This window comes from Niabella sp. CPT15-335-S11, from assembly GCF_058792415.1.
Genome location: NZ_JBYTEI010000002.1, coordinates 870050 through 985392 on the forward strand (window position 1 = coordinate 870050; position 115343 = coordinate 985392).

A 115343-nucleotide genomic window follows, 5' to 3' on the forward strand; every position below is an offset into this window, starting at 1 on the left:
AAACCCAGACCATTATTTCCATCCGGCAGGGTACCGGTATAAGCCGGCATATTTTCCATTGGCTCCACCGGAATCTCCGAATCTGCTGCTTTTTCGCAGAGCTGATCAATCGCAGCGTTTAGAAAAAAAGCCAGGATTACCGGAGCCGGGCCATTGATGGTCATGGACACCGAGGTATCGGGACTGCAAAGATCAAAACCGCTATAGAGTTTCTTCGCATCATCCACCGTGGCAATACTCACGCCGCTATTGCCGATCTTTCCATAAATATCCGGGCGTTCTGCCGGGTCTTCCCCGTAGAGCGTCACGCTGTCGAACGCCGTACTCAGTCTTTTAGCGGGCTGACCCATACTCACATAATGAAAACGTTTATTTGTTCTTTCCGGAGTGCCCTCACCGGCAAACATCCGCGTGGGATCTTCATCCTGGCGCTTGAGCTCATAAACACCGGCAGTAAATGGAAATTTCCCCGGCACATTTTCCTGGAGCTGCCACGCTATCTGGTCGCCCCAATCCCGGTAGGTCGGCAACACCACTTTTCTGATCCGTATCCCACTCAGAGAAGTGGTGGTAAGCGGCTGGCTGATTGTTTTTCCCCGTACCGGGTAACTATACTCCTCCTTATTGTAGGATTCTGTCAGCGTGTTCCAGCCATCCAACAGCGACTTTACTCCCGGATCCAATTTTGATTCCAATTCCCCGTACCGTTGATGCAAACCTTGAAGCTGCGTATCGCCGGCATGATTTCCTTCTTGCATCATTCTGATTGTTCCTCTCAACTGGTAAAGGTTTGAAGCCACAAGACTCTGTTCTTCCACCCACTGATCATAACTTCGGATCGTTTCCACAATTTCCGACAAATACCTGACCCGTGCAGGCGGAATGACCTGAGAATGGTTGTAGGTATCTTGTATATGGGAATGATGTTCCACCGGTCTTCCAAAATAAACACCCGTGTTCTCTGCAATTCGTTCCAGTACGCGTTCAAACAGTTCATTAACACCCGGATCGTCAAACTGCGCCGCTATTGTCCCGATTACCGGGAGATCTTCGTTGGCGGCATGCCATAAGAGGTGGTTTCGTTTGTATTGTTTCCTAACATCGGCGAGCGCATCCAGGGAACCGGCCTTATCAAATTTGTTGATACACACCAGGTCGGCATAATCGAGCATATTTATCTTTTCGAGCTGAGATGCTGCGCCAAATTCGGGGGTCATCACATAAAGACTTACATCGCTGTGTTTGACGATGGACGTATCACTTTGTCCAACCCCGGCGCTTTCCAGGATAATCAGATCAAAGCCTGCCCGTCTGCAAATATCAATAGCCGCTTGTACGCTCCCACTCAGCGCAGTATCGTCCTCGCGGGTAGCCATGGAACGCATGTAAGCCCGCGGGTGGGAAATGGCATTCATCCGTATCCGGTCGCCCAGCAAGGCGCCCCCCGTCTTTTTACGGGAAGGATCAACCGAAATAACGGCGAGCGTTTTATCCTGGAATTGATTCAGAAACCGGCGGGCCAGTTCATCGGTAACAGAAGATTTTCCTGCACCGCCGGGCCCAGTGACGCCCAATAGCACAGGCCCCGATAACGGAGAGGACCAACGGTGGGCATCCAATACCGGCTGATATGGCAAACCAGATTCTGCGAGTGTTATAGCCCGGGAAATTCTCCGGATATCCTTAACCTCGCCCAGAGGAGTTTCGCTTCCCCAATGCAGGGGCGCATTACCAAAATCTGTATTCCATTCACTGCCATCGTTCGTTGCCGGGGTAGCTTTGCGGATCAGGTCGTCGATCATTCCCTCAAGCCCCATCTTTCTGCCATCATCCGGACTGTAAATGCCCGAAATGCCATAGCTGATCAGTTCACTGATCTCACTGGGCAGGATGGTACCACCCCCACCTCCGAAAATCTTAATATGACCGCAACCCGCTTCGCTCAGCAGATCTTTCATATACTTGAAAAACTCCAGGTGACCGCCCTGGTAACTGGTAACAGCGATGGCGTGTACATCCTCTTCAATGGCGCATTCCACAATCTCCCGGGCGCTACGGTTGTGCCCGAGATGGATGATTTCCACTCCCTTACTCTGCAAAATCCGTCTCATTATATTGATGGCAGCATCGTGTCCGTCAAAGAGGGAAGCGGCGGTGACCATTCTGATTTTCATGCCCTGTTGAATTAGATACAAACGAATGTTAGCAAATTTAGGATTATTAGGTTAAATTTTTAGAGATGCATTCTCCGAAAGACGCATTATTCATTTAAAATGCCTCAATTCCGCACTCTGTTTACAATGATTACCACGCCAGCCTGATTCTTCATATACTGATTTTTCGCCGTCTATGTTCCCGTTAATAACAGAATATCCACGCCAGCATGGTGCTTCATATATTAATTTTCCTCCATCTATGTTCCCTTTAATAATTGAGTGTCCACACAAGTATGGCTCTACATATACGTGATGAATCAGCCGAAATACTAAATACTTATCCCTACTTTTACCGCATGAACCAGCGTGAACTTTTCTTCCGGCACCTGGCCCAGACCTCACCGGCGCCCATGGCGCTCGAAATCACCCGGGCCGAAAACTGTATACTGTACGATAAAGAAGGGAAGGAATACCTGGATCTGATCGGAGGCATCAACGTAGCCAACATCGGGCACCGGCACCCGGCGGTAGTCTCGGCCATTCAAAGCCAGCTCGAAGCCTATCTCCATATAATGGTTTACGGAGAATTTGTGGAATCGCCACAGGTACGATACGCGCAACTGTTGACCGAGCACTTCCCCGCTTCACTGGATTCCGTATATTTTACCAATTCCGGTGCAGAAGCGGTGGAGGGTGCCATGAAATTGGCCAAACGGGTGACGAATCGCGCGGAGATCATCGCATGCAAACAGGCTTACCATGGATCCACACAGGGGGCCCTGAGTCTTTTCGGTGAAGAGCACTGGCGAAACGCATTCAGACCACTGTTGCCAGGTGTGTCACACGTCGATTTTAATTCCCGGGAATGGCTGTCGGAGATCACTGAACAAACCGCCTGCGTCGTTCTCGAAACGGTTCAGGGAGAAGCCGGTGTCAGGGTTCCCGATAAATCCTGGCTCAAAGCGGTACGCAACCGATGTACTGAGACCGGCGCTTTGCTGGTGCTGGATGAGATCCAGGCAGGATTCGGGCGGACAGGCAAATTATGGGCCTTCGAACATTTTGATGTGGTTCCTGATATTTTATTATTGGGGAAGGCGCTGGGAGGTGGTATGCCGCTGGGGGCATTTATTGCTTCCAGGGAAATGATGTATACACTTGCTGAAAACCCTGTTTTGGGCCATATTACAACTTTCGGGGGGCACCCGGTCAGTTGCGCTGCCGGAATGGCCGCGTTGCAAACGCTCCTGGACGAAAACCTGATTCAAACTGTAACCCATAAAGAAACAGTATTTCTGGAACTTCTCAGGCATCCAAAGATCCTGGATATCCGATCCTTCGGGCTGTGGATCGCCGTTGAGTTTGACTCTTTCCAAACAAATAAGAAAATCATAGATACCCTGGTCGCGCTTCCGGGCAAAGGCATCCTGACGGATTGGTTCCTGTTCGCCGACAGCAGTTTGCGGATATGCCCGCCGCTGACGATCACGGAAGACCAGGTCAGAGAAGCATGCGACCTGATTTTAAAAACACTAAACAAGCCCGATTTATGACACGGAATATGGCAGCAGAAAAAAAAATGGCAGCGCTGGAGGCTGTAAAACAGATCAAGGACGGAATGGTTGTGGGACTGGGAACGGGCTCCACCGCCCTGTTTGCCACGGAAGCCGTTGGGCGTATGGTGGGGGAAGGTCTGAAAATACAAGCGGTGCCGACGTCTGAAAGCACCCGGCAACTGGCAGCCTCGCTCGGAATTCCTCTGGTGGATATCAACAATATCGACGCTATTGACATCACGATTGACGGCGCTGATGAATTTACCGACAAGTTGGAACTGATCAAAGGAGGTGGTGGTGCGCTATTGCGCGAGAAAATTGTTGCTTCACTCACTCGCTTACATATTACGATTGCGGATTATTCGAAACATGTGGACAAGCTTGGTAAGTTCGGCGTGCCGATCGAGGTCATACCCTTTGCCTGCAATTATGTACTCGGCATGCTGGGAAGTTTTGGCGGAACCGGAACTATAAGAAAAGTAAATGACTCAAATTTTATCACTGATCAGGGAAATTTTATCATTGATACTGATTTTGGCCTGATTGAAAATCCGGCAGATCTGGCAGCAAAACTGGATCAGATCGTAGGCATTGTGGAACACGGGCTTTTTGTAAATCTGACCCACCTGGTTATCATGGCAAGCGGCGATAACATTATCCGTTTCTCCCGGCATTAAGACGAAAAGCATCTGAATTCTTCCTATTTTAGCGGGATAAACAGTCCGCTATGAACGATTGCCTCCTTCAGAAAATAGCCCTGACACTTATTCCAAATATTGGATGTGTACAGGCAAAGATCTTATTGCAGCACATGGATATTTCCGAGGTATTCACTGCACGTAAATCCACCCTGGAGCGAATTGAAGGATTAGGCGCCCTGAGAGCCAAAAGCATCAGAGACTTTCAGGATTTCGCTCTGGCTGAAAAAGAAATAGCTTTTATCGGGAAAAACAGCATCACACCCTTGTTTATCACGGACGAAAATTATCCGCAACGTCTTTTGAATTGTTATGACCCACCCACCCTGCTTTATTACAAGGGCTCCGCAAATTTGAATCAGTCAAAAATCCTGGCAGTAGTGGGGACCAGGAGCAATACCGATTACGGTAGAAAAGTGGTAGAAAGCCTCATGCAGGACCTCAGCGGGACCGGCATCCTGATTGTGAGTGGCCTGGCCTACGGCATCGATTCACTGGCCCATAAATTTGCATTGAAAAACCGGATGGAAACGGTGGGCGTACTGGCACATGGCCTGGATAAGATCTATCCGCAGGTAAACTCCGGCCTGGCCCGAGATATGGTTTCCCAGGGAGGACTGCTTACGGAATTCAGAAGGGACACTATCCCCGATCGTTATAATTTTCCGAGTCGTAACCGCGTTGTCGCCGGTATGAGCGACGCTACACTGGTTATTGAAACCGAAATCAAGGGAGGCAGCATGATCACCGCCGAGCTCGCAAACGGATATAACCGTGATGTATTTGCCTATCCCGGAAAGACCACTGATAAGAAAAGCAGTGGCTGCAACTTCCTGATTCAGCATAACAAAGCTATGCTGATGACAGACACCCAATCGATGTTGGAAATCCTGGGCTGGAGGGATCCGTCTGAAAAACCGCCCCCGAAGAAATCACGCGAGCTGTTTACAGAACTTTCACCATCGGAAAAAATCGTATTCGATATAATCGGACAGAAGGAACAAACGAATATTGACGAAATTCAACTGAACGCCGGATTACCGAGCAGCCAGGTAGCTATGGCGATCCTGAATCTTGAGATGCAGCAAATTGTGGAATCACTCCCAGGAAAAATGTATCGACTTTTATAACCTTCCGGGTCCCGGGAAAATCCTACTGATTCAAAACTTTGCTATAATTCGGGGATCTCCATTATCTTTGCACATGGCAATAAGAAATTCTTCTCCCGAGACTGGCCCAGAGGCCAGAATAATTACCGAAAGTTTAACGTTTGACGATGTACTGCTGGTGCCTGCATACAGCCAGGTGCTGCCGCGGGATGTCGACATCAGGACCCGGCTCACCAGGGACATTTCTCTGAACACCCCGATCCTTTCTGCAGCGATGGATACCGTAACGGAAGCTGCACTGGCCACCGCTATTGCACGGGAAGGCGGACTAGGCATCCTCCATAAAAATATGAGTATTGAAAACCAGGCCAGCCAGGTTCGAAAAGTAAAAAGAAGTGAAAGCGGGCTGATCCTGGACCCTATAACCCTGCGTGAAGACGCAGTCGTTGGTGATGCGCTTCGCCTGATGCGCGAAAATAAGATCGGCGGAATACCTATTGTGGATAAGAACCATAAGTTAGTAGGTATCCTGACTAACCGCGATTTACGATTTGAAGAAGATCTTAAACGAAGTGTAAGCGAAGTGATGACCAGCACCAACCTGGTGACGGCACCTGAAGGTACCGATTTGAAGAAAGCCAGGACGATACTACGCCAATACAAATTCGAAAAACTTCCGGTAGTTGACAACCAGGGTAAGCTGATCGGTTTGATCACTTACCGCGACCTCCTCCAGGTAACCAGTTACCCGAACGCTATTAAAGACAGCTTTGGCAGACTGCTCGTAGGTGCAGGAATTGGTATCACGACCGATATGCTGGACCGGATTGATGCGCTGCAACAGGTGGGTGTAGATCTGGTGGTACTCGATAGCGCGCATGGGCACAGCAGAGGGGTTATTGACGCGCTGAAAAAAGTGAAGAAGAATTTCCCTGAATTGAATGTTGTTGCCGGAAACGTGGGTACAGCGGCCGGAGCAAAGGTGTTGGCCGAGGCAGGCGCAGATGCTGTGAAAGTTGGTATCGGGCCAGGATCTATATGCACAACCCGTATTGTTGCCGGAGCCGGAATGCCTCAGTTGACGGCTATCCTGGACGCTGCATCAGGTTTGAAGGACACCGGAATCCCGGTTATTGCCGATGGTGGAATCCGATATACCGGCGATATGGTGAAGGCGTTGGCGGCAGGAGCCGATTGTGTTATGATGGGAAGTGTTTTTGCCGGCACGGAAGAGAGTCCCGGCGAAACAATCATCTACGATGGCAGAAAGTACAAAGCTTACCGCGGCATGGGATCACTTGGCGCCATGTCATCCGGAAGCAGCGACCGGTATTTTCAGGATCCTGAAGATGACGTTAAAAAATTCGTTCCGGAAGGGATCGAAGGTCGCGTGGCTTACAAAGGAACACTCAAAGAAGTGATCTTTCAATATATCGGGGGTTTAAAAGCCGGGATGGGTTACTGCGGCGCAGCAAATATCCAGGACCTGCAAAAAGCTCAGTTTATCAAGATCACAACCGCCGGCGTCACGGAAAGCCATCCACACGATATTGATGTTACCAAGGAAGCCCCGAATTATAGTAGATAGCTGCTAATATTAGACGTTAGACATTAGACGCTAGATACCAGACATTTTATACCAGATAATACATATTTATTATAAGTATTATGCGACTTTTACAGATCGGTATCTGACAGAGGGACTGTGATCAGTCGGCTTTTTTCACGGAACTCGCACCGCTTGCATCGCTGGTAAGTTTTGGATCTCCTTTATATTTTATGTGAGAAGCCCCACTGGCATCTGCCTTTAGATTCATGCTTGCGAAAACCTGCGCAGTGCTGGCGCCGGATGCATCTGCATCGGCATTTTCTGATTTCAGGTCAAATGCCCGCAAAGTAGAAGCGCCCGAAACATCTGCACTGATATCTTTTGTCTCGCCGGAAATATCCAGGGTGGAAGCACCCGAAACGGAAATTTTGACTCTAGGTGCCCTTACTTCCATTTCCCCCGAAGAAGCCCCACTCAAATCAAGCGACATTTCTTCGTCTTGCATAAATTTTGATTCAGTTTTAACAGCAGACGCCCCGCCAATTTGCAGTTGTCTGATCACAGGCAGACTCACGAATAACTTAATTTCATTGGTCGGACTGAGATTTACACCCCTCCGATGGCTGACCTTCAATTCATTGCCGTTTTTCTCAACCTGCAGATATTCGAACAAGTTATCATCCGTCTCTATCTTTACTGACCAGGACGAGTCCTGTCTCACATAAAGATGAACAACGCCACCGGTACTAATGGATTTGAAATTTTTCAGATTATAATCTCGGTTGGTGATCGATCCGTTACCCCGGATACGTCTGAAGTCCAGAATATTGCACGATATAAAAAGCAGACAGATTGCTGTCAGAAAAGTGAAATATTTCATTTTCGTCTTATTTTTTAAATCAGATCAGAAACCAGCGCATCTCGTCTTCCAGCAAGTCCACCCTCTCCCGTGACGAGAGTGTGAGCCACATTGGCCTCAACTACCTTTCAACCCAAAGTTTCAAACCCTCACTTTCAAACTTTCTTTACCTTCGCGGGACTATGACCGAGAAAATTCTTATCCTGGACTTTGGCTCTCAATACACGCAATTAATTGCCCGTTCTGTAAGGGAAGCTAATGTCTATTGCGAGATCATTCCATTTTCCCAGTCCTTTGAATTAGAAAGCAATTTAAAAGGAATTATTTTATCAGGATCCCCTTATTCGGTAAACGACACCAATGCACCGGTAATTGACATGAAGGGACTTGTTAAAAACCTGCCCGTTCTTGGAATTTGTTACGGCGCACAACTGACCGCAAAAACATTTGGAGGACACATTGAAAAAAGCAGCCAGCGTGAATACGGCAGGGCCATCATTTCTGTCCGTCGGAATAACGATCCCCTGTTAAAGGGCATTTCTACCAAGACCGAAGTGTGGATGAGTCACGGCGACAGTATTCTTGACCTGCCAGCCGGTTTTGATATTCTGGCAACGACCGAAAGCATTCCGGTTGCTGCTTTCAAATACGGGGACGATCAACCCGTTTACGGTCTGCAGTTTCACCCCGAAGTTTACCATACAAAGGAAGGCAAACAAATTATCAGCAATTTCCTCGTCAATGTCTGCGGATGCAGCCAGGATTGGACTCCGGCACATTTTGTAAGTGATACCGTTACTGCATTGAAAAAGAAAATCGGAGACCGGAAAGTAATTATGGCGCTAAGCGGTGGCGTTGACAGTACCGTAGCGGCCACCCTGATCAGCAAAGCCATCGGGGATAAGCTCTACGGCATTTTTGTGGATAACGGCGTTTTGAGGAAAAATGAATTTGAAGCTGTCCTCGATAACTATAAGAAACTGGGAATCAATGTCAGGGGTGTGGATGCGAGGGCCTTGTTTTACGAAAAACTCAAAGGTCACGAAGATCCCGAAACCAAGCGGAAAATAATTGGCGGGCTTTTCATCGATATTTTCCAGCAGGAAGCTGCAAAAGTAGAGGGTATTGAATTACTGGGGCAGGGAACCATCTATCCGGATGTGATTGAAAGTGTCTCCGTACACGGACCTTCAGTTACGATTAAGTCACACCATAACGTTGGCGGACTACCAGATCAGATGCGCCTCGAACTGGTGGAGCCGCTGCGTTACCTGTTTAAGGATGAAGTGAGAAAAGTAGGCAGGGAGTTGGGAATTCCACCGGCGCTGATCGACAGGCATCCGTTTCCAGGACCTGGTCTGGCGATCCGGATATTAGGAGAAGTTACGGAAGAAAAAGTGAAGCTCCTGCAGGAAGCCGATCATATTTATATCCAGGGATTGAAAAATACGGGGTTATATGCAACGGTTTGGCAGGCCGGAACTATCTTGTTACCGGTGAAAAGCGTCGGTGTCATGGGAGATGAGCGCACCTATGAGTTTACCGTGGCATTGCGGGCGGTTACCAGTGTAGACGGAATGACCGCGGATTGGGCGCATCTCCCCTATAATTTTCTGGCCGATGTCTCCAACGAGATCATCAACAAGGTCAGGGGAATAAATCGCGTAGTCTATGATATCAGCAGTAAGCCACCGGCAACCATTGAATGGGAATAAGATTGGAGCCCGGTCTGAAGTAGCAGTGTGATGTGTCCCGGCAATCCGGGCAGGCATTAAAACCAGATATTTATGAAAAAACAGCTTTTTTTCCAGATATTTATTTTTGGGATCGCCTTTTTTGCAACCTTGACAACCACCGGCTTTGCGCAGGCTATTCAAAATCCAAAACATAAAATGGCCATTTTTACGCCGCTGTACCTGGATGAGGCGTTTAATGCTGCCGGAAATTACCAATTTGGATCAACTTCATTCCCCAAAAACACCTTGCCGGGCTTGGAATTTTATCATGGGGCCGCAATGGCTATCGATTCTCTGAACGCCCTCAATATTCCGCTGGATATTTATTTTTATGATTCAAAATCAGGCAGAGAGAGCCTGGATCAACAATTCAGCAAATGCGCCGCAGATGGGGTGGAACTTATTCTCGCCAATGGTTCTATTTCCGACATAACAAAAATGGCCAAATTGGCAGCCGCTAAAAAAATCACCCTGATCAATGCAACCGTCCCCAATGACGGAAACGCTACCAATAACCCCTATTTTGTTGTTGTTAATTCCACGCTGAGCACCCAGGCAGAAGGGATTTACAGCTATTTGAAAAAACACTACCCCGGAAAGCAGCTCATCTTTTTTACCCGGAAAGGCGGGAGTTCGGAAAATTATATCAGGACCGTCTTCGAGACCCTGAATAAACAGAATACAGGTTCTGTAATCCCTATCAGGTATGTGGAAGTGACCGATTCAGCAGTCGTTACGCGTACACTGGCCGGTATGGACAAAAGCCAGCCAGCACTTTTTTTAGCGGGTTCACTGGATATTAACTTCGGAGCCAATATCTTAAAGAGCGTTGCAGCCTCGGCCAAAGATTTCCCTAAGGTTACCGTCATCGGTATGCCGACCTGGGAAAGCATCAATCTGAACCAATCTGATTACAAGGGTGTCGAAGTTATTTACAGCACGCCGTTCCATATCCCGGCAGGAGAAGAGGCCAGCCGGAATATCCAGAGCGTGTACAATAAGAAAATGTTCGCAAGGCCTTCGGATCTTGTGTACAGAGGTTTTGGCCTTATCTACCGGTTTGCCCGGTTGCTGAACCTTTACGGAAAAGACCTGAACAAGAACCTGGAGAGTAAGGAATTCAAAGTTTTCAGCGATTTTGATTTTCAGCCCGTTTTTGGCGGTGGCAAGCTCAATTATTACGAAAACAAAAAGCTTTATTTTCTGACATATCTTAACGGATCTTTATCTGCCGTAAATTAGCGTTGTAATTGGATTCATTCTAAAACTATAACTCTTGCAAATTGTCGGAAGATTATTTCAGACGTTTCAGGGAAAACGTCATTGGAATTAATGCTGATTTTGTCTCACCTTACGGCAGGCAAAAAATGATCTATGCTGACTGGACTGCCAGCGGACGTGCGTATCGCCCTATCGAAGAAAGGATAACGCAGGAAATTATGCCCCTGCTCGGCAATACCCATACCGAGACCACGGCCACCGGTACAGCTATGACAAAAGCCTACCAGGAAGCAAAACAAATCATTAAAAACCACGTAAACGCGGGTCGTGATGACCTGCTGATCTTTGCCGGAAGCGGAATGACCGGGGCTATCAATAAATTGCAAAGACTCCTGGGCCTGCGGATTCCCGAGCGAATCATGGATTACGTGAAACCCGGGAGATTGCCGGAAGACCAACATCTGGCAGACAATGAACTGAAAATCCACAACCTTTTTTCCGGCTATCTCGACCTGGATCCCCTGCTTAAGCCAGTGATTTTTGTATCCCAGATGGAGCATCATTCCAACCAGACCTCCTGGCTTGAGACGATTGCAGATGTGGTCATCATTCCAAACGATACCGGTGGCAATATCAGCCTGGATGCCTTCAATACCTTACTGGGTCAATATGATCACAGGAGCAACAAAATCGCGGCTATTACCGGGTGCTCCAACGTAACCGGAATCCGGACCCCTTACCACGAAGTTGCCCGGATCATACACCAGCATAACGGCCTGTGCTTCGTAGATTTCGCCTGCTCGGCGCCTTATGTGGAAATCAACATGCATCCCCCTGTCACGGATGAAAATCTGGATGCGATATTTTTTTCGCCCCATAAATTCCTGGGCGGCCAGGGTACCCCCGGCGTGCTCATATTTGATAAAAAATTGTATAAGAATCTGATCCCCGATCAACCTGGAGGCGGGACGGTCATTTATACCAATCCCTGGAAACACCACGAGTATATCAGCGATATCGAACAAAGAGAAGATGGGGGCACACCACCTTTCCTGCAGGGTATTAAGGCAGCACTGGCGGTGAAGCTAAAGGAAGAAATGGGCAGCGAAAATCTCCTCAAACGAGAAGAAGAATTACTGGAGATCATTTTCGACAGACTACCGAAAATTCCGGGAATCGAAGTGTTGGAGGTGAATAATAAAAACCGACTTGGCGTAATTTCCTTCATCTTAAGAGGCGCTCATTTTAACCTCGTGGTAAAGCTGTTAAATGACCGGTTTGGTATTCAGACCAGAGGGGGTTGCACCTGCGCGGGGACTTACGGCCATATGCTGCTGCACGTGGATGAACTGCATTCTTACGAAATTCTGGACGAGTTACACCAGGGTCATCTGGCATGTAAACCCGGATGGGTCAGGCTGTCGGTACACCCTGTCATGACAAATAACGAAGTCACCCAGATCCTCGCTGCCATAGAACAGGTGGCTTTGAACTATAATCATTGGAAAGACGACTATGAATATGATGCCAGTTCGAATGAATACCGGCATAAACACTTTCAGGATTCCGTCCCCGAAGTGGTCAGCCAATGGTTCAGTAAAAAACTTGAATGATACGCTTAAGTGCAACCTGCAGGCATGCACAAATTAGTGACGGTTACTGTTGTTTTGTTTTCAGATCATCTACGATAGATTTTTGTGAAAGCAGTACCTTCTTTTGTTTTTCCTGTTCATCCTCATTATCCTTCAATTTTTTTTCCAGGTTTGTATGGGCTTCCTCAAGGTTCTTGAGTTTCTTTTCCTCCCTGGCAAGTACTTCTTCCTGCTTTTTTATCTGCGAAACAACGTGACTGCGTTCTACATCCGGGACCAGGCCTTCCAGAAATTTTTTGGCATTAGCGCCAATGACCGCAGGATCCCCCGCTAAAACGCTGGTCCCTTCCATCACCAGATATACCGTTGACTGCTGGGCATCTTTTTTCCCACTACTTTCAATTTTGAAAGAATAATCCAAAGGCACAGAACTGATCTCATTGATATCAGCCTGTTGAAAAACTAAAAATCCGCGACTCTTCTTTCCCGAGATTCGTTTATCCGCCATCCTGGCGTTCAGTGCATTTTCCACGATGGTCGCGGAGTAGGGAAACGTCATAACGATAGCCGGCTGCATTTCCTTTCTGAACTTGATTTTGCCCTCGCTGGCCTGCCCCCACGCGAACTGATTCAGTGCTAACATAAAAAGCGCGGATAAAAAAACTCTCCCCGAACTATCGATCAGGTCTCTCATAAATATTTAAGTATTTTATAACTAAACAGCCCGGAAATCATACAATATTTCCGGAATCCTCAACATACAGACTGCACCCAAAGATAAATAGTTGTCTGCAACAATCCGTCATTGAAAAGTTCTTGCGTCAACCGGGTGAAAGTAAATATTTCACTGAACTCCTTAATTTTGCCGGATAAACTTCTACATTGAGCGGCATTAAACAACTGGCGGGTCAAACGATATGGTATGGGGTTCCAACGATTGCCAGCAGGTTTCTGGGCTACCTCATGAATCTTTCTCTTCCTTTGATCTTTGCCCAACCCTCAAAAACTGCCGATCTGACGCAGGTTTACGCGATCATCCCCTTTCTCAATGTATTATTTACCTACGGTCTTGAAACCGCCTATTTCAGGTTCTCGCAATCAATTAACCAGCAGCGGCTCTATAATACACTTTCCATATCGCTCCTGATTTCTACCATAGTCCTAACGTTCTTCCTGTATCTGGGAAGCCCGCATATTGTACGCTGGGCCAGTCTGGAAGACCACCCGGAATTCGTTAATTATATGGTCGGGATAATATTTTTTGATTCCCTGTGTACGCTCGCATTTGCAAAACTCAGGCAGGAGAACAGGCCGCGTAAATATGCTTTCGCAAAAATGGCATCGGTCGTCGTCAATATCCTGGTGGTGCTGTTTTTCCTGGCTTTGCTCCCGCGGTATCTGCAAGCACACCCCGGCAGTCGGGCTGGCTTTTTATACAACGAAGAGATTGGCGTTGGTTACTACCTCATCGGAAATCTTGCAGGGGCCATCCTGACGTTTTTGTTACTAACCGGTGAATTTTCACAGATCCGGTTCAGGTTTGATCGGGTTTTATGGCGGAAAGTCATGCAATATTCCTACCCCCTGATCATTGTAGGTATGGGTGGAATGGTCAATGACATGCTCAGCCGACTGATTTATCAGCACGTGGTAGACCTGCCTCCGCAGGAAGCCAAGCACGAGTTAGGAATCTTTGGTAATATCTACCGGTTAGCTGTCATGATCACCATCATGATTCAGGCTTTCCGGATGGCCGCCGAACCGTTCTTCTTTAATCAGTCAAAGGGAGAAAATGCGCCCCGGACCTACGCGAGGGTTATGAAGTTTTTTGTCATCGCCTGCTGCTTTATGTTCCTGCTGATCAGCTTGTATATAGATGTATTCGCGTGGTTTTTCAAGGCCATTCACAAACCCCTGTGGGTGGAAGGTCTTCATGTGGTACCTATACTTGCCCTCGGAAATGTTTTCCTGGGCATTTATTATAACCTTAGTATCTGGTATAAACTTACAAACAAGAACATGACGGGTGCAGGGATTACCCTGTTTGGTGCGGCGATCACGATCGTGCTTAACGTATTATTAATTCCAAAATATCATTATTTGGGAGCAGCTATTGCAACCTTCAGTTGTTACCTGAGCATGATGATCATCAGCTACCTGCTGGGACAAAAACATTATCCTGTCCCCTATCCCCGGAAAAAGCTGACCGCTTACCTCGTTATTATTGTGGCCGTCTATGCAGTTCACCGCGGTTTGATATTGTTGTGGGATAACCGTTGGTTTAATCTGGGTTCTGCAACTTTGCTGCTGCTCCTGTTTGCCCTCTTTATATTCAGGGTAGAGCGGACTGAACTCTCCCGGATTCCTTTAGTGCGCAGGTTTGCACGATGATTGAGAAAGCGTCTGTCTGCAACCGACAGCGTTCAAAGAAATCTGTTGGAACAAAAAATAGCCTCAGCCATTCCCAATCCTTCCCGAGATCGGAAAACGATGGATCGATAAAACTAGTCGATAGCCTTTCATAGTGCTGCGAAAAGGGGGGGCCATCCAAATCCAAAAAATATTTCGGAAAATAAATTTTTATATGCCATAAATCATTATTATATTCAACCGTCTAAATCACAAAACCCAAAAATTGTTCGCCCATGAATAACCTATTTGCTATTGCCGCCCCATTTTTATTTCTTTCTCTGGGGGCCACTGCTCAGGAAACTATTGTAACAGGCACTATAAAAAACATTGAGACCGGGGAAGCCGTAGATGCGGCATCCATTGTTCTTTACGGGACGACTACCGGAACCTCTTCAGGATCCAACGGGAGTTTTGAACTCAAGGTCCCTGGACTTCCTGCCCGCCTTGTTGTTTCTTCCATCGGTTATGCGACCCAGGAAATAACGGTTGAAAATCCCAGACCATTGACGATTTCTCTCGTACCGCATAGTAACCTGGGGCAGGAGGTCGTAGTTTCTGCAAGCCGGTTCGCTGAACGGATCCTGGAATCGCCGGTCACGGTGGACCGGATTAACAGCCACACCATAAAAAATATGGCCGCTCCCAATTTTTACGAGGCTCTCTCCAATGTCAAGGGTGTGGACCTGACAACATCAAGCATCACGTTCCGGACACTGAGTACAAGGGGGTTCAATGGCAGCGGTAACCTACGTTTTAACCAGTTGGTAGATGGTATGGATAACCAGGCCCCTGCTTTGAATTTTCCGGTCGGCAATGTGGTTGGCATCACGGAAATGGATGTGGACAATGTTGAGTTGTTATCGGGAGCGTCTTCGGCACTTTATGGCTCCGGAGGCATGAATGGCACGCTGCTGATGACCAGCAAGAACCCCTTTAGATACCAGGGGTTGAGCGTTCAGATAAAGCAGGGGATCATGCATCTGTCTGACCCAGAGAGCAAGGCAAAACCCTTCTATGACTGGTCTTTCAGGTGGGGACAACAGGTTGGCCAGCGGTTTGCCTATAAGCTGGCCGCGTCTTATATGAAAGCGAATGACTGGATCGCCAATGATACCCGGGATCTGAACCGCAATAATGTTATCAGTTCGCTGAAGCCTGGTGGAACCCGGCAAAATGATCCTAATTATGATGGTGTCAATATATTTGGTGATGAGGCGAGTGCCAGCATGACCGGTATAGCCCAGGCAGCGATTTTCGGACCGGCAAATCCCACGCTCTCCGCAGTCCGGACCGCACTGGCGGCCCAATTGGGCAGGGCTCCCACACAGGCGGAAATTGTAGGTTATTACGCCGGAAACCCGGCGACGGGTCCTTTGTTTGCTTTTGGGAATGGTCTGACCAGGGGATACTACGGTGGTCAATTAGTGAGCCGCACCGGATACGCCGAAAAAGATCTGGTAAATTATGATGCCTATAGCCTGAAGACTACGGGAGGACTCTACTACAAGATCACGGATAACATTGAAGCCTCACTGGTCGGGTACTGGGGCAAGGGGACCAGTATATATACCGGCGCCGACCGTTATTCACTGCTGAATTTCAGAATTGGTCAGTATAAGGCGGAAATGAAAGGCAAAAACTGGTTCCTGAGGGCCTATACCACCCAGGAAAACTCCGGTGATTCCTACACGGCTACCACGGCGGCGTTGTACATTAACAGGCAGTGGCGTTCGGATGCCGACTGGTTCGGCATTTATTCCGGAACCTATGCCGGCGCTAGACTGCAGGGTGCACCGGATTCTGTGGCTCATGCTGCTGCCCGGCGGGCTGCGGATGCAGGGCGATATCTTCCCGGGACGGCGGCTTTTGACAGCGCCCTGACCCGCGCGAAAAACACGACCATCAAAGATGGCGGCGCAAAATTCGCGGACAAATCAAATCTGTACCATTATGAGGGCCAGCTTGACCTTTCAGAACAAATAAAATTTGTTGAGACACTCATCGGTGCTTCTTACAGGGTGTACGCCCTGAACTCGGGCGGAACCATTTTCGCCGATACCACCGGAAGAATAAAAATCAATGAATACGGAAGCTATCTGCAATTACAGAAGAGGTTATTTGACGAGGTGTTGAAACTGACTGGATCCGTTCGTTTTGATAAGCGGGACGGATACAAAGAGCGGTTCACACCCAGGGCCAGTGCGGTGGTCAGGGTTTCGCCCGATAACAATATCCGGTTCTCCTTTCAAACAGCTTACCGATTTCCATCCACCCAGGATCAATGGATCAACTTAAACACACCAGGCACCCGGTTGATTGGCGGCGATCCTAGTTTCATCCGTTTTTTTGGTTTCGACACCAATCCCGCATACACGTCTGAAAGTGTTGCCGCGTACCGGGCGTCCATTGCGTCCGGAACGCCAAATCCTACCGTACTGAAGCAGGCGACGTTCACCTCAGTAAAGCCGGAGCGCATGAGCTCCTTTGAATTGGGTTACCGTGGTCTGGTGACGAGACAGTTGCTGATTGACATATACGGTTACAGAAGTCAGTTTAAAGACTTTATCGCGAGGGTTGCAGTGGCAAGGGGCAGGAGTGGAAACCCGGCGCTGGCTGCGGTTGAGCTGGCCAGTCCGTTTACTTCGTCCAACTATTCTTTTGTGACCAATACGGATGTAGCAGTGACTTCCTACGGCTGGGGTATCGGAGCGGAATACCAATTTAGCAGAGGCTTTTTATTCTCAGGAAATCTTTCGAGCGATCATTTGAAAGACGTACCTGCGGGGTTTATATCGTTTTTCAATACGCCCAAATACCGGTTTAACGTAGGTCTCGGGAACGATCATATTGCACAAAATCTGGGGTTTAACCTGCTGTACCGCTGGCAGGATAAGATCGACTGGGAGGGCACTTTTGGTGCGGGGCCGGTACCTGCTTACGGCACCCTGGATGGCCAGGTTTCTTACCGGTTTTCGCATCTGAACACCAGTATCAAACTGGGAGCATCCAACCTGCTGAACAAGTACTATTCCAGCGCTTTCGGCAATCCCATGGTAGGGGGCTTGTACTATATCAGTCTGCGGTATGGGCTTTAGAAAGGTGGAAGTGTTTTAATTTCATTGTCTGTCAAACTCTACAAAGAATCCTTTGCAATAACTCAGGTCAGGATCGCTTTGAACGATATAGAGGTAAAATGACATAAACGAAAAAGCCACCCAAAAATGAGTGGCCTTGCGGACCGGACGGGACTCGAACCCGCGACCTCTGCCGTGACAGGGCAGCATTCTAACCAACTGAACTACCGATCCTTATTCTATTCTCAAAAAACTGGGCACCCTCAATGCGCACCGTCCGACCAATCGCATCCCCAGTTTGGGAGTGCAAAGATAATAGCAGAGGTCCTTAGAGCCAAATGTTTTTTTGTGCGGATTTCCAACCTCCTCCCCCTATAAACCTGAAGATGAAAATCATTTTTCTTAAGTATTCGTTTAGCAAGTTTCTGAGAAAAAGTTCTCCGGGTTTCTGTGATTCCTAGGGAACCGATCCACCAAAACGAGAGTCCTGCCCAAGAAACTTGCAGAATCTGGATCTAAACACCCCAATTGATGGTCTTGGTTAGCAAGAAAAGCGAATTCCAGAGGTCGACGTCCGGTTGAAAGCCAAGCCCCACCATCCGCAGAACGCGGTCCGTACATGTCCTCACCTTCGGCTCTTGCGCCCGTCTCGGTTCAGGTTTTAGGCCTCAATAGTAAGCTCCCCATTGTTCGGCTAAAGAAATTAGAGTTTTTTGGGAGATTTCGTCGCGCCTATTTCGAAATCGTTATTATTAAAGCTCAATTTAACTCTAAAATCCGTTTTATTTCTTCGAATTTATCGAGTGGGATTTCATAATCGGGGTTTGTTCGAAACATTTTAACGGTATCCTCTAAACGGTTTATCTTCCCCAGCAAGGATACGTCTTCACCTTTCGTCGCAAAAATTAATTTTTTCGGGTTTACTTTGTTTGAAACTATGCAATGATTTATTTGCTTTTTGCAGCGGCAATTATTTTTAGGTTGGGCAATGCCGCAATTTGCCTGCATAAATGCAAATAATTGTTCTCTCGCCCGGGATAATCGTTTCCGGAAAGCGGCCGGGCTGATACCCTGAATAGCTGCACCTTCTACGCTGCTTAAGTTGAGTATATCGCCTAAAATATAAGCGGCTCTGCTGTCTTTATCGAGACATTGTAACATTCCGTTTGTACAACCAATTTTTATCTCCTGTATCAGCAAATTTTGTTCGCCGGCGTTACCATTAAACCCCTTTGCTGCCAAAAGCCCATTTGCAAGGCTTTCAGACAAATCATCAAAACTCATTTGTCGAACTTTGTTTTGCTTCGCCAAATGAGTCAGCAAATAATTATTTGCTACCCGGTAGGCCCAGGTTGAAAATGCACTTTCCCTTTTAAAGCTGCTCAAACTGGTTATAACTCTAATTAGAATTTCCTGGCTGGCGTCTTTTGCATCTTCAATATTCCAAAGCATTTTAATAGAAAGATTATACGCCAGCTTTTCAACGAACTTTGCAACTTCGTTTAGAGCCAGTTTATCACCATTCGTAGCTCTCTCTACTATTTCGTTCATGTGACTGTCGCTCATCTTGTTTTTATTATCCATTTCACTAATTCGTTTGCGATTAAATTTGGGTGGTCTTCCTGCAGAAAATGCTTTCCGCGCCCGACGTTTATCAAAGTCAGGTTTTTAAAGTTACGACGGGCATATTCAACTGCCGGCGTTCTTGTTATCATCCCCGGCGAAGCATAAAAAAGTAAAAATGGCATCGTCTCGTTCAATACTTTTAGACCAACGGCTACTTTATTCAGTTCATCAGCAAAATCACCCTGTGCTTTACTAATTCCTTTCTTAGGAAATGTTGCAGGCCCGGGGCCGTAAAGCATAATCCTTCTTCTTTCGATGTCGTTTTCAAAAGGAGACAAATACCATTCTAATTCAACGGAAGATATTTTTCTAACTACCGCTTTTTTCATCATCATTGAAGGTATTTTATTTTTAGTTACCAGCATCCTTTCGGCCATTTTAGGATTACGCATCATGCTGAACATCATCTTTTGCATAAACGTCAATTGCTTATACCATTTTTCTGATGGCATAAAGGCCGCTTCAATAAAAACAATTCTTTTTATATTCTGCGGATTCTCCACGGCATATTTCAAACCCAGTAAAGAACCAAGATCATTTACAACGAGCGTAATGTTTTTAAGTTGAAGACTTTCAATAAACCCTTTCACATAGTTGTACTGAGATTGTATGCCATACTCTTTATTGACGGGAATACCCGATTTACCATATCCTGCCAGATCAAACGCAATTGCCCTGCCTTGTGTAGCCGCAATTGGAACAATGTTTCTCCATAAATAGGAGCTGGTCGGTATGCCATGCAGGAACAATATAGGTTCACCCTGACCTTGTTCGTAATAGGAAATTGATGCCCCGTGAACCCGTTGCGTTTTCTCAATAAAAGGAAATGCTTCCGGCACGTTTACTTCGGGCTTTTGAGCAAAACTACCGATGCCGGCGAAAATGGATAATGTCATTGCGATTTTGATTTTTAAGTAATTCATGCTTTTTGTAGCTTATAGTGATTAGACTATTTATTTGCATGGGGTGTGACTTAAAAATCAATATAAATTGTGATGCTCATTCTATTTGCGAGGGGTCACCTGGTTTTTAGGAATAAAAGCCAGGTTTAAAAGTCTAGAACATTTAAGGTCACGGGTCCCAACAAACCCGACTCTCTCAGCGGGTCGTTCTTTTTATAAGGGTTAAATGTTGTGAACGTTACCCTTTTCTTACTCGGTCGTGGTTCACCTTTCTGTATCCATTCCGGCCATTTACCGTCTTTCACACCGTCGTCAGGGTAGCGCTGATCCCCGATAAGCCTGTTGATCCACAAATTAGCGACAGAAATTTCCAGTTTATTATTTTTCTCTTTAATTGCGTCAGTGATATCAACCCTCCAGGGCGCTGTCCAAAGCACGCCCAAATCTTTTCCGTTTAACCTGATCCTCGCCAGATTCTTCACCTCTCCTAAATCCAGAAATAACCTGGAATTCTTTCCTTTTCCGATCCCAGGAGCGTCAAATATTTTTGTGTAATTAGCTATTCCAGAATAATATTTGATCCCGTCTTTGTCATGCTTCGTCCAGTCCATCAAATGATCAAAACTGGTAGTCGCCGACCCACCCAGTTTCGGATCAAAACTAACATTCCAGCTACCAGACAAGGTATCTACTACTCGGCCGCCGAATAAAGCAGTTTTCAGTTCATCTGCAGACTTTCCTTGTACCCCACTTCTTGTACCGACTTTGTCTGGACTAAAAATCACAAAATAACTTTGGTAGGAATCAAAAGGCAAGGTGATGGTTATCCGATTCTTTTGTGCCGTGTAATTATTTATTCTCGTGGTGGTGCCTGTAAGTGGATTCCATAATTCTATATTCTTTAATCTGGTCCTGAACGAACATTCAGCATTGATCTGTTGCGAACTGGTATTTGAAACAAAATAAATCTCGCCGAAAGAACCTGAACGATGGGTGTACCGCAAATCCTTATCAGATGAAAAGTCTTCCCTAATACCTTTTGACTTTATCAAGGATGCAATGACGTCATAGTGCGGGTAAAGATTATCCATTTCTAAACGGAGGTCTTCTCCCCAAATCATTCTTCCTTTTCCGAGGGTCCGAGTAGTAATTTTTTTTGAGCCCATCAAATTCCCCCAGGAACTCTTAACCAGAGACGCTATCTGTGCGTCGGAAGCGGGGTAATCCGAAAGACCCTGCGCCCTTTGTGGCGGCGGACCCACCACTGTGGCTCCTGCCCTGACGAGTGAAATGATTTTATTCAGTAATTGCGGCGTCATCGCTAAATAATCAGGCAAGACTAATAACTGGTAAGAAGCTCCACCGGGGAATATAATTTTCCCGTTCTGTACGCTCGCTTTATACATCAGACTGGGCGGAGCCGCATCAAAATTATATCCGCGGCGGTCGCGGATTGCTGCGTCACCTTTGGTTGCTGAAAAAGGCGCTACAAAAACATAAGGGAATTCCTCCGGAGTAAGATACAGGATGTCCGCAACTGTATTTCCCTGTTGTAATAAGTAGGAACAGCGTGAAATATACCTATGGTACCCATCTGCCATCGGCCACCAGGTCTGGTTTCGGTTCCATTGCACGCCATATGGCCCCATTGTCATCCCCGGCAATAAAGAATCATTCAGAACCTGGCTTTGGTAGGTATGATAAAAAAACTTATTGATACCTGCGGCAAAGGCCCAGTCTCCCTGGTTCTTCATGGAACCAGGGTATTGTTTCCAAGCCTCATCATTCTGAGCGGTAAAAGATTCTGCTGCAACAACAGGTTTTCCCATCAGGTGCCCCAAGGAAGAAGCTTCCATTACACTGAACTGGGTATTGAAACCCATTCCCTTACTCCAGAACTCACACATCGGTATATCCGCAACGGCGCCCAGTTCGAGGTCTGCGGTGGGATTCATATCATAGGGCTCGATAGACACTTTCATATTTCTTTTAGATGCATATCTTTTTACGTGTTCAGCGTGATTTTCAATAATTAATTCTTGTGAGGTTTTACGTAGATCCCAAAGGAACCGGTCGCTTATTTCCAGGCTATTCACTACGCTGCCCGTCAACACGGGGTAGTATGATTTAGGGTCGTACCCTCGCCGCCTCTTAAACTCTTCGCGGAATTTGCCCGTCCAGTTTTGTGCGCCCATCTCCCAGCTATCCAGATGAAGATTTTTTAATCCTCCCCTGCTTTTGCCGGAGGGCAGGCCAATTTTATTCAGAATCTTGCCTACATAATGTTCGAGGTGATTATTTAATGCAGTGGTATCAAACTTATCACTCTCAAACCCTAAGCCCGGCACAGGAGCCGGGCGGGTACCAGCGCCGTTATTACGGGCTACAAATCGCATTACCGTCCAGGTTCCGGAAGGCGGTCTCCAATTAAGCAGACCGTCCTTTCCCAACTTGTCGGTAATATCTATGACAGATGATCGCTTGATGATCGCCGCTTCATCGATTTTTTCAGATTTGTTCACTGGCGCATAGAATGGTTTTACATTAGCTGCGGAACTATAAGGCGATCTATAGTAGAGCGCTTTGTTATCGATATCATCAATTTTATAATCGCTGTGGGGCGACGGGAAAGCCAGTACCGCCACGTCCCTGTACCATTCATTTCTTTTCTTAATGAGTTCGGGCGTCAGCGCAGAGTTGCCGAAAAAAGGTTTCATAGCCGCGGGCACCGGCAATTTCGTTCTTTCAGGACCATTGGCCGACACCTGAATTGTATTTCCCACGAGTGTCTGCATTGATTCGGCAGCGGGAACCCAGGGGCCACCGCTACCTGTCCAGCCGGGACCTATCCCCAATGTAATGTCAATCCCTTCCTTTTCTGCGTTCCGAGCAATCACTTTGAAAAGATTCATCCACTCGTCACTTAAAAAATCCACTTTCCCCCGGGGTACTCCCACATTCACTTCCAAAAAGATCACGTGCCCGATCCCGGCCTTCCGCATGGCCTTTAAATCCTCTATTACGCCGTTCTCGGTAAGATTTCCATCCATAAAATACCAATACACACCCGGCCGTACGGAATCCGGCGGATTTATGAAGCCGGATCGTATCGTTTGAAAAGAGGGGGCTTTTTGCGAATCAGCATTTACACAAAACAACAGTAAAATCACAAGAACAGCCGTGTTACAAATCGCTTTTCGTATCATACAATCATTTTTTATTAAGGACCCGTTACCTGAGTATTCTTACTTCTTTTGGGGCACTTATCTTGCTAATAATCTTTCCGTTTTTATTTTCATGTCTCACTGATATAATGCCGTACGGAGTGGGAAAGGTGCCTTCGGCCCATTTAAGATGACCCAAGTGTGGCTTTATCCGAACTACTTTAGCGCCGGGTTCAACTACAGTAATTCCTAAAACGTGTTGTGTGAGCCAGGTGGTGGGTCCGCTGGCCCAACCATGGCAGAAGCTATGCCTGAGTCCCTTATAACAATAATCACCGCAATCGCCATGAATATCTCTCACGCCCGCTTTTACAGGCTCATCAATCCGGGAAGCTGGCAACCAGTCCAGGTTGAAATCTTCCCAAAATGTGGTGGCGCCCAAGTCCAGCATAGCGCCCCAATATGCTTTGATTATATCCAGAGCCTCGTCGTACTTCCCGGCCTTTGCAAGTGCCTGTAGCATGTAGTATCCATAAAAGGTCGAAAAATTCTTCGCTCCACCCTCAGCAATAATTTGCGCCGCTTTATTTTGGTCTAGTATCCCGGAGAGTGACATTATGGCCGCAGCTTGTTTGTTCCCTTTTGCGTCCGGTATATATTTTTTTAACCGGGAAATGGCTGTGCGGCATTTTTCAGCGCTTGCCGGCTCATTCAGAATAGTACATAATTCAGCTCCGGCAGTAAGAGCCAACACTGTCATGCCTTGAAGTCCTGCGTGAATCACATCCGGCTTCTCACTCGTTGGCCAATCAATAAACCTGTTGCCATCCATCATTTCTTTCCCTTCTTTATCGATCTTGGAAATGATAAAATCTATCAAATCCAAAAGATAGCCTTTCTGCTGTTGCAAGTATTTTTTGTCGCCCTGGTAATAATACCAATCGCGGTGTGTAATGATCCACCACATACTATACGTAGAGATCCCGTTCATCCACCCCGGCAAAGGAGTCTGATCTTTAGCTATATCCAGGCTTCGGGGCACGACCTCATTATAACCGAAAACGGTGTTGATAGTCATGACCTCCGGGTTCATATCTCCCACCCACACCAGCCGATCCCTTTTGATCCCGTCCCATAAATATTGCTGCATATTCAGATGCACCGTGTACGCCCCGGTAAGCCATATGTCATCGAGCCTTTTATCGCTGCATTTAAAGGAACCTTTATAAGGCAGATCCCGATAAATGAATATTGCATTTGTTTCCTTTAACAAAACTTCGCTATTGAAATCTTCGAGTTCGATTCGTGCGAAACGATAACCGCTGTTTCCTGATTCTTGTACGCCGAGCCACGGAACTGAAAGAACAAAATCCCTCATGGCATGGTCATTTGTAGCGCCTTTACCTTTTTGTCCACTATTCATCACTTCACTTACACTTTCACCCAAAATAATATGTAGCCTCACCGGAGCCTGCAATTTCATCATACCTGTTACCAGCTGAATACCTCCATGAATCTCCTTCCCAAAATCGAGAACAAAAGACGGTTTTACTTTCGCATCACTGGTTAACCTGCACAAATTTCTTTGTGGCAATTCAGCTTGCCCAGTTCCGGTTCGCAATAGATTTTCGACACCATCAATATACTTCTTTTCACTGTGACTTTGCCAAACGATCCTAACTGGTGCCAGATACTTAGTAACACGATCGTTGTTATCAAAATATTTAGTATGCTGATCAAATACCGGTGGCAGATGCTGAGCAGATAGGACACTTACAAACAAAACAGCAAGAACGAATAAACATTTTTTCATATCGAAGTACAATTTTATGGCTTGATAGCTCGTCTATAAAGTTACAATTTATCAACTCCTTCCGAAATAACCGTCATGCACTTACCTGCTTCTATTTATAAAACAATTTTATGGGAAACTAACCAGCAAGACTTATAGTTAAGAAAACAAAAAAGTGAATAGTTTACACCTTTCTTTTGCTATCCTTTTTTACAAAGAATATTAGCGAAACGATATATCGAAACCTCCAGAAGGAAATGAATGTACAAGACCATTATCTGAGCTGCCCACGATTTTAAAATCTCGGGTATTCAGTAATTTATTATTAACGAAGATCCTTTTATGTTCTGGTAACACAACCAACCCCGTGCTGTTATGAGGTATTTTTATTTTCCAGGATAAACCTTTTGAAGTTCTGTTCCAGCTACTGCTTATTGTACCATAATTGGATTCAATACTGGCGCTACATCGTGACAAATAGCGTGCGAACTGAGGTTCAAAACGGATCACTTTAAATCCATAGCCTTGGCTATCAGGCCGGATACCCGCGATATCTTCGTAAAAACAAATATCGTAACCTGCCTGCATAGCATGATTCAGCGATCCATGAGCGGCGATTTCTTTTGAAGTTCTGTTTACCGGCAAAGTCTCCCAAAGCGAAGTGGCGTCCGCATATTTCCACATGTATTCAAAACTGTGCTCTCCTTTTTTGGTAAAAAGTTCCCACGCGGCATCTGAATGGCCGTAGCGGGCAAGCATGCTACCAATACAGCCAATTCCGAAAATCCCCGTATTTAAAAAACCATGGCTTTTTGTTTTCATATTCCTGACAACCGCATTTGCGACTGCTTCCCGGTCTCTCTGAGGAACAATTTCAAAGTCAAGCGCCATTACATCGGCAGTTTGGCTGCCGAAACTTCTTATTTTCGGATCGTAAAAAACAGAAATTATTTCGTTTGCTATCGCCTGCTTCAAGGCGCGGTATCTTTCGGCATCATTGCTCCTGCCAAGCAGGATGGCAGCCTGTTCCATGATGCTGACATCCAAAAAATGGAATGCAGTAGAAGTGAATTCAACCGGCGTGGAATTTACATTTTCATACTTTGGCGGGCACCAATCTCCCAGGCCCTGGTAAATGATATAGCGTGTATTCTTACCATACTTGTTGGTCCGGGATGTGTCGGTAGCAAGTGTGGAAACATAATCAGTCCATTGTTTCATTTCTCCGTAGTGGTCTGAAAGTAAGGAAAGGTCGCCGGAATACACGTATTGCCACCAGGGCAACTGAACCACTGTGGTCCCCCAATCGGGTGAAGCCACGCCGCATAAGCGTTTCCCTGGAGCGATCATATAAGGGATTCCCGCTGCTTTATCTGTGAAATAGAAAGTGTTGTTAAACCGCTCGTGGAACAAAGTGTTTTTCTCCTCCAAACGGGCGCCTGATCGGATATCATCCAAGTATTTGGCCCAGAAATTATCCATCTGGAAATTCATATTCGCCATTTTGGTATAGGCATGTACATCCCCAAGCCATCCACATTTCTCTCTGTCCGGACAATCCGTTGGGATCCCATGCATATTACTCAACACCGAATTTACGGCCAGTTCATGGAGCCTGTTGATCTGGGGGTCACTGCAACTGAATGTCCCGGTTCGTTCAAGATCAGTATACACCGTTACCAGCTTTAAAGCAGATAAATCCGGAGTGCCTACAAAACCGGAAAGTTCAGCAAAACGAAAACCATGGTAGGTGAATTTAGGCTTCCAGCTCTCCGTTTTACCTTCGCCTTTACAGATATAGGAATCTTTAAAAACTGCACCATGGTGGATCCAACCCAGACTATTGAAATCCAATTCCCCATCTGTCTTTTTTTCCTCGGAAATCCTTATATCAAGTTTGGTTCCCGAGGGTTGTCTCAGCTCAAGCATCGGTATTCCCGCGGTGTTAATGCCAAAATCAAAGATCCATTTATTATCTGCTGTTCTCCAGTGTTTCACAGCGTGAATCATCTTGTGGGTTCTTACCGGGGGTATCAATTGTGGTAACAGGCGCGGCGGTATACCCTGAGAAGCTAATATGGCAGGCTTCCAATCCACAGATTTTAATCCGGGATTGCACCAGTCTTTAATTTCCCTTCGCGCATCGTATTCTTCACCCAAGTATAAATTGGATTTCAATACCGGCCCATATTTCCAGGTCCAGGTTTCATCGCTACCTTCTACTCTTTGTGTACCATCAGCATAATCAACGATCAGTTGCAACCTGAACATAGGATCCCCATAACGAAAAGCTGCCTTCAGCCACGCCCCGGTCTGGCTATACCAGCCATTTCCCAACATGACGCCAAAACAATTACTGACCGGTTGCAAATATGACGTTACATTAAAACTTGTGTACAGGGCATAGTCGTTATAATTGGTCTGAGCAGGATCCAGGAACCGGGTCGAATCTACTCTTTTCCCATTGATATAAAGCTCACTGGCTCCCAGCCCACATAAATAAATCATTGCCCGTCTGATACGGGTATTTTTTTTGTTCAGGTTCAGTATCTTTCTAAAATAGGGTAACGGATTCTTCTGAACATCGGGATAAGTGATCCATTTTGCATTCCAGGATCGGGGGTTTAAAAGGCCGATTGAAAAAACTGCAGGTTTACTCCACCTCGAAACTTTACCTGTCTGGTCCGAGATCCTGACCCGCCAGTAATATTCCTTTCCATCCTTCCATACGGAAATTTTTGGGTCAATATTAAACTGTTCTGCAGATACCTGCTTACCAGATTTCCAGACATCGGCTTTACCTGTCACCAGCTTCTCCATTTCCGATGCTATCTCAATTTCCCAAGCCGTCTGGATAACCCCTTCTCCGGGACCGGTAAGTTTCCAGCTTAATCGGGGTGCGTGCACTCCGTCGGGATCAGTGATATTGTTGCAGCGCAGATCAGTCACACGCAGCCCCGTATTTGAGGCTAAAGCGGTACTCCAGGATAAAAAAGTTATCCAGATCATCGTGAACAGTCTTAAATTTTTCATACCCTCTTTATAACGTAATCCTTATTCAGGGACTTGCCTGATCATTCATATGAACAATTTGCAAATACTTTATCTACTCCAAATAAACCTGTAATTAAATCTCCGGTTCGGAGCGCTGTCGCCATCGGTGCACAGTGAAATAGGATCAACCAGATCCTTCGGGTTGTCTGCCCAGTGAAAATCAAAGCTGATTTTATCTCCATTCATCCCAAGAATGGTCCTGGGGACGGAGAGCTCCAGCGCATTACCGTTATAAGAAAGATCAGTAGTAGCAATCTTTTCCCACTGCCGGGATACGGCGTTATACTTCTGTATTGTTGTAGTATTCCCGTCTGTTATTTCTTTATTAATGATGAAATCATAACCGAACCAACCCGTACTGCTATTCTGATCGGCGTCAATAAGCAACAGCATCCAGTTATTCCCGGTATGCGGCGTCAGATTTGACGCGGTCTCTGCAAAGAAATAAATGTTCTGTTGATCCACACCGACTTTACTAGTGATAATATCGTTTCTGCCGGAATTATTCACGTACTTCAGTCCTCCGTATCCCTTTGCATTGCGATGAACAACGTCTCCTTTTGTATCCAGGTACTCAACAGTGATTTGCTTCCAATCCGCGAAGGAACCATCAATCTTCATCCCACGGTTTAGCCCTTTTGATTCTGGTATCGGCCTTATGCCTTTGTATTTTCTGATATTCTGAGCCATCTGCATATAATAATTATCGGTATAGCCTCCCTTCATAGGATGGATACCTCTGTTAAACTCAGAATTATATTGATCCACAAAATAAAACGGATTATCCCTGCCCAGCCATTTGGACTTGTAACCGGCAAACCCGAATTCATACTTTCCTGCTGTCCACTCATTCCAGTCGTTGATATAGAGAAACTGGGGATTTGCCTGCAAAGCCTCGTCCCATCGCTCCTGGAAATAAATTCCATATCCTTCAGGATTATTGACCGTCTTTTTTAGCCATGGCACATACGTGGGTGCCGGCAAGTCATACTGATCCAGTTTCGGCTGGCCGCCCTTGCGCGACCATGATTTTCCCACACCCATGGGATCACTGGTCATGGTAACAGGGTGTTGTGCAGTTGTGACAGCTGCTTCCTCTCTGATCCCTTTATGGGTGGACAATAATTGTTCCAGGTTTAAAGCTTTCACTTTCGGATCTGCCATACTATAACCAAAGCTCCAATTATCCTCTGTTCCCACAAACCGCTTTCCGGCCCATTCATAATATCCCCACCACATGGTACGAAGGGTGAAGAAATCCTTGACTTCCCGGGTATAATTCTTATAAAACTTATCAGTAATATCAGGGTTGTGATGCTGAGGATGAGTAGGATCCGCGGCAGCAACAGAATCATAATGAGGATTGGGATTCTGCACTCCCCTTCCGTTCGCATCCACCGTGGGATTGCCATTATATAACAAAAGTGGCTTCCCGTCCCAATAGAACCACAGGTCTTTATATTTATTTTGCTTATACACCCGGTCATATAAGTCCTGTACCACTGTGATTACCGGACCATTAAAGGCCCAAAAAATAAACTGAGGCACTTTGTTTCCTTCGGCTTTCATTTTCTGCATCGTGGTAAATAATACTTCCCACTCATCCCAGTACCTTACGGCGTTGGTCACATCCATCACCAGTACATCCACTCCAGCATCCGCCAACATGGAAATATCCTTCCTGATCACCCATTCATCCTGGCTGAGGAAATACCCCATCTCCGGCTCACCCCAATGATATTCTCCTTCTGTCCAGAGCGGGTTTTTGGAGTCTAATCTGGCGGAAGGATCTTTCTGCAGAATTTTGGTCACATCGGCTTCATAAGGGCTTTTCTTGTTGAACTTATCCTGGGTATGCCACGTAATATAAAAAATACCCACCACCCTTCTCTGATCATTTTTAACGGGGCCGGCCAATTCAAAAGTTGGCATCGTGCGGCCGAGCCCATCGGTAGCAACCCAGGTATCGCTGTACAAATCCCTGATCCCCGTTTCCGTTTTAGGGGCGGACGCTTTTTTCTGGTTGTAGCAGGAAAAGAATGCCAATGAAATAATCGTCAGAAAGAAAAGTTGATTTTTCATATCAATTCGTTTTATCATATTTAGAATAAGCTTATACCTGTCAGTACCTGACAAATTCTAGTCTGACAGGTCCCATCAGTCCCGAAGGATCATACGGTGTATCGGGCTTGATGGTATTGACATTGCTCCAGGTTTGCCTTTGCGCTTCGGGTAGCTTACTGTCCCCAATCAGCCGGTTGACCCAGGTATTTACCACCTCAATTTCCAGATCATTAACTCCCTGCTTCAGCGCATAGGTAGCATCCAGCTTAAAGGGGGCGGTCCAGGCAGTACCAATTGTTTTACCATTGAGTTTCACCGTGGCCATTACCTTCACCGTCCCCAGATGGATATAGACGGTTTGGCCGGGTTCCAGCTTATCCAGGGTAAACTTTGTTTTATACAGCGCTGTTCCCGAATAGTTGCGGATGGCTTCATTCTCATGCTTACTCCAGTCAATCAGTTTAGGGAATACGATCTTACTGGAGGGCCCCCGCATGGCTTCATCAAAACTTAGATCCCATGGTCCATCGATGGGAACCGAAGCCATCGGTTCCGGAAAATTATTTTGAGGCGATGGCCGCCCATTTTCTTTTTTATTAAATATAACAAAACAGCTCTGGTATGCATCGAGGGATAGGGGGATCCTGATCCCGTGCGTTTCGACTGAGAAATTTTTAAGAATTCTTTTATTACCCGACACCGGATCGTACAAATAGGGCTGACCCTTGCCTGCCCGGAATAAGGGCTCAAGCGCAACCGTGCCCTCTTTTTGATTGGAGACAAAATAGATCTCTTTATCCGCATCGGAACGGTGAACAAATAAAATATTGTCGTCCGTATTTTTTTCAAAATCGGGCTTCAGATTGATTTCCTTAAAGGCTTCTTCCATGCTAAGACCATTCATCATTTTTCCTTTTCCAAAACTTGCAATCCGGTTGCTCTTGCCGTCAAGGCCTTTCCAGAGCTGGTCCGAAAGGTTCTTTACTTTTATATCGGCTGCGGGATAGTTCTGCATACTAGGCGAGCTGAAAGGCCGGGGTCCCAGGATAATCGCCCCTTCCTTTACTAATTGCACAATCTTTTGAAGCAATTCCGGGCGCATGGTTTCAAGCTTTGGTAAGACCAGCATCCCGTACGACATGCCATCGGGCAAAACAAGCCTGCCATCCTTTACACGTAGCCGGGTTTCAATAACCTCTGCGTTGATGTAATCGAACTGATAGCCTGGTGGTAACGCGGGATCGGTGACGCCTGTCATCTTTGGCGCATCTTCCCCAATAAAATATGCCACATCATTAACAGGTTTTCCCTGCTGCAGCATATAGTTGCAACGACGAATATAATCGATAAACGCCTTTCCTTGTTTAAACCAGGTATTGTGCCGGTTAAATTCTGTGCCGAACCATGCATTTACGCCCGGCTTCGTTTCAGAGGGTTGCTGAATATACACATGGAATATCGTGTTATTGATTCCTTCGGTGAATGACCAGTCGCCCCTTCTTTTCAATGTTGCCGGGTACCGCGCATAAGGATTTCCTGCTGCGGTGAATGACTCTGCTGAAACAGAATTTTTACCATAAATATGAGCCGCGGAAGAAGCAGCCCTGCACTCGATACTGCCTAAATCCCCTTCGGCCCAAAATTCCCCGCCTACTTCATTGCTCTGACCTCCGTACATCAGGAATTCCGAGGGAAATCCCCAATGGCCGTAATTTTCCAGCCAGAGGCCCAATCCGTTTTTATTACTTATTTCTCTCAATCCACCCACATAATCATAGGCAACTTTGTTGGCCACCAGTCTCCTCAAATCCCATAAAAAGCGATTGCTTTTGTCTTTGGATTCCACTACTCGCCCTGTTAGAACCGGCAACCACTTTACCGGATCATATCCATAAGTTTTTTTAAATGAACTGACGAGATCATCGGTCCAATTCTGTGAACCGGTCTCATAACTATCGGCTACCACGTACTTAAACGCCTTTCTATCTGCTTCCGGAATTTCATTTTGTATCCGCTTGATGAAGCTCTGAAAATGATCCCGAATCGCTTTTTTATTGATTTTGTCCACATCATAACCGGTCCCTTCAGGAGTGGCCGGGGCATTGGTGACCCCCGTGGGCATCATTCCATAACGCACCACGATCCATTTCCCTTTGGGCACGTTCCATTGCAGGGTTCCGTTTAGCGAAACCATTTTAGTGACATCCAATATCCGGCTCTGTCTGATCACGGCATTCTTATCTTTGATTTCAGTTTCAGCGTCCCAATGGTATTCCTTCCACAGGGGAAGCGGCGTCTGAAACATTTTTGCCAATTGTTTTTCCTCATATCGCTCAATTCTCGCCGCATTGGAAAACAGGATCTCTGCAAAACCACCGGTACCCTTGATATTAGTGAGGATCAGGCGATATTCTTTTGAAACTGCCTCGGGAAAACTGATTACAACAGGCGCCTTGGGCCTGAAACCTACACCTTTGGAAAAATTGCTCCGGTCGTAATGAAAGGATTTCAGGGTTTTGAAGCTATTGCCTGTTTTCGCCTGGATCACGATATCAGCAATGAAGGGTTGCCCCGACGGATAGATCAGCAGCGTTCTCGCGGGAAAGGGCTGATTCTTTTCCAGGGTTATCTGAAAGTTTTTACTCCCTTGGGGCACCGTTGATATCGTGCTTGTATCATTATCAAATGCTTTTTCAACCCGTATGGAATCCGGGTCAGAAACCAGTTTTACAATATTTTTATTTTGAAAATCATTTTCAAATTCGGGTTGGGGAAATGCCAGTACGGTAACCTGCTGGAATAAGGGGTCGCTATCAAATTGCCTGCTGATGGTTCCGGGGCCTTCCACAGTCATTTCCTGGGAAGCCAGGTATCGCATAGCCTGGTTAGGTTTGATCCAGGGGCCACCGCTCTGACTCCAGCCGGGACTGTTGAACAATCCAATATCTACGCCGTTTTTTACACCGGCATTCATGGCTGCATTTGTAACATCCCACCATTCTTTGGAAAACAACTTGGCTGTCCCGTACTTCAGAAACATCTCCTCTTCCGGGAAGCCCACATTGCCAATAAATGCCCGGCCAATCCCTACTTCTGCCATAGCTTCAATATCTTTTCTGACACCTGAAATTGAAATATTATTATTAATCCAGTAATAATAACAACCGGGGCGGTAGCTTAGGGGCGGATTTTTAAAGCTTTGATCCAATACTTTACTCTGGGAAAAAGTACTCAGGGAAATGATAAAACAGATTAAAAATAAAAATATTTTTGGCATAATTTATTATTTAAGGAAGCGTTTCAGTTGCTGTTTATCTGCATTAATTGAATTTAGTATTTTTCTGCGAATTCCAGTGCTGCTTCAAGGTTTATGGAGCTTTCCCAAGGTCGGTACCTTGTTCCTGCGGGTTTTCCATCTTTATAATACTCCACCCATGCTCCTGACCGGTCCAGCACCGAAATCATTTTTTTATAGATATCCGCTTTTTCGCTCCGGTTCAAAACCGAAAGATTATACAAAAGCAGCCCATAATCATAACCGACGGTGAGGCCTCCCTCAGGCCTTGACGGGAGGTTTCCTGTCTTTTGATAGGCTTCCATAATATCCCCCACCATTTTTGAAATCTCTTCTTTACTGAAAATACCCGAACCGATGTACAAAGGAATTAGTGCTGTCGACTGAATCCGGTATTTTTTGCTTTCCGCAGCCTGCAGATGGGCCTTGGGAAAGCATTTGGGACAGGCGTATCGGTTGTAGTCATTGCGTTGGGTCCAGGAAAAAAAATCGCAGCCTTCCAGTAAAGCTTCACAGACCCCATGCCTGAAAGCAGGAGCAGTTAATCCTATTCTCCTATCGGGGTTATTTGCATAAAAAACGGATCCTGTAAAAAAGTTTTCACGAAACCTGTCTTCCACCCTTTTTAGGACGGACCTGTTTTTGCTAATCCGGTCAATGTCCCATTTCTTATTCTTTTCTATCCATTGCAGGAATTGTTTACCTCCTGTGATAAATAGTAAGGTTGCTTCAGCAGAACCATCCAGCAGGGCACTTCTGGGCAGGATCCCCCCTGCCACATAGGTCTCATCCCCGTTAAACGGGAGCATTTCCTTGTGAAGATTTTTAACCTGGGAGTTCCATGCCCATTCCAGCATCGGAAAAATCTCCTTCAGGAACACCTGGTCATTAGTTTTCCGTAAATAATCAAATGCCTGCATGATCAGATAGCCCGTGATTTCCACCTCATCATTCTCATGAATATGAAAGGCATCCACGCCAATTCCCTGTGCGTTATGGATCTTACCCTTTTCCTTCCAGATCTTCCAGTAAAAGTTCAAAATTTCTCTGGCTTCTTTAATATATCCCAGTTTCAACAGACCTCTTGAAACCCCGTACTGGTCCCTGACATATCCCAGGTGATAATTATACCCGGCCAATACCGCGCCTTCAACACTCATCTGAGTTTTAATAAGTATTGCAACATCATCGATAGTTTGAAGAAGCTTATCTCTTTGAGGCAAATTCTTCGGTACCGTCTTATTAAAATTAATTCTCCGATTAGTGAAATATTTCCAGTATTTCCTGGTACGCTCCAGCAAAACGGAATCGGGCTGGTCTAATAAATCCCGCATATTCCGGATGCATTCAGGATAGGAGGGCCCGCCGCTGACCAATATCGTGCTTTCCCCCTTTTTGATTTCGATAATGCCCTCATGCAGTGTAACCTCCCCCTTCAGCAACAACTGGTGGTAGGATTCCACCGGTTGTGGATAGGAATTATAGATATATGAACCCGCAGGAGTTTTCAGTAAAAGGGCCTGGCTGACCTCCCCCTTAAAAATATCTGAGTTAGGGATGCGTTCAATTTTCCCAGGGAACCGGATGCGGAATGAAAAATCATCATAAGCCGTAATCCGCCTGATAAAAAAAGGTCTGTCCTTATCAACAAAATCTGTTATCCGGGCCACCAAATGATCGCGTCTCTTCAATTCATGTCTCCAGATGGCGGTACCTTTCTCGCGCACCGATACCACATTAATACTGCTATCAAGCTTCATTTCAAACGAAGTGGGGGGAGCACTGTAGGGAGGACCAAAGACCTGAATAATGTCTGCACCTGCCCCGTACACTGCGAGTTTGCCATTCCCCATACAAAAAATATCCTGACCCGCTGACTCAGTAACTGAAGCCAGAATAGCTAGAGGTAAATATAAAATAGCAATGATATAAAGTTTACTAATCATATCTAATAATCACGCTGACTGTCATGAAATAAATCCATTCAAATTCGTCCCCCGCTCCGTTGAAAGTTTATTTTCCTGAGTGTTTAAAGACTGATTTCACGGCCTCCAGGTATTTCATTTTGAAAAGAGTATCTGGTTCCAGGTAGCTACCCTCGGACCACTCATTCCACGCATTAATAGTTATCAGTTTTGGCTGGTCTTTATGCGTTTCTGCATACTCCTTTGCTTTTACAAGATACTTTCTGAATTTTTCAGGTGTGGAATTATTGATATAGCCCGCTCGAAATAAAAACCTCGGATTCGCGTCCCAGCTTACGGTTACGTTCGGGAAATACGGCGCTGTAAAATCCTTGTCAAATGTCTGCCACATAGCCACGGAGGAGTCCGCCCATTTTTCATAATCTCCGTCGGGATTTCGGAGATGGGCCCAGCAATAATTGGTCAGGCTGTTGAATCCGAAATACTTCAGCACAGCATCCTGGGTTTCAATCTTATCTCCGGGGACTCCTGCAATACTGCTGGGCAGCGCCGACCAAAGGATGGCCTGTAGATGAAGACCGGGGAAACCCGCTTCAACCGTTTTTTTCCTGAAATACTCAAGGGCGTCTTTAGCCGCTTCTGCGCCCCCAAGGCCATCAATGAAGGTCTGGAGTTCATACAGACAGAAAACCGGTTTACCATCTATCTTGTAGTAAGAAGGATCCTTAAAATATTGACTGATCACCCGGTCCACCACGATATCAAAATTTTTCCTGTCGGCTCCCCCTTTCCAGTACACGGAATCAATTTTCGGATTCTTCACATCCCAGTAGGAGGTGGCGTCATGATTTGCCCACATGATATAAAACTTCATCCTACCGTTATTAGCCTTCAGAAACCCGTTATTGATACAATCTTCCAGCAAAGGTTTTCCTTCATACCAGTACCAGTCGAAAATAAATACATTCACTCCGTGATTTACAGCCGCGTTGACTTTCTTATCCATCACCTTAGGATCGGCTTCATCCACGTATCCCCATAACGGCACTTTGGGCTGGCGATGTCCTGAATCCTTGGGTACCGCATGGTAAATGATCTCCCACTCCCCTTTCTTTTCCGGAAAAATAAATTCAAGCCTGGGTTCATAATGGTAGGCAGGCCAGTAAAAAGCTGCCACATCAATTTTCTGGGAGCTTTGCTTGGTTGTATTACAGGATATCATGAAAACGATTCCAGTAATCGCCGCCAGACCAATAAATTTAAAGTGTTTCATTTGTCATTTATTTTTGCGCTTCCTCAATTAAGATACAATAGTTATTTTATTTTTTGTCTATTCAGCTCCATGATCTCAAAAAAATACAAGCAGGTCATATATGTTTGAAAACAAATACATTCTATTCCTTCGAGCTTATTTAAACTGATAGATATAATTAAACCTGGCACCCGGAGCAGCATCCCCATTCAGGTACCAGTCTAATGGATCTTCTTTCTGCATATTGTCGCTCCACTTAAATTCAAAAGAAAAAGCAGCTTCAGACAACTTCAGTGCAGCGCGCGGGACGGTTATCATCATTTTATCGCCGACAATTATATATTTTGCTTTCCAGTTCTGAAGGGCTACCCATTTATTCTCCCGGAACACTTCGATGTCCGAGCCCCTTACAATCCTGTAATCATAGCCTTCCCAGCCCGTTCTAAAATTTCTGTCGGTATCGATGTAAAGTCTCATCCAGTTATTACCTGCCGGAGGGGTGATATCCGAAACGGTTTGGGCATAAAAGAATAAGTCTTTCTTGCTAGTCGCAACTTTCAGAATATGGAAATCATTTCTGCCGGTGTTGTTTGTATATCTCGTTACCGGCAGGGATTGAGCTCCGGGATGATCCCTTTTCTGCGTATCACCGGTATAATCCAAAAATTTAATCGGAACTTTCTTCCAGTCATCCATTTTTCCGATGATTCTGAAATCCCGATCTATTGTTTGAGCTTTAATACCTTTATATTTCCTGATATTATTCACTGTCTGCATATAGTAATCATCTTTCAGCCCCGCGGTGAGGCTGGGTTCAATATCCCGGCTGTATTCCGGGCTTGCCTGATCGCAAAACCAGGAATGCCGGGAATTCTTGTCCTTACTGTCCCACCTTCCCGCGATCCATTCATTCCAACCCGTAACGAATATGAACCTTGTATTTTCTTTTAACGCATCATCCCATTGCTCTTGAAAATTATAACCATAAAAAATATCTTTCTCCGGATTTCCGTGGCTTCCACCACGATAACTCCTGCCCCAGTTATCCATATTTCCATAAAATGCGGACCCTCCCATACCTGCTGTGGGATTGGGATGCTGCGCAACTGAAACATTCAGAATTTCCCTTTCTCCCCGATCATTGTAGTGCACTTCAGGTTTTCGTTTAAAACTGATCCAGGGCCATCCATTGACCACCGTTGGAACCGTGGGCCATTGGGACTCGCGGAAAGTAAAAAAGTCCTCATAGTTTTTTCCTTTCGCTTCTTTTGTTACACCAATGATCAGTGGTTTCCCGTCCATGTAAAACCAGCAACTGGGATATCTGTAAGGAGCTCCAGTCTTATAATAATAGTCATAGATTTCCTGCATAGTCTCTCCTGATCGGGTATTGGTATAATAAACAATCTTAGGAGGATTCTTTCCCTGGGCCCCTACTGCTTCCATGGCCTTCAGAAGGGCTTCCGATTGAGTTGGATAGGTCAGCCGGTTGGTGGCATCAATCACGAGCAGGTCCACGCCCGCATCAGTGAGCAACTGGATATTCCGGAGGTGTACCCAATAATCATCACCCCGATAATACCCATAAATCGGTTCGCCCCAAAAATAATATGACCCTTTCTTCCCTCCCCAGCGGGAATCATCAGCATCCTCAAATACTCCCGGGGTTTTTGTAAACAATTTATATAAATCCCAATGATACGGTGAAGTAGGAGACCCCTTATCACCCTGCCACAAAAAATAGAACATCGCAATATACCTGTCGGGCCTCGGATCCCCAACTGCGTCGTTTTGCAATAGTACGCGACCCAGATCATCCGTTCCGGCCAGGGGTTGGGCCTTTGAATACAAAGTAAACGAACAAAGAAACAGTAGCATATAAACTTTCATCATAAATCAATTTAAGATCAGGAATTACTGTTAACACTAAAAGCGGTATCGGTAATTGAACCGTCCCGACGGCGCAACATCGCCATTGATCCAAAAATCCATGATGTCATTTTCGTTTTGCATATTATCGCTCCATTTAAAACCAAAATCCGCGGTGGCATCAATTCCCAGCATTTTTTTTGGGACTTTGATCTCCATTTTATTACCAGAAACTGCATAATCCAGATCGCCCACTTTTTCCCAATACCAGGAAGCCTGGGCTTTCTCTAAAACAGCTTTAGCACCAGGATTCGTCCTGTTGATCAGAAAATCATAACCTTCCCAGCCTGTGTTTTTATTCTGATCGATATCAATAAAAAGCCTCATCCATGCGGGATCCGTTTTGGGGGTCAGTGTATTAGCAGTTTCCACATAGAAGTAAATATTTTCGCTATCCCGGGCCACCTTTGCGAGAACGATATCGTTTCTGCCGGTGTTATTTTGATAATGGAGGCTCCCCCAGCCGGGGCTGTCCCTATGTGCAGTACTGCCCTTATGAGCTTTGTACACGGGGGTTACAGTATTCCATTCCGTGAATTTCCCGTCAATACTGATGGTTTTGGGAGCTGATACCGGATCTAGTACCGGCACCCCTTTGAACTTCCTGATATTATTCACCATCTGGTAATAATAATTATCACCGTGGCCGCCTTTCATAGGTTCAATATCCCGGCTATTCTCCTGGTTGAACTCATCGGGAAATGCATTAGGCTGTTGTTGCCACATATCATATCTGCCTGCAATCCATTCGTTCCAACCGGTAATAAAAATAAAGTCCGGGTCGATCTCAAGTGCACGATCCCATTGTTCCTGAAAGTTGAACCCGTAATTAACGGCGCCAGATTCCGTATCATGTCCTTTTGCATCCGTATAACTTCTACCAAATGCACCCGGGGCATTCATCGCCGTTAACCCTCTTTCTTTTGACCAGTTTTGAGAAACACCAACCGTCGCCTGCTCAAAACGTCCGTTGGTCTGTTTCACAAAACCGTGCTGGGGATAGATCTCCAGCCAGCCCCAATGATCGGCTCTTTCGGGGCCTTTGTTATATACCGGCTGACCAGGCCGGAAGGTAAAGAACCGCAGCAACTCCTGTTTTAATTGGGGGTCTTCAGGTCGATTTTTTATCTCATCCGCAAATTCGGACGACCCCATCACAAAAGGCTTTCCTTTCCAAACAAACCACAAATCCCTGTATTTTCCGGGTTTGTACAGATCTCGATAGATCTCTCGCAAAATCTCTTTTCCTCCGTCGGAGGTCCAGAACGGAAGCATGAAGGCTATTTGAGGGGTTTTAACTCCCTCTTTGCGCGCCTGCGTCCAAACCTCACAAAGCTTTGTGTACGATTCTTTCCAGGTAATATTTCCGTTTGTACAATCAAAGATCACTACGTCCACACCGGCGTCAGCCAGCATTTCCGCATGTTTTCTTAGCACCCATGAATCGGTGTCAAGATAGTATCCAAAGAGGGGTTCCCCCCAGAACCAGGGACTATTTCTTTTCGGCCAAATCTCATTTTTATAATCCTCGAGCGCTTTAGGGTTCCGAGTCAGGTATTCCGTAACATTAAACGGCGGATTCTTCATGCCCGGCTGGGTATGCCAGGTCCAGTAAAAAATCCCAACCAGTTTGTCTTTTTTGGGTGTGCCAACCAGTTCGGACCCTGGGAGCTTCCTGCCTAGGGCATCAGTGGCAGTTGCGCTGATACCCGGTGACTGGGCTGTTACCGTTTGGATAAGGCAAAGAATAACAAAGCTGAATAAATACTTCATATCTGAAAAATTTAAATGCATTATTTGAAACTGATCGGATGCCAATAGGTGTTCCAGTTAGCCCAACCTTCGCCGTAGGCGTACGATAGGTACTGGGGCCTGGCCGGATCGATCTGTCCCGTTTCGTCACCACTCCAGCCACAATTATGCAGACCTGCTTTCAAATTAGACCTGATATCTGCTTTTCGCGTAAATCTCAATCCATCAGAAGACTCCCAAAGAATCAAATAACTATTGGGTGTCAGGCGCGAGGCGGTATGGATCGCGTAGAATTTTTTTAAGTCTTTCCGATATTTGACATCGCAATGATCCGCGGCCGTGATACCCGTTTTATCCACGGCCACTGCTTTAGTACGCAGACCCGCCGGCCAGTTCGGATCCCTGGTATTGGAAAGCGCAACCCGGGTTTCGTTCTTCCCTTCATCGATCCAAGAATAATAGAAAAAAAGGCTGTCTTCTTTAACGACCATACAGGGTTCACCTGCTCCATAAAAATCCGGATTCCCATTGTAGGTGATCACCGGTTGTGGATTGCCTCCCCAACCGGTCCCATTCCATTTCTCGTAAGGTCCTGTGGCTGAAACAGACCTTGCCAGGTACACATGATTATCCGTCCCCCGTACGTCTTCCGTAGAAGTATAGCCAATATAGTAATAACCGCCAAACCTGATCACTCCCGGATCGCAGTTGGACAGCTCGTCCCTGGAAAATTCGGTGGGCTTTAGCACCATTTGTTCAGGTCCCCAGGTCTTGCCTCCGTCAGTTGATTTTTTGTAAGAGATCTGGTCCCAATACAATCCTCCGGAGCTCTTAGCAATAAAAATCCTGGATTCAAACGACGGGGCGACCACCTGCCCGTTTAAATAACTTACCGAAGCACTGTAGGAGCCTTCCTTCTTCCACACACCCGCGGTTCCTTTTGCATCGCTCAACACCCAGAAATATTCACCCGCCGGAAACAGGCTTTCACTGGCTAATGAAATACTCTGGTTGTCAGTGTAATTAACATAGGTTTTTGAGGCAATGGCTGCAGATTTTAGCGTAGATGTATAATCCACCTGCCACTTATAGAGACTTATACTTATGGAGCTATTTGTGGTCTGCCAGCTCGGGCATAATACTCCTATGGAATAAAATGGCACCGAGGAACTGAATTTTTGTGCGGCGGTATTCGTCCCGGATAATGGCACCGCTTTATGGATACCGTCGCGATTAAATAGCTCCACGGCTTCACCGAAACTGGCGCCCGGAGCGGAAAACCAGGCTTCCACAACCCCATTACCACTTTCAATAATTGAGGGCCCGTAACGGTATCCTCCCCCGGAATAAATATCCCAGCCAGAACCAACACTGAACACCGGGTTATAGGTATCAGGCGGGGATGACGGAATTTTTGTTTCTTTTTCTTTTCCGCAGCCTGCAACAAAAAAAACACATATAACAAAAAAACGCCTCATGTTTCATTGTTAATCCCACCCGGGATTTTGCCAGTTTTGTCCGGAAAGGCCCATGATTTTGGTTACTTCTTCCTGAGGTACAGGATACATCAGCCATTTATCCTGCCAGCTATTTCTGTCCATTAATTTGATTCGCTGATATGTATAACCTGAAGACGATGGTGTGACACGCATAGCGGTAACAAATTTTCCGTTTTCATTCAGAACCTTCCAGCGTCGCAAGTCAAAGAATCGGTGGTCTTCAAATGCAAACTCGATTTTTCTTTCGTTCCGGTACTTCTTTGCAAATGCTTCTTTTGTCATGCCTATTGGAAACGGAGGCATTCCTGCTCTGGCCCTTACTGCGTTTACAGCCTCTCTTGCAGACATGGAGCGGCCGTTAGCAGAAACCGGCGCATCAGGACCCACAGACTGATTTGCTGCTTCGGCAAAGTTCATATATAATTCGGCCAGCCTAAACATGCGTGCCCATCCATCCGCATTGTTACCCGGTCCTGATCTCCAATTATTATATTTCCTTAGATAATATCCCGTGCGGGTGTGTTTGGTATTGAAATCAGATATCTCATCTGCTCCCCCAACGTAGGACTGAACTTTCCTCCCGCCGATGATCTGAACAGGTGTCTTCGCACCATCTGTATATAGTTTAGTAAACTGACCCGGAGCGTAAGCGATACTGCTCATATAATTGCCCTGTGTGATAACCCCTTTAAAAAAACTGACTGCCGGTGGCTGGGTATCGTTCATTTTCCATACCCCTACCGTTCCGGTTCCATCACTTAATACCCATAAATAATCGCCCGCCTGCTGCTCGGGAAAATTAAGTTCCAGCGCTGCCCCATCCGCGAAATTGACAAAAACTTTCTGAGCCAAGGGGATGCCGGCTATACTTCCCGCATAAGTATTGTTCCATCTATACAGCGTAAAAGTCAGCCTCCCGGTCGAACTGCCCCAAGTGGGGCATACAGCATTGATAGCTGTAAAGGCCGCGGTCGCGGTAAATTTCATGCCGGCACTTCCCGGATCAAGTGAAACGGGCGCCTGGTTATAGTAAATGGAACTATAAAACCTCGGATCCCGTCCCACGTAGGGATTATTAGGATCATATTCTGAATTGCTGTTGATGATCGGTACAAGATGCGCAACATCAGAATACCCTAAAATGGGCGCTTCACCGTTGATCATCTCATAGCTATCGACCATTTCCTGTGAAGGTGAAGGTCCGGTGCGATTAATACCGGGAGTAGTTGGCAGGCCTGCCCACTGCCAAACCGGGCATTGGTTAACACCCCATATTGTCTCTTTATCGACTGCTCTTCGGTCGTTAGGGTTGGTCAGAAAATACAGTGCATAAGCGTTCTGGGCAATATCGGGCGACGGAGTCACATTAAATAACCTATAATCGTTTGCCAGGCATTGCTGCAAAGCCTCGGCGGTGACCTGTGTGGCGTTGGCCCATGTGTAGGTGCCATCACTCCACAAAGGGCTGGCAGCATACAGAACTGCTTCAGATTTAATGGCATAGGGAACCGCCCGGTGCATTTTATTGAACTGGTTATCGTAAATATTCCAGGAGAAACCATTCTGTGTGTTTGGTGCCATTAAGGCCGAATCGCAATCTGCAACAATCAGCTTCACTACTTCACTGAAGCTGGCACGCCGATCCTTCGAAAAATCGCGGTTGATCTCAAGGGGTTCAGTAAAAATTGGCACTCCGCCAAAACGCTTGATGAGTTGAAGATAATACAAGGCTCTCAGCGTGTGAGCCTGGGCCACCCATCCTGCCTTCTCCTCGTCGCTTACCACCACAGTGGCCGTTCTTATGGCCCTGAGAAATGAATTACATTTTCTGATTCCCTCAAAGAGTCTACCCCAGGGCTGTCCGTCCTGCGAAGCCCCGCCATAAGTTGAGGAATTGACCGTTCCGGCATACCAGAGCGCATAAGTTGAGGAAGGGGATACGTCATCGGCATCATGCGCTTCATCCGTATATGAAGCCCGATCCATATAGGGTAAGGGTGTATAGAATCCGGGATTGCCATACAGGGAATTCAGGTATCCCCTGGTACGGTCGTAATCATTAAAAATTTCATTAATACCAATACGGCCATCGGTGGGCAGGTCGAGCGCCTTATTGCAGGAGAAAAGCGATACTGCAGCGATGATTATCAAATAGATCCTGTATTTTTTCATGTGTATATTTTTTCTTTTTAACCTTGGATAGAAAATTTCAAGCAGGGCTCACCACCTTTAGAAGATCACGCTGATTCCCGCGTTATAAGCCTTATACACCGGGAAACCGTAGTAACCACCGCCTTCAGGGCCGAAATCCTTAAATTTCAGTTTATCCCAAGTCAGAAGATTCTGCCCGCTTAAGATAAGCTTCACCTTATTCAAACCTATATTCCGGGTTACAGAGTAAGGTAACATGTAAGATAGTTCGGCATTCTTGAGCCGCAGGTACGAGAGGTCCATGAGCATAAAATCACTCGGCTGATTACTTGTAATGCTTTTCAATGATAAAGCAGGCCATGTTATCTTCGCACCATTTGTCTGCCTTTCAGGAGTCCATGCGTTGGCCGCAAGTGATGTATAAATACCATCATACTCAGCTCCGAACGGCCCGCCATACATTCCGGAAAATTTTGATACTCCCTGGAAGAGGAAGTTCAGTTCGAACCCTTTGTAAGAAACACCACCGTCTGCACTGTAAGCATATTGCGGAAGGGCGCCGTAACCTAATGGGGCCAAATCACGTTGGTCAATTATCTTGTCCCCATTTAAATCTCTGAATTTGAGATCTCCTAATCTCGGCACTCCCATACTATAGGTCAGGCCGCTGTTAGTCAGTTCCTGTGGCGTATTATAATAACCGTTCCCGCCGCTATAGTCGACAAGATATCCGAACAATTGGCCTACGGGATATCCTTCAATTCGATTTTTGTAAGCAAAATCATCCGTTCGTTTTGCCTCTTTAACATCTATATTGGTGTTTTTTGCATGACTGACCATCGCACCCAAAGAAACCTTCCAGTCGGGGTTGATATTTTTCTCATATCTCAAGGTTATTTCATATCCCTGATTCTTAAATTTTCCGCTATTTGTGGGCGGATAAGACCCTAAAGGAATTCCCTGATATAACGGGATATTCCCGGTGGGGTCTACTATGAGGTTATTCATTTTATCGCTGAACGCATCAAATGTCATTGACACGGCATTTAAGAATGTCAAGTCCACCCCCGCATTTACCTTTGTAACCAACTCGGCCGCTATATCAGGATTTCCACGCTGACGTTCAACAATAAGATATTGAAGATAAGGGATAGGTCCACCACCCTGATACCTGATATTGTCCAGGTAAGCATAGCGGTTCAAATTACCCTGATCGTTACCCGTAACCCCAAACGATCCCCTTAATTTGAAAAATGTCAACACGTCATTGCCTTTGAGGAAAGGCTCATTTGAAGCTACCCATCCCGCAGATATTGCAGGAGTAAACACAAAGCGTTTGTCCCTTGCATATTGCTCTGAACCCGAATAACCGAGATCCGCTTTTAAAAGGTAGCGGTCATCAAAACCATAATCTACTTCAACCCCACTGCTTACTCGGTTGTGTGGAAGTATTTCCGCACCAGAGAAGTTACCGGTGATCAGATTTTGATAGAACATATAGGCCATTCCCCCTATTCTGTGGACACCAAATTGCCTGTTATAATTTAAAGCGGTATTATAAGAAAGGGTATAGTAATATCCGGCTCCCTTGCCATATGAAAGAGGGGTATTATTATTAGTTCCCTTTTTGGTGAAAGTTAACTCGTCTGTATTATCTGATCTTAGCCAGCGTTCATAGTTCTGTGTTGTGGTCAGCGATCCCACCGAGTTTGTCTGATAGGCAAACGTACCTACAAAATTCAATCCCTTGGTAAGATAATCCATATCCATTTTCAATCCGAAATGAGAAGAAATATTGGTTACTGTGTGCCTTGAGTAACCTGACCGGTTCAGAATACCGTAAGTGGGACTGCCCACCCTGTCCGTTGTGATCACCTTGCCACCGGGGTCAGTAATCTTTCCTGTATTGGGATCCTTTACCTCAGGGGTTACAGGCCCATACATAAAAGAGGGCATAAGGAACACGGTAGAATAAGCGTCCTGAGCATTCACCAGACCACCGGGCTGCCTCTCTCTTTTTATATTACCGCCCAGACGTACAAACGCACCCAGCCAGTCGTTAATTTTCACGTCTACATTACCGCGATAATTTAGCCAGGTATAGTTGCTGTTGCTTTTATACTTGGTTTGGTCGGTATAAAAAGGTCCGCCCTGATGTAATACATTTAAGTTAGAATAGAAAACCACCCGATCATTACCACCTTGAATCTGGAGTGACCCTCTTTGCATCCCGGTAATGTCCCGGATATAGCGATTATACCAGTTGTTACTTTGATACTTGTCGGGCATGTCGCCACTACGATAATGATTGATCTTTTCCTGTGTAAAAAAATAATTCGGAGCTTCACCGTCATTTATTGCAGCCTGGTTACGCATCTCCGCCCAGGAAGCAGCGTCATAAAAGGCAGGTCGCGTTGTAGCCTGGTGCATTGTCTGATCGAATCTGCCGGATATTTTCAAACCATCCATTTTTACGCCCCTCTTGGTTCGTATTACTAAAACGCCGTTTGCTCCCTGTATACCGTAAAGAGCCTGTGTGGAAGCGTCTTTCAGCAACACAACTGATTCCACTTCTTCCGGAGTAATGTATTCCAGCGATTGTCCGCTGTTAAAAGAATTCATGATGCCGTCAATGACCACCAGCGGCGCAAGCCCCCTGCCCGAAGAAATACCCCTGGAATATAGACTTGTCGTAGTACGGGTCAGTTCTGAGTAACCTTGTTGCGTGAATAGTCCCGAAAGCCTGCCAGGTAATGTCATAGTGAAGTTAGCTACCGGAGAACGCGCAAGCACATCTCCGTCAACTCTGGAGACGGCGCCGGTAACTTGCTTTACTTTTTGAGATGTATATCCAAGATCTACAATATCATCTCCCGCTACGGCATCCCACTCTAATTGTACGTTCAGAACTTCCCCGCCAGTGAATGAAACGGTTTGTGATTTGTAATGTTTATTTGAAAATAAAAGCGACTTGCTTCCGTCATCGACAGTGATTGAATACACCCCATCGATATTGGTAGAAGTTCCGTTTTTACCGTTAGCTGAATTAATAAGTGCACCCAAAAGAGGTCTTCCGAATTCGTCAGTAACTTTCCCAGTAATCGTCTGGCTCAAAGATTGGGCATTAAGAACCATAGCTCCTGACATAAAAAACAGAAAGACTGGCAATCTCAGCATTTTTCCGATAATTTTCTTGTATTCCATAATAATTTTTTAGTATTCGGTTTGTCAGTTATAGGTTTACCATCCAGGGTTCTGCCAGCTAGTTCCCGTTAATGATAACAGGCGATTCGCTTCAGACAAGGGTATTGGCGTTAGCAAAAACTTGTTGGTATAACATTTTCTTTCAGTTTCTCGCACCGGACGACGACTATACGTGAATGTACCGTTCGAATTCCGTGTAATTTCCATCGCTGTCACCCATTTATCTGTTGCACCTAGGTCCCCGTCAGGTTTCGTCCAGCGACGCACATCGAAATACCTGTTTTCTTCCATGGCTAGTTCCACCCTGCGTTCATGCCGAACTCGTTGTATCAGCTTTTCTTTTGACAATAATGGTATCGGCGGCATACCGACTCTTGCTCTTATTTCATTAACAGCATCAGTTGCTTCCTGTAAGTGATTTGTCTCAGCCGCTGCCTCCGCAAAATTCAAAATCACTTCCCCCAGCCTAAAAAGCTTCCAATTTGCACCTCCAACTGCATTGTCACCGCCCGAATTGGGGTGAAGAAACTTCCTTTCAAAATATCCGGTGCGGGTAGCTTTTCTGACTGCTCTGTCAATTCCCGTTTGGGGTTCACCCACATAGGTCATGATAAACCTTGTTCGATTTCCCATACCTGCAGGAAAGTTTTCAGGGGATGAACTAGTTTCGGTAAAATTCCACAAAGCTTTTCTCCTGGACCCGTTATAGTAAATTGAAGCATAAAATCTTGGATCCCTGTTTACGTAAGGGTTATCGGGGTCATAAGTTTTATTTTCCGTGTTATAATTGGGTTGCGTATGTTTTTCGTCAAGGTAGGGTCGGTCCAGGTTAAGAATGGTTTGACCATCAACAGTTTCATATGCATCAACCAATTCCTGCGTAGGACAAGTACCGGATTTATATCCGTCCTGAGCTCCAATACCATCGATATTCCAAATATTTCCCTGCCCATCCCTGCTTTGATACAAAGTTTCCTTGTCAATCGCACCAGGGGAATTTTCCATACTATTTGTGAAATACTCATTATACAATGCAGCCTTCTCATTTTTGCCATCCCCGGGGCCAAAAAAGGCCACGTCGGACATATAGGTTTGAGGAAAATTAACCTTATCATATAACTTAAAGCCCTGAGCTCTTAAATTGGCCAGAGATCTCTTATTGATCTGGTATGCCTCCTCCCAATAATTGTTTCCGCCATTATAAAGCGGGCTGGCAGCAAATAAGATTATTTTGGATTTTATAGCCTCCGCCATTGCCTTGTTCACTCGGCCATACTCACTTCCTACTGTTATTCGCCAGGGAAGTTCCGAGGAACTGAGTGCAGTATCACAGTCGCTAATGATAAACTTCGCAACATTGTAATAGCTCTCTTTTTTTAACTTCGAGAAATTGTCATTAAAACTGTAAGGCGAACGGGAAATCGGCACCGCAGCACCAAACCACTTCAGCAATTCATGATAGTAGTAAGCGCGAAGCAAATGTGCTTCAGCTTTCCATCGATTCTTGTCAGACTCGCTTTTTACTGCAGCAGTCGGGATCCGACTAATGAAAACGTTCAATTTGCGTATGGCAGTCCAATAAAAATTCCAATAATTGCCATTATATGCATCGTCAAAATCGATTATTGGATGGCTCCCCGCCGATGCGTCGCCATTATACATCCTCCCCGATTTGATCCACGGCTCTGCTTCTGCATCGGTATCCCACGCCTCATCGCTCCATTCCACGGGACCGCGACTCCAGAAAAAATATCGTGTTCCTTTTACTGGCAGCCAGGTATAGCACGTATTTAAATAAGCGGCTGTCTTGTCGTTATCAGCAAATATTTCGTCCATTGATATTTTCCCGTCCGGTGCAATGTCTAAAGCTTTCTTACACGAAGAAACAAGAAACATCAAAATCACAAACGATGATATTACTATATATTTATGTTTCATATTATTTAGGTTTCAAAGAGTTAGAAAGTTATATTTAAGCCTACATTTAGCGATTTTGTGACGGGGTAATCAATGGATCCCCGGTTTTCCGGGTCCAGGTGTGTAATAGGCATATGGGTCCAAACAAAATAATTGTCGGCCCTTGCATATACCCGGGTTGATTTTAATCGGAGTCTATTTACCCACCCGGAAGGAAGCCTATAACCCAGTTCGACTGTCTTCAATCTCGTAAACGCGTGATTCATAATCCAAAAATCATTTGCCGTATGATTTGTCGTAGATCGGGTACTCAATGCGGGATAGGTAATTTCTTCGCCAGCAGCGTACCTTTCTGGCGTCCATGCTTTCAAATGGAATGGGAAATACGTTCCTAATTTAATGTTTTCATATTGTCCCTGATCATTCCCGTACCGAAATGAATAGCGCCCAAGTCCTTGAACAAAAGTGGTAAAATCAAAACCCTTAAACTCCAGATTCAGCGTAATACCATATGTCACTCCAGGTATAGTGGTGTATTTTACCGGCGCAATATCCTTATCGTTTATCACTCCATCGTTATTCAGATCGAGATACTTAAAATCACCTACGCGAGGATCTCCAAATCCGTATTTGATCCGGGACAAATACTCGTCGAGTTCCTGTTGCGAATTAAAGTAACCATTGCCATTGCTATAGTCGATCTTATATCCCCATTGCTGACCGAGCGGGAATCCAGTTGACCTGTAACGGTATGCATAGGTGGAATCCCGGATAGGCTCGTCAAGGAACACCACTTTGTTTTTATTCACACCCAGGTTGCCCATAATATTTATCCTTAGGCCGTTCGAAAACGTTTTCACATATTTAGCCTCCAACTCCCAACCACTGTTATCTACTTTACCCATATTTGCTTTTGGAAGATTACCCAGAGGAACTCCCTGTAATACGGGTACCGATCCCCTGGTTATTAATATCTGGCTACGATTCTCAATAAAGTAATCGAAGGCAAGCGTTAATTGTCGGAAAAGTCCTAAATCAATACCAAAATTTTTCTTCTTCGATAGCTCCCACGACAAGGCAGGATTTCCTAGTAACCCTTCGTTTACACCTGCCCCTAAACCGAGGCTTGGCAATGGGCCTCCGCCCATAGTGATATTATCGAGATATAAAAACCTATTACTACCAATTCTGTCGTTACCCACCACACCATAAGAGGCTCTCAATTTAAGCGTCGAGATCACATTGTTTATTCCCTTCATAAAGTTCTCGTTGCTTATCACCCAGCCGACAGAATAAGCGGGGAAAAAACCAAATCGTTTAGTAGGTGCAAATTGCTCAGAACCGTTATAGCCCATATTGAATTCTGCAAGGTAACGCGTATCGTACCCGTAAGTTACCCTTCCGGCTACGCCTACAACGTTATAGGGTATTTCGCCGCCCGTGCTTTCCCAATTATCCCTTTGCGCCAGGATCATTCCGCCCACGTCATGTTTCCCAAACTCTCTTTGATAATTTAAGGCGGCCTGAAGATTAATATTGTACCGCGAATCAGCGCCACCAACTATGCTTAACAGAGATTCGTTTGGCCTCTTTATAGTATAATTAAGTGAGTTTGTATTATAATCAACATTCGCCACATATAACCTCTCCGACTTGTTGGCTGACGTGGCGGTAGTGGATCTCGAGTCATAAGAGACCATCCCTCGTGCAGTTAACCCTTTTGTTACCCTGTTCAGATTCCATTTTAGTTCAAACGATGTATTGAGATTCGATCTCACTTCTCGCCTGTAGCCGAATCTGTTCATGATCTCAAAAGCGGACCGATCTATGTAATTCGGATCTACAATCTGTCCAGCCGGAACACCGTAACCCGGTATGGTCATCGGACCAGGCGTGATGGGGAGAATTGTGGTAGCGTGATAGAGCCAATCGATAACCATCCAATGGGTATCATTGCCATACAGCCATGCAGCAGGCATATTTACTTTTTCCAGATAACTTCCGATGTTTAAAGAGGCAATTAGATTTTTTGTTATTTTATAGTCGAGATTTGATCTGAAATTATAACGATCCAACCAGGACGAAGCATCATAACCCAAAAGGGATTGCGGCTGCACATTAAAATTACCACCCTGATGTAAATAAACTGCATTAAGGAAATAGTTCAAACGATTGGTCCCGCCGCTTGCGTTGATATTTACGCGTGTCTGTGGTGAATATTGCTTGACCATCTCCCTGTAGTAGTAGTGATCGGGATAAATATAATTTCTTAGCGCAGCTTGTTTTTGATAATCCGGATCGTTAGGATTAAGGCCGTCCAGCGGGTTTTCATATTTTGCTATGATATTAGCAGGAAACGGAGGATTTTTAATTCCGTCGTTTCGCGCTGCCTCATTTCGCAACCGCATATAATCGGCTGAATGCAATCTGGCTGGTTCTCTGGTAAATGAGTTATAAGTTTGTTCAGCATTTATTTGTAATTGTGTTTTTCCCGGAGAACCTCTTCGCGTAGTAATAAGGATTACACCGTTGGCACCCCGCACACCGAACACTGCGGTAGCCGAGGCATCTTTCAGAATTGAAACTGACTCTACCTCGTTGGGGTCTAGTGTTCGGATATTGTCCCTGGGAACTCCATCGATCATGATCAATGGCTGTTGGCCATTAGTTGTGGCGGCGCCGCGCAAGTATAAGAGGGCGTCATCACGACCCGGTTGTCCACCGGAAGCCTGTGTAGAGACGAGGCCGGAAAGTTTACCCGCCAGAGATGTAGCTAAGCTGGCGGCCGAGCTCCTCCTCAGTTCTTCTGTTTGTACGGTGGAAATGGCAGCAGTCACCGAAACTTTCTTTTGACGCCCGTACGCGGTGACCACCAGTTCACTAAGATTTTGTCCTGTGGCATCAGGTAATAGTTTTATGGTCACCTCCCGCTGAGTTCCAGCCACAAAAGTGTAGGGTAAGTAGCCGACAAACGAGACCACAACTGAATCATTCTCGGATATCATTTCCAATGAAAATCTTCCTTCAGAATTAGTTGTGGTACCGCGGTTAGTCCCTTTTACCGTAATAGAAACACCGCCTATGGGTGCGTCGTTTTCATTTAATACACGCCCATTTAAAATCCATGCGGCCGGAAAAATCTCTGTATTCGAATTGAATGTATTTCGCGGCCAGTCGGTTGTAGAATTAACGGTAGTCGCATTTACTTGAAAACTCTGTGTTATTGTTAACAAAACAATGGATACCGCGAGCCGAGATAAACGGAGTATTAGTCCGGGATGGGAACTCACATTCATAATTTGGTTTTTATATGTATTAAAAGTGCTCTGATTTTTTTGGGAAGTTTCTCACAATCGTCAACAAGCTATCCTCGACAGAATAAAACTAATTCGAGAAATCGGGTTATCCATCCTGCCCTGTGCTGTACTGTTCTGCACTATACCGTTCGCTGAGGTATCCGTTCCAGATTAGATTTCCATCGCTTGCCGGATTCAATTTTTGATACCCCGAAAATTTCTATTTAGTTGGCAGCCATGTGCAGACTCGCTTCCCGTTCCAATTGTTTACCGAAGAATAATCCACCATGTTAATGAACCCACCAACCACAGGCACCTTGTATTTCATTCGGTATAAAGGTGATTTTTCACTGGTAATATTGACAAAACCACTTTTGGAAATAACCCGGACGGGTTGGTCAAAATCCTTTTCCAAGTTCTCGTCTCTTGCCAAAACGATAGGTCCTCTGGTCAGTGCCTGAAAATTCTCACTGCCGGCTTGGCTGCCTTTTGGGGCATCAATCAAACGGCACCTCATGTCCAGTAGCAATTCAATTTTATCGCCCTGCGACCAGATTCGTGTAATATCCTTATATTTCCCAGGCGTTACGGGATATTCTTTCCCGTTCACCAGCAACACTGTTCTTTTACTCCAACTCGGAATTCTGAGTGCTAAATTGAATTTTTCCTGTTTTTTCGGATACACCTTAATTTCGACTTTTCCGGAACGTGGAAACTCAGAAACGATTTTAATATCAAGGCCTCTTCCTGATGGTGTTTTCGTTTGAATTTCCGCAGCATTGTACAAATTAATAACGGGGCCCTTCCTGGATTCCATTACCGCAACATATGGTATATAAGCTAATCCCATTGGACCATTTAAATTGCAACAGGTTATGCTCACCCCGTTTACCGTCCCGCCCCAGCCTTTAGTATTAGTTTTGACACCATTTAGAAGATTTACATAGCTGAAGCCGTCTCCCTCAGGTTTCATAGCTCCTATCAACCCGTTGTAAATGTACTTTTCAATATAGTCCACCGCTGAGGGATCGCCGCTCAACCTTAAGATATGGCTGCATAGCTTTAGCCATGTCACACCCACGCAGGTTTCCATCATACGCTGCATATTCAAATTGGTTTGTTCCACTGCGGTATTGTCCCATGCTTCCCCGTAAACAGCAGGGTGATAAGGTTGATCGCCACCGCCGTTTCCTATAATAGTAATTTCATTCGCTTTAATATTCCTGAATAAATTGAACAGGGCTTTTTTGCAATACTGGTCGCCGGTAACCCTGTAATAATCTGCGATTCCCTCGAATAGCGACATCATTTCGTAAGCTTTGGGATACGGGCCTCCCATTTCATAGGGCAGCACATTATTGTAGGCCTGCTCAATAATATTATATCCCTTGGCACCTCCTTCGGATATGATATATGTTGCAAAATTGAGGAAGCGCCTTTGCCCTGTTAAACGATATAGTCTCATTACAGGCTCAAGGATAGTACTGGATTCAATGTGGTTTGGGCTCCACCCCTCTGCGTTCACGGGAACTTTTGGTGGGTCCCCAATTTGCTCGATTAATAAATCAACCTGTTCAATCAGCGTAGAGAGCACCTTGGGGTCCTGCTCTACATTCTCATAATATTCTTCAAGGCCTAATAGTACATACTTACGTTCCCAAAGATCGCCTAGCTTTCCCTCTGGTTGTTTTGAATCCTCGGATGCACTGATACTTCCGTTATTTCGTTTTGTGGAAATCAGGTCATAAACAGTACTGCGCAATCTGGTTTTCAACTGGGGGTTTTTATTATACCGGTAAAACATACAGCCGGAACGAACGGCTTTTCCCCACATTTCTCCCTGAGCAAAATAGGAACGGCCTTTACGAAAGATATCGACAAACCCTGAATAAGGAACTACCCCTAAGTTCCAGTGCTGGATAGAGTTTTGAATGTCGTTTTCGAAATAACTCGTCAGCTTTACAGATTGTGGTGGTAATGGGGTAAAAATATCGCTTACCTGCGATGAAACTGAAAGCCATAGGACCCCGGATAAAAGTGAAAAAAATATTTTTTTCATAATTTATAGTATTTTCAGATCACCATTTGTAAATAACTATATCGCCGGGATCAACCTCCCGCTTACTTGTGTAGGCAGCAGCATTCACAATGCTTCCATCTTTCAAAACTCTTTTTACCGAATTGTCTAATTCGATATCAAGTTGCATTGCATTAGTAAAATCTCTGTTCAAAATCACCAGATAATGATCCCCGCTCTTCTTAATCAGTGAAACCAAAGCCCCTTGTCCGATCGTTTCGAGTTTTTTAACATGGTCGGGCAGATCTACAAGTCTTTTGGTGCCTGCAGGTAAAACATCTCCGGTATGATAGACGGACAATATATCTGAGCCCAGAAAAACAAAAGATAAATCTCTTATTTCTCTGTTCACAACGCAGATCCTATCGTAAACCACCGATCTTAGATATTTTCCGGAACTATCTTTTGTGATCGGGCTCTCATGAAAATTCCAGATCGTACCTTCTGGAAGCCAGTAAGTAAAATATTGGATTCCCTGGGCTCCGTAGGCAAGATTGCTAAACACCTGTAGCCTTAGTTCTGCGACTGTTGGTACTTTATACGGGGCGTGAGCGGTTGTTAACGCAAAGGCCCAGAATGGCTTCCCTGCTTTCTTTGCTTTTGAAGCGATGATTTCCAAATTAGCGTAAAAAGTTCCACGCAGCGAATTATTTACAATAGGGTAGTGATCGAAACTTAAAAACTGGGTTGGGACTTCAGCAATATATCGGTCGACGTACTCTTCATAGTTACTCACCCCCGCGCCCACGGGGTCGAAATAATTAGGGAGCAGGTTGATATATGTAAAATGTTTGTCATCAACAGAACGAATCTTCTTTACCAACTTTCCCAAAGAATCAAAAGCAGCGGCACCAGGCTCATCAACAATAGAATAGCCGGCCACCGACGGAAATTTCATTATCCTTTTTACCGTTTTCTCTGGTTCCTTAAAAAGTTCGGGACAGGTAACGACCATTTTCACGCCTGCGATATTTGCAATCTTTAATGCATGTTGAAGCTCTCTTATATTCTTAAAATCATGAGTCAGGCTATGAGTAATACCTGATTCCTTTAGCTCCTTGTACCGCTCCAAACTCGTGTGACCTGAAGGGATACTAAACCAGGCAAGAACCGGAATCTCTTCTTTCACGGCTTTGGGCTGTTGAGCAATAATGCTCAGCGCAAAAGAGATAAAGACCGCAGTAATCAATATTTGTTTCATACATTGGTTTATTTCGCTTGGTATAATAAATTAATGCATCCCCCAGGGAGCTACATCTTCATTAATACTCCGATCCATGCAATCTGACTCGGCCAGCGTAATCCGTCGACCTCTGAAAACGTTTGTGGCAAAACATTTATTGACGTACAAAATAGGAAATAACATACTCCACAAATGGACGAAATCGTTGTTTTAATGGCCTGCCAAACTTTTGCTAAAGCTAAACGATATAAATGTCACGACTGTCCTGTACTCTCATGGTCGTTAAATCCAGAGGCTCCCACTCTGCCTAATGTCATTTTTCATTATTACTTTTTGTTCTTTGTCAGTCTATAAAACAGATATGCACGCCTGGCAGGTATATAGAAGGCAGCTCTGGCGGGGGCATGGTTCGACCTCCTCCCAAAAAACCGTAGGAACTAAAAGTAGCAATTGGGGCAATATTCATAATTTAAAAATAAATATATTATTATTAATATGTATTTAATTCGCGTTGGCTCTTATATTGCGAAGTGCAAAACTACTTTGCATTGACCGCAAATCTCATTTATTAAAATATATACTAAACTTGACGAAAAACTGATGTTAAATGTAAAACTCATCATGCGGCTATTCATTGGCGCATATTTTCGAAACAATATAGAAAGAACACCCGAGAGATTTTTGGGAAGATATAACCACTCGATTTTATTATTTCTGATGTTAATTCACAAAAATATTATGCAAAAACTGAATAAATCAATGTTATTATTGAATACAAAGTAATATTTATTGTTGATTCCTTGGAAACCGCTAAAAAATAACGTATATTGCAATATTATAACGGTTAGCACATAATTTTCTAAACCAATATTGTCAAATTAAATTTGAATTGCCATGCCTCATTTACGACTTCGGAAACTTCGTCTGGCAAAGAATTTGTCTCAAGCCCAAATGGCTGACAAGCTTTTTAAAAGTCAAAGCGCCTACTGCAGATTGGAAAATGGCCAGACGACCTTGCCGGCAGGCCTGATTCCAGTGATCTGCGAAATTCTTAGTGTTTCCCCGGTTGACTTTTGGGACGACGAGATAAATTCCCCCGGGAACCAGCCTGACTCCCCCACGTAGAAAACTATTAGATCTCCCCCTACCAAAATTTCAGATTACTCGTATTCAGGGAGCAACTTAACGGAAGCAGCTAAAATCAACTAAACAAGAGAACAGCAAGATTGTTGCCACTCAAACCGAATCTGATACTGTCCGTGTTGAATCAAAAGTAATAGCACGGGGTTTAAAGTCAATTCATTCATTACCGACTATACACTTTGCACAGATACAGGCTTCCTTCGATGCCCGTCTGTAGTGAAGCAGCTTTCTGGTATTGCCTTCAAACCAATCGTAAGTGCTAGCGAGACCGACTTTCTTTTGAGATATACATAAGGATTATCCTGAATTTAATCTGGAATCCCGACGCAGGTAAGATGATATATATACGTATAAATGCATATGTACTTATGTGTATACGTAAAAGTATCCCGAATTTGCATCCCAATACTTCAGGTAGAAAAAGCAGGAGAGTTACTGTCGGCCAATGCCGGGATATTCCATCCCGGTCGGCCCAGACTTGCAGTCAAGCTCTGGCAACCTAGCTTGAGCCTCTTCGTGCCCGTGGATGAAGCAGCAGGCAGGGTGCACAAACCTGCCTACCCGGTTGCCGAATGCATTCCAATTTGGCTATTGCAATTTCCGGGAGTAATTTTGCACACGGCTCTTTACTTTCCAATCCTGGAAAAATGAAAGTCCCAGGGGCGCGACCACGCCCTGTAACTTGAAATGTAAAATATTAACCGTAGATGTTAGACCTGAATAATTTTGACCAGAACAGCGTCGCGAACCCCAATTATAATATTTTCGGACTTCCCAGTACCGAAGAAAATGCCGATCTTATCATCATCAACGCTCCCTGGGAAGTGACCGTAAGCTACGGAGCCGGTACCTCCCGCGCCCCCGAAGCCATTCTGAAGGCCAGTCTGCAGGTGGATCTGTATGACGCCGATATGCCTGATGCCTGGAAACGCGGCTATTATCTGGTTCCATCCGACCGGAAAATCCTGCTCAAAAGCGACTACCTGCGAAAAGAAGCTGAATTGTATATCGATTATATTTCGAAGGGAGGACGCCTGGCAGACAACCAGTTTATGCAAAAAACAATCCGGGAAATCAACGATGGCAGCCTGTTCTTTAATAACTGGGTGTACCAGCAGGCCATTGAATATTTAAATAACGGAAAACTGGTGGGATTGCTGGGAGGCGACCATAGCACGCCTTTCGGGCTGTACAAAGCACTGGCCCAAAAACATGAATCTTTTGGTATCCTGATGGTCGACGCCCACTGTGACCTCAGAGAGAGTTTTGAAGGTTTCCAATTCTCACACGCCAGCATCATGTATAACGCCCTCAAAGAGATTCCTAATATTACACACCTAATGCAGGTCGGCGTCCGCGATTTCGGACAGGACGAATGGGAATTTATCAAAAACAGCAATTACCGCGTTATTACCTATTTCGATAAAGAAATCAAAGAGCGGCAGTTCAACGGGGATACCTTTAAACATATCGTTGAAGAAATAATCGGGCAACTTCCTCAAAAAGTGCATATCAGTTTTGATATAGACGGACTGGATCCGAAATTATGCCCCGATACCGGAACGCCTGTACCGGGCGGGTTTGAGCTGGACGCAGTGTTCTATTTATTCAAAAAAGTTCTGGAAAGTGGCCGGCAGATCATTGGGTTTGACCTGGTGGAAGTAGGCAGCGGTGATACCGATTGGAACGCCAATGTGGGCGCCAGGGCGTTATATACACTCTGCAATCTGCTGGCAAGCAGCAAATGACCTGCCAGTCCCGCCCCGTTATACACCGGGGTCCCAGGATAGCACTGACCCGGATTCTGTCACCATTTATAAAAACCCCCACTATGTCCCAGGAGAGCGCCGGAAAAATAGCATATACTTTCGCCCTGCCAAACCGAAAAATTCAGATCTACCAGGCATTTGCTTATGGAATCCTGTTGCTGAACCTGCTGATGGTGTCCATGGTTCTGGCTAAAAACGGGGGTTATCTCATGCAGGCCGGAATTCAATTGGGCGTCTGGCTGATTTTGCTCCTGCTCGACATCCGCAATCATAAAAAGGGTAAGCAACTATTCCCGCTTGGTCTACTGATGCTGGCCTACGGCGTATTCTGGATCAGGTATGGGGTTAACTGGGCCTTCGCGGCGAACATACTACTCTGGTTCCTGTACACCGTCTCCAAAAGGAAGCTGATCATCTATTTTCATGAATACCTGGTGGAATATCCCTCTTTCCCGAAAAAATCTATCCCCTGGTCGGACCTCAACAACGTGATGCTGAAAGATGATATACTGACCATCGACTGTAAAAACAATAAAATCTATCAGCATAATATCCAGGATTCAGAACAATTCGCTGATGAAAAAGAATTTAACGAATTTTGCGGGAAGCATTTGACAAAATGAGTTTATCACAATCACCCTATATTCTGTATTCCGACGGAAAAGGCAACATTTTTGAAGACACCACCCTGTATGTAACCGGCCGGTCAGGCTGGGATGCCCTCCCCGTACCGGATTCAGCATGGATCCCGCTGCCGGAAGGTGGGTCGCTCTACGAGTTACCAGGCAGACGAGGTATCGGAATAGATGTAAAGACGGGTGAGATGCGGTTATGCACGAAAGGATGGGCCGTTGCCGCTTTTATTCCACCCGCTCATACCGGCTTTTATTTATCGGCCTACGAAACAGAGGCCTCCGCACCCGTACTGCCCTTGTTTTGCTATACCGCAGCAGGCTGGCTGGAGGGAAAATTCTATGTGCCGGCCGTAAGAATCGAGCAGGACATCCGCCAGGAATGCGATGGTTTTGACGTTCATAAAGTTGAAGATGGCGTTGAATACCTTACAAAGGCCTATCCGGCAAACAGGCTGGTCAAACACCTGGCTGAAAATTGCGCACTGACCTACCACTGCCCCGCTGCCCGGAATTATTTTATGGGTCGATGGGAATGCCCGGTACCCGTATCATCTGCCTGCAATGCAAATTGTGTGGGATGTATTTCATTGCAGCCGGATGAAGAACCGATCGTTTCAAACCAGGAACGACTCGCATTCCGGCCCACGGTAGAAGAAATTGTGGAGTTTTCCGTTCCCCATCTGACCGAAGCGCCCTACCCGATCATCAGTTTTGGACAGGGCTGCGAAGGTGAGCCGCTGCTGATGTGGGCGACCATTGAAAAAGCAATTTTGGAGATCAGGAAACACACGCCGAGAGGCAGCATCAATATAAATACCAACGGGTCTAAACCGGATGCGGTAAAACGCCTGTGCGTGGCGGGATTGAATTCAATCAGGGTCAGCACGAACAGCGCCAGAGAAGAAATTTACACCCCCTATTACCGCCCGAATAATTATACCTTCGGGGATGTGGTGGAAAGCCTGAAAATAGTCAGGGACGCCGGCGGATGGACATCCCTGAATTATTTCGTATTCCCGGGCATGACCGACGCGATAGATGAATATGAAGCCCTGCGGAAGCTGATCTCAGCGACCGGCCTGCGGATGATCCAATGGCGTAATTTCAATATTGACCCCGATTGGTATCTGCGAAAAATTGGTATTACAGAAACCGGGAAGCGCCTGGGCGTAGGGCAACTAATGCAATTGATCCGGGAAGAGTTTCCCGATTTGAAATTTGGGTATTTTAATCCACCTATCGAACGGATCCGCGGGCGTTTTGAAGCCGATTTCGCGCATTAATCTCCTCTAACCCTCAAAAAGTTTTTTCCGCATGAAGCCTAATATCCTCCTGGTACTGAGCCTGACCGCCTTCGTTTCCTGCACGCCTGCCCGGATGCCGGCAGGTCGCACGACGGCTTCAGCCAATCCATCGTCGTTGCTTGACCTTGTCAATGAGGCCCGGACAAAAGGATGCCGATGCGGCTCCACCTACATGCCAGCCGTCCCTAAACTAAAATGGAATAGCAAGCTGGCTGCCGCCGCAAAAAATCAATCGGATTACATGAACCGGGCAAAAAGAATGGGCCACAGCGGGAACAGGGGTTCCAATCCGGGAACCAGGATCACAGCAACAGGCTATCGGTGGAGTTTCTACGCCGAAAATGTAGCAGCCGGACAGTCCAGCGCGGCTGAAGTGATGAGAAGCTGGCTGAGGAGCCCTGGGCACTGCCGGAATATTATGAACCGCAATGCTACTGAAATGGGCGCGGCCCGATCAGGTGCGTATTGGACCGAGGTATTTGCTGCTCCTTATTGAATTTTCTAATAGCTTTCTTTGTGTAAAATTTGGTAACTTGCTAAGGATTACCTGTTTGCCAGTTGACGGTATCATCCATGCAATGTTATGAGACCCGAAAGTAAAATTCATGAGCCATACAACGTCAGATTCTCCGTTTGATAACGGGCACAACGACCCGCTGGCCGCCTGGTTCCTTGGACCGAAAGCGGAACATGCCAGTATTTGGGGGGAAATGATCGACTACATTTTTCAGGATTATGTGCACTGGCGCAGAAATTATTTCCCCGACGACCCGATCATTGTCAACCGCATCACGAGGCGAAGCCACGACCATTGGTTCGACAAACTGACCACTGAAGTGGACGCCGTGTTGAACCAGCTAAAATCCCATTTTCCGTTCTTTTCGCCGAGGTACGCCGCCCATATGCTGAGTGAGCAAACCCTGCCTTCCGTTCTCGGATACTTCGCGGGTATGCTGTATAATCCCAACAATGTTACCTATGAGGCCGCTCCGATAACCGTTCCGCTTGAGCTGGAAGTGGGTAAAATGGTGGCCGAAATGCTGGGATATAACCCGCATACCGCCTGGGCACATATCACATCGGGCGGCACGATCGCCAATACCGAAGCCCTGTGGGTGGCAAGAACCGCACAATTTAACCCGCTGATGGTGTGGGAGTTTTGTATGCGCGAAGATATCGGCTATCAAATAAAAACACCAAATGGTGATAATATCGATATACGGGAAATGGATTTTCCCGGTCTTATTTCCCTCAAGCCATGGGATGCCATTTTTATGGTCAGGAGACTAGCCTCCTACCTGAAAGACAGTACTCCCGAACTAGCAGCTGAAAGGCTGGCCAGACTGAATCAGTTTTTCAGACAGAGCAGATTCAATATCAATAATACCGGCCTGCATAATATTCTAAAAGAAATCGGAATGCAACCGCGGATCTACGTCTCGGAAGCCGCGCACTACTCTATAAAAAAGGCGGCAAACCTGCTGGGTTACGGCGAAAACTCCGTAGTGCTTGTACCGGTGGACTCGCATTTCAGAATGAATACCACGGCACTAAGGGAAATGCTGGAAAATCAGCCGCCGGAATATTATACCGCGTGTGTCATAGCCACAGCCGGAACAACCGAAGAGGGGGCAGTAGATCCGATCCATGAAATCAAATTCATCCGGGATGACTTTCACAGTGACCACAACCGGTCTTTCTGGATCCACGTGGATGCCGCCTGGGGCGGTTACTTCCGGAGCCTCTTTTCCCACCCGGATCTGAAAGACAAATCGGGACATGGCCATCTGGATGAAGTTTGTAACCGGTATATTGAAGTACTCAACGTAGCTGAAGAGTTTCCCGTCAGGATAATGGGCCACGATACCGGTATCAGGTCCACGATCCGTTGGGACGACCCCGGCCTGTACAAAGCTTTCCTGGCAATGCCCGATGCGGACTCAATCACCATCGATCCGCATAAAATGGGCTATATCCCCTATCCCTGTGGTATTGTCGCTTTCAAGAACGGCGTAGTCACCGAGTTGATCGCTCAGAAGGCGCCCTATATTTCCGATGAGCAAAAGGGCGTCCGGCCGATCAACGAGCCTGGCGAAATTGATGCAATCGGACCCTATATCCTGGAAGGTTCGAAACCGGGAGCAGCAGCGGCGGCGGCCTGGCTGGCACATAAAACGATCCCCCTGGAAACCTTTGGCCATGGCAAAATCATCAGAACCTCCCTGCTCAATGCCCGGAAATTTAGTAAGTACCTGAATCTACACAGGTCTTTATTTAAAAAAATAGAGGAATTGATTTACGGGAAAGACGCTTTCTGCGAATTCCCGTTTACTTTCAGGCTGGTTTACGACCCCTCCGACACGAATGTGGTCTGCTTTGTAGTTGTACCCCTGCAATGGCACGATGGCGCGCTCCAGGAAAAAACGGTTTCCCTAGCGGCGCTGAATCAACTCAACGAGACGCTATACGGCAGATTGACCATCAAGAGTCACAGCCCTAAAAAAACGCCCCATGCATTGGAATATTTTGTTTCGAAAACCTGGATCGACAGTTCCCAATACGCACCGGAATCGATCGAAAGGCTGCTTCATCGATTCAATATTTCAAGGGAACAGTACCTGGACAAAGGGATCATGGTCCTTAGGTCCACGCTGATGAACCCCTGGTATTTCACCGCAGAGCGTGCAGGAATGGATTATCTGATGGACTTTCTGCTCACGATGCACCGCTATACGAGGGATATATTAAACGAAGAGTAATCGTTCCAAAGCCCGGGCATCTTTAATTTTTACAAAATACTGCCTGTTTGAAGAAAATTTATTACCTTCGCACACTCTGTTTTAGTGAATAACTGAACAGTATTAGTGAATAGTTAATTGAACAATGGCTGGGAGAAGGGAATACGATATCGCTTTTGTGGGTCTGAAACCGGGTATCCATACTTTCAGCTATGATATTACGGATAAGTTCTTTGAGTCCTTTCAACAACAGGATTTTCACCATTGCAGCGTACAGATCAAAGTGATGCTCGACAAAAAAAGTAGTTTCCTGCAGTTGACCTTTGAGATCGGCGGGCAGTTGGAGGTTGCCTGTGACCGCTGCAATAGCAATATCACCCTTCCACTCTGGGACGATTTTAAGGTTACTGTAAAAATAGCTGATGAACCCGAGAAGCTGAATGACGAAGAAGGAGACCCCGATGTGTATTATATCAGCCGGGGAGAGAGTCATCTTAACCTGGAAAACTGGATTTATGAATTCATCAACCTGAGCATACCCATGCACAAAACCTGTGGATATGAAAATGCTGATGGACCCCAGTGTAACCGCGAAGCAATCGAAAAATTGAAAAATCTGGATGTTTCGCAATCAAACACGCAGACTTCCAACCCGGTATGGAAAGGATTAGAACAATTCAAAAACCTGGAGTAAGGAATTTCCAGATATTGAACGATCAATTAACAATTTTAGTCTAGTTTTTTATTTTTAATATATAAGTTATGCCAAATCCCAAACGCAGACATAGTCAGCAAAGAAGTGCAAAACGCAGAACCCATTATAAGGCAACAGCCGCCACTTTATCTACTGACTCCACTACGGGCGAAACGCACCTGCGCCATCGTGCTCATGTGAGCGAGGGTAAGTTAATGTACAAGGGTAAAGTTGTTGCAGAAAAAGCTCCCAACAAAGCCTGAGCGCCTTTAATTCATTATACATTACCTTTAATTCCAATTACATAACCAACCAAAGTTGGCTGTATTTGGGATTTTTTAATTTTAAGGTGTTCGCGTGCTTATGAACATTGGAATTGATATGATGGGGGGGGACTACGCCCCGCTGGAAGCCGTCAAAGGCGTCAAAGAATACTTTTCTGCCCACGGCCGTAAGGGTCTTCAGCTCACCCTTTTCGGCGATATGACTGTTTGCCGGAAACTGTTGGATCAGTATGATGTACCGCAGGACAGGATCACCCTGGTGCATACGACCCAGGAAATTGACATGCACGAACACCCTACCCGGGCGTTGAAAGAAAAAACAGACTCGTCCATTTCAATAGGTTTTCACTACCTCGCCGAAGGTAAGACCGACGCCTTCCTCAGCGCGGGCAACACCGGAGCGATGCTGGTGGGCGCCATGTTCAGCATACGCGCCGTAGACGGTGTGCTAAGGCCAACTATTTCTTCATTTATACCTAAACAAAATGGCGGTACCGGACTGCTTTTGGACGTAGGCATTAATTCAGATTGCAAACCAGAGCAACTGAACCAGTTTGCCGTTATGGGTTCCGTATACTCCGAGACAATACTTGGCGTGAAAAATCCAAAAGTGGGATTGCTGAACGTGGGTGAAGAAGAAGGTAAGGGAAACCTGTTGATGCAGGCGACCTATCCGTTGTTGAAAGATAATAAAGCCATCAATTTTATTGGTAATATAGAAGGCCGCGATGCCTTCACAGATAAGGCAGACGTCATGGTTTGCGATGGATTTACCGGTAATATTATTTTGAAACTGGCCGAATCCCTGTACGATATTGCTGTAAAAGAAGCTATTGATAACACCTATTTTAACCGCTTCAATTTTGAATTATATGGCGGAACACCCGTATTGGGCGTAGAAAAACCCGTGATCATCGGCCATGGCATTTCCCACAGTATCGCATTTTCCAACATGATCGATGGCGCCGGCAAAATGCTCAACACAAATGTGCTGGGAAAAGTGAAGGAAGCTATTTGCAGTGATTATTGAATCCAGGATCTGAAAATAAATCCTTAATTTTAAAGATAAAACCGGACGATTATGACAACTCATAAGGAAGAAGATATTGTTGTGGCCAAGGTCTTTACCGATATTGCCGCGGCAACCTCAGCAAAAGAAAAGCTGGAAGAAGCCGGCATCCAGGCTGTCGTAGATGACATGAATGTGATTGGACTTTCGCCTCTGGCCGGAGTAGAAGTACGGGTTTTTCAATCAGACTATGCCCGGGCCGTAGAAATCCTTCAGGACTAAACACTTTTTCCAACATGCAAAATCGCTGGAAGCTTCTGCCGAACAGCAGGTTGGCTAAGTTTGGTGAAGTTCAGCCCCACAACCAGGTATGTAATCACACCTTATTCTACCAGTCACCCGATTCTCTTACAGTTCAAGTAATAACTTAACCGGATCCTGCTGTGTAAGTAACAAGGTGGGATTCTCCAGTAGTTCTTTTACCCTGACCAGGAAACTCACGGATTCCCGCCCGTCCACAAGTCGGTGATCATAGCTGAGCGCAACGTACATCATGGGGCGGATGACTACCTGTCCCCCCAAAGCCACAGGCCTTTCTTCAATCTTGTGCATACCCAGGATAGCACTCTGTGGTATATTAATGATCGGTGTGCTCATCAGGGAACCGAATACGCCACCGTTGGTAATTGTAAAAGTACCACCCGTAAGGTCTTCAGTTGTAAGCTTGCTGTCTCTGGCCTTTCCGGCCAGTTCAAGAACCCGCCTTTCGATGTCCGCCATACCCAGGCTTTCTACATTCCGGATCACAGGTACCGTCAGGCCACGGGGTGTGCTGACTGCTATGCTGATATCAGCATATTCGTGATAAAGGACCTGATCTCCTTCAATGCGCGAATTTACATTAGGCCACTCGGCGAGCGCGATAGAGCAGGCTTTTGCGAAGAAACTCATGAACCCAAGCCCTACGCCATGAATTTCCTTGAACTTTTCCTTGTATTTAGTTCTGATGGCCATGATCGCGGACATATCCACCTCATTAAAAGTGGTGAGCATAGCCGTGGAATTCTTTGCTTCCACCAACCTGCGGCTGATCGTCTTTCGCAGGTTCGTCATTTTTTCAAGCCGCTCGTTCCTGGAGAACAGCTCCGATCCTGTAAAAGGTTTTTTACCCGCGTTGCTCAGGGCAGACAGCACATCTTCCTTGATAATTTTTCCCTGGAAGCCTGTAGGCTGGATTTGCTTAGGGTCGACATGCTTATCCGCCAGAATTGCAGATGCCACTGGTGTGGCCTTTATATGTTCAGCGGGCTTCTGGATCGGTTTGTCTGCTTCGGTAATCGTAGCCGCAGTTAAAGTTTTTTCAATGCCGGCACTGGTTGTTTCTACGCTTTTTTCGGCGGTTGTCCCCGCTTCTTGTTCTGCCGGTTTTTCCGGTCTGGGTGCCGTATCATCAATCGTAGCCAGGACGTCACCCACCTTGAGATCATCACCCTCTTTTACCACGGCCGAAAGGAGGCCGGCTTTTTCAGCATTCACTTCAAATGTCGCTTTCTCACTTTCAAGTTCAGCTATGACTTCATCCCGTTCCACGTAATCGCCGCTGTGCCGGATCCATTTCAGGAGGGTCACCTCATTAATCGATTCTCCTACTTCGGGGACTTTGATTTCAATTGCCATAGTGTGTTTATTTGGGTTGCGGCAAATTACATTAAAAATGTGAATATTAGGGGCGCCGGACTATTTATCAGTATTTCTTTTCTTCCGGATAAACGTTTTTATTAACAGACGGTTGTGAATCAAAAAGCTCAGATCACACGAATTAGTGATAATCGGTTAGAGCGGTATATATTATATTTGATATCCATGAGTGAGAAAAATATTAGAGTTGCCGTTTTTGATGATAACACTTACCGCCGAGAGAGTCTGTGTCTGTTGATCAATTCCTCCCCTAAAATGACCTGTACGGGTACTTTTTTTGATTGCAGCAATGTTGTGTCAGATGTCAGGAAGTCCGCTCCTGATGTGGTTTTGATGGATATTGACATGCCGAATGTCAATGGTATTGAAGGTGTGAAACTCATTAAACTCAATTTCCCGAAGGTGCAGGTGCTGATGCAGACGGTATTTGAGGATGATGACAAGATTTTCGCATCGATCTGCGCCGGCGCTTCGGGTTATATCCTTAAAAAATCGGGGCCGGCACAACTTCTACAGGCGGTTGAAGACGTCAATAATGGTGATGCTGCTATGACAGCATCCATCGCCAGAAAGGTACTGACGGCATTTCAGAAAAATATTTTTATTGACGACAACGTGGAAATCAGCCTTACGCCCCGCGAACGCGAAGTGCTGGGATTCCTTGTAAAAGGCTATAGTCACAAAATGGTGGCTTCAGCCTGCAGCCTCAGCATTCACACGGTAAACACGCATATCAAAAAAATCTACGAAAAGCTACAGGTCAATTCTGTGGCAGAAGCGGTGGTCAAGGCTTTGAATCAAAAGTTGATTTGAACAGGATCTCATGTTTAGTTTTGAATATAAACGGGCGGAATGTCTATTCTGCCCATTTTTTTTCTCTGGCCGCCTGATCTTGAACCTGACGAAAAAGATGATTCACGGAGAAGACCAGGAATTCTACATTGATTCAACTGTTTTAAACGCAACAATCCGGCACGATTAAAGATCACCTTCAAGAATTAGATTGAAAAAGCAGCGCTGATAATTTCCTCCTGTTCCTCTTTATGCACTTTTGAGAAACCTGAAGCGGTAGATGCACTTGGCTTTCGACCAATAATTCCATAATTGACGGACCTGAACTGCATTTGCAGGAAAGAGGCTGCTCCCATATTCAGCGGTTCCTCCTGCACCCAAAACCAAACTGCATTTTTATATTTGTCATACAATTTCTCCAATTGTTGGGCCGGTACCGGATAGATCTGTTCCAATCTCACAATCGCAACATCCGTCCTCCCCTCTTTTTGTCTCCGGTCATTGAGTTCGAAATAGATTTTCCCTGAGCAGAACAAAACTTTCTTTATCGTCGCGGGATCCGAAACTGATGCATCATCGATCACTTCCCTGAATTTTTCAGACAGGAATTCATCTTTATGTGAATAAGATCCGGGATGTCGCAGGTTGGCCTTTGGTGAAAAGTTAATCAGCGGCTTCCGGAAAGGCCAGGCAAGCTGACGTCTTAACGCATGAAAATAATTAGAAGCGGTGGTAACATTGGTGACAACAATATTAAGTTCGGCACAAGCAAGCAGGAAACGTTCCATCCGGGCGCTGCTGTGCTCGGGGCCCTGACCTTCATACCCGTGAGGCAGCAACATAACCAGTCCGTTCATACGGTTCCACTTTGTTTCAGCGCCCACAACAAACTGGTCAATGACGGCCTGTGCGCCATTTACAAAGTCGCCAAACTGCGCCTCCCAGATAACCAGGACATTGGGCGTTGCCATTCCAAAGCCATATTCAAAACCCAGGACTGCATTTTCACTGAGCAGTGAATTATAGATCCGTAATTTGGCTGTGGCCCCGGGTATCCGCGATAACCGGTTATAATCCTTGTTAGTTATTTCGTCCCGCAAAATGCAATGTCTCGAACTGAATGTGCCGCGGCCAACATCCTGGCCACTCATTCTGACATCCGATCCATCAAGCAACAGCGTACCAAAAGCCAGCAATTCCGCTGTCGCCCAGTCGATCTTCGTCTCCGTTTCAAAGAGATTCTTCTTATCGCGAATCAGCTTTTCAACCTTTCGAAGCGGCGTAAACCCTTCCGGCAGGGTCATGATCGCATTGAAAACGGTCAACAGGTGTTCCTCTGAAACTGCGGTGTCCGGACTCTGCAAAAAATCAGTGGGCACAGCCTTCCGGAGTTTTTTCCACAACAGTTCCGGTGACTGGTACTTATACGGGAGCGGATGTTGCCTCACCTCATCCAGCCTGTCCTGGAGATCAGCCCAATATTTCTTCTCCATTTCTCTGGCCAGATCGCGTGCATCTTCTTCGCCGTTTTCAAGCAGATAGTTAACATATACTTCCCTGGGATTCGGATGTTTTTCAATCAGTTTGTACATGGATGGCTGGGTGAACTTAGGGTCGTCGCCTTCGTTATGCCCGTGCCTTCGGTAGCAGACCATATCCACAAACACGTCTTCCTGGAACTCATGCCTGTAGCGGGCTGCTATTTCGATACATTTTACGACAGCTTCGGGATCGTCGCCATTCACGTGCAACACCGGGCTTTGTACCATGGCAGCCAGAGATGTACAGTAATCTGAACTCCGCGCATCAGAAAAATCGGTTGTAAATCCAATCTGGTTATTGATCACGAAATGTATGGTGCCGCCAACTTCAAACCCTTTCAGCTTCGACATCTGGAGCAACTCATAAACGACTCCCTGACCCGCTATAGCGGCATCGCCGTGTATCAGCACCGGTAAAACCTTGCTGTATTGTTCGTTATGAAGAATATTGGCACTGCTCCTTGCAAAACCTGCCACCACCGGATCCACGACCTCCAGGTGTGAGGGGTTGGGCATGAGTTTCAGGTGTATTTTGTTACCCTGAGCGGTGAGTACCTCACTCCCAAATCCAAGGTGATACTTCACATCGCCACTGCCCATGGTCTGATTGATCTCTCCGGTACCTTCGAACTCGCTGAAAATCTGTTCGTAGGTCTTTCCGAGAATATTCGCCAGTACGTTCAGACGTCCGCGGTGCGCCATTCCGAAAACTACTTCTTTCACACCCAGTTCTTCGGATTTATTGATGAGCGCGTCAAGCGCTGGAATGGTGGTTTCCCCTCCTTCCAGTGAGAACCTTTTCTGGCCAACATATTTGGTGTTCAGGAACTTTTCAAAAATTACGCCCTCGTTCAGTTTTTCCAGAATTCTTTGCTGCTTGGTCAGCGGCAGTGGCACGTTAAAATCCTGCTCAATTTCCCGCGTCAGCCAATCAACCTTGTCCTGATCACCGATATATTTGAATTCAATCCCAACGTGATTTGCATAACATTTTTTCAGATGCCGGACGATATGCTCAAGCGTAGCCGGACCCAATCCCACGAATCTGCCCGCCTCGAAAACCGTATCAAGGTCTTCCCCCGACAGTTTAAAAAATGAAAGATCCAGGTTGGCTCCGCGGTCCTTGCGCTCTTTGATCGGGTTGGTTTTTGCGATCAGGTGACCTTTGTTCCTGTACCCCAAAATCAGCCGGTACACCGACAGCTCCTTTTCCCAGCCTGCACCCGGTTCTGCGGGAACAGTACCATTCACTTTAGGTGCTGAGCCGTTAGCGACCGCAAAATCGAAGCCTTCAAAAAATTTGCGGAAATCCGGGTCAACACTTCCGGGGTCAGCCACAAAATCGCGGTACATATTTTCAATAAAACCCGGAGAGGAACCCATGATATAAGAAAAATCTTTCATTGCAAACTAGAAGATTATATATTTTTAGAGTTTTAATTTAACTGCCCAATGAAAACCCTAAGGTACAACATTTCCGCCGGTTTTCAACGGTTTGCCAAGTTTTTGGCCCGTACACCAGATTTCACCGGCGGGATAAAGAGCACGAAAATATTATTTTTTGCCGCCGTATTAGATTTTTACCTTACCTTTGCCGTCCAAAATAGAATAAATGGCCAATCATAAAGCTACAAAAAAAGACGCGCGTCAGGCTGCAAAACGCAGGGATAGAAACAAGTATTACGGCAAGACCACCAGGAACGCCATCAGGGATTTCAAGGCTGCCGATACAAAAGATGCTGCGGCAAGTCTCCCTTCAGTGGAAAGCATGATTGATAAGCTGGCACGCAGAGGCGTTATCCACAGAAACAAAGCTGCCAATCTGAAAAGCAAGCTGGCTAAGCGTTTGAGCGCAGCCGCCCCAACAGCCTGATCATAAAAGAACAATCGATATAATCTCAAGGGAGAAGGACAAGACTGTCCTTCTCTTTTTTTCTACCCCCCATTTTGGAAAGTATCTGTAGCTTTTTTAACACTCCCCTCTGCAAGCAGTAACCGGCGGGCGGTTTCGTAGTCCCGGATACCGGTCTTTTCCATCAGCATCTGCGTACCCCGGTCCACCAGTTTTTCATTCGTAAGCTGCATATTGACCATCCTATTGCCTTCTACCCTGCCCAGCTGAATCATCGCAGTGGTGGAGATCATATTCAGCACCAGTTTTTGAGCGGTACCACTTTTCATGCGGGTGCTGCCGGTCACAAATTCAGGTCCCACGATCACTTCAATCGGAAAGTCAGCAACGGTGCTAACCTTGGCATTCGGGTTACTGGTAATACTACCCGTGATGATATGGTGCTCCCTGCATTTTCTCAGGGCGCCGATCACATAAGGTGTACTGCCGCTTGCAGCGACACCTACAACCACGTCATTTTCGCTGATCTGATGTGCCTGCAGGTCTTCCCAACCCTGTAACTCATCATCCTCGGCATTCTCTACTGGCGTAGTAATGGCTTTTTCACCACCTGCTATGATACCTATCACTACACCGGCAGGCATTCCGTAGGTCGGGGGTATTTCACTGGCATCCAGGATACCAAGCCTGCCACTGGTGCCGGCGCCGATGTAAAACAGCCGTCCACCCATCACCATTTTATCAATAATGGCTTCTACCAGTTTCTCGATCTGAGGTATGACCGCTTTTACTGCGAGCGGTACAGCCTGATCCTCAATATTCATTGCAGTGAGTAGTTCTAAAACAGACATACTCTCGAGATGGTCGTACCTGCTTGGCTGTTCCGTTATCTTCTCTCCCGACATATAATCAACTAGAAATTTTTAAAGTAATTATTCAGCGTGATAATTTATTAATCCGTCTATAGGCTTCTGTAATATCTTTCCCAATTCGAATCCATAGCTTTCACAAAGTTCTTTCAGCACATCCCGGAATCCAAAGGCAACACCGCCTACAAAATGAACCGGGTATTTCCATGACTCCTGGTATTTGCAAAGGTGGGTAAAAAAGAAATCATTGAGACCATCCTCAATGATATTCTCAATCATATAATGCCCACGGTTTTCGGCCAAAAACTTCGTGAAAGATGCCATATACCTGTTGGCCAGCGGTTTCCGATACACGTTTTCGAGTATTTCGGCGCCATTAGTCAGGTAGGATGCATCAAACCGGGCCATTAAATCCTCATCGAAGGTGTTATACATAAAATACTGCAGTACTTTCCGCCCCAGGTAAGCACCACTTCCTTCATCTCCCAGTACATATCCCAACCCCGGCTTGTTCTTGTTAATCTTCCGCCCATCATAATAACAGGAACTTGATCCTGTTCCCAGGATACAGGCAATACCCCTGGAGTGTCCGCACAAACCCCGGGCCGCACCTTCCACATCATGACTCACCATCACCTTCGTCTCCGGAAAGACCTTCTTCAAACTTTTTTTGACCATTCTGGCATTGTCCGGATTGAGACAACCCGTTCCATAATAAAATATCTGATCGATTGCTGAATTTTTTGTTAGAGGCACAAGCTCTTCTTTCAAGAGGTTTATCAGTTTTGCTTCATCCAGAAAATAGGGGCTGATGCCCGAAGTAAGAAACGTTTTGACTTTCTTGTTTTTGACCAACGCCCATTCCGTTTTGGTGGCGCCGGCGTCTGCAATTAACTGAATGGGAGGCATCAGGAAGAAATTTCTCAAATATACCACTATTAGGAATAACTCCGCTATTCGTGGAGGTTGTCACGCTTCCTGCATTTTTAATAACAGATGGAGAGTACCCTTGAAAGGGCATTCATCGCTTTATATTTCAAAAATCCCGGATATTACTCCGGATTAACAACAAACTTTGGCTATTTTGCAGTCCCGAAAATAAAAATTAATGAAAAAGAAGTTTGAGGTTTGGCTCCCGTTGATGTTTTCGGTGGTGATGATCATTGGAATGTATCTTGGTTACAGATTTAGCAGTGCACAGCCCGGCGACAGGTTCTTTAAACTGCCCAAAAGCAGCGCCCTGCAGGAAGCGCTGGAAATTATCAAGTTGAAATATGTGGACTCTGTTCGTTCCGATACCCTTGAAGCCGCCGCTCTCACAGAAATGATGAACAGACTGGATCCGCATTCGGTTTACTTACCTCCTGTTCAACTGGAAGAAGCCACTGAGGATCTTTCGGGAAATTTTCAGGGCATTGGCGTGGAATTTAACCTGATCAGAGACACCGTAAATGTAACCTATGTAATAAAAAACGGCCCCAGCGAAAAAGCGGGAATACAGATAGGAGATCAGATCATTAGGGTGAATGACTCCTCCCTGGTGCAGAAAAACGTTACCAGCCTTAGAATCCGGAATCTTATTCGCGGGCCCCAGGGATCGAAGGTGGCATTGCTGATCCTCAGGCATGGCAAACCACTGACAGTTGCGGTAACGCGCGAGTATATTCCTTCGCCCAGCGTTATTGCCGCCTATATGGTGGACAAGCATATCGGCTATATCAAACTTGATAAGTTCACGACAAACAGCTACCGGGAGTTTATGGGAAATGCGGATAGTTTGAAAAAGCTGGGGATGAACGAGATGATTTTTGATTTGAGAGGGAACGGTGGCGGCTATATGGAACAGGCCGTTGACATTGTTGATGAATTTTTGGATGGAGACAAACTGATCGTTTATACCCTGGGTACCAATAGCCCGAAAAAAGAATATCGCTGTAAGCGGCCCGGGATCTTTGAAACAGGCAAAGTGGTGGTACTGGTTGATGAACTGTCTGCCAGCGCCAGCGAAATTGTAAGCGGCGCGCTGCAGGACTGGGATCGCGCTACCATCGTGGGCAGGCGGACATTTGGAAAAGGACTGGTCCAGGAACTGTTCCCGCTGAGCGATGGGTCAGCGATCAAGCTGACCGTCTCCAGGTATTACACACCGCTGGGTCGCAGTATACAAAAACCTTACTCACAGGGTAAGAAAGTGTACATGGATGAGGTGTGGGAACGCTATGCCAATGGTCAGGCTTTTTATGCAGACAGTAATAAAGTAAAGAACGGAAAACAATACCGAACTCCCGGTGGAAGGCTGCTGTATGGGGGTGGCGGTATTATGCCGGATATATTTGTGGGGCTGGATACTGCAAGGGCCTCGGCTCAAATTAACCGGTTATTTTTTAGCGGATCCTTTAACGATTTCCTGTTTCATTATTACCTGCAGAATCCCCAGGTACTAAACGCTTACAAAGACGTCCGCGAATACACCGACAATTTCCAGTTACCACCGAAAATCTGGCATGATTTCGTAACTTGGGCTAGGAAAGATTCGGTGAACCTCTCGGTTATTCCGGCAGAGGAAAAACAAAGGGTGGAGTACCGGATGGCCGCCTACCTGGCAAGGTTCAAATGGAGGGATCCCGGATTTTACCAGGTGTTCAACAAACATGATCCCGCCTTTATTAGGGCGGTCGAAGCTCTCAAAAACAAATAGACCCGGATTTCTTATCCGGATTTGGGTCAGTCAAAAATCTCAAACCTGTCATTACACCATTCACATGGACATAAAAAATAATATCTTAGAAACTATTGGTAACACCCCATTGATCCGGTTAAACCGGATTACCCGGGATTTCCCCTGCACTGTACTTGCCAAAGTGGATTATTTTAATCCCGGTAACAGCGTGAAAGACCGGATGGCCATCAAGATGGTCGAGGTGGCCGAGCAGGAAGGCAAACTTAAACCCGGCGGAACCATTATCGAAGGCACGAGCGGCAATACGGGTATGGGGCTCGCGCTGGCTGCCATCATCAAAGGTTACAAATGCATTTTTGTAACCACCGACAAGCAATCCAGGGAAAAAGCGGATGTGCTGAAAGCAGTGGGTGCTGATGTGATTGTTTGTCCGGCGAATGTGGAACCTGACGATCCGAAAAGTTATTACAGTGTGGCGGCAAGGTTGGCTGAGGAGATCCCAAATTCCTATTACATGAACCAGTATGATAACCTGGCTAACCGGTTGGCGCACTACGAGACAACCGGTCCGGAGATCTGGAAACAGACGGATGGAAAAATAACCCATCTGGTGTGCACGGCTGGGACCGGCGGCACGATCACGGGTACAGCGATGTACCTGAAGGAGATGAACCCCGATATCCTGGTTTGGGCGGTGGATGTTTATGGATCCTTGCTGACTAAATTTTTCCGCACGGGCGAGGTGGATATGAAAGAGGTGCACCCTTATTTCAGCGAAGGCTTTGGTGAAGATTTTGTCCCGAAGAATTACGATATGAGCGTTATCGACGTTTTCACACAGGTTACCGACAAAGACGGCGCTATTATGGCCCGCAGGCTGGCGCGGGAAGAGGGATTGTTTTGCGGATATAGCGCCGGAAGCTGTGTGCAGGGACTGATGCAGCTACGAAGCAGTCTGACCAAGGATGATTTGGTCGTTTGTATTTTTCATGACCATGGTAGCAGGTATGTTGGAAAAATTTATAATGATCAATGGATGATGGAGCGTGGTTTCCTGGAAGTTAAAAGTATCCAGGATATTGTCAACTCCAGGTCAGGGCCTGCGGAACTGGTCAGCCTGAGCCCCGACCAAACGGTGGCCGAAGCTGTGGAGCTGATGAAGGTTTTTGACATTGAGAATATTCCGGTGATGCTGAATGGTGAGCCTGTTGGCGCCATCAGTGAAAACGGGTTGTTCCAGCGGATATTTACGAATCCCGACCTGAAAAATGAAAAGATCGAAAAAGTGCTGGAAGCGCCACTCCCTGTTGTGGATTTTTCAACATCGGTCGAAAAAATCAGACTGCTGATCACCCGCGATATCGGGGCTGTGATGACAAAGGATGAAGTAGGCAATTATCACATTATAACAAAATATGATGTGATTCAGGCGCTGGGGTGATGATTTCGATGCTTTCTGAAATGGTGTCCTGGGTTTTAAATAAAGAGGAGACTAGTTTTCCCTACTAAAAATACATCATCATGAGCATCGGATAGGAATAGTAGGTCTTGCAAATAAAAATTATAACAACGACTATGCTAAATCTCAAAATACCAACTATAATTATATTACTAGTATTTATATTTTGGGGGTGCCAATTAAAAAATGAAAACAGGCCTGCCATAACAAGGTCTTTTTTTAACGCAATCGCTACTTTTTCTGTAAAGGATTCCAGCGAAATAAAAAGACGTTTTTTGGATACAAGTAACCTCTCCAAAGATTCAAAAATATTTCTACAACTATTATCTTCTGTTCAAAAGGATATTTCTAATAAAGAATTCAGCAGATTCAGTGTTGCCAGCTATGACAATCTGAAAAAAAAAGACCAAAATATATTTATGGAAAATTTTACACAGGAAGATATTTATGCTGTAAAGTACGAAGATAAACCTTATATATATGTATTGTTTAATGGAGACAGGGTGCGCTCTTTTACCACGATGAATAAAGGCACATACAGATATTTTGTGAAGCTGTAGTATGGTATCCCCGCGACGAACCCCAACGTTAAGATCTGCCTACCTACGGCCTTAACCTCAGCCTTTACATTAACTTCAGCCTCAACGACCCCAAACCTAAAACCTAAAATCCCTCCGTGCTATATTCCAACGGAGTCCGGCGCTTATCCATTTTGTTTTGTCGTCTTCCTTGCCTTCAATCCGGTAAACACGGTATGCGCCATTTACATCGAAAAAGAGATTTGGGAGGATCTCATAAGAGACCGTCAGTGAGCCAAGCATCGCCCGATTCCTGATCCCGCCGCCGATTGAATACCCATCTTCGGCCACTCGCCCATCGTTGTAATTGCGAAACAGATCACCCCCGAAATTGGGCGAGTCATAAGCAGAATAATAAGAAGCCGTATCCAATCCTTTCAGATAGGAGATCACCATGGCATTCACATAAAGTCTGGGCAGGGGCTGATAATTAGCTATAGCCACAAATTCTCTGAAGTTCGCGCCCAGCGGATGCGCCAGCGGCTGGTTGTAATGCAGGAAATTGTTCTGGGCCCACTTATCGGTGTAGGTAAACGGTCTGACAAAATTACCTTCCACCTGGAGGTCCAGGTTCTTAATAGTAAAAGCATCTGCATATTTTGCACCAACCTGGTAGCCGTGTTTATTTACCCAGGCGCCACCGGAAGAGAATACCTTGCTACCCACAAATTCGTTGATCAGCCATTGCCCGTAAATTTGAAAATATTTTGCAAAATTCGCCTTGGCATCGAGCCCGATGCTGGATTTGGCACTATTACCTGTGTAGGACGAATAGGCGCGGTTAAACATCGCCGGGTTCAGATAACCCACCTGCAAACCCCCGTTCTTGCTGCTGTTGAACATGGTGGATTCAAAGAAACCCACATTCAGCCAGTCCAGCGGCTGCCAGCTCAGGTAATGGAACATCATGTAATTCCTGGGCCTGGTTGAGTCTTTGCTGCCATAGGAATTATCGAACGGCGCAATAGTTTGGGCCGCTACGGATGTAAGCTGTATTTTCCCCGCCTGAACACCCAATTTCAAAAAAGGAAAGGGCGCGCTAAAATCGCTGATAAATAAAGTCCGGTATCCGTTACCGACGAAAAACCGGTCGTGCCCGATCTGGAAATCAATATTGCGGCCTGCATGGAAGGTTACACCTCCCCGCACATCCCAGTAATCATACCCGGTTCCCTTGAAAGATTTATAGTACCCTTTACCCGGTACACTCACATGGCCTGCTGTGTATTGCTGTACATAAACAGGATCCCTTTCCTGATTTTCTGAAAAATACAGGTAATAACCAACCCGCTGATCTATCTGACCGCGAAAACGTATTCCCCGGGTATTCACAAACGTATTCTCGCCGGTGGCCCTGCCAAGTTCAAAATTGATGACGGGGTCGATGATCAGACTGTAGTCTTGCCGCTTATCAACGGCAAATAGATGGGCAGGATTCCTGAAAAATGCGCCCAGGATAGGTTTGCGCTGAAATGAATCCGCGTAGTTCAGCGTCCAGTCGCTGTTATTCATCAGCATACTCCGGATATTATGCAGATCCACCCGCGACAGTACGCCCGGCAGTTCGCCCGACTGATAAAGACCATTGATGCGCTCCACCCTTTCAGTCGCTCTTTTTCTGCCAAACGGCCTGACTGTGGTAAATTGCAACACGGAATCACCACGCAATTTAATATCCAGGCGGTTCAACAGAAGATTCTGCTTGTCGCTTAATTCAATCGGATCTGTTTGCGCCATTGTTTGTAACATTGTAAACAATAAAGCGGCCAACAGGCAACTGGTTTTAGTGCTCTTATACATAGAATTTCAATAAGTAATCAGAATATGGATAATTTTCTTATCAAAAATATACAGATTGTGAACGAAGGCCAAACTTTGGCCGGAGACATTTACTTGCGTGGCGAAAAAATCGCAAAAATTGCGCCAAGCATTCAGGTGCAGGAAAACCACCAGGAGATTGATGGCACCGGAAAGTTCCTGCTGCCCGGTGTTATCGATGATCAGGTTCATTTCCGGGAGCCCGGCCTGACCTATAAAGCAACAATCGCCACCGAAAGCAGGGCCGCTGTTGCGGGAGGTATCACGAGTTTTATGGAAATGCCTAACACCCTGCCCCCGGCCGATACGATGGAACGCCTGGAACAGAAATATGAGATAGCCGCCCGGACTTCTATCGCCAATTATTCGTTTTATATGGGGACCCGTAATGATGACGCAGGCGATGCACTCCAGGCCAATTTGTACAAAGACAGGATCTGCGGGATCAAAATATTCATGGGAAGCAGCACCGGGAACCTTCTGGTGGAAAATCCGGCCGTGCTGGAGTCACTCTTCCGGGATAGTGAATTGCTGATTGCTACACACTGCGAAGATGAGCGCACCATCCGGAATAACCTTGAAAAAGCACTGCAGGAAAACAGAACGCTAACCGCCGCCGACCATCCCCGGATCAGAGATGAGAATGCCTGTTTCATTTCCTCCAGCTATGCCGTTCAGCTCGCCAAAAAATTTCATACCAGGCTGCACATATTGCATATCAGTACAGAGAAAGAGTTACAATTGTTTTCCAATACACTGCCGCTAAAAGAAAAGAGAATTACCGCAGAGGTCTGTGTACACCATCTTCATTTTACCGCCGACGATTACCCCAACCTGGGTAATTTGATTAAATGTAACCCAGCCATTAAGGCCCCTGCAAACAGAGAAGCGCTTTGGAAAGCATTATTGGATGACGGACTGGACGTCATCGCCACAGACCATGCCCCGCATACCCTGGCAGAGAAAACCGGCCCCTACCTGGAAGCCCATGCAGGCTTACCGTTGGTGCAACATGCCCTGCCGTTGATGTTATATTATCACCAGGAAGGGAAAATATCACTTCCGAAAATTGCTGAGAAAATGAGTCATGCTGTAGCCGATTGTTTTGGTATCCAGAACAGGGGCTATATCCGGGAAGGATACTTCGCGGACCTGGTCATGGTAGGCACCGAAAACCCATTTGAAGTAACAAAAGAAAATATCCTCTATAAGTGCGGTTGGAGCCCATTTGAAAAAGCAGGCAAAGACAATGGTCCATTCCACTTTCCAGCCAGCATTACCCATACTTTTGTAAACGGGCACCTGGTTTATGGAAACGGGGTATGGGATGAGTCTTACAGGGGACAAAGACTCCTTTTTGACCGGGATTGATCCAAAGGATTCGCCAGTCAGGAAAACTAATAAGCCGGCTATATGCAAATCGATAACATTTCCTACGCTGATCTCTCCATCTTTCATACCGAGGTGGAGTATTCCATTTTTCATAAGCTGAATTTCACGAAAACGGCTGGTGGCAGGGGATGGCTGAAATATTATTTTTCAAATCCTTTTCATGAAATCAAAGAGATTAAAGCCACACAGGCTATACTCAGTAAGATGGTCGAACGCGTTGATGAATGGCCGTCAGACATAACCAACGGGACCATAGTGGTGATGGAGAAATTCTTCGACTACGCACTGGATACCATCAGCCCCCGGCCATCTCCGATTGACTCTTTTTTTTACAGAGTCTTCCACAGCGAAGACTACGCGATGATCAGGTTCTCAGTGAAACATTTTGCAGATTTTCTCAGGGGTATCAAGAAAATTGCAGAGATTCTGTCAGACCCTGATCTGCCCGTCCTGGCCAGAGTCCAGCTGGACCGGGTGGAACAGTTGCTCAAGCACGAAACCTTCCGGTTATTATCCGAAATTCCGAAGGAAGGCCAATTATCCATTACCAGGAACCTGTATTTTGCCTCACAGGTCAGGGGCCCCCAGGTCGAGAAACTCCGGGAGCTCATGAATATTTATTTCAGATTGGATGCCTGGTATTCGATGGCAGTTGCCGTTAAAAAATTTAATCTTTCGTTCCCCGAATTTGAAGCCCAGGAAAGTCCTTTCATCAAAGCTAAAGGGCTATACCATTTGTTGTTGCCTGATCCCGTGCCTTACGACCTTGAGATGAACCCCGACCATCATTTTATTTTCCTGACCGGAGCGAATATGGCGGGCAAAAGTACGCTGATCAAATCGCTGGGTGGTGCAGTCTTCCTGGCTCACCTGGGTATGGGCGTCCCCGCGAAAGCTATGCGGCTTACCGTTTTTGACGGACTGATCACCAACATAAACGTGGTTGATAATATTGCGAAAGGCGAGAGCTTCTTTTTTAATGAAGTCCAGCGTGTCAGGAACACGATAGAAAAGATAAGAGATCAGAAGAAATGGCTGGTATTGATTGATGAATTATTCAAAGGCACCAACATCCAGGACGCTATGAAGTGCTCCCTCACTGTAATCAGGGGCTTAGTAAAAGTAACCCATTCGTTGTTTGTCCTTTCTACCCATTTGTATGAAATTGGTGAAGAGCTCGTCCTGGAGCCCACGATAACCTTTCGTCAATTTGAAACCCGGATCACAAATGGGGCGCTTGAATTCAGCTACCAGCTTAAAGAAGGCATTAGTAAGGACCGGTTTGGCTACCTGATTCTCAAGAAAGAAGGAGTCGTGGATTTGCTGGATAGCCTGTAGGCGTTCTGCTTAAGCCAAAGGCATCATCCGGGAAAAGTTTAAGTGCTCATTGCGACCTTTCCAAATTAAGAGAAACCCAACTTAGGAAGGGCTGGAAGCGGCGCCGGAATAATGAGCCGCGGCAGGGAACAAAAAAACTGAAGCAGGTTTTTATTTTTTAGAAATCCAGCGTTTCAATATTGGCATCGTTCAATAGGATCATGGCCAGACGTTCATGGTTTTTTTCAGCGCCGCTGATCTGCCAGTTTCCCGTCCAGCTATTCCGATCCTTATACTGGTTAAGTCTGATATACCGAAGGTGGTGAGATTTAAACATTTTTTCATAGTGCGAATATTGTTCAAGCGTATTCAGGCAACTGATCTTGTAATTACGTACCGTACTCTTCTTTTCCAGGAACTTTTCCAAATACACTAAAAGCCAGAGAATGATCAGCACGGCCACGGCGCCCAGGATGGCTATATCAACATAACCCGCACCCACACTCATTCCCAGGGAAGCAGTGATCCAGATAGCAGATGCTGTGGTAATGCCGCTGATCCGGTTCTCGGCCCTGAAAATCACACCGGCGCCCAGGAAACCAATACCCGTGACAATGTTTGACGCGATCCTGTCTGGGCTTTCAATCCCAATTTTAATAGAAAGAATAGTAAAGAGGCAGGAGCCCGCAGAGACGAGCATCAGGGTTCTTAATCCGGCGGACTTGTGCCGGTATTGGCGCTCGCTCCCGATGACCACGCCAATCAACAGCGAAATGCCCAGAAGCCAAAACTCATGTAAGGGAAAATCACTCATAAAATAACCGTTATTTATCACAACTGAAGATAGATATTAATACGCAGTTCCCGAATCTTATTATCTTCATCCGATAAAAAACCCTTTAAAAAATATTTGTTACTTTACCACCAATTTAAAGCAGGCTGTGATCCTGCATCCTCTCGCAGGGGACAAAGTAAAACACACAGATGAGAAAACAACTGGGCCTATTTGACCTTACGATGATCGTAGTGAGTTTCGTGATCGGAATGGGCATTTTCCGGACACCGGTGAATGTTGCCGCAGCAGTCCCCAACCAGTTTCTGTTTTACCTGACCTGGCTGGCAGGCGGACTGGTCGCGCTCTGCGGAGCCCTGACCTACGCGGAAATCGGATCGAGGCTGCCTGCAACCGGCGGCTATTACAAAGTGTTTGCCTATGCATATCACCCATCCATTGGCTTCGCGATTAATTGTATCATCCTCGTCAGTAATGCCGCTTCACTTGGCGCCGTGGCCCTTGTCGGCAGCGAATATATCGTTGGTGTTTGGATGCCGATGGTTGGCAACGCATCCTGGCTGGCAGTGCCGGGGAATTTGACTTATGTGAAAACTGTACAGATAATAGTGGCCATCGTAGCTATCTTTATTTTCTACCTGGTCAATATGCTTGGCTTACGGATGAGTTCGCGCACACAAAATGTACTGATGGTGATTAAGATTACCCTGATCGTACTGCTGATCTCACCCTTGTTTTTTTCGTCTCATGCAACCGAACTGCCTGCAGCGAGACTGACAACGATCGCCAACCCCACCCTCCGGGAATATATAAAAGCTTTTGGCATCGGCCTGGTTGCAGTCAGTTTTACTTTCGGCGGCTACCAACAAACTATCAATTTTGGGGAAGAGATCCGTAACCCCAACCGGACCCTGCCCAGAGGTATCCTCCTGGGTATCGCCCTCATTTTGCTTTTGTACATGCTGATCAATTACGCCTACGTAAAGGTCATCGGTTTTGAGGAGCTCAAGACGAGTCGTAACATTGCGGCCATCATGGCCTCCAGGATTTTCGGGCCCGGTACAGAAACGGTCTTATCCATCTTTCTTTTTCTTGGCGTACTAGCTTATATCAACGGTTCGCTGATGAGCAACCCCAGGGTGATGTATGCGATGGGAAAAGATGGTGTGCTCCCGGCGTTCGTGACCCGGAAAAACAGGTTCGGTACCCTGAATATTGCACTGACCATCTTTGCATTGCTCGGCGCCCTGATCGTGTTTTGGGCGGAAGAGTTCGATGTGATCCTCAGCTTCACTATCTTTCTGGATTGCTTCGGCATGGCGCTATCAGCCGGATCGATTTTTGTGATTCGCAGAAAGACGGCGAACCTGGACAATAGCGGCATCTTCAAGATGAGATGGTATCCGCTGGTGCCCATAGTTTTTATCCTGGCATACGCCTTTGTGGCGGTTAGCATAGCGCTTGACTATAAAAAAAATAATTATGCCGCACTCATTGGATTAATAGTCCTGGCGGCTTTTATATTGATTTATTATTTATTTTATCACCGGAAAAATAAAAATCCTAAGGAGACCGAACATGAACCTGTCTAAGATCATCAATGAAACGGGAGAAGATCGCGAGCACTATTTCAACGCTGTGAGTCCGCCCATCATGCAGGCCAGCAATTTTGCATTCGAATCAGTAGACGATCTTTCAAAAGCGTTTGCTGATGAAATGGGCACCTATATATACAGCCGCGGACTCAACCCAACCGTCGATATCCTGCGTAAGAAGCTGGCAGCGCTCGATGGCGCAGAAGACGCGCTGGTCTTCAACAACGGGGCAGCCGCGACTTTCGCCGGCGTACTGGCTAATGTAAAGGCCGGAGACCATGTCGTTAGTGTAGAACACCCCTACTCCTGGACTAAGAAAATGTTTGATGTGATCCTGCCCCGGTTTGGCGTAGAAACGACCTATGTTAAGGGCGAAACCCTGGGCGATTGGCAGACAGCCACAAAGCCGAATACAGTTCTATTCTACCTGGAATCGCCCAATAGCTGGAGCTATGCCCTGCAACCGTTGAAAGAAATTGCGGCATGGGCCAGGGAAAAAAATATTGTGACCATCATTGACAATACTTATTGCACGCCCATTTATCAACCTGTTATAGAACTGGGTATTGATATCGCCATGCAAACGGCTACCAAATATATCGGCGGGCACAGCGACACGCTCGGAGGCGTGCTATCAGGAAGTCATGAAATGATGAGGAAAATTTTCGACAGTGAGTTCCTGACCATCGGAAGCGGCATTCAACCTTTCAATGCATGGCTGTTACTGAGGGGTCTGCGGACGCTGCCAGCCCGACTTGAACGTATCCGCAATACTACCGAGGTGATTGTCAATTACCTCGCAAATCATCCCCAAATAGAGAAAATTCTCTTTCCTTTTCACGAAAGTTTCCCGCAGTTTGAACTCGCGAAGCAACAAATGAAAGCAGCCCTGGGCCTGATCACTATCGTCCTTAAAGATGACCGCCGCGAAAGCATTGTAAAGTTCTGCGAGAGCCTCAACAGCTTTCTAATGGCCGTAAGCTGGGGAGGTCATGAATCGCTCGTCCTGCCCCGGTGTGCCGGCATACGACCCGGCAGATATGATCCGCAGACAGAAAACCACCGGTGGATCAGGTTGTATATTGGACTGGAAGAACCTTCATATCTGATAGACGATCTTGAACAGGCTTTCGGCAAAATTGGAAAATGACGACATCCGGATACGGTATTCGGTGGATAACTTTCTGTTCAGTTGAATTACGCCGGGGATTTGAAAAGTTATCTGCGGAACTATTCGTGCGGGCACTATCTTTAAAGATACGATTATTCAATCACTCTTCCAAATACTTATTTCCTCACGGGCGGGTGAATATTTGCTTCATTCAAAATCGAATAAATCCAATATCATTTCCCGGGGTTCACGGGAGCTAATGGCAGCCAAACACTGAACTCGCTCCCTACGCCATATTCGCTTTGAACATTAATAGTTCCGCCCTGGGATTCAATCAGTTCTTTGCTGATGGCAAGTCCCAGACCGGTGCCTTCGCGCTTACTTCCCGGCACACGATAATACCTGTCGAATATCCGTCCCAGATACTGCGGTGCAATTCCCTGGCCGCTATCTGTCACACTAAACACGATCCGCCCTTTATCTTCTTCGAAACCAACCCGGATATGTACTTCAGCGTTTTCATAGGAATACCGGATCGCGTTCGAAATGATATTGCTCAACACCCATGAGGTTTTGTCTGCATCTGCCAGGATCGCGGGCAACACCCCAGGAGTCAGAACGTCCAGTCGAACTCCTTTTGACTCTGCCTGCGTTCTGTTGGTATTCACAGCCTTGCGCAGCACTTCTTCCGGATCCACCGGCACTATTTCCAACTGGATCTTTCCGCTCTCCAACTGGGTCAGGTTGAGTAGTTCAGAAGTGATAGTCAGCAGCCTGGATGCGTCCTCACGGATACTTTCCAGCAAGTCCTTCTGCTCGGGATTGAGGGGACCAACCTGTTCATTTCCGAGAAGCTGCGTGCTCATATTTATCGAAGAAATGGGTGTTTTCAACTCGTGAGAAACCGATGCCACAAATTTGGTCTTCGCAAAATCCAGCTCTTTATAAGGCGTGATGTTTTTCAGGAATATAACATCGCCGATGTGCTTTTCTTCTTTCTCACCGGTCGGAATAATTTTAATGGGGATTATTTCTTTTTGAAAATAGCTTTCTTTTTGATCCGCATATATTTTCAGGGGTTCGGTCGACTTCTCCGCCACAAACAAATCTTTGATCAGCATCCTGATCAGGTCATTGTTCAACGCGATATCCTGGGCCTGACGACCGAGAACATCTCGAGATTTCAATCCGGAGACCTGCAACGCCTCATCGTTGATAAACAGGATACGCTTATGTTCATCCAATCCGATAATCGGCTCGTGGATATTATTGATCAGGGTTTCGATACGCTTTTTCTCTGTCATCAGTATCGACATGCTGCTGTTATTGTATTCAAGCAATTTTTCCGCCATCGTATTGAACGCGTCGGCCATTTCACCAAACTCGTCATAGCGGTGAAAATGAACCCGCTCTTCATAGTTCTTCGCAGCAATCCGTTTAATGCTTTCCGTAAGCTCTTTAATTGGATTTGCGATATTGCCGGGGAAATTTACCAGCATAACAAAAGAGATCAAAAAGCAAAGTGTTCCCGCGACGGAGATCCAGGTGATCGCTTTATCTGCGGTATCCGTTGCCAGATCGCTTTTCCGTTGAATCGCCTTCATGTTCAGCAACATTACATCGCCAAGGTCCCGTCTAACAATTTTGTACAGCGACTCATCCCCGGGAGCTGATCTCAGTCGCCGGTAATCCGCAGCCAACTTTTCTGTCACCAGCTTCTCGCCGGCTTCGGTTACATTATCCTGTTGTTTTTTCAGGTTCAGTTCAAAAACCCTGGCTACTTCCGGGTTTATGATATCCTCATCCAGGTTCAGGTACATTTCCCGGCAGTAGGCCACTGAATTGTAATTAGCGGCCAGTATATTCCGGGTGTCGGTTGAGAGTTTATTGATATACTCCAATGATAGTACAGCCATCAATAAAACCAGCACAAAAAGTGCTCCCAGGCCGGTAACCAATTTCCCTTTGATTTTCATGTGTTTTTTTAACTCAGTATGACCAGGTCGATATTACTATCGCTTAATTTTTTCAGCAGGTTCTTAAAGACATTCGTCGCGCCGATAATCTGCATCAGACTCAAATGTGGTTTACCAATACAAATTGTCGTGATCTTTCTTTCTTCGGCCTGTTGTACAATGGCCGCTGATACTTTCTCTGCCCTGACTTTAATAATTTCGGCGCCTAATTCCGTAGCTAGTTGAAAGTGGTGGATCAGGTGCCTTTGTTTATCCAGCGGTATCCGATCGGGATTCTCATCGGGCGTTTCCACGTACAACACAAACCACCTGCTGTAATAATAATTGGCCAGCCTGGCCGTTTTCCGGATAACGTTTTTTGCTGTGATCTCATTACTGCTGATGCATGCTAAAAAACGCTCCTGGCGGACGGCCTGTTTGATGACTTCGGTATCGACTTTACGTTCTACCGCAGAAGTAACCTCTTTCAGGGCTAGTTCTCTGAGCTGAAGGATATTTTCATTCCTGAAGAAATTATTCAGTGCCATCTGAACCTTATCAGCCCTGTAAATCTTTCCTTCCTTCAGCCGGGAGATCAGTTCATCGGCAGGCAGATCGATATTCACCACCTCATCGGCCAGGCTCACCACCTGGTCCGGAATGCGTTCGGTTACTTCAATGCCTGTAATTTTTTTCACCTCGTCGTTCAGGCTTTCAATATGTTGAATATTGACGGCTGATATCACATTGATACCGGCTTCCAGGATGTCCATTACATCCTGCCAGCGTTTCTGGTTCCGGCTTCCTTCAATATTAGTATGGGCCAGCTCGTCTACGAGTACTACTTCGGGTCTTAAACTGATAATGGCATCTGTGTCCATTTCCTCGAGTTCTTTCCCTTTGTAAAAAAGCCTGCGCCTGGGAATCTCAGGCAACCCGTCCATCAGCGCCTGCGTTTCTTCTCTGCCATGCGTTTCAATGAAACCGATCTTTACATCAATGCCATTGCGCAGCAGCGAATGAGCTTCCTGCAGCATCCGGTATGTTTTTCCCACACCGGCAATCATGCCAATATATACTTTGAATTTTCCCTTCCTTGACTTTTGAATCAGGTCAAGAAAATGCTGAACATTTTCATTGATTTCGTTTGTTACCATCTGCCTGATATTAAAACGGGCTTCTGATCTGATATAAATAAAAATAATCAGGTAAAGTTACCAATTAATCGGACCTTGTATTATTATCTTTATTTCATCCGTGCATTTTTATTTCACAGCCTTGGGCGGCTAATGATTGTGCCGGCGGGACTTCACTTACACATCCTCTCGTGTGAGAAAAATTGATCAAACTTCATTTCATGCAGTTCCCCGGCGCCCGAATAACTTTTACAGGGGGGCATTAGATCATCATTTTAATTCATCCAGTGCAATATTAAGTTTGAGCACATTCACTTTTTCCGGCCCCAGGAGCGGGTTATTCCTGACATGATTGATTATATCCAGCAAAGCGGATTCCTTCAGTTGTCGCAACCTTGCAATTCGCCTGACTTGTGTACGGGCCGCCTGAACGGTTATATCCGGATCCAGTCCGCTCCCACTGGCTGTTACCATATCAACTGGAACCTGCTCTCCCGGGTTCCTGGCTTTGAAATCATTTACTCTTGCTCGCACCGTTTTCAAATAATCCGGGTCCGATGGTCCTTTGTTACTTCCACCACTTCCCGCGGCATTATAATTTACCGCTGAAGGACGGCTGTTAAAATAGATATCCTTGTCAAACCGCTGACCGATATTAGCATAGTATGACCTGCCGTTTTTGTCACTTACTTTTTCCCCCTCCCCATGCCCGGATGCAAACCAGGCCAATCCCAGTACTATCAACGTATAGATTCCGCCACATATGATCAACAGGTAAAAGCTAAGCCTTAGGGCTGAAAAAAAACTTTGTTTCATTATAATCTTTAATTCATTTATCAAAAGAAATTAGACACGATCAAATCTATTATTTTGATCCCCGCAAATGGCGCTATCAATCCGCCAAGCCCGTATAGCAGCAGGTTTCGACGCAACAGCGCACTGGCGCCCACGGGCCGGTAAGCCACCCCTTTCAGTGCCAGTGGTATCAGCAACGGTATGATGATCGCATTGAAGATGATAGCCGAAAGAATAGCGCTCTCCGGACTGTGAAGCTGCATAATATTCAACTGGCGCAGCGCAGGAATAGCCACAATAAACAGAGCGGGAATGATGGCGAAGTATTTTGCCACATCGTTCGCAATGCTGAAGGTGGTCAGTGTGCCCCGGGTCATCAGCAACTGCTTGCCAATTTCAACGACTTCAATGAGTTTGGTCGGATCATTATCCAGGTCCACCATATTTCCTGCTTCCCTCGCAGCCTGGGTCCCGTTGTTCATAGCCACGCCTACATCTGCCTGCGCCAGGGCGGGAGCATCGTTGGTTCCATCTCCCATCATGGCCACTAGCCTGCCGGCTGCCTGTTCTTTTCGTATATAATTCATCTTGTCTTCCGGTCTGGCCTCGGCGATGAAATCATCGACACCCGCCTTGTTTGCAATATATTTTGCGGTCAGGGGATTATCTCCGGTCACCATCACGGTCTTAATTCCCATCTTCCTCAATCGGGCAAACCGTTCCCGGATCCCGGGCTTGATAATATCCTGCAATTCGATGACCCCAAGCACTTTTTCATTTTGGCAAATCACGAGCGGCGTACCGCCGTTACTGGAGATGTTTTTTATTTTATCATCTGTTTCCCGCGGGAAAAGGTTCCCGGCTTTTTCTACCAGATTTTTAATCACATCGGCGGCGCCCTTCCTGATCCGGATGCCTTCGTAATTGATCCCTGAGCTCCGGGTCTCGGCTGAGAACCCTATAAAATGCGGGTTTCTTAATTCAAATGTAGCCGGGTCTATTCCGCCCAGTTCAACGATTGATTTACCTTCAGGGGTTTCATCAGCAATAGAGCTCAGCACGGCTGCCCGGATCAGATCTTTTTCTGCGACACCGCTTGCGGGCCAGAAACCGGTCGCTTTTCGGTTCCCGATCGTAATTGTCCCGGTTTTATCCAGTAACAACACATCAATATCCCCGGCCGTTTCCACGGCTTTCCCGCTTTTGGTGATCACATTGGCACGCAAAGCACGGTCCATCCCGGCGATACCTATCGCACTGAGCAGGCTACCAATGGTCGTGGGTATGAGGCACACAAATAATGCGATTAGAGAGGCAATGGCCAAAGGAATACCGGAAAAAACGCTAATCGGCTCAAGCGTCATCGTAACGATGAGGAATACCAGCGTAAAGCCCGCCAGCAAAATAGTGAGGGCAATTTCGTTAGGTGTCTTTTGCCTGGAAGCGCCTTCAACCAATGCGATCATTTTGTCCAGAAAACTTTCGCCGGGACTGCTGGTCACCCTTACTTTAATTTGGTCGCTCAACACTTTTGTCCCGCCCGTAACCGAACTCCTGTCTCCCCCGGCCTCCCTGATCACGGGGGCACTCTCTCCCGTAATTGCGCTCTCATCAACGGTTGCGAGACCTTCGATGATTTCTCCGTCTGCAGGAACCATATCACCGGCCTCACAAATAAAAATATCTCCTTTCCGGAGTGTGGAAGAAGCAACCAGATGGACTTCATTCAGCGTGATCTCGCCAACCAGTTCCACTTTCTTTGCAGGCGTTTCCTCCCTGGTCTTCCGTAGCGAGTTGGCCTGTGCCCTTCCCCTGGCTTCTGCAATGGCTTCGGCGAAATTGGCAAATATCAGCGTCAAAAATAGGATCGCAGTGACGGTTATGTTATAGGCAAGACTTCCCTGCCCTTTTAAACTTCCCTGCCCTACCAGAATACAAACTGCTATCATGATGAGCGTCCCCACCCAGACTGTAAACATGACCGGATTTTTGACCATTCTGGAAGGAACTAATTTTTTGAGAGATGCACCCAGCGCCTCTAAAACAAGATCCTTCCGGAACAAGCTGGCCTTTTTTCGAATATGTTTTGACATGACATATAATTTAATTTCTAGACAGGGCTCTGTCGTTTTCGATCGATGAATTCACCTCCAACTAACGTACAATTCCGAAGTGTTTTCTTCTTGAATCCTGCCTATTAAAAGTAATACCACCATTTAGTGAGTTTTTATCTAAAATTAAAAATTTCCGCAACCGGACCCAGGGTTAGCGCAGGCAAAAATGAAAGGGCCGTAATGATGATGATAACCGCAAAGACCATAAAACCAAACGTGGGCGTATCGGTGTTAAGCGTGCCCGCAGTTGCAGGTGTGATTTTCTTTTGTGCCAACAATCCCGCGATGGCTACAGGCCCAATGATACCGATATATCTCGACAAAATAAGTACCAGCCCCGTACTGATATTCCACCAGGGTGTATTATTTTGAAGCCCGGCAAAGTTGCTGCCGTTATTAGCTGCGCTCGAAGTATATTCATAAAGCATTTCACTGAATCCGTGAAAGCCCGGACTACCAGGTATTGACGCCGTATGCGCCGCGAAGACCGTTGCCAGCGCGGTGCCCGACAAGATGAGTAGGGGATGGAGAAGAGCAACAATCATGGCTATCTTCATCTCACGCGCTTCCACTTTCCGCCCAAGGAACTCGGGCGTCCTGCCCACCATCAGCCCACTGATAAACACAGCCAGGATAATAAAAATAAAATAGTTGAGTATGCCCACACCCGCTCCACCATAAAAACTGTTTGTCATCATGGCCAGTAACATATTCATCACGCTGAGCGGCATGAAGCTTTCATGCATCGCATTCACCGAGCCGGTTGAAATCACCGTGGTAGCGATACCCCAGTAGGCCGAAGCCGGCGCCCCAAAACGAACTTCTTTCCCTTCCATATTTCCCCCGGTCATATGAACGTCCATTGCCGCCAGATTTGGATTACCTTTTGATTCAGCTATGATCGCCGGTACTACGAGCATCAGGAATCCAACCGTCATCACCGTTAAAATAACGATGCTCATTTTCCTTTTTTTCAGGAAAAATCCAAGCGCAAACACCATGGCAATTGGAATGATCATTTGGGCGACCATTTCAGTCATATTAGTTAAATAATTAACGTTTTCCAGGGGATGGGCCGAATTAGCGCCAAAGAAGCCGCCACCATTTGTTCCGAGGTGTTTGATTGGAACGAAAGCTGCTACCGGACCGGTGGATACAAACGTCGTATCGCCCTGCAGGGTCAGCATCTGCTGTTTGCCGTCAAAGGTCATCGGCGTATGATTCAACAGCAGGATCACAGCAACCACTATACTTAACGGAATCAATATCCGCGTGATACTTTTCAGGAAAAAACGATAGTAATTGCCTGCAGTGCGACCCGCACCTTCCTGTAGCGCATGAAAAATAGTAACCGCGGCTGCCATGCCGGTGGCTGCCGATACAAATTGCAGGAACATCAGATATAGTTGGCTGAAGTAACTCGCGCCCGTTTCCCCACTGTAGTGTTGCAAATCGCAGTTTACCAGAAACGAGATCGTTGTGTTAAACGCCAGGTCGGCCGACTGACCCGCCTGCCCATCCGGATTCAACGGTAACCATCCCTGATTCATCAATATAAACATACCCAGCAAAAACCAAACGAGGTTCATGGTCAACAGGGCAAACAACTGCTCTTTCCAGTTCTGTTCCCTGGACGAATCTATACCAGAAAGCCGGAAGATCAACCGTTCCAGCGGGTTTAAGACAGGGTCCAGGAACGTGGGTTCGTTCCGGTACACTTTCGCCATATAGCGTCCCAGTGGTAAACCCAGAAGAATCGCGGCAACGAACATGGTGATCAGCCCCAAAATTTCTTTGTTCATGTCTAAAATTTTTCCGGCTTCACAAGCACGTAAGCGGTATAAACAAAAACGGCTAATGCTATCACAAATAGTATTGTCATATCTTTTCAAAATAGTTGACCGAAGCATAAAACAGTGCGAAGCAGAGCAGCCCGGTTATGAGTAATAAAATCAACATAATAAACAGATTTACTCCCCCGGCGCCAAATCGCGTACCAGAAGCTTACAATGATCGAAAGCAGCACAAACAGTGCGTTTCAACAGTGGAATGTTGGGAGGGGACGTTGGAGCGCCTATCAATATGATAGACAGGTTTATCAAAATGAAAAGCAATCAGGACAAGCCGTATTCGTCCATTTTCCGATAAAGGGTGGCTACGCCAATTTCCAGCAGCCTGGCGGCTTCTGCCCGGTTACCCCTGGTATGGTTGAGTACTTTCTGAATTTGAAGTTTTTCGGCTGCTGCCAGAGAAAAGGCTGAAAGATTTCCTTTTCCGGTGCTTCTCTTTTCCCGGATTTCGGGAGGAAGATCGGCAACTTCAATAATATGATCACGGCAAAGAATGACACTTCGTTCCATTACATTCTTCAGTTCACGTATATTTCCCGGCCAATCGTAATCAGAAAGCCGGCTGAGCGCCTCCTTGTCAACCGTAATCTCCGCCTTATTGATTTTGGTGGAGAAAAACGAAGCGAAAAACTTAGCATATTCGGGAATGTCGGTGGGTCTGTCCCTTAAAGGAGGCAGATCGATCTGGAAAACAGAAAGCCTGTAGAAGAGATCGCTCCTGAACAATCCGTCTTCAATATCTTTTTTTAAGTTGCGGTTGGTAGCAGCAATGATCCGGACATCGGCTTTTTGCGGCTTCGTATCACCGATCTTTATAAACTCACCCGATTCAAGCACCCGAAGTATTTTTGCCTGGAGACCTGACGGCATCTCCCCGATCTCATCCAGAAAAAGAGTTCCCTGGTGTGCTTCTTCGAGCAGGCCTTTCTGATCTTTAATGGCTCCGGTAAAAGCGCCTGCCCGGTGGCCAAAAAGTTCACCCTCCAGCAAATCCTTGCTGAACGCAGCGCAATTCAACGCAACGAAACTCTTGTGTGCCCGGCTGCCAGCCTGATGAATAGCCTGGGCAAACACTTCCTTCCCCGTTCCGGTCTCCCCTGTCAATAAAACGGTGCTGTCCGTTGCCGCCACTTTCCTGGCCAGTGTCAGGACTTCTTTAATTGCCTGAGATTCTCCGATTACCTGCTCAAAAGAATATTTTTTGCCCAGTTGTTTTTCGAGGTGAAGAACTCGTTTGTTAAGCGTAGCTTTTTCAATGGCTTTATATAATAATGGTATGATACGATTATTATCATCGCCTTTGGTGATATAATCAAACGCCCCGTCTTTAATGGCCTGAACGCCATCCGGAATATTTCCATAGGCAGTCAGGAGGATTATCTCCACTGAGGGATATTTTGACTTGATTCCCTTTGAAAGGGCGAGGCCATTTCCGTCGGGCAACTTGACGTCACATAGTACCACATCGACCTCATGGTGTTCCAATTGCTTCAGTGCGGCTTTGCTTCCGTCTGCCTGCAGGACTTCAAAGCCTTCCAGGCCGATGATACGCGCAAGAAGGTTGCGTATTTTTTCTTCATCATCTATGATCAGAATGACGCGATCCATAAGTCCTGATTATATCGCAAAGGTAATAACCCCGACTCTATTATAATGGACAGTTGCAGGCAGGTTAGCCCGACCTCCAACTTTCACCATCCTATTTCCTTTACAACGCTAAACATCAAAGTCGGTCCAGACTTTCCTGAACCATCTTTATTTTCTCCTCAGCATCGGCTTTCTTGCGGCGTTCGTGATCTACCACCTCGGGTTTTGCATTTTCCACGAACCTGGCATTGCCCAATTTTTTTTCAACCGAACCCAGGAATCCCTGCAAATAGATCAGTTCCTTTTCGAGTTCTTTTCTTTGGATAGATTTATCAATGCCTGTCTGCGGTCGCAGAAACAGTTTGTCTTTTCCCACCAGCACGTTTACACAGTCCGCAACCGGATTTTCTGTAAACTCAACTGCATCCAGATTAACTTGCTTTTGCAATACGGATGAGATCTGATCATAACCAGTGGTATCATGGGTCTGAATAAACAGACTAACCGGTTCCCTGGGTTTGATGTGATTTTTCACCTTTGCATCACGGACTGCCGTGATCGTATCTTTCAGAAGCTCTCCAAGGGCCAGCACTTTCTCGTCGTGATCGCCGGGTTCGGCAAATTGTCTCACGCAAAGGGCGTCTTGTCTGTAGCCCAGGAGCGCATAAATTTCTTCAGTGATAAACGGCGTGAACGGGTGTAACAATTGCATCAAATCTTCAAAAAATCCGACCGTTTTATTGTAAACCGCACTATCGATCGATTGATCGTGAGCAGGCTTCACCCATTCCAGGTACCAGGAACAAAAATCATCCCAGATCAGGGAGTAGATCGTCTTTAATGCTTCATTCAGCCGGAACTGGTCCATGAGCGTGGCTACTTCCTTCTTGACCTTGCCCAGTCGGTTCCCGAACCAGGTAACCGGAAATAGCTGATCGGGGCTGCCGGCCGGACTGGTACTTACCCGCGATTGCCACATTTTCACCAGCTTCAGCGCGTTCCATATCTTATTATTAAAATTGCGTCCCTGCTCCAGTGAGCTTTCATCAAAGAGCAGGTCGTTCCCCGCCGGCGAGGAGATCATAATACCAAACCTCACCGCGTCTGCGCCATAGGTATCGATCAGTTCAAGCAGGTCGGGCGAATTACCCAGGGACTTGGACATCTTCCTGCCCAGTTTATCCCTCACCATCCCTGTAAAATAAACGTCTCTAAACGGGATTTCTTTTTCGAACAAGAGGCCGGCGATTACCATCCGCGCCACCCAAAAGAAAATGATATCCTGGCCGGTAACCAGTACAGAGGTGGGATAATAATAATTGATATCCTCATTGCCAGGGTTGGTAATACCCCGGAACACTTCACTGGGCCAGAGCCAGGAGGAGAACCAGGTATCCAGCACATCTTCATCCTGCCTGAGGCTGCCCTTTTCAAACGATTGCCCCTTCTGCGCGAATTCATCCAGGGCCTCTGCTTCCGTCGCAGCCACTACGAAACCGCCATCGGGTGCGTACCAGGCTGGAATCTGTTGTCCCCACCACAGTTGTCGGCTGATGCACCAGTCTTTCACATTCTCCAGCCAGTGCTTGTAAGTCGCGAGAAAACGTTCCCCGGGATGTATTTTAATATCTCCGTCCACTACGGCACTCAGTGCAGGTGCGGAGATTTCTTTCATTTTCAGAAACCATTGGGTCGAGATCCTGGGTTCCACTACGGCATGGCTTCTTTGAGAAAATCCATTTTTATTGATGATATCTTCGGTCTTCACAAGGTTCCCGGCGGCTTCCAGGTCTTTGACAATTTTTTCCCGGACCACAAAGCGATCCTCACCAATATATAATTGCGCGGCTTCACTGAGTGTGCCATCCTCATTTAACGTGTCGATGACTTCCAGGTGATGTTTGAGCCCGATATTATAGTCGTTGATATCATGGGCCGGTGTGATTTTCAGCGCACCGGTACCAAAATCTTTGTCCACATATTCATCAAAAATAATTGGGACGCGCCTGTTGATCAGCGGTACAAAAGCATACGCGCCTTTCAGGTGTTGATATCGTTCATCATCCGGATTGGCGCAGATGGCCGTATCACCCAGAATAGTCTCCGGGCGTGTGGTAGCCACCGTGATATAGCCGTCCTGTCCGTCCAGCTTATAGCGCACATAATAGAGTTTGCTTTGTACTTCGCGGTATTCCACCTCTTCATCGCTCAGGGCAGTTTTGGCTACGGGATCCCAATTGATCATGCGGGCGCCCCGGTAGATCAGGCCTTTTTTATAGAGGTCGATAAATACGCTGATGACGGCTTTGTAGTAGTGGTCATCCATCGTAAAATTCACGCGATCCCAGTCAACACTGCATCCCAGCCGGTCGATCTGGTTGTAGATGATGCCACCATATTTCTCCTTCCATTCGAATGCGTAACAGAGGAATTCTTCTCTGGTCAGACTGCTTTTTTCGATGCCTTTTTCTTCTTTCAGCATCTGCACCACTTTGGCTTCGGTGGCGATGGAGGCATGGTCGCTACCCGGCACCCAGCAGGCGTTATATCCGCTCATACGGGCCCGGCGTATCAGGATATCCTGGACGGTCTCGTTGAGGGTATGGCCCATGTGCAGGACACCGGTCACGTTTGGTGGTGGTATCACGATCGTGAAGGGTTGCCGCTCATCCGGCAGACTTTTAAAATATTGTTTTTCCTTCCAATATGCGGTCCATTTAGCCTCAATAGCGGCCGGTTCAAAGTTCTTTGTAAGCTCCATAAGGGTGCGAAATTAACCGAAATTTCGCAGTTGGCGGGAAAACGATTGCGTTTGAAGCGAGCATTGTTTTTTACTAGCCTGGGTCGGTAAGTTGATTTCGCAATTCCCTAAAATAAGTTGCAGCGTGCAGCATGCGACTTCCGTACCATCCAAACATTTCGCCATCGACCAGCAGGATTTTTGAGTGACTGAAAACGTTTTGAAGTTGGCGTGCATGTGATTCCTTAAACGGGAATGGTTCGCTGGAAAGCAATACCCATTCGGGCTTGAGTTTTTCTATTTCTTCGAGGTTGGTTTCGGGATACCTTAGGCGGTCGGCAAAGATATTTTCAAAACCGGCATATTGCATCATGGCGTGGATGAAGGTATCGCCGCCGACGGTCATCCAGGGTTCTTTCCAGATCAGGTAGGCCGCTGTTTTGCCAGTGCCATCCCGCAATGGTGAAAATGCTTTTTTTATTTCTCCAGCCAGCGCTTCGCTTTCCCTGTCTTTTCCGGTGGCCCGTCCAACCTGCGTGATCATGTCCAAAGCCTGGCTGAAATCGTTCACGTCGGTCAGCATCACGTTGTAATCTCGTTGCAGCGGTTCCACTTGTTCCCTGATGTTCTCTTCTTTGTTGGCGATGATCAGATCGGGAGACAGTGCGCTGATTTTTTCAGTCTGGATATTCTTGGTGCCTCCTATCCTCGTCTTTGTGCGAAACCACGCTTGTGGGTGGACGCAAAACTTGGTAATGCCCACGACCTCTTCTTCCAACCCCAGACTGTAGAGCAATTCGGTGATGGAAGGGACTAGGGAGACGATGCGGGTCATGATAATTGGTAAAGGAGATATTAGACGATAGTATTTAGACGTTATATATTACCCGCCCCCGCCCGAATCGATCGCCCCGGTCGGGCGGGCGTAGCGAACGGTACGTTCGGGCGGGGACTATATATATCATATTTTAAATATATATTGGCCTTAAATTATACGTCATAAGGCCCTATTTTGATACAAGACTCGTTACTCTCCCGATTCATTCGTCAATCGTAATTGACCTACTTCATTCGTCAATGATCATTCATAATTCGCCATTGAACAACGTCATTCGTAATTGATCATTCGTAATTCGTAATTGACTCACTTCTTCTCCCCAGTGTAAATACAGCAGATCCCCATGGTGAGTGACCGGTACTGTGTACTGCTGAAGCCGGCTTTTTTCAATAGTTCCAGAAATTCCTCCCGTTCTGGAAATGCCCGGGCTGATTTATTCAGGTATTGATAAGCCGCTTTATTCCTGGCGAAGATCCGTGCGAACTGAGGTGCCACCACGTCCATATAAAACCGGTACAGCCCCGCAAATCCAAATGTGTGCGGCTGCGAGAACTCCAGGATCATCAGCTTGCCCCCTGGCCGCAACACCCGGCAGATCTCAGCCAGACCTTTCTCAAGGTTTTCAAAATTACGAACGCCAAAAGCGGCCATGGCGGCATCAAAACTATCCGCGGCAAAAGGCAGGTCTTCGGAATCCCCCTTCACTAAGTCGATCTTTCGGGCGAGACCTTCTTTCTCAATTTTTTTCCGGCCCTCTTCCAGCATCCCGGCTGATATATCCACCCCGGTGATCCGCTCGGGATCCAGCGTCCTGCAGGCCATGATCGCCAGATCAGCCGTACCCGTGGCGATATCAATGATCTGCTTCGGGTTTGACGCCTTTAGCGTATTCAGACCTTTCTTCCGCCATCCGATGTCGATCCGTGCCGACAGCAACCGGTTCATGAAATCGTATTTCCCGGCAATCCGGTCAAACATTTCTGCTACCTGTTCTTTTTTGGTCTTGTCCGACTCCCGGAAGGGAATTATATCATCATGAGGTAATTGAGCCATGGCGGCAAAGTTAGCCCAAAATCGGCTTTTTTACTGCAAAGCCTGTTACCTGCACCAAGTTGAACCGGATTCACCTTTTAGGATTTATGATATGCCCGCCCTACTTTTGCTGTTATGGAAATTTTGTCCGCATCATACCTGAAAAGCAGCGCCAATTTCAGTCAGTGTCCCGCGCCGGACCGGCCGGAATATGCATTCATCGGCCGTAGCAATGTGGGCAAATCTTCCCTGATCAATATGCTTTGTCATAAAAAAGCACTGGCCAAAACCTCATCCACACCGGGTAAGACCAAACTGATCAACCATTTTGAAATCGTTTCGTCTGTCAGCAACCGCGATAGCAAAAACAGGACTTCATGGTATATCGCCGACCTGCCGGGTTACGGGTATGCAAAAGTTGCCCAAAAAGAACGGAAAAGCTGGTCGGTGATGATAGAGCATTATATTCTGAAAAGACCCAATCTCTGCAGCCTTTTTATCTTAATTGACAGTCGCCATGAACCCCAGAAAATTGATATTGAGTTCATCAACCAGCTCGGCGCCTGGGGCGTCCCTTTTACTATTGTGTTTACCAAAGCCGACAAAAACAAACCTGGGGCAACCGTTCGGAATGTGGAGCAATTTTTGGAAGCCCTGCGATCAGGCTGGGAAGAGCTTCCTCCTTACTTTATCTCATCCGCCATCGATAGAACCGGACGGGAAGAAATTCTTGATCATATTAACAAACTGAACAATTTGTTCAGGAAAACTTTTCCAGGAAAAACGCTGTAATGGCGGTTAGATACTAGACGTTATCCACCCGAATCGTCGGCCGCGGCGGACGGGCGGGGACGTTAGACGCTAGATTTTAGACCTTAGGCTCATTAATTACATATAAGAAGCATATGTGCTAAACTCCCCTGCAATTAATTCCAGACTCCCTATATTTGCAGCGATTTGGTTGGCGGTAACGCCATGAAAAGGGAAGTCCGGTGAGAGTCCGGCGCTATCCCCGTAGCTGTAATGCCCACTTGATCTCATTGTTAAATGAGACGCAGAAAAGTTTTATTAAGACCCACTTTCATCACATATGGAGGGAAGGAAATAAAACGGGCCAAGCCAGAAGACCTGCCAGATCATGATTCAATATTCAGCTTTCGGGAGAAAAGTGGGGTATTAGCGGTTTCCTTAAAACCAGCTTTCATAGTCTGCAGCTTTTAAGTTACTTCTAATGTTCATTTCACCGGAAGCAGTCACTAAAAACTTTTTACATGAAAAAGAAAATTTTAGTAGTGGCTGCTGTACTCATTTACGGCACACTACAAGCACAAACCGACAGCCTGCTTAACCTTGAAGAAGTAACGGTTACAGCAACGAAATTCCCGAAAAAGACTTCTGAGACTGGCAAAGTAGTCAACATTATTACCGCTGAAGAGATCAGCCGGGCAGGCGGGAAAGATCTCTCACAATTGCTCTCAGAACAGGCCGGCATTATCGTGAGCGGCGCCAACAGTAACCCTGGAAAAGATAAGGCTATTTATATGCAGGGCGCAAACTACGGGTACACCCTGATCCTGCTGAACGGCGTGCCGGTAACCGATCCGACCGGAGTAGGGGGAGCTTTTGATCTGAGAATGTTGCCCGTTGACCAGATCGAAAGAATCGAAATTCTGAAAGGCGCTGAAAGTACGCTCTACGGATCCGAAGCCGTAGCCGGGGTCATCAATATCATCACCAAAAAAGGGGGAGCCAAACCCGTTGGTGTATCGGGCGGCATTTCTTATGGCACCCACCAAACATTCCGTGCAAATGCCGCGCTGGGCGGGCACTACAAAGGATCATCCTACAATATCGGTTATGTTCACCAGGAGACCCGGGGCATCTCCGAAGCGGTTAACCAAATCGATACCGCTATCAGGAACGGGTATAATCAAAACGCGTTCAGCGCAGATTTCAACGCCAAGCTGACTGAAAACTTCTACCTAAAACCCTACTTCAGGTATTCAAGGTACATGGGCTCCATTCCCGATGGCGCGTTCCAGCCGGCCGCTAATCCCTATGATGCCCGGCTGATCAACACAGGAAGCCAGGCTGTATATTATTTCAAAGGAGGTTCCATTACCGGAATCTATGCCTATGATGATGTGGAACGCCATTACAAATTTTCCTGGGGCGCTTCTGACTATGCCGGTCACAAAAAAACGGCCGAGCTAATTTCCACTTATTCCTTCAATCCATATTTCCAGGCGCTGGCCGGATTCAGGTATGATAAGCTGGTCATGAAGCATCCCAGACCGGATGTCAAGGATACCCTGGCCACGGTTGCCAGCCCTTACTTGTTGCTCTTCCTGAAGAACCGCACCGGTTTCAACCTGGAAGCAGGCGGAAGGCTCAACTTTCATTCCAAGTACGGGAACAACGCGACTTTCAGCCTGAACCCTTCCTACCTCATCAATGAGAAAGTGAAGCTTTTTGTAAACTATGGAACCTCGTTCCGGGCACCCGCTTTGTCCGAGCTTTATGGACAATTTGGTGCCAACCCCGATTTGAAACCCGAAAAATCCCGGAACCTGGAAGCCGGAATTTCAGCGAAGCTCCTGAATGATAAGCTCCAGGGCCGTGTCGTTTATTTTGACCGCAGGATTGATGATGTCATTACCACAGACCAGAAGTACCGTTATATCAACCTCAATCATCAAAAAGATCACGGGGTTGATATCGAGACCGGAATCGCCCTTACAGAACTGCTGAACCTGAAACTGTTTTATTCCTTCGTAACCGGCGAGGTTACAACAAAGAGCGGAAACGCAGATACCACTTTCAATAACCTGTTCAGGAGACCAAAACACAGTGCCGGCGCGACCTTGGGCTATCAGGCTACCAAACAACTTTTCCTGTCGGCGCACGCCAGGTATTTTGGCGAGAGAAAAGATATCGCGTTTAACGCGGTGACCTACAAAGCTGAAAATCGGACATTGGACCCCTATACCCTGGTGGACCTGTACGCTGAATACGGGATCCTGAAGAATAATCTGAAGTTGTTCGGACAGGTCAATAACCTGTTCAATGCCAACTATTCGGAGATCACGGGATACGCGACCCTGGCCCGCACCTGGACGGGAGGGATCCGGTTTAACTTCTGACCTCCGGCAGCGGCGTTTTGGGCAGCGTGATGCTGACCAATAACTCGACTGGATACAACACGACCGGGCAATCACCTCAGAAGGGTAAACGGGGTGGTTTCCCGGTCTTGTTTTCAAATAATATACATTTGCAACCAAAAGGGAAGGACATGAAACCGATCAACCTGAATGCTTTACTGACTATTACGTTTACGTTGTTCGCGATTATTGATATAATCGGCTCAATTCCCATCCTGCTGTCCGTCAAGAATAAGATGGGCGGCAAGATAAGAGAACTCAGGGTAACGGCCATTTCCGGGTTGCTGATGATCCTATTCCTGTACCTCGGCGATTCAATCCTGCATGTGCTGGGGCTGGACGTTAAGTCTTTTGCGGTGGGAGGCTCGATCGTAATCTTTATCCTTGGACTTGAGATGGTGCTGGGGATTGAGTTTTTCAAGCCTGAAGGAGACGAAAAAGCTACAACCATTGTCCCGCTTGCCTTTCCGCTGATCGCGGGCTCGGGCACGTTGACCACCATCATGTCGTTAAAAGCAAACTACGATGAAACAACGATATTATTAGCCATCTTTCTGAACCTGATCATCATTTTTATTGTCCTGAAATCCCTCGGTCCTATATCCAGGCTCTTAGGTAAAAGCGGATTAATCGCTGTAAGAAAATTTTTTGGCGTAATATTGCTGGCCATTGCCGTAAAAATCTTTGCGGCCAATGCAGCGGGTTTGTTGCAGTCCGCACCATAGCCTCCCCCGGCCTTGTAGTACAACGGATAGTACGTGGGTCTCCGGAACCCATGATCCCGGTTCGATTCCGGGCAAGGTCACCACGCAAAAGCCGCCTTATTGGCGGCTTTTGTTGTTTATGGAAGTTCCTGCCTGCTTCTGATGGCCTTATCTAAAGATATTCACTGCTATAGCTCGCTCACTGTTCAACACACTGGATAACATTAAAACGCCGTGTTCTGTAAAAACATTAGGTAGTTTTCTTCTACCGCCCCAACTTGATATCACATTTTGTGATATCAAGTTGGTCCATTCCTGTTCCGTAAGCCGGAACATGAAATCATCAGGAAAGCGGCCCTCATTTCTGGTTACTGCCTGATTTAGAACCCTCGTTTCTACGCCGTACAACTCTGATAAATCACTGTCCAGCATCACATTTTGCCCGCGCAGCAAATAAATTTTACTGATCACTTTTTCATTGCTTACCATTAAGGCCTTTGCCATCGTTATGTTTTTTAGCTAACAAGCAGAAAGGTAGAGCTTTTTTCCCTACTTGCCGTCTCACACCATTCTTTGCATCGTTCTGTGTTCAGCCATTTTTGCCTTGTCCCTCAAACCCATATCGAATGGCGGCTTCAAGTATGTCGGGGTTTATATCCTTCAGTGCTCTGAACTTAATGCAATATCCGGTAACAGTTGCCTTGCCCAGTTTTTTTCCAAACGTTTGGGCTAAGTAGGTCTTATCTTTGATCCCCATGATATAGACAGAGATGCCCGTTTTGTTTGCACTTAGGCCGATCTGAAAATTTTCTTTGCTTGTTCCATCCGCATAATTAATCGTGTAAAGTCCATATCCGATCGTAGGGTTGGCAATCGTTTGACCTTCGCTGTTTTTACCGTCAAAGAATGATAATTTACCAGACGGTGACACCTGAAGTATGAGCCGGTGCAATTCCTGCAGGTCGCCACGTTTGGGTTCGGGTTGGTCAGCCAAATAGTTTTTAATTTGTTCCTGAACGTTCATATACTAAATAAAGGTACGGTTGCATGCGATAGATTCTCTAATCTCGCCTAACTTTTAATTCAAACGCTCATTCATTCTTCTTTATCTACAGCTCAGGAAGATTCACTTTCGCACAATTTACCGGCCGCAGCTAACAGCCGCCATCCCATGGCCCGGGCGGCTATAGATAGATCGGGGTCCCGTTCAGGTCATCGTAATAATCATCCCCTATAACGTTTCGGTCAGCAAAATCGCGAAGCGAGGTTTCGCTGGCAACTCCTTCGGTAACCGTTGCTAACGTATTTCCCCCGCCACCCTTACCTTTACTCAAACGTAACACGACATGCATTTGCAAAAAACTGTATTTATAACCGGCGCAAGCTCGGGCTTTGGAGAAGCCTGTGCCCACAAATTTGCCTCCAATCAACACCGCCTGATTTTATCAGCCCGCAGAAAGGAAAAGCTGGAGAACCTGACAAGTCTGCTCCGTTCAAAATACGCTACCGAAATTCATCTTCTGCCCTTCGACGTGCGTGACAGAAACGCAACGCTTACCGCCATACATTCCCTGCCTGAAGCATGGCAGCAGATTGACATATTAATCAATAACGCCGGACTGGCCGCAGGAAAAGATGACTCGATGAAGCGAACCTGGATGACTGGGATGAAATGGTTGACACAAATATCAAAGGCTTTGCACGGATAGCACAGGCCGTTGCAAAGGGTATGGTCAAAAGAAATAAAGGACATATTATTAATCTCGGCTCAGTAGCCGCCAAACAGGTCTACGCCCAGGGCAACATGTACTGCGCCACCAAACATGCCATCGATGCACTCAGCCAGGCCATGCGGATCGACCTCCTGCCCCATCATATTAAAGTTACCGCCATTCACCCCGGCGCGGCAAACACGGAGTTTTCGATGGTGCGCTTTAAGGGCGACCAATCCGCAGCAGACAAAGTGTATGAGGGCTTTACGCCACTTTCAGCGGAAGATGTGGCAGAAGTCATTTATTATTGCACCACACTACCGGAACACGTTTGCGTTAATGACCTGGTCATTACCGGTACGCAACAGGCAGATTGTTTTTATTATGATAAGACTTCGTAATGTATCTATCCCCGAATGCATGTTGAGCTATCTCGAAAAGAAATTTCGCGGATATTATCCGTTAACTTTAAAGTAAAATTTTTTAATACGTGACTCTAAAATTTGCTGTAATCGGAAGCGGCAGTTGGGCGACCGCGCTCGTCAAAATCCTGTCGGATAGCGGGCATACCGTACATTGGTGGGTTCGAAATGATGCCTCAAAGACCTATATCCTGAACAGGCACCACAATCCGCATTATCTCACATCCGCCCTGCTCAACACCGGACGACTCCAAGTGAGTACCGATTTGAAAGAAGTGATATCAGGCGCAAACGTACTTGTGATGGCCGTTCCATCGGCTTTTATCGCTTCGGCCCTCTCCGTCCTGGATAGCAGCAACCTCAGGGATAAGAAGATTCTTTCCGCGATAAAAGGTATCCTGCCGGAGGAAAATGTCCTGCTGAATGATTACCTGGGCAGAAAATTTGATCTGCCACTTTCGGATTATTTTGCCGTACTGGGACCCTGCCATGCAGAAGAGGTCGCTGCTGAAAGGCTTTCCTACCTTACGTTTTCAGGTGTTGACGTTAAAATGGCTGAAGACATCGCGGGTTATTTCAGTTCGCCCTATATCAAGACAGTCGTTAATCACGATATCTTCGGGGTACAATATGCCGCTGTGCTGAAAAACATTTATGCACTGGGCGCCGGTATCGCCCACGGCTTGGATTATGGCGATAATTTTCAAAGTGTTTATATTGCCAACAGCGCCGATGAGATGGCCATATTCCTCCGGAAATTTGGGGCCGAACATATTGTGGTCGGAGAACATGAAAACGGCGGCGACCTGGGAAAGCGTTCAGCTAATTATGCAGCGTCCGTGTATCTGGGCGATTTACTGGTGACCTGCTACTCGCTTTACAGCCGGAACCGGACTTTCGGCAATATGATTGGCAAGGGATATTCAGTCCAGGCCGCACAACTGGAACTCAATATGATCGCGGAAGGTTTTAACGCGTCAAAGTGTATTTACGACATCAATCAGAAAATAAAGGCTGAAATGCCCATCGCAGAGACGGTTTACAAAATCCTTTGGGAGGGTCTAAATCCCGCCGATGGATTTAAAGCATTAGAAGCGGTCCTCGTTTGACAAATCGGAAGGAAAAAACAAATCCGCCGCGATACCATCAGCATACAACATCCCTTCGCGGGTCAGTTGCAAACGGTTACCGTCGATCACGACCCGACCCGCCTGTAAAAATTTTTCAGCCTGGTTCACGACGATTATCCTCTCCGGCTCACTGAACCGTTCCAGATCAATACCCTCGCTCTTGCGCAAAGAAACCATGATGTATTCATTCAGTTTCTGAACAGGCGTCAGCACTTCTTTTTCCCGGGGTAAACGATCTTGTTCAATAGCATCGATATACTGCTGGTTATTGGCAACATTCCACCATCGTTCTATCCCGTTGTAGGAATGAGCTGATGGACCAACGCCCAAATAATTTTCACCATTCCAATAGGAAGAATTATGACGGCTTCTGTAACCCGGCCGGGCAAAATTGGAAATCTCATAGTGTTCATAGCCGACTTCTGCCGCGCGGTCCATCAGGAGCAGAAACTGCCTCGACTGATCACCCGGGTCAACATCGGCCTTTTTTCCGGTGCGGATCATTTTATATAAAGGCGTCTTCTGCTCCACGGTTAACGCATAGCAGGATAGATGCGGCACATGCAGTTCGAACGCCCGTTTCATATTTTCTTCCCATCTGTCATCAGAAAGTCCCGGGATGCCATAGATCAGGTCCATGGTTATATTATCAAAATAATTAATGGCTGTTTCAAGGCAGCTTATCGCCTGTCTCGCCGTATGCGCGCGGTTCATCCACTTCAGGTCTTCATCAAAAAATGACTGTACCCCGATGCTCAGCCGGTTAATACCCGCCTGTTTCCATGCTTCCAGTTTATCCGCAGTAATATCATCCGGGTTGGCTTCAAGTGTAATCTCCGACCCGGGATCCAGGTCGAAATGCTCCCTGATCGTATCTAAAATAACAACCAACTCCCCAATATCCAGGAGGCTGGGCGTTCCTCCCCCAAAATAAACCGTCGAGATATGATTCTTTTTGCCACCTTCGGAATGATCCGGACCATTTCGACCTGACGCGCCAATGATCGAGATCTCCCTGGCTATCGCCTGCACCAGCGCATCCTTTTTTCGCAGCGAAGTGGAAAAATGAAAATTACAATAGTGGCAGGCCTGCCTGCAAAAGGGTATATGGACGTATATGCCGGACAAAGAAATATACTTATTAAAGGTTTCGGAATTTGGTTATTCTGAGTGCATCCCTAGGTTTCCACTGAAAAAATAACCGTTATTTGTATCCGTAAATGACAAAGGTACACTACCTGGCCGCAGTTTTACTCATTTTGTGTACAGGCATGCGGGCAGCCTGCCAGCAACCGTATTATTTAGTGGATTTTTTTCGAAACGCGGATGGTTTTGTGCAATCTGGCATGGGCTTTGGGCAAAAGAAACCATTCAAATTTTAACCCCTCCCAGTCAAAAATACATTTTGGATTTACCAACTTCTTTTGAGAAACCAGTCGCGTTACCATTTTGCAGCCCGATTTGGGCTAATTTTGCAGCGATGCGGAAGGGACTTATTATATTTTTTTTATTTCAACTGTTGTTTATTTTTTCCTGGGGTCAAAACCTGGATACTGCACCAGTCCGGCGTGCACAGCCGGAAAACGCTCAGCAAAAGTCGGACACTAACAAAACCATCAAAAACAAATCGGACAAAAACAATGCAATCCCAAAAGCCGCGGACACGCCAACGCGCCCGCAACAGAACTTGCCAGCGGTTGGCAAGGGTACAAAACCCGATACATCGGAAAGACAGGATACACCGACATCCCGCCATCATGAAAGTCAGCCTGCAATCACCATAGGCAAAACATTATCCGAGGGAGGTACCAGAGGTACCGGACTGTCGCGCAATGCGCTGACTGATTCACTTTCCCGTAAAATATTGGCTGGCCACCCGTATTTCAATTTCACCGGGAAAGTGTCCCAACCCCTTTATTCAAAAAAAGGACATACCTCCCATAAAGACCTGATCTTTTACCTCCTGATCGCTTTCTTGTTTCTGCTGGCCGGCTTCAGAAATACATTTGAAAAATACTTCCAGAATCTGACCGACTTATTTTTCAAACGGTCAGTCAGGCAACGGCAACTACGGCAGCAGGTCAGTCAGAATTCCACGGCCGCCCTCATCTTTAATCTTCTTTTTGTCATTGTAGGCGCCATTTACCTGGCGCTCCTGCTTCAGGCTACCGGAAAATCTTCCGGAATTCACTTCTGGCTCCTTTTTTTGTACAGCCTCGCAGGCCTGGCAGCGATTTATATCGGCAAATATCTGTTCCTTAAAATGTTGGGCTGGATATTCAGAATAAAACCTGTAACCGACGCATATATTTTCCTCGTATTCCTCGTCAATAAAATGTTTGTACTCTTTTTATTCCCGCTGGTTATTGTGATTGCGCTTGGAAGTCTACCCATGAAAACAGCAGGTCTGACCCTGAGTTGGATCTTGATGGCAGGCTTTTTTCTTTACAGATTTGTAGCTGCCGTTGCCATTGTTAACAAAGGTTCCAGGATGTCAGTTTTCCATCTGATCGTATTTGTCTTGTCTTTTGAAGTGCTTCCTATCCTGATGATTTATAAGGCGGTCAACCTTTATTTGGTTTAGAAATTGTACCTTTGCACCGAATTCAGGTGAAATTAATGGCAAATACAGAAGAAAAGAAATTCGTCGAGATCTCTGCTGAGAATCAAATACAGAACATACTGATCACACAGGTAAGGCCCCAAAGCGAAAAATCGCCGTATTTTGAACTTGAGCGGAAACATGCAATCACTCTATTTTTCGAACCCCTGATTGATATTGAACCCATAGCTGGAAAGGATTTTAGAAAGCAAAAAATAAATATTACCAATTTCTCGGGCGTTATTTTTACCAGCCGCCATGCTATCGATCATTTTTTCAGGATTTGCGAAGAAACCAAAGTGAGTGTTTCCCAGGATACCAAATATTTTTGTATTACTGAGGCGGTCGCCCTTTACCTGCAGAAGTTTATCCTTTACCGCAAGAGAAAAGTCTTTTTTGGGACAGACGGAACAAATAAGAGCCTGTTTGAAGTCATTCATAAGCACAAGGAAAATATTAAGTTCCTCTATGTGTGTTCCGAAAATCAACAGGATAATGAGATCGTCAGTTGGCTGAAGGACAAAGGACGTGAATTTGAACTGGCCTTCATGTACCGGGCCAAGAGCAGAGAAATCACGCAGGCGCTGGACGGCAAAGAATTTGACGTTGTCTGTTTTTTCACGCCCGCCAGTATCAGGGCCTGGCTTGATAATTATCCTGACTTCAAACAGAACAGCGTGCTTATCGGCACGTTTGGCAATAATACCCGTTTGGCAGCGGAAAAGGCCGGACTCCACCCGGAAATAGTCGCGCCACTACCTAAAAATCCAAGCATGATCACAGCATTGGATAATTTCCTGATTGATCGGAAGAAAAAAGCGCTCTAAACCGCTTTGATCATGGTCAGCATCATCTTAAATTTTTCCTTTGCCTTTACGGCGTGAGTAATGTTGGCGGGCATGATCAGGCTCTGACTCTTGGAAACGTTATAAACTACACCGCCTACCGTTATTTCGGCTGCGCCGTCAAATACCTGCACGAGCGCATCATATGGTGCGGTATGCTCGCTCAGTTCCTGTCCTTCATCAAACGCAAAAAGCGTAACAGTCCCCGCAGGTTTCTTGATAATTGTTTTGCTAACGATGGCGTTGCCGGCATAGTCTATCGACTGCGAAAGGGCAAAGGGTTTTGAAAAATCTTCCATATCCTGACTTGAATTCCTTCAAAAATACGAATAAAACCTCAATGATAATACACCTGAAAGGGCTGGAGTCCGGCCTGATACCGCCAAAGACCCTTCGCTGCTGGTGACTTAAGAACCACGACATTAATCCGTACCTTTATCAAAAGCTTAACGCGCTGTGATATATACTACCGGATTTTTTGGCAACATTTGCTCAATTATGGTTAACTTTGCAAACTTTATGAAGTTTCCGGTTATTATTTTCCTGGCAGTTTTGCTGGCTGGTTGCGGGCCCGGCATGAATAAGATCATGAAGAGCAAAGATCCGGCCTATAAATTGGGTATGGCGGAAAAATTCTATGCTGCGGAAAAATATAACAAGGCGTATACCGTCTTTGAAGATGTGATGCCGTTTTATAAAACCACACCACAGTACCAGGATATTTATTATAAGTTCGCTTATAGTTCCTACAACCAGGATGATTACCTGAACTCGGAAAATCTTTTTAAAACTTTTGTAGAAACTTTTCCCAATAGTCCGCGGGCGGAGGAAATGGAATACATGAGGGCTTATGCCCTGTATAAACAATCGCCTAAAGCGGAACTGGATCAGACCAATACTTATAAATCTATTGGGATGTTCCAGACTTTTATCAATAGCCACCCTGGTTCTGTAAGGATCGCTGAAGCCGCCAGGCTCATTGAGGAAATGAGAAAGAAACTGGAAAAGAAAGAATTGGGCAGCGCACAGCTCTACTATGACATGGGACAGTTCAGGGCGGCAGGCGTGACCTTTACATCTGTACTGGACAATTTCCCGGAATCAACGCAGGCGGACCAATACAAGTTCATGGTTGTCAAATCCTATTACCGGTTTGCCGAACTGAGTGTGGCTGAGAAAAAGACAGAACGTTTTGAGCAGGTCCTGACCGAGTGCCGGGACTTTATCGATCGTTTTCCGGAGAGCAAACTGCGGAAAGACGTGGAAAATTATATCGCATTATCAAACACCGAAATTCAAAAATTTAGTAGTCATGAGCAAATTAAGACGTCAACTTAGTGCAGGCATCTCCAATAGCGTGGAAACCAAGGCCCTGATTGAAATTAAAGCCAAGACGGGGAATATATACGAATCGATCGTGATTATTAGCAAAAGGGCTAACCAGATCAATATATCAATTAAAGAAGAGCTGCATCATAAACTGGATGAATTTGCCACTCACACGGACTCCCTGGAGGAAATCCATGAAAACAAGGAGCAGATTGAAATTTCCAGGGCTTACGAAAGGATGCCTAATCCCGCCTTGCTTTCTACGCAGGAATTCATGGAGGACAAGATCTATTTCAGAAAAGCCGAGGACGAACTTTTTAGTTGAGATTTAACCTAATTCTGAACAACCACAGCAATGCGGGATTCCGTATTGCTGTGGTTTTCTGTTTCTAGAACCCTGCAGAATCGCTAATTTTGAACATCATGCTCAAGGGTAAGAAAATAATGCTGGGAATCACCGGTAGCATCGCTGCTTACAAATCTGTACAGCTTGTAAGATCATTGGTAAAGCAGGGTGCCGAGATAAAAATTGTTATGACACCGGCCGCCAGGGATTTCGTTTCCCCCCTGGTCCTGGAAACCCTTTCCAGGAATGAAGTTCTGTCGGATATGTTTGCAGGTAATACCTGGTCTAACCACGTCCGCCTGGGACGCTGGGCCGATCTGATGGTCATCGCCCCGCTGAGCTGCAATACGATGAGCAAAATGGCACAGGGCCAGTGTGATAACCTCCTGCTCTCCACCTACCTTTCCGCAGTCTGCCCCGTGATGATCGCCCCCGCTATGGATGAAGATATGTGGCAGCATCCGGCAACACGCCGGAACCTGGAATACCTGACGGGACTTGGCCACCTGCTGATCCTGCCGCGCGAAGGTGAGCTGGCTAGTGGACTGTACGGTCATGGGCGAATGGAAGAACCGGAAGAGATCGTAACCAGAATAACCAGCTTTTTCTCCAATGATAAGAGGCGTGACCTGGCAGGCAGGAAAGTGTTGGTTACTGCCGGGCCAACCCACGAAGCCATTGATCCGGTCAGGTTTATCGGAAACCACTCTTCCGGGAAGATGGGCCTGGCGCTTGCGAAAGAGTGCAGGAATAGGGGCGCCGATGTGGTACTGGTCCTTGGGCCTATTCAGATCCCCGCCATTCCGGAAGACATGACCGTAATCAGGGTCACGACCGCCGATGAAATGCTTGCTGCCTGCACAGATCATTTTGCGAAGGCTGATATCACGTTAATGGCCGCTGCAGTGGCCGACTTCAAACCGGAATTTGTCAATCCGGAAAAAATAAAGAAAACGGAGTCAGTCCCGGAGATCCGCCTGACTAAAACACCGGATATTTTGAAGCAACTCGGCAAACTAAAGAAGGATGGTCAGGTCTTATTAGGGTTTGCCCTGGAGACAGAAAACGCCAATGAAAATGCACAGAAGAAGCTCCGCGAGAAAAATGCGGATTTTATCGTCCTGAACTCTTTGAAGGATGGAATGGCCTTTGGATCTGATTTTAACAAGATAACCATTTTTTCGCGTGGGGGAAGAGTAATGCCCTTCGACTCGAAACCAAAAGCGGAGGTTGCAAAAGATATCATCGATACCATATTATCCTTTTACAAAACCGAAACAATCTGACTATGAAACGGTATTTATCCCTGCTATTTCTGATATGGGCGGTGTCCTGCGCGCCGGGACGCCCGTCGGACGTGCTCTCCAGGGAACAGATGCAGGATGTACTGTGGGATGTGGCACGTGGCGGAGAGTTTATCAACGGATATATCTATTACAAATATCCTGATCTGAATAAGGCTGCCCTGAATAACAAGATGATGGATGAAATATTCAGGGTTCACAAAATAACTAAAAAGCAATTCGATAAGAGCCTGGCTTTCTATAAAGAAAGACCTGCTGTGATGTTGACCATGCTGGATACCATCGAGGCCAGAAAGACGCGGCTGGTGAGAAATACCGCATCCGGGGAATCCAATCCCCCGGTACCGGAAGGCCCGGTACAAAACGGCCCTGAATTCGGAACCGGTACACCAAAAATAGTCCAATAGCCCGGCTAAGTTACCTGACTATTTGGAACGATCCTTTTACCTGAGTTTAAAGAATTTCAACCATTGTCTTCCATTTATTTCAACGGACAGATTATTCCCGCAGATCAACCGGTTATTCACGCTGATAACCGAAGCTACCGCTATGGAGACGGATTTTTTGAAACAATGCGTTTGATTGATGGCCGGATCCCATTGATCGATTATCACTTGCGGCGGATCAGGCAGAGCGTGAAGTTGCTGAATTATCTTCCCCTGGAAGATCTGCTTGCGAAGGTTGAGACGATCATAGGTGAACTAGCCGCCCGCAATAATTGCTCAGGCTCTGCCAGGATCCGGTTATCGTTTTCCAATGGTCGCGGTTCTCTATACGAACCGACTGGTATTCCGGATTGCCTGATCGAAGCCACGCCCCTTGCCCGCCCTGAGGCGGCACTAACGTCCAAAGGACTCCTGCTGGGCATCTGCTCTCTGATCAGGAAAAGCTGCGACGCTTTTGCTAATCTGAAATCCGCCAGCTACCTGGCTTCGAGCGTGGCTGCAGGTTTTGCCCGGGAACACAACTGGGATGATGCCCTGATCATTAATCAATATGATCGTATTGCCGAATCAACCGTGTCTAATATTTTCTGGGTGAAGAACGAAACCCTGCATACACCGTCGCTTTCTGAAGGCTGCGTTGCGGGCGTGATGCGATCTTTTCTGATGGAAAACCTAAGGCAACAAAACGGGGTAAATTCCGGGATCCGTCTGATTGAAACCACTTGCACAGAGAACCAACTGCTGGAAGCAGACGAAATTTTTCTTACAAATGCCCTGACAGGGCTCAGGTGGGTAGAACGTTTCGGCGCCAGGCAGTACACAAACACTATTGCGGGGAAAATCTGGAAGGAACTTGTTTACCCCAACTGGATCGATGTATAAACTTTCCTCAATGTTTCAACGGCACTAAGGCCGGCAGCCCCAAGATCCAGGCTGTAGTCGTTTACATAAAGCTCAATATGCTTCCGCATAACATCTTCGCTCATTGTCTGGGCATTGGATGATACAAAGCCGGAAATCTCAGGGTAACTCGCAAACGACTGTTCCAGACTCTGGCGTATTTCGTGGTTTACCTGCTCGTAGATTTCTTTGCCCAGACTTTTTCTGATGACAATTCCACCCAATGGAATGGGCATTTCCATCTTCTCCTCCCAGTATTCACCCAGATCCTGCACTTTGTGAAGCCCTTTTCCCTGGTAGGTAAACCGGTTTTCGTGGATGATAACGCCCAGGTCTGCCTCGCCATTGACCAGTGCATCCTCAATCTCATGGAAAACCATGAATTTCTTATTCCTGGCTGAGGGGTAGGCGAAACTAAACAGCAAGTGCGCCGTTGTATGAACGCCCGGCAACAGCACGGTTGCCTCGCGGATCTCCTCCTCAGAAAACTGGCGATCTTCACGGGATATAAGCAGCGGCCCTACGCCTCTGCCCAGTGCGCTGCCGGAAGTCAGCAGATCATAAGTTTCCGAAGCCTGAAAAAAAGCAGGGAAACTAAGCTTAGTGATATCCAGTTTGCCCTGTAATGCCCATTGGTTCAGCGTTTCAACATCTTCCAGCACGGGTTCAAAACGCAACCCTGTGTTACCAGTTTGGCCATTCACAAGGGCATCGAAAATGAACGTGTCGTTCGGACACGGTGAAAATCCTATGGATAATGTCATGAATAAATAGTTTGAATAAGTTGATTGGTCACCAAAGCGAGGTTTTGCACAGCATTTTCGATCTCCCATTTTTCCCTGTCACGTTCGCCCACTATATTGGAAATGCTACGGATCTGTAAAAACGGAATTTGTTCCATCAGCGCTACATAATGAAAGGCGGCTCCCTCCTGTGACTCCACTGAAGCGCCAAGGGCCCCCCGGAAGTGTCGGATATCTTTGGGGCTGGTGGTGATTTCGTTAACCGTAATAGCCTTTACAGTCTCCAAACCAGCCCGGTTAATCAGATCACGGTAGGGATTGACCAGCCATCCTTTCTGAAAAGGCGTCTGGTGGGTCGGGATGAGGCCGAGATCGAAAACAGATCTCCTCTTTTCATTTTCAACGACTCCGAGATCGCCGAAACAATCCATCTCCACAATAACAACAGATGAAATGGGCAATTGTACATCCAGGCTGCCGGCTATCCCAACCTGAACCATCAGATCAGGCCTGTTTTTTGATAGATGCTGCATGATC

General features: G+C 46.4%; 83 protein-coding genes, 2 tRNA genes, 1 pseudogene and 1 riboswitch (2 of these 87 running past the window's edge). Of the genes and pseudogenes, 41 read left to right on the forward strand and 45 right to left on the reverse strand.

The window, feature by feature from the left end:
* Positions 1–2174: the 5' portion of a methylmalonyl-CoA mutase family protein gene (locus tag AC3WS5_RS10080; protein ID WP_492467220.1), read on the reverse strand. The gene continues 1183 nt to the left of window position 1, outside the view; 2174 of the gene's 3357 nt are visible here — the first part of the coding sequence; the start codon lies at positions 2172–2174; its stop codon lies off the left edge, out of view.
* 275 nt (positions 2175–2449) lie between these two features.
* Between AC3WS5_RS10080 and AC3WS5_RS10085 the strand changes: the two genes are divergently transcribed.
* The 4 genes from AC3WS5_RS10085 (at position 2450) to guaB (ending at position 7107) form a co-directional block, all read left to right on the forward strand.
* Positions 2450–3709 (forward strand): aspartate aminotransferase family protein, encoded by a 1260-nt coding sequence (locus tag AC3WS5_RS10085; RefSeq protein WP_492467222.1) that lies wholly within the window; start codon positions 2450–2452, stop codon positions 3707–3709.
* On the forward strand, positions 3706–4389 hold the full coding sequence (gene rpiA, locus AC3WS5_RS10090; RefSeq protein ID WP_492467224.1) for a ribose-5-phosphate isomerase RpiA: 684 nt from the start codon (positions 3706–3708) through the stop codon (positions 4387–4389). The genes AC3WS5_RS10085 and rpiA overlap by 4 nt, the downstream gene beginning before the upstream one ends.
* Before the next feature lie 50 nt (positions 4390–4439).
* A complete protein-coding gene (gene dprA, locus AC3WS5_RS10095) occupies positions 4440–5540 on the forward strand; it encodes a DNA-processing protein DprA (protein WP_492467226.1) in 1101 nt (366 codons plus the stop codon).
* 73 nt (positions 5541–5613) lie between these two features.
* Complete coding sequence (gene guaB / locus AC3WS5_RS10100; protein ID WP_492467228.1) at positions 5614–7107, forward strand: IMP dehydrogenase; 1494 nt, start codon at positions 5614–5616, stop codon at positions 7105–7107.
* 121 nt (positions 7108–7228) lie between these two features.
* Here the strand turns inward: guaB and AC3WS5_RS10105 are convergent, their stop codons facing one another.
* Entirely contained in the window at positions 7229–7948 is a 720-nt protein-coding gene (locus tag AC3WS5_RS10105; protein WP_492467230.1) for a head GIN domain-containing protein, read from the reverse strand.
* A 161-nt stretch (positions 7949–8109) separates the two neighbouring features.
* On the opposite strand from AC3WS5_RS10105, the gene guaA reads away from it, so the two are divergent.
* The 3 genes from guaA (at position 8110) to AC3WS5_RS10120 (ending at position 12497) form a co-directional block, all read left to right on the forward strand.
* The gene (guaA, locus tag AC3WS5_RS10110; RefSeq protein ID WP_492467232.1) at positions 8110–9642 is read left to right on the forward strand and encodes a glutamine-hydrolyzing GMP synthase; all 1533 of its coding nucleotides are present in this window, start codon (positions 8110–8112) and stop codon (positions 9640–9642) included.
* A gap of 72 nt (positions 9643–9714) precedes the next feature.
* Positions 9715–10905, forward strand: a complete 1191-nt coding sequence (locus tag AC3WS5_RS10115) for an ABC transporter substrate-binding protein (RefSeq protein WP_492467234.1) — start codon at positions 9715–9717, stop codon at positions 10903–10905.
* Between the two features lie 41 nt (positions 10906–10946).
* A complete protein-coding gene (locus AC3WS5_RS10120) occupies positions 10947–12497 on the forward strand; it encodes an aminotransferase class V-fold PLP-dependent enzyme (protein ID WP_492467236.1) in 1551 nt (516 codons plus the stop codon).
* Between the two features lie 43 nt (positions 12498–12540).
* Here the strand turns inward: AC3WS5_RS10120 and AC3WS5_RS10125 are convergent, their stop codons facing one another.
* Entirely contained in the window at positions 12541–13170 is a 630-nt protein-coding gene (locus AC3WS5_RS10125) for a hypothetical protein (RefSeq protein ID WP_492467238.1), read from the reverse strand.
* A 188-nt stretch (positions 13171–13358) separates the two neighbouring features.
* On the opposite strand from AC3WS5_RS10125, the gene AC3WS5_RS10130 reads away from it, so the two are divergent.
* Complete coding sequence (locus tag AC3WS5_RS10130; protein WP_492467240.1) at positions 13359–14867, forward strand: lipopolysaccharide biosynthesis protein; 1509 nt, start codon at positions 13359–13361, stop codon at positions 14865–14867.
* A 254-nt stretch (positions 14868–15121) separates the two neighbouring features.
* Complete coding sequence (locus AC3WS5_RS10135; protein ID WP_492467242.1) at positions 15122–17983, forward strand: TonB-dependent receptor domain-containing protein; 2862 nt, start codon at positions 15122–15124, stop codon at positions 17981–17983.
* Positions 17984–18122: 139 nt separating this feature from the next.
* Here AC3WS5_RS10135 and AC3WS5_RS10140 read toward each other — a convergent pair.
* The 19 genes from AC3WS5_RS10140 to AC3WS5_RS10230 form a co-directional block, all read right to left on the reverse strand.
* A tRNA-Asp gene (locus tag AC3WS5_RS10140) sits at positions 18123–18196 on the reverse strand.
* A 525-nt stretch (positions 18197–18721) separates the two neighbouring features.
* Positions 18722–19546 (reverse strand): RNA polymerase sigma factor, encoded by an 825-nt coding sequence (locus AC3WS5_RS10145; protein ID WP_492467245.1) that lies wholly within the window; start codon positions 19544–19546, stop codon positions 18722–18724.
* Positions 19525–20484 (reverse strand): alpha/beta fold hydrolase, encoded by a 960-nt coding sequence (locus AC3WS5_RS10150; RefSeq protein ID WP_492467247.1) that lies wholly within the window; start codon positions 20482–20484, stop codon positions 19525–19527. The genes AC3WS5_RS10145 and AC3WS5_RS10150 overlap by 22 nt, the downstream gene beginning before the upstream one ends.
* A gap of 152 nt (positions 20485–20636) precedes the next feature.
* Positions 20637–23696, reverse strand: a complete 3060-nt coding sequence (locus AC3WS5_RS10155; RefSeq protein ID WP_492467249.1) for a glycosyl hydrolase — start codon at positions 23694–23696, stop codon at positions 20637–20639.
* Positions 23697–23721: 25 nt separating this feature from the next.
* Complete coding sequence (locus AC3WS5_RS10160) at positions 23722–25467, reverse strand: alpha-L-rhamnosidase-related protein (RefSeq protein ID WP_492467251.1); 1746 nt, start codon at positions 25465–25467, stop codon at positions 23722–23724.
* Between the two features lie 201 nt (positions 25468–25668).
* Positions 25669–28479 carry a family 78 glycoside hydrolase catalytic domain gene (locus tag AC3WS5_RS10165; protein ID WP_492467253.1) on the reverse strand — a complete coding sequence of 937 codons (2811 nt, stop codon included), beginning with the start codon at positions 28477–28479 and terminating at the stop codon, positions 25669–25671.
* 69 nt (positions 28480–28548) lie between these two features.
* Positions 28549–30582 (reverse strand): glycoside hydrolase family 71/99 protein, encoded by a 2034-nt coding sequence (locus AC3WS5_RS10170; protein ID WP_492467255.1) that lies wholly within the window; start codon positions 30580–30582, stop codon positions 28549–28551.
* 40 nt (positions 30583–30622) lie between these two features.
* Positions 30623–33841: a glycosyl hydrolase gene (locus AC3WS5_RS10175; protein WP_492467257.1), complete on the reverse strand. Its 3219-nt coding sequence runs from the start codon at positions 33839–33841 to the stop codon at positions 30623–30625.
* 53 nt (positions 33842–33894) lie between these two features.
* Complete coding sequence (locus AC3WS5_RS10180) at positions 33895–35805, reverse strand: hypothetical protein (RefSeq protein WP_492467259.1); 1911 nt, start codon at positions 35803–35805, stop codon at positions 33895–33897.
* Positions 35806–35872: 67 nt separating this feature from the next.
* Positions 35873–37057: a glycosyltransferase WbsX family protein gene (locus tag AC3WS5_RS10185; RefSeq protein WP_492467261.1), complete on the reverse strand. Its 1185-nt coding sequence runs from the start codon at positions 37055–37057 to the stop codon at positions 35873–35875.
* Positions 37058–37192: 135 nt separating this feature from the next.
* Positions 37193–38929 carry a hypothetical protein gene (locus AC3WS5_RS10190; protein WP_492467263.1) on the reverse strand — a complete coding sequence of 579 codons (1737 nt, stop codon included), beginning with the start codon at positions 38927–38929 and terminating at the stop codon, positions 37193–37195.
* A 33-nt stretch (positions 38930–38962) separates the two neighbouring features.
* The gene (locus tag AC3WS5_RS10195) at positions 38963–40738 is read right to left on the reverse strand and encodes a glycoside hydrolase family 71/99 protein (protein ID WP_492467265.1); all 1776 of its coding nucleotides are present in this window, start codon (positions 40736–40738) and stop codon (positions 38963–38965) included.
* A gap of 20 nt (positions 40739–40758) precedes the next feature.
* On the reverse strand, positions 40759–42195 hold the full coding sequence (locus AC3WS5_RS10200) for a glycoside hydrolase family protein (protein WP_492467266.1): 1437 nt from the start codon (positions 42193–42195) through the stop codon (positions 40759–40761).
* A 9-nt stretch (positions 42196–42204) separates the two neighbouring features.
* On the reverse strand, positions 42205–44388 hold the full coding sequence (locus AC3WS5_RS10205) for a RagB/SusD family nutrient uptake outer membrane protein (protein WP_492467267.1): 2184 nt from the start codon (positions 44386–44388) through the stop codon (positions 42205–42207).
* A gap of 57 nt (positions 44389–44445) precedes the next feature.
* On the reverse strand, positions 44446–47571 hold the full coding sequence (locus AC3WS5_RS10210) for a SusC/RagA family TonB-linked outer membrane protein (RefSeq protein ID WP_492467268.1): 3126 nt from the start codon (positions 47569–47571) through the stop codon (positions 44446–44448).
* Positions 47572–47607: 36 nt separating this feature from the next.
* Positions 47608–49509 (reverse strand): RagB/SusD family nutrient uptake outer membrane protein, encoded by a 1902-nt coding sequence (locus tag AC3WS5_RS10215; RefSeq protein WP_492467269.1) that lies wholly within the window; start codon positions 49507–49509, stop codon positions 47608–47610.
* Between the two features lie 20 nt (positions 49510–49529).
* Positions 49530–52784, reverse strand: coding sequence for a SusC/RagA family TonB-linked outer membrane protein (locus AC3WS5_RS10220; protein WP_492467270.1), 3255 nt, complete (start codon positions 52782–52784; stop codon positions 49530–49532).
* A gap of 220 nt (positions 52785–53004) precedes the next feature.
* Entirely contained in the window at positions 53005–54843 is a 1839-nt protein-coding gene (locus AC3WS5_RS10225; RefSeq protein WP_492467271.1) for a beta-L-arabinofuranosidase domain-containing protein, read from the reverse strand.
* A gap of 19 nt (positions 54844–54862) precedes the next feature.
* Complete coding sequence (locus AC3WS5_RS10230) at positions 54863–56062, reverse strand: hypothetical protein (protein ID WP_492467272.1); 1200 nt, start codon at positions 56060–56062, stop codon at positions 54863–54865.
* Between the two features lie 876 nt (positions 56063–56938).
* On the opposite strand from AC3WS5_RS10230, the gene AC3WS5_RS10235 reads away from it, so the two are divergent.
* The 10 genes from AC3WS5_RS10235 to AC3WS5_RS10280 all read left to right on the forward strand — a co-directional run bounded on the left by AC3WS5_RS10235 (position 56939) and on the right by AC3WS5_RS10280 (position 65902).
* Complete coding sequence (locus AC3WS5_RS10235) at positions 56939–57169, forward strand: helix-turn-helix domain-containing protein (RefSeq protein ID WP_492467273.1); 231 nt, start codon at positions 56939–56941, stop codon at positions 57167–57169.
* Positions 57170–57894: 725 nt separating this feature from the next.
* Positions 57895–58935 carry an agmatinase family protein gene (locus AC3WS5_RS10240; RefSeq protein WP_492467274.1) on the forward strand — a complete coding sequence of 347 codons (1041 nt, stop codon included), beginning with the start codon at positions 57895–57897 and terminating at the stop codon, positions 58933–58935.
* An 83-nt stretch (positions 58936–59018) separates the two neighbouring features.
* Positions 59019–59579, forward strand: coding sequence for a hypothetical protein (locus tag AC3WS5_RS10245; RefSeq protein ID WP_492467275.1), 561 nt, complete (start codon positions 59019–59021; stop codon positions 59577–59579).
* On the forward strand, positions 59576–60874 hold the full coding sequence (locus AC3WS5_RS10250; RefSeq protein WP_492467276.1) for a radical SAM family protein: 1299 nt from the start codon (positions 59576–59578) through the stop codon (positions 60872–60874). The genes AC3WS5_RS10245 and AC3WS5_RS10250 overlap by 4 nt, the downstream gene beginning before the upstream one ends.
* A gap of 31 nt (positions 60875–60905) precedes the next feature.
* Positions 60906–61391, forward strand: coding sequence for a CAP domain-containing protein (locus AC3WS5_RS10255; protein ID WP_492467278.1), 486 nt, complete (start codon positions 60906–60908; stop codon positions 61389–61391).
* Positions 61392–61500: 109 nt separating this feature from the next.
* Positions 61501–63654, forward strand: coding sequence for a pyridoxal phosphate-dependent decarboxylase family protein (locus tag AC3WS5_RS10260; protein WP_492467279.1), 2154 nt, complete (start codon positions 61501–61503; stop codon positions 63652–63654).
* Positions 63655–63778: 124 nt separating this feature from the next.
* Entirely contained in the window at positions 63779–64327 is a 549-nt protein-coding gene (locus tag AC3WS5_RS10265; protein WP_492467281.1) for a YceD family protein, read from the forward strand.
* Positions 64328–64395: 68 nt separating this feature from the next.
* Positions 64396–64590, forward strand: a complete 195-nt coding sequence (gene rpmF, locus AC3WS5_RS10270; RefSeq protein ID WP_492467282.1) for a 50S ribosomal protein L32 — start codon at positions 64396–64398, stop codon at positions 64588–64590.
* Positions 64591–64690: 100 nt separating this feature from the next.
* The gene (plsX, locus tag AC3WS5_RS10275; RefSeq protein ID WP_492467283.1) at positions 64691–65641 is read left to right on the forward strand and encodes a phosphate acyltransferase PlsX; all 951 of its coding nucleotides are present in this window, start codon (positions 64691–64693) and stop codon (positions 65639–65641) included.
* Between the two features lie 51 nt (positions 65642–65692).
* Positions 65693–65902 carry a putative signal transducing protein gene (locus AC3WS5_RS10280; RefSeq protein ID WP_492467285.1) on the forward strand — a complete coding sequence of 70 codons (210 nt, stop codon included), beginning with the start codon at positions 65693–65695 and terminating at the stop codon, positions 65900–65902.
* A 126-nt stretch (positions 65903–66028) separates the two neighbouring features.
* On the opposite strand, the gene odhB is transcribed toward AC3WS5_RS10280, so the two are convergent.
* Positions 66029–67297: a 2-oxoglutarate dehydrogenase complex dihydrolipoyllysine-residue succinyltransferase gene (gene odhB, locus AC3WS5_RS10285; protein ID WP_492467286.1), complete on the reverse strand. Its 1269-nt coding sequence runs from the start codon at positions 67295–67297 to the stop codon at positions 66029–66031.
* A 186-nt stretch (positions 67298–67483) separates the two neighbouring features.
* Here odhB and AC3WS5_RS10290 point away from each other — a divergent pair, with 186 nt between their 5' ends.
* Complete coding sequence (locus AC3WS5_RS10290; RefSeq protein WP_492467287.1) at positions 67484–68131, forward strand: response regulator transcription factor; 648 nt, start codon at positions 67484–67486, stop codon at positions 68129–68131.
* Between the two features lie 185 nt (positions 68132–68316).
* Here the strand turns inward: AC3WS5_RS10290 and AC3WS5_RS10295 are convergent, their stop codons facing one another.
* A complete protein-coding gene (locus tag AC3WS5_RS10295; protein WP_492467288.1) occupies positions 68317–71055 on the reverse strand; it encodes a 2-oxoglutarate dehydrogenase E1 component in 2739 nt (912 codons plus the stop codon).
* Positions 71056–71263: 208 nt separating this feature from the next.
* Here AC3WS5_RS10295 and rpsT point away from each other — a divergent pair, with 208 nt between their 5' ends.
* On the forward strand, positions 71264–71524 hold the full coding sequence (gene rpsT, locus AC3WS5_RS10300; RefSeq protein ID WP_492467289.1) for a 30S ribosomal protein S20: 261 nt from the start codon (positions 71264–71266) through the stop codon (positions 71522–71524).
* 62 nt (positions 71525–71586) lie between these two features.
* Here rpsT and murQ read toward each other — a convergent pair whose 3' ends face one another.
* Entirely contained in the window at positions 71587–72408 is an 822-nt protein-coding gene (gene murQ, locus AC3WS5_RS10305; protein ID WP_492467290.1) for an N-acetylmuramic acid 6-phosphate etherase, read from the reverse strand.
* Between the two features lie 27 nt (positions 72409–72435).
* On the reverse strand, positions 72436–73299 hold the full coding sequence (locus AC3WS5_RS10310; protein WP_492467291.1) for an N-acetylglucosamine kinase: 864 nt from the start codon (positions 73297–73299) through the stop codon (positions 72436–72438).
* A gap of 181 nt (positions 73300–73480) precedes the next feature.
* On the opposite strand from AC3WS5_RS10310, the gene AC3WS5_RS10315 reads away from it, so the two are divergent.
* The 3 genes from AC3WS5_RS10315 (at position 73481) to AC3WS5_RS10325 (ending at position 77071) form a co-directional block, all read left to right on the forward strand.
* Positions 73481–75070, forward strand: coding sequence for a S41 family peptidase (locus AC3WS5_RS10315; RefSeq protein ID WP_492467292.1), 1590 nt, complete (start codon positions 73481–73483; stop codon positions 75068–75070).
* 64 nt (positions 75071–75134) lie between these two features.
* Positions 75135–76493, forward strand: coding sequence for a pyridoxal-phosphate dependent enzyme (locus AC3WS5_RS10320; protein WP_492467293.1), 1359 nt, complete (start codon positions 75135–75137; stop codon positions 76491–76493).
* Between the two features lie 293 nt (positions 76494–76786).
* On the forward strand, positions 76787–77071 hold the full coding sequence (locus AC3WS5_RS10325; RefSeq protein WP_492467294.1) for a hypothetical protein: 285 nt from the start codon (positions 76787–76789) through the stop codon (positions 77069–77071).
* A gap of 96 nt (positions 77072–77167) precedes the next feature.
* Here AC3WS5_RS10325 and AC3WS5_RS10330 read toward each other — a convergent pair whose 3' ends face one another.
* Entirely contained in the window at positions 77168–78838 is a 1671-nt protein-coding gene (locus tag AC3WS5_RS10330; protein ID WP_492467295.1) for a hypothetical protein, read from the reverse strand.
* Between the two features lie 75 nt (positions 78839–78913).
* Between AC3WS5_RS10330 and AC3WS5_RS10335 the strand changes: the two genes are divergently transcribed.
* Both AC3WS5_RS10335 and AC3WS5_RS10340 read left to right on the forward strand, forming a co-directional pair.
* Positions 78914–80278: a dihydroorotase gene (locus tag AC3WS5_RS10335; RefSeq protein WP_492467296.1), complete on the forward strand. Its 1365-nt coding sequence runs from the start codon at positions 78914–78916 to the stop codon at positions 80276–80278.
* 42 nt (positions 80279–80320) lie between these two features.
* The gene (locus tag AC3WS5_RS10340) at positions 80321–81637 is read left to right on the forward strand and encodes a MutS-related protein (protein ID WP_492467297.1); all 1317 of its coding nucleotides are present in this window, start codon (positions 80321–80323) and stop codon (positions 81635–81637) included.
* Between the two features lie 157 nt (positions 81638–81794).
* Here the strand turns inward: AC3WS5_RS10340 and AC3WS5_RS10345 are convergent, their stop codons facing one another.
* The gene (locus AC3WS5_RS10345) at positions 81795–82430 is read right to left on the reverse strand and encodes an MgtC/SapB family protein (protein WP_492467298.1); all 636 of its coding nucleotides are present in this window, start codon (positions 82428–82430) and stop codon (positions 81795–81797) included.
* Positions 82431–82600: 170 nt separating this feature from the next.
* Between AC3WS5_RS10345 and AC3WS5_RS10350 the strand changes: the two genes are divergently transcribed.
* Positions 82601–84001 carry an APC family permease gene (locus AC3WS5_RS10350; RefSeq protein ID WP_492467299.1) on the forward strand — a complete coding sequence of 467 codons (1401 nt, stop codon included), beginning with the start codon at positions 82601–82603 and terminating at the stop codon, positions 83999–84001.
* Positions 83988–85154 (forward strand): PLP-dependent transferase, encoded by a 1167-nt coding sequence (locus AC3WS5_RS10355; RefSeq protein ID WP_492467300.1) that lies wholly within the window; start codon positions 83988–83990, stop codon positions 85152–85154. Before AC3WS5_RS10350 ends, AC3WS5_RS10355 begins: the two co-directional genes overlap by 14 nt.
* A 194-nt stretch (positions 85155–85348) precedes the next feature.
* Here the strand turns inward: AC3WS5_RS10355 and AC3WS5_RS10360 are convergent, their stop codons facing one another.
* From AC3WS5_RS10360 to ubiE, 10 genes are all read right to left on the reverse strand, one after another.
* The gene (locus tag AC3WS5_RS10360) at positions 85349–87091 is read right to left on the reverse strand and encodes a HAMP domain-containing sensor histidine kinase (protein WP_492467301.1); all 1743 of its coding nucleotides are present in this window, start codon (positions 87089–87091) and stop codon (positions 85349–85351) included.
* A gap of 8 nt (positions 87092–87099) precedes the next feature.
* Positions 87100–88227 (reverse strand): sensor protein KdpD, encoded by a 1128-nt coding sequence (locus tag AC3WS5_RS10365; protein ID WP_492467302.1) that lies wholly within the window; start codon positions 88225–88227, stop codon positions 87100–87102.
* Between the two features lie 249 nt (positions 88228–88476).
* Positions 88477–89022, reverse strand: coding sequence for a potassium-transporting ATPase subunit C (locus AC3WS5_RS10370; protein ID WP_492467303.1), 546 nt, complete (start codon positions 89020–89022; stop codon positions 88477–88479).
* A gap of 20 nt (positions 89023–89042) precedes the next feature.
* Positions 89043–91094, reverse strand: coding sequence for a potassium-transporting ATPase subunit KdpB (gene kdpB / locus AC3WS5_RS10375; protein WP_492467304.1), 2052 nt, complete (start codon positions 91092–91094; stop codon positions 89043–89045).
* Positions 91095–91228: 134 nt separating this feature from the next.
* Positions 91229–92917, reverse strand: coding sequence for a potassium-transporting ATPase subunit KdpA (gene kdpA, locus AC3WS5_RS10380; protein WP_492467305.1), 1689 nt, complete (start codon positions 92915–92917; stop codon positions 91229–91231).
* A gap of 2 nt (positions 92918–92919) precedes the next feature.
* Positions 92920–92997: a potassium-transporting ATPase subunit F gene (locus tag AC3WS5_RS10385; RefSeq protein WP_492467450.1), complete on the reverse strand. Its 78-nt coding sequence runs from the start codon at positions 92995–92997 to the stop codon at positions 92920–92922.
* 232 nt (positions 92998–93229) lie between these two features.
* The gene (locus tag AC3WS5_RS10390; RefSeq protein WP_492467306.1) at positions 93230–94573 is read right to left on the reverse strand and encodes a sigma-54-dependent transcriptional regulator; all 1344 of its coding nucleotides are present in this window, start codon (positions 94571–94573) and stop codon (positions 93230–93232) included.
* Between the two features lie 115 nt (positions 94574–94688).
* Positions 94689–97313, reverse strand: a complete 2625-nt coding sequence (locus AC3WS5_RS10395; RefSeq protein WP_492467307.1) for a valine--tRNA ligase — start codon at positions 97311–97313, stop codon at positions 94689–94691.
* Between the two features lie 73 nt (positions 97314–97386).
* On the reverse strand, positions 97387–98127 hold the full coding sequence (locus AC3WS5_RS10400; RefSeq protein WP_492467308.1) for an ABC transporter substrate-binding protein: 741 nt from the start codon (positions 98125–98127) through the stop codon (positions 97387–97389).
* A 309-nt stretch (positions 98128–98436) separates the two neighbouring features.
* Positions 98437–99183, reverse strand: a complete 747-nt coding sequence (gene ubiE, locus AC3WS5_RS10405) for a bifunctional demethylmenaquinone methyltransferase/2-methoxy-6-polyprenyl-1,4-benzoquinol methylase UbiE (protein WP_492467309.1) — start codon at positions 99181–99183, stop codon at positions 98437–98439.
* 114 nt (positions 99184–99297) lie between these two features.
* On the opposite strand from ubiE, the gene yihA reads away from it, so the two are divergent.
* The 4 genes from yihA to AC3WS5_RS10425 all read left to right on the forward strand — a co-directional run bounded on the left by yihA (position 99298) and on the right by AC3WS5_RS10425 (position 103131).
* Positions 99298–99954 (forward strand): ribosome biogenesis GTP-binding protein YihA/YsxC, encoded by a 657-nt coding sequence (yihA, locus tag AC3WS5_RS10410; protein WP_492467310.1) that lies wholly within the window; start codon positions 99298–99300, stop codon positions 99952–99954.
* A gap of 149 nt (positions 99955–100103) precedes the next feature.
* Positions 100104–100312: riboswitch (cobalamin riboswitch) on the forward strand.
* Between the two features lie 121 nt (positions 100313–100433).
* Positions 100434–102305: a TonB-dependent receptor plug domain-containing protein gene (locus AC3WS5_RS10415; protein ID WP_492467311.1), complete on the forward strand. Its 1872-nt coding sequence runs from the start codon at positions 100434–100436 to the stop codon at positions 102303–102305.
* 149 nt (positions 102306–102454) lie between these two features.
* Positions 102455–103048, forward strand: a complete 594-nt coding sequence (locus AC3WS5_RS10420) for a MarC family protein (protein ID WP_492467312.1) — start codon at positions 102455–102457, stop codon at positions 103046–103048.
* An 8-nt stretch (positions 103049–103056) separates the two neighbouring features.
* Positions 103057–103131 (forward strand) — tRNA-Arg (locus AC3WS5_RS10425).
* 64 nt (positions 103132–103195) lie between these two features.
* On the opposite strand, the gene AC3WS5_RS10430 is transcribed toward AC3WS5_RS10425, so the two are convergent.
* From AC3WS5_RS10430 to AC3WS5_RS10440, 3 genes are all read right to left on the reverse strand, one after another.
* A complete protein-coding gene (locus AC3WS5_RS10430) occupies positions 103196–103531 on the reverse strand; it encodes an ORF6N domain-containing protein (protein ID WP_492467313.1) in 336 nt (111 codons plus the stop codon).
* Positions 103532–103616: 85 nt separating this feature from the next.
* Positions 103617–104021 carry a DUF1801 domain-containing protein gene (locus AC3WS5_RS10435; protein ID WP_492467314.1) on the reverse strand — a complete coding sequence of 135 codons (405 nt, stop codon included), beginning with the start codon at positions 104019–104021 and terminating at the stop codon, positions 103617–103619.
* Between the two features lie 190 nt (positions 104022–104211).
* Positions 104212–104379, reverse strand: a complete 168-nt coding sequence (locus AC3WS5_RS10440; protein ID WP_492467315.1) for a hypothetical protein — start codon at positions 104377–104379, stop codon at positions 104212–104214.
* Here AC3WS5_RS10440 and AC3WS5_RS10445 point away from each other — a divergent pair.
* Both AC3WS5_RS10445 and AC3WS5_RS10450 read left to right on the forward strand, forming a co-directional pair.
* Positions 104374–105140, forward strand: a pseudogene (locus tag AC3WS5_RS10445) (SDR family NAD(P)-dependent oxidoreductase). The gene AC3WS5_RS10440 and the pseudogene AC3WS5_RS10445 overlap by 6 nt on opposite strands.
* A gap of 89 nt (positions 105141–105229) precedes the next feature.
* Positions 105230–106270 (forward strand): NAD(P)H-dependent glycerol-3-phosphate dehydrogenase, encoded by a 1041-nt coding sequence (locus AC3WS5_RS10450; protein ID WP_492467316.1) that lies wholly within the window; start codon positions 105230–105232, stop codon positions 106268–106270.
* Here the strand turns inward: AC3WS5_RS10450 and hemW are convergent.
* Positions 106250–107419 carry a radical SAM family heme chaperone HemW gene (hemW, locus tag AC3WS5_RS10455; protein ID WP_492467317.1) on the reverse strand — a complete coding sequence of 390 codons (1170 nt, stop codon included), beginning with the start codon at positions 107417–107419 and terminating at the stop codon, positions 106250–106252. The genes AC3WS5_RS10450 and hemW overlap by 21 nt on opposite strands.
* A 352-nt stretch (positions 107420–107771) precedes the next feature.
* Between hemW and AC3WS5_RS10460 the strand changes: the two genes are divergently transcribed.
* Positions 107772–108875 (forward strand): DUF4271 domain-containing protein, encoded by a 1104-nt coding sequence (locus AC3WS5_RS10460; RefSeq protein ID WP_492467318.1) that lies wholly within the window; start codon positions 107772–107774, stop codon positions 108873–108875.
* A 35-nt stretch (positions 108876–108910) separates the two neighbouring features.
* Positions 108911–109720 (forward strand): uroporphyrinogen-III synthase, encoded by an 810-nt coding sequence (locus AC3WS5_RS10465; protein ID WP_492467319.1) that lies wholly within the window; start codon positions 108911–108913, stop codon positions 109718–109720.
* Here AC3WS5_RS10465 and AC3WS5_RS10470 read toward each other — a convergent pair.
* Entirely contained in the window at positions 109717–110037 is a 321-nt protein-coding gene (locus AC3WS5_RS10470) for a cupin domain-containing protein (RefSeq protein ID WP_492467320.1), read from the reverse strand. The two genes, AC3WS5_RS10465 and AC3WS5_RS10470, sit on opposite strands and share 4 nt — an antisense overlap.
* Before the next feature lie 220 nt (positions 110038–110257).
* Between AC3WS5_RS10470 and AC3WS5_RS10475 the strand changes: the two genes are divergently transcribed.
* The 5 genes from AC3WS5_RS10475 to AC3WS5_RS10495 all read left to right on the forward strand — a co-directional run bounded on the left by AC3WS5_RS10475 (position 110258) and on the right by AC3WS5_RS10495 (position 114045).
* On the forward strand, positions 110258–111076 hold the full coding sequence (locus tag AC3WS5_RS10475; protein WP_492467321.1) for an outer membrane protein assembly factor BamD: 819 nt from the start codon (positions 110258–110260) through the stop codon (positions 111074–111076).
* Positions 111051–111392, forward strand: a complete 342-nt coding sequence (locus AC3WS5_RS10480; protein ID WP_492467322.1) for a DNA-directed RNA polymerase subunit omega — start codon at positions 111051–111053, stop codon at positions 111390–111392. Before AC3WS5_RS10475 ends, AC3WS5_RS10480 begins: the two co-directional genes overlap by 26 nt.
* Before the next feature lie 98 nt (positions 111393–111490).
* Positions 111491–112699, forward strand: a complete 1209-nt coding sequence (coaBC, locus tag AC3WS5_RS10485) for a bifunctional phosphopantothenoylcysteine decarboxylase/phosphopantothenate--cysteine ligase CoaBC (protein WP_492467323.1) — start codon at positions 111491–111493, stop codon at positions 112697–112699.
* Positions 112700–112701: 2 nt separating this feature from the next.
* Positions 112702–113124, forward strand: coding sequence for a DUF4296 domain-containing protein (locus AC3WS5_RS10490; protein WP_492467324.1), 423 nt, complete (start codon positions 112702–112704; stop codon positions 113122–113124).
* Between the two features lie 63 nt (positions 113125–113187).
* On the forward strand, positions 113188–114045 hold the full coding sequence (locus tag AC3WS5_RS10495) for an aminotransferase class IV (RefSeq protein WP_492467325.1): 858 nt from the start codon (positions 113188–113190) through the stop codon (positions 114043–114045).
* Here AC3WS5_RS10495 and AC3WS5_RS10500 read toward each other — a convergent pair.
* Together AC3WS5_RS10500 and mqnB are read right to left on the reverse strand one after the other, a co-directional pair.
* Positions 114021–114827 (reverse strand): 1,4-dihydroxy-6-naphtoate synthase, encoded by an 807-nt coding sequence (locus AC3WS5_RS10500; RefSeq protein WP_492467326.1) that lies wholly within the window; start codon positions 114825–114827, stop codon positions 114021–114023. The genes AC3WS5_RS10495 and AC3WS5_RS10500 overlap by 25 nt on opposite strands.
* A protein-coding gene (gene mqnB, locus AC3WS5_RS10505) for a futalosine hydrolase (RefSeq protein WP_492467327.1) crosses the window boundary here: on the reverse strand, positions 114824–115343 show its 3' portion. The gene runs 122 nt beyond the window's last position; the window shows 520 of its 642 coding nt (coding positions 123–642); its start codon lies beyond the right edge, outside the window — the gene reads right to left on this strand; the stop codon is at positions 114824–114826. Before mqnB ends, AC3WS5_RS10500 begins: the two co-directional genes overlap by 4 nt.

Excerpts from the sequence above, each read along its gene's own strand:
- AC3WS5_RS10490 (WP_492467324.1), top strand. The coding sequence starts at position 112,702 with ATGAAACGGTATTTATCCCTGCTATTTCTGATATGGGCGGTGTCCTGC.
- AC3WS5_RS10225 (WP_492467271.1), bottom strand. The coding sequence starts at position 54,843 with ATGAAAAAAATATTTTTTTCACTTTTATCCGGGGTCCTATGGCTTTCA.
- AC3WS5_RS10185 (WP_492467261.1), bottom strand. The coding sequence starts at position 37,057 with ATGAAACACTTTAAATTTATTGGTCTGGCGGCGATTACTGGAATCGTT.
- guaB (WP_492467228.1), top strand. The coding sequence starts at position 5,614 with ATGGCAATAAGAAATTCTTCTCCCGAGACTGGCCCAGAGGCCAGAATA.
- AC3WS5_RS10195 (WP_492467265.1), bottom strand. The coding sequence starts at position 40,738 with ATGAAGTATTTATTCAGCTTTGTTATTCTTTGCCTTATCCAAACGGTA.
- AC3WS5_RS10175 (WP_492467257.1), bottom strand. The coding sequence starts at position 33,841 with ATGCCAAAAATATTTTTATTTTTAATCTGTTTTATCATTTCCCTGAGT.
- AC3WS5_RS10260 (WP_492467279.1), top strand. The coding sequence starts at position 61,501 with ATGAGCCATACAACGTCAGATTCTCCGTTTGATAACGGGCACAACGAC.
- AC3WS5_RS10165 (WP_492467253.1), bottom strand. The coding sequence starts at position 28,479 with ATGAAAAATTTAAGACTGTTCACGATGATCTGGATAACTTTTTTATCC.
- AC3WS5_RS10460 (WP_492467318.1), top strand. The coding sequence starts at position 107,772 with ATGCGGAAGGGACTTATTATATTTTTTTTATTTCAACTGTTGTTTATT.
- AC3WS5_RS10500 (WP_492467326.1), bottom strand. The coding sequence starts at position 114,827 with ATGACATTATCCATAGGATTTTCACCGTGTCCGAACGACACGTTCATT.
- AC3WS5_RS10150 (WP_492467247.1), bottom strand. The coding sequence starts at position 20,484 with ATGACATTATCCATTTTCGCCGGCATCGGTAGTTTTGCTCAAAAGCCC.
- AC3WS5_RS10330 (WP_492467295.1), bottom strand. The coding sequence starts at position 78,838 with ATGTTACAAACAATGGCGCAAACAGATCCGATTGAATTAAGCGACAAG.
- AC3WS5_RS10350 (WP_492467299.1), top strand. The coding sequence starts at position 82,601 with ATGAGAAAACAACTGGGCCTATTTGACCTTACGATGATCGTAGTGAGT.
- AC3WS5_RS10215 (WP_492467269.1), bottom strand. The coding sequence starts at position 49,509 with ATGAAACATAAATATATAGTAATATCATCGTTTGTGATTTTGATGTTT.
- AC3WS5_RS10125 (WP_492467238.1), bottom strand. The coding sequence starts at position 13,170 with ATGAGAGACCTGATCGATAGTTCGGGGAGAGTTTTTTTATCCGCGCTT.
- AC3WS5_RS10315 (WP_492467292.1), top strand. The coding sequence starts at position 73,481 with ATGAAAAAGAAGTTTGAGGTTTGGCTCCCGTTGATGTTTTCGGTGGTG.
- AC3WS5_RS10180 (WP_492467259.1), bottom strand. The coding sequence starts at position 35,805 with ATGATTAGTAAACTTTATATCATTGCTATTTTATATTTACCTCTAGCT.
- AC3WS5_RS10470 (WP_492467320.1), bottom strand. The coding sequence starts at position 110,037 with ATGGAAGATTTTTCAAAACCCTTTGCCCTTTCGCAGTCGATAGACTAT.
- AC3WS5_RS10420 (WP_492467312.1), top strand. The coding sequence starts at position 102,455 with ATGAAACCGATCAACCTGAATGCTTTACTGACTATTACGTTTACGTTG.
- AC3WS5_RS10480 (WP_492467322.1), top strand. The coding sequence starts at position 111,051 with ATGAGCAAATTAAGACGTCAACTTAGTGCAGGCATCTCCAATAGCGTG.
- AC3WS5_RS10255 (WP_492467278.1), top strand. The coding sequence starts at position 60,906 with ATGAAGCCTAATATCCTCCTGGTACTGAGCCTGACCGCCTTCGTTTCC.
- AC3WS5_RS10415 (WP_492467311.1), top strand. The coding sequence starts at position 100,434 with ATGAAAAAGAAAATTTTAGTAGTGGCTGCTGTACTCATTTACGGCACA.
- AC3WS5_RS10190 (WP_492467263.1), bottom strand. The coding sequence starts at position 38,929 with ATGATGAAAGTTTATATGCTACTGTTTCTTTGTTCGTTTACTTTGTAT.
- AC3WS5_RS10250 (WP_492467276.1), top strand. The coding sequence starts at position 59,576 with ATGAGTTTATCACAATCACCCTATATTCTGTATTCCGACGGAAAAGGC.
- AC3WS5_RS10155 (WP_492467249.1), bottom strand. The coding sequence starts at position 23,696 with ATGATACGAAAAGCGATTTGTAACACGGCTGTTCTTGTGATTTTACTG.
- AC3WS5_RS10240 (WP_492467274.1), top strand. The coding sequence starts at position 57,895 with ATGTTAGACCTGAATAATTTTGACCAGAACAGCGTCGCGAACCCCAAT.
- AC3WS5_RS10105 (WP_492467230.1), bottom strand. The coding sequence starts at position 7,948 with ATGAAATATTTCACTTTTCTGACAGCAATCTGTCTGCTTTTTATATCG.
- AC3WS5_RS10430 (WP_492467313.1), bottom strand. The coding sequence starts at position 103,531 with ATGGCAAAGGCCTTAATGGTAAGCAATGAAAAAGTGATCAGTAAAATT.
- kdpA (WP_492467305.1), bottom strand. The coding sequence starts at position 92,917 with ATGAACAAAGAAATTTTGGGGCTGATCACCATGTTCGTTGCCGCGATT.
- odhB (WP_492467286.1), bottom strand. The coding sequence starts at position 67,297 with ATGGCAATTGAAATCAAAGTCCCCGAAGTAGGAGAATCGATTAATGAG.
- AC3WS5_RS10200 (WP_492467266.1), bottom strand. The coding sequence starts at position 42,195 with ATGAGGCGTTTTTTTGTTATATGTGTTTTTTTTGTTGCAGGCTGCGGA.
- AC3WS5_RS10395 (WP_492467307.1), bottom strand. The coding sequence starts at position 97,313 with ATGGAGCTTACAAAGAACTTTGAACCGGCCGCTATTGAGGCTAAATGG.
- AC3WS5_RS10280 (WP_492467285.1), top strand. The coding sequence starts at position 65,693 with ATGACAACTCATAAGGAAGAAGATATTGTTGTGGCCAAGGTCTTTACC.
- plsX (WP_492467283.1), top strand. The coding sequence starts at position 64,691 with ATGAACATTGGAATTGATATGATGGGGGGGGACTACGCCCCGCTGGAA.
- AC3WS5_RS10210 (WP_492467268.1), bottom strand. The coding sequence starts at position 47,571 with ATGGAATACAAGAAAATTATCGGAAAAATGCTGAGATTGCCAGTCTTT.
- AC3WS5_RS10115 (WP_492467234.1), top strand. The coding sequence starts at position 9,715 with ATGAAAAAACAGCTTTTTTTCCAGATATTTATTTTTGGGATCGCCTTT.
- AC3WS5_RS10295 (WP_492467288.1), bottom strand. The coding sequence starts at position 71,055 with ATGAAAGATTTTTCTTATATCATGGGTTCCTCTCCGGGTTTTATTGAA.
- AC3WS5_RS10370 (WP_492467303.1), bottom strand. The coding sequence starts at position 89,022 with ATGAAACAAAGTTTTTTTTCAGCCCTAAGGCTTAGCTTTTACCTGTTG.
- dprA (WP_492467226.1), top strand. The coding sequence starts at position 4,440 with ATGAACGATTGCCTCCTTCAGAAAATAGCCCTGACACTTATTCCAAAT.
- yihA (WP_492467310.1), top strand. The coding sequence starts at position 99,298 with ATGGAAATTTTGTCCGCATCATACCTGAAAAGCAGCGCCAATTTCAGT.
- AC3WS5_RS10320 (WP_492467293.1), top strand. The coding sequence starts at position 75,135 with ATGGACATAAAAAATAATATCTTAGAAACTATTGGTAACACCCCATTG.
- rpiA (WP_492467224.1), top strand. The coding sequence starts at position 3,706 with ATGACACGGAATATGGCAGCAGAAAAAAAAATGGCAGCGCTGGAGGCT.
- rpsT (WP_492467289.1), top strand. The coding sequence starts at position 71,264 with ATGGCCAATCATAAAGCTACAAAAAAAGACGCGCGTCAGGCTGCAAAA.
- AC3WS5_RS10335 (WP_492467296.1), top strand. The coding sequence starts at position 78,914 with ATGGATAATTTTCTTATCAAAAATATACAGATTGTGAACGAAGGCCAA.
- AC3WS5_RS10345 (WP_492467298.1), bottom strand. The coding sequence starts at position 82,430 with ATGAGTGATTTTCCCTTACATGAGTTTTGGCTTCTGGGCATTTCGCTG.
- AC3WS5_RS10340 (WP_492467297.1), top strand. The coding sequence starts at position 80,321 with ATGCAAATCGATAACATTTCCTACGCTGATCTCTCCATCTTTCATACC.
- AC3WS5_RS10160 (WP_492467251.1), bottom strand. The coding sequence starts at position 25,467 with ATGAAAAAATGTTTATTCGTTCTTGCTGTTTTGTTTGTAAGTGTCCTA.
- AC3WS5_RS10135 (WP_492467242.1), top strand. The coding sequence starts at position 15,122 with ATGAATAACCTATTTGCTATTGCCGCCCCATTTTTATTTCTTTCTCTG.
- AC3WS5_RS10355 (WP_492467300.1), top strand. The coding sequence starts at position 83,988 with ATGAACCTGTCTAAGATCATCAATGAAACGGGAGAAGATCGCGAGCAC.
- kdpB (WP_492467304.1), bottom strand. The coding sequence starts at position 91,094 with ATGTCAAAACATATTCGAAAAAAGGCCAGCTTGTTCCGGAAGGATCTT.
- AC3WS5_RS10390 (WP_492467306.1), bottom strand. The coding sequence starts at position 94,573 with ATGGATCGCGTCATTCTGATCATAGATGATGAAGAAAAAATACGCAAC.
- AC3WS5_RS10245 (WP_492467275.1), top strand. The coding sequence starts at position 59,019 with ATGTCCCAGGAGAGCGCCGGAAAAATAGCATATACTTTCGCCCTGCCA.
- murQ (WP_492467290.1), bottom strand. The coding sequence starts at position 72,408 with ATGTCGGGAGAGAAGATAACGGAACAGCCAAGCAGGTACGACCATCTC.
- AC3WS5_RS10265 (WP_492467281.1), top strand. The coding sequence starts at position 63,779 with ATGGCTGGGAGAAGGGAATACGATATCGCTTTTGTGGGTCTGAAACCG.
- AC3WS5_RS10085 (WP_492467222.1), top strand. The coding sequence starts at position 2,450 with ATGGCTCTACATATACGTGATGAATCAGCCGAAATACTAAATACTTAT.
- AC3WS5_RS10205 (WP_492467267.1), bottom strand. The coding sequence starts at position 44,388 with ATGAAAAAATACAGGATCTATTTGATAATCATCGCTGCAGTATCGCTT.
- AC3WS5_RS10475 (WP_492467321.1), top strand. The coding sequence starts at position 110,258 with ATGAAGTTTCCGGTTATTATTTTCCTGGCAGTTTTGCTGGCTGGTTGC.
- coaBC (WP_492467323.1), top strand. The coding sequence starts at position 111,491 with ATGCTCAAGGGTAAGAAAATAATGCTGGGAATCACCGGTAGCATCGCT.
- ubiE (WP_492467309.1), bottom strand. The coding sequence starts at position 99,183 with ATGGCTCAATTACCTCATGATGATATAATTCCCTTCCGGGAGTCGGAC.
- guaA (WP_492467232.1), top strand. The coding sequence starts at position 8,110 with ATGACCGAGAAAATTCTTATCCTGGACTTTGGCTCTCAATACACGCAA.
- AC3WS5_RS10230 (WP_492467272.1), bottom strand. The coding sequence starts at position 56,062 with ATGAAACAAATATTGATTACTGCGGTCTTTATCTCTTTTGCGCTGAGC.
- AC3WS5_RS10145 (WP_492467245.1), bottom strand. The coding sequence starts at position 19,546 with ATGGATAATAAAAACAAGATGAGCGACAGTCACATGAACGAAATAGTA.
- AC3WS5_RS10385 (WP_492467450.1), bottom strand. The coding sequence starts at position 92,997 with ATGACAATACTATTTGTGATAGCATTAGCCGTTTTTGTTTATACCGCT.
- AC3WS5_RS10235 (WP_492467273.1), top strand. The coding sequence starts at position 56,939 with ATGCCTCATTTACGACTTCGGAAACTTCGTCTGGCAAAGAATTTGTCT.
- AC3WS5_RS10290 (WP_492467287.1), top strand. The coding sequence starts at position 67,484 with ATGAGTGAGAAAAATATTAGAGTTGCCGTTTTTGATGATAACACTTAC.
- AC3WS5_RS10170 (WP_492467255.1), bottom strand. The coding sequence starts at position 30,582 with ATGAAAAATCAACTTTTCTTTCTGACGATTATTTCATTGGCATTCTTT.
- AC3WS5_RS10400 (WP_492467308.1), bottom strand. The coding sequence starts at position 98,127 with ATGACCCGCATCGTCTCCCTAGTCCCTTCCATCACCGAATTGCTCTAC.
- AC3WS5_RS10360 (WP_492467301.1), bottom strand. The coding sequence starts at position 87,091 with ATGAAAATCAAAGGGAAATTGGTTACCGGCCTGGGAGCACTTTTTGTG.
- rpmF (WP_492467282.1), top strand. The coding sequence starts at position 64,396 with ATGCCAAATCCCAAACGCAGACATAGTCAGCAAAGAAGTGCAAAACGC.
- AC3WS5_RS10365 (WP_492467302.1), bottom strand. The coding sequence starts at position 88,227 with ATGGTAACAAACGAAATCAATGAAAATGTTCAGCATTTTCTTGACCTG.
- AC3WS5_RS10465 (WP_492467319.1), top strand. The coding sequence starts at position 108,911 with ATGGCAAATACAGAAGAAAAGAAATTCGTCGAGATCTCTGCTGAGAAT.
- AC3WS5_RS10440 (WP_492467315.1), bottom strand. The coding sequence starts at position 104,379 with ATGCATGTCGTGTTACGTTTGAGTAAAGGTAAGGGTGGCGGGGGAAAT.
- AC3WS5_RS10220 (WP_492467270.1), bottom strand. The coding sequence starts at position 52,784 with ATGAATGTGAGTTCCCATCCCGGACTAATACTCCGTTTATCTCGGCTC.